A 115,343-nucleotide genomic window follows, 5' to 3' on the forward strand; every position below is an offset into this window, starting at 1 on the left:
GGTTGGTTGTTGCCGACTGTTGCTGCAATGATTGTCATGACATTCGTTGGTGGTTCAGTGAAAGCAGAGTTAGAGCAAAAAACGGTTTAACTTTAATTCCGCTTTAGAAGAGGCGCTTGATACTGTTTTCGAACAGAGGTCGGCGCCTCTTTTTTATGGGCAGAGATAGCTCCACGCTACCTTCAATTCCTGCTCATCCTCCAATCAAAATATCCCCAATTTTTCCTGTATCTTCATCACATTTTTAAGTAGAATTCTCCGGTTAAATTCTACTCATAAAGCTTAAGCAAAAATGTTTGAAATCAATCCAATTAAAAACCGTATTCAGGATGTGTCAGAGCGCACTAATATCCTGAGGGGGTACCTTTGACTATGACGCTAAGAAAGAGCGTCTAGAAGAAGTAAACGCAGAACTTGAACAACCAGATGTATGGAACGAACCTGAGCGCGCACAAGCATTAGGTAAAGAACGTTCTGCATTAGAACTGGTTGTTGAAACCATCAATCAGCTCGATCAAGGTGTCGACGATGTTGAAGGACTTCTTGAGCTCGCTGTTGAAGCTGAAGATCAAGAGACATTTGATGAAATTGGTCCTGAACTCGCTGAACTAGAAACTAAGTTAGAACAACTTGAGTTTCGCCGTATGTTCTCTGGTGACCACGATGCGTCTGATTGCTATATCGACCTTCAATCTGGTTCTGGTGGTACAGAAGCACAAGACTGGACTTCAATGATGCTACGCATGTACTTGCGTTGGGCTGAAGCGAAAGGCTTCAAAACGGAAGTAATTGAAGTGTCAGAAGGTGAAGTTGCTGGCTTGAAGTCTGCAACGGTTCGTATCATTGGTGACTACGCATACGGCTGGTTACGCACAGAAACGGGCGTTCACCGTTTAGTTCGTAAATCACCATTCGATTCAGGCGGTCGTCGTCATACTTCGTTTGCTTCTGCGTTTATCTATCCTGAAGTGGATGAGAATATTGCGATTGATATCAACCCTGCTGATCTACGTATTGACGTATATCGTGCATCGGGTGCTGGTGGTCAGCACGTTAACACCACCGAATCAGCGGTACGTATTACTCACATTCCAACCAACACGGTTGTGCAGTGTCAGAATGACCGTTCTCAGCATAAAAACAAAGATCAAGCAATGAAACAGCTTCGTGCGAAACTGTTTGAACTTGAACTACAGAAGCAGAATGCTGAGAAGCAAGCGAATGAAGATGCGAAGTCTGACATCGGCTGGGGTAGCCAAATTCGCTCATACGTACTAGATGATTCTAGAATTAAAGATTTACGCACCGGCGTAGAAAACCGCAATACTCAAGCGGTTCTAGACGGTGACTTAGACAAATTTATTGAAGCTAGCCTGAAATCTGGCCTTTAAGCTTTTTACCGACAATACAGGGTACATGCAAAATGACTGATGCTGTTCAAAACGAAATGAATCAAGAACAAATCGCGCAAGAAGAAAACAAGCTGATTGCAGAGCGTCGTAGCAAGTTAGAGCACATCCGTAAGAGCTGCAAAGCGAATGGTCATCCAAATGATTTCCGTCGTGACAGCCTAGCTGGTGATCTACAAGCTGAGTTCGGTGAAAAGACTAAAGAAGAGCTAGAAGAGCTAAACCATATCGTTGCTATTGCTGGTCGTGTAATGGCAAAACGTGGTCCATTCCTTGTTATTCAAGAGACTTCAGGCCGTATTCAAGCTTATGCATCTAAAGATGTACAAAAAGAGCTGAAAGAGAAATACCAAGGCCTAGATATCGGTGACATCATTGGTGTTAAAGGTGCATTACACAAATCAGGTAAAGGCGATCTTTACGTGAACATGGATGAGTACGAGTTGCTAACTAAGGCACTTCGTCCACTTCCAGAAAAATTCCACGGTCTGACTGACCAAGAGATGCGTTACCGTCAGCGTTACGTTGACCTGATCGTTAACGAAGATTCACGTAAGACATTCATCATTCGTTCTAAACTAGTTAGTGCTATCCGTGCTTTCATGACTTCGAAAGGTTACCTAGAAGTTGAAACACCGATGATGCACGTGATCCCAGGTGGTGCTTCTGCTCGCCCATTCGTAACTCACCACAACGCGCTAGATATCGATATGTATCTGCGTATTGCACCTGAGCTATACCTAAAACGTCTAGTGGTAGGTGGTTTTGATCGTGTGTTTGAGATCAACCGTAACTTCCGTAACGAAGGTCTTTCTCCTCGTCACAACCCAGAATTCACAATGATGGAATTCTACCAAGCGTACTCTGACTACAAAGATCTGATGGATCTGACTGAAGAGATGCTAAGCACTGTCGCTATCAATGTTCTAGGTGCAACAGCGATGCCTTATGGCGACGAAATGGTTGAGTTCGGCGGTAAATACGCTCGCATGAGCATGTTCGAAGCAATTAAGCACTACAATCCAAACCACGCTCAAATCCAAGCGTTGACTGAAGAAGATCTGCAAAACCGTGATCTTATGGTTTCTATCGCGAAATCTGTTCACGTTGAAGTAGAAGATTTCTGGACATGTGGTCAGCTTCTTGAAGAGATCTTTGGTGAAACAGCTGAACCAAAACTGATCCAGCCGACTTTCATCACTGGTTACCCAGCAGATATCTCTCCACTTGCTCGTCGTAGTGATAGCAACCCATTCTTTACAGACCGTTTTGAGTTCTTCATCGGTGGTCGTGAAGTTGCGAATGGTTTCTCTGAGCTTAATGATGCAGAAGACCAAGATGCTCGCTTTAAAGCACAGGTTGATGCGAAAGAGTCTGGTGACGACGAAGCAATGTTCTACGATGCAGACTACATTACTGCTCTTGAGCACGGTCTTCCGCCAACAGCTGGTCAAGGTATCGGTATTGACCGCCTAGCAATGCTGTTTGCAAACGCACACACGATTCGCGACGTTATTCTGTTCCCAGCAATGCGTCCACAGCAATAATTTGTTGCTTGAAATTGTCGTTTAATAAAAACCGCCTTCGGGCGGTTTTTTTATATCTGAGTATTTTTAGCGTTAGAAATGATGCTTGGTTAGATCGCATATTCGTTTTAATGATCAACTTCTTAATCGAGTTTTTCGATCAACATTAAGGTTTTAATTAGAAATATTTCCATTTCCTTACTAGTCTTATATATGAGACAGACTAATGTCTTAAGTCTCGTTACTGTATCGTCAGTTGCCTGAGCGTAAAACAGCAGTGGCAAATCAAGAATTTAAATAATAAGGATAAGTTCATGGCTAATCAGTTCCGTATGGACTCTGTACCGGGGTCGTTGATAGTTGTCGGTGGCACATACGAACCATGGCTTTCTGTTTTAGAGCAAGTAGGGTGGAGATGCACGCAGTGCGCGGATCTTCGTCAGGCTGATACGCTGTTTGCGGAAACAGGGCCTTGTATTGGTATTGTTGACCTGTGTCATGATGAGTTCAGCTTAAATGGCATAGCAAACTTAGTGAGCAACCATAAGCAAGTTCGTTGGTTGGCATTTATTCGTGAATCTCAGCTCAGCTCTGACACCATCTGCCAGTTTATTGTGAACTTCTGTATCGACTTCTTTACTGCTCCAATTCCTGATACTCAACTATTAAGCACTATTGGTCACCAGCTTGGTATGTTGAAGCTGGAGAAAAAAGTTTGGCCTCACTATGGCTCGAATAGCGATATGGGACTGATTGGTGATTCTATTCCAGTTAAGCGTCTTCGTGACCAAATTAAGCGAATTGGTCCAACTGATGTCAGCATTTTGATTTATGGAGAAAGTGGCACGGGTAAAGAGACTGTGGCGAAAGCTATCCATAAAACGTCAGCTCGCGCGCAGAAACCGTTTTTGTCAGTAAATTGCCGTGCGATGCCTGAGAATCGAATTGAAAGTGAACTGTTTGGTATCGGTAACGATGGCAGTGAAATGCCTATCTTGTTGCAGGCTGACGGCGGAACTGTATTGCTTAATGACATTCTGACATTGCCAAAGAGTCAGCAATTGAATCTGTTGCGATTTTTACAAGAAGGTACAGTCGAAACTCCGGATGGAGTGAAAGAGGTGGATGTTCGCATTCTTTCTGCAAACTCTTCGGATATTGAAAAAGCATTGATAGATGGCAACTTTAATGAAGAGCTCTACCACTACATTAATGTTCTGCGTATCAATGTGCCGAGTTTGAAGGAGCGAGCAGGGGATATTGCTATTTTGGCTCGCCATTTCTTACAACTGTATTCGAAAGAGTACAACGCACAAGCCAGAAGCTTCTCAGAAGACGCGACACGTGTATTAACTCGTTATCATTGGCCGGGTAACGTTCGTGAACTGATGAATCAGATAAAACGCGTGGTATTGATGTCGGATACAGTGGTGCTTGAAGAGTCTCATCTAGAGCTTCCTAAGCGCAGTGACGGAAAACGTAGCTTGAAGAGCATTCGAGAACGCTCAGAACGTGATGCATTGTTACTTGTGTTGGAATCGTATTCAGGACAGGTATCTGTTGCCGCTAAGGAGCTGGGAGTATCGCGAGCCACTATGTATCGTCTGCTCAATAAGCACAACTTAATCACAGATAGCACTTATTGATCGGTTTTTTCCTTCTTATTTAGGAGGATATACCCGCATTCAGCATCTCAATCACGGGATAATCGGTCTGTAATCAATGAATAAATGAGAGGTTACCAATAGGCGACCTCTTTTTTTGGTTAATAATTCTTCACATTAGCCCAATGTTATTGAAATATTACACTTCTCTTGTTGTATTTACGTCGTGAATAGATGAATGGTTTTATTTTGTCTTTTTTTAATGCTTTGGGGTTGAATTATTATCTGAGTTGCATACTATTTAACCGTAAGTCTAGCTTACTGAAATTACCTACTTTTGGATTAACTATTTTGCTTGGAGGCGCATCATGAAACATTTCATATCTGTTCATACTGTTTGCGCCCGCAATGCATCCAATACCGCCTTCATTGGTGCGGATATGGCTGCGTCCATCGCTGACCGAAAAATCAGCAAACAAGGCAAAGATATTTAGTTAATCCGTAACCTCTAAATCAGGCTGCGGAAATAGCAGCGAAGTTTAGAGGTAGTCCTACCCTTATTGCGTCTTACCGATGCTTTCTAACTTAGTCGCTATTTCTCTCAGTCTACTTGTTAATCAAGTACTTTAACTAACTGGAGAAATACCATGAGTCACTCATTTTATATAAAACTAGCAACACTTTTAGTTCGCGCTGATTTACGTCGAGAAGAAAGAGAGTGGAAGCGAAAAATACGCCGTAGCCGCTATGACTTACCTTGGCATAATGTTCATCTTTTGAAAGATATTGGTTTGCAACCAGACGGTCGTCCGATTGGTGTGAGTGTCCCTATTGAAGCCAAAGCTGAACGCCACGTACGTCATATCCGTCGTGTTTTAAGTTTGCGAATACCGACGTGATACAAGGGGGCTAGTTACTGCTCTAGCCCCCAACAACTTGTTAAGGACATGGATTGGAATAGGTAGTACCAATCTCTTGAATTTTAAGCAGCAGTTCTTCGCTTAGTTCAATATCCAAACTATCAATATTTGCTTTTAATTGTTCCAAGTTTGTCGCTCCGAGAATTGTCGAAGCGACAAATGGACGTTGATTAACAAACGCTAGCGCCATTTGTGCCGGATCTAAACCAAACTCACGAGCCAAGTTCACGTAAGCTTCCGTTGCTTTGACACCTTGAGGAGTGAAGTAGCGTTGGAAGCGTTCAAACAGGCTGCAACGAGCGCCCTTTGGTCGCGCGCCGTTCAAATATTTTCCGCTCAGTGCACCAAAAGCTAATGGAGAATAAGCCAGCAGCTTAACACCTTCAAAGTGACTGATTTCTGAAAGACCCACTTCAAACGAGCGGTTTAGGAGACTATAAGGGTTCTGGATAGTGACCATACGAGGTAAATCGTGCTTTTCAGCCAAGCGCAGGTAGGTCATCAGCCCCCACGGTGTCTCATTGGATACACCGATATAACGAACTTTCCCCATACGCACTAAATCATTCAACGCTTCTAGGCTCTCAATTAGCGTGACCTCTTCCTGACTATCTGGATAAGGATAGTTCAGTTGACCAAACATATTGGTTTGGCGTTGAGGCCAATGCAGTTGGTATAAGTCGATGTAATCGGTTTTTAGGCGTGAAAGACTGTCGTTAATGGCTTGATGAATATTGCGGTGATCGAGCGCCATATTCTCGCGAATCGGTGCGTTTCTATTTGGGCCAGACACTTTTGAAGCAAGTACGATTTTTTCACGCTTGCCTGATTTCTCAATCCAGTTACCAATGAATTCTTCGGTTTTTCCCTGAGTTTCCAGCGTTGCCGGAACGGGATACATTTCAGCGGTATCAATGAAGTTAATACCACGTTCCAGAGAATAATCTAGCTGACTAAACGCTTCTGCTTGAGTGTTCTGTTCGCCAAATGTCATTGTACCTAAACAGAGTTTACTCACTTCTAAGGTTGAGTGTGGCAGTTTGGTATATTGCATAGCACTTCCTTGTTTAACTCGAGATTTGCTGTTTTTGTTCTCTGTTAACCACGATGAGTGGTATAGAGCGCTGAATTTAAAACAGCTTTTTATAAGATGATTTTTACTATAAGCGAATAATGAGTCGAAACGGAAATGAATTTTATTTATCACTTAGCTCGATAGGGAAGAAGCAGACAAGGCAAGCCACCTCTTCACATATAGGGGGAATGACAGCTATGAACAAGTTAACCTTCAGAAAACACGAATAATAGAGTGTGGCTGAAACCATCTTACGCGTAGTAGTTTTGTAGAATTTTGGCGGTGAATTGGGTGCGAAGATAGAATCCGCGTGGAAGTGTGCGAATTGGCTTTCCATTTGCGCCGTAAGCTTCAGTTAATACTCTGCCGTTGGCTGCCTTTGGGCGAAGTTGCAGTACTTCTCCGTGCTTAGCGGTGATTTGCGAAACATTGCCCAACACAATAAATTCCATTAACTCTTCCCAGTCCGCTTTTAGCTGCGCTTCCTCTTCCAAAGAGGGGCTCCAAATTAGCGGAGAACCTACTCGTCTCTCTGCTAATGGGATTTCGCGCTCTCCTTCGACAGGAATCCAAAGCACGCGCGACAACTTGTTTCTCACATGGCTATTCTCCCAAGTGAGTCCGTGAACTCCGGTTAAGGGAGCAACGCAAACGAAGGTCGTTTCTAATGGTTTTCCACTGTAGCTGATAGGGATACTTTTCAGTTCTATGCCGAGATCTTCAAAGTCTTGCTGAGGTTTACTACCTGCACTTGCGCCTAGATGCCACTCCAGTAACTGACCAACCCAACCTTTGTCTTTTTTAAGATCAGGCGGAACGATCATGTTGGCTTCATCTGCTAACTGTTGATAGCTCATTCCTGCTATTTGCCAAGCTCTTTCTAATAGCTCTTGTTCGCTTTTCGGTTCTGGTTTCATAGCCTGAGTTTGAATAATCTAATTTTGATGACGAAAACGGCGATTGTAACAAAAATATGGTAATAAAGGATCTTGATGGAAGAATGAACATAGTGAGTAAATTATGATCTTTTCTCAAGTTATCCACAAAAAATACATTAAAGCAGATGAAATAATACCTTCATGTATGAATAAACAGGGGTTTGTACAGTCATTTACCACTATGCTGGCGTTATTTTCAGCTATTTTTTTCTGGCAGTGTGGATAACAGTGAGATTGGTTGATCTTTGACCTTTCTAAGTGATCAAAAAATAGAGTGGCTGCTGTTTTAAGTTGGTTATCTGAAATTTAAGTTTAACTTTATGTTTATTAAGGAATAAATTGGATTTCCTATATTGTTTATCTATTAGGTATTTATTGGGGTTATGTTTTTTTTACACAGTTCACTGTCTTCTTCACATGGTTATTCACAGAAATCGTGAATAAATGTGGTCTAGCTCCCACTCTTTTGTTGATAACTTATTTTTTGATTAAAAACTATTCTATTGAGGGGTTGTCGACGATAAATCTCGTGTGAATCACACTAGTAAGTTTGCTCATATTGGGGATATGTGGAAAAATCAGAACAATTACAGATTTTACTAGAGGTTTGCCAGTGATAGATGGCGATGGTTACCGACTCAATGTAGGTATTGTGATTTGTAACAACCATGGTCAGGTATTCTGGGCGAAACGATACGGACAACATTCATGGCAGTTTCCTCAAGGGGGAATCGATGAAGGTGAGACTCCTGAACAAGCACTGTTCAGAGAGCTTTACGAAGAGGTTGGGTTAACTAAGAAAGATGTGAAAATCATTGCGACAAGCCGTCATTGGTTAAGATATAAGTTACCAAAGCGCCTAGTTCGTTGGGATTCTCAACCTGTCTGTATTGGACAAAAACAGAAATGGTTCTTGCTACGTTTGGAAAGTGATGAATCGAAGATTAACATGCAACGTGGCAGTTCCCCTGAATTTGATGGTTGGCGCTGGGTGAGTTACTGGTACCCAGTGAGACAAGTGGTGTCTTTTAAGCGTGATGTATATCGTCGTGCAATGAAGGAGTTTGCTTCATTAGCGATGCCGTTTAGAGAGCGGAAGGTTAAAGGTAAACGCAAAAATCGAAGAGGATAGACATGCTTTCTCAGCTAAGGGAGATAGTTGAACAGGTTTCAAAGGTAGAGAATGTCAATCAGGCGTTAGATATCTTTGTAAAGCAAACGTGCAGCGCTATGGCAACAGAGTGCTGCACTGTCTATCTTGCTAATGAAGAAATGCAACGTTTAGAACTGATGGCGACTCAAGGCTTGAAGTTCAAAGGCGATAAAATTCATATTGGCTTCGAAGAAGGTCTGGTGGGTTTAGTCAAACGTTCAGCGGAACCGATTAACTTAGCAGAAGCGTCTAAGCACCCAAATTTCAAATACTTCAAACAACTGGGGGAAGAGGTTTACCACTCTTTCCTTGGCACTCCAATTATTTACCGTAAACAAGTACTTGGCGTACTGGTTGTTCAGCAAAAGTCTCCTCGCTCTTTTAGCGAGATGGAAGTTTCTTTCCTCGTAACGTTAGCAGCTCAGCTTGCGGTCATTGTCGCGCACGCTCAAACTCAGGGACAATGGTTGCTTTCAAAGAAGAAGCAACATTCGATCTCTGGTGTTGCGGCCTCTTCTGGGGTTGCGATTGGCGAGTTTTGGTGGGATGACACTCAACCTCAACTTTCTGAAGTCTACCCTGCATCGACCTTAGATATCGATCGTGAACAAGAGTGGTTAGCGCTGGCGATTGAGAGTGCACTGGGCGATTTTCGCAAAATGCGTAAAAAGCTCGACAGTGACATTAACAAAGAAGCACTGGCGATCTTCGATCTGTTTACTCACCTTTTGAATGATCCTATGCTGCGCAAGGACCTGAAAACTCAGATTCAAAAAGGGGACAGAGCGGATTGGGCGTTGCGACAAGTGGTGGAAAGTTACTCCAACCGTTTTGCTCGAATGTCAGATGTGTATCTGCGTGAACGAGCGCAAGACATTCGCGAGCTCGGTCAACGTCTATTGTTCTTTTTGCACAATACAGAGCAAGAACAACATCAGTTAGAACAACCTATCATCTTGGTGGTTCGTGAGTTAACCGCTACCATTTTGGCTGCGCTCCCTAAAGACAAATTATTAGCCGTCGTTTCTATTGAAGGGGCAGCTAACTCGCACGCGGCAATTTTGTCACGGGCGTTAGGCATTCCCGCTGTTATGGGGGTGTCTTTAAACCTTAAAGACATCAACGGTAAAACCGGTATTGTTGATGGCTATAGTGGCAAGATCTTTATTTCACCAGCGAAGTCGATTCTCTCTGAATATCGAGCGTTGGCGAACGAAGAAACTGAACTGTCTAAAATGGTCAATGAAGTCATTGACCAACCTGCGATTACTCAAGATGGCTCTCACATTGAGCTGATGTTGAACTCGGGTCTCAGTGCCGATACCAATATTGCGATCAATAAAGGGGTCGATGGCGTCGGGTTATACCGAACCGAATTTTCATTTTTGCTGCAACACCGCTTCCCTTCAGAAGAAGAGCAAATTCAGCAATACGGCAGTGTACTCAATGCCTACCCAGATAAACGGGTAGTAATGCGTACATTAGATGTCGGTGGTGATAAACCGCTTCCTTATCTACCAATAGAGGAAGACAACCCGTTCCTTGGCTGGCGCGGTATTCGCTTCACCTTAGATCATCCTGATATTTTCCTTATCCAATTGAGGGCAATGATGCGCGCCAGTAAAGCGCACAATAACCTCAGTATTTTGCTGCCAATGATTTCTAGCACCACTGAGTTAGATGATTCACTCAAGTTGATTCATCAAGCATATAGTGAAGCGGTGAAGTTAGACCCGAGCATTGTCATGCCTGAAATTGGCATCATGGTTGAAGTGCCGTCAATGCTCTATCTGCTTCCTCTGATTGCCGATAAAATTGATTTTGTTTCAGTCGGTACCAACGATTTGACTCAATATTTATTGGCCGTAGATCGGAACAATTCGCGCGTTGCTGATGTCTATGAGTCAATGCATCCATCGGTTGTCATGGCGCTTAAGCAAATTCAGCAAATTTGTACCACACACAATATTCCGGTGTGTGTTTGTGGGGAATTAGCTGGTGACCCGATAGGTTCTATGCTGCTTATCGGTTTAGGCTATACCACACTGAGTATGAACACCTCCAATGTAGCTAAGGTCAAATACCTTGTACGAAATGCAAAAATGTCACAATTAGTTGAACTTGCTGACAAAGCGTTGATGCAGCCTTACGGCAAAGATATTTATAATATGATGCTAGGTTATATTGAAGAACAAGGGCTTGCAGGTTTTGTCCGCGCTGGCAAGAAATAGGAATTAAATGTGAATTTCGAATTACTGGCTCTATTACTGGTGTTAGGGTCTGTTGTTGGCGTGCTTGCAGGTCTACTGGGAATTGGTGGCGGTTTAGTCGTTGTTCCTGCGTTGGTTTTTCTGTTACCTAAGGCGGGCATCTCTTCCGAAATATTAATGCATATGGCATTAGCCACCTCTTTAGCGACTATTATTCTTACTTCATTTTCTTCTGCGCTGAGTCACCTTAAGCTCGGCAACGTCGACATGTTCGCGGTGAAATGGTTAATGCCGGGTGTCTTGTTTGGCGGCTATTTCGGCGCAACGGTCGCTGATTGGATTCCCAATCAATATCTTCCCAAAGTATTCAGCATCATTGTGATGATGCTGGCTTGGCAGATGTTTCGTTCGATTAAAGTTCTCTCTCATCATCCCATGCCGAATGCAGTGATCACGGCGTTGTGTGGTGGTGGAATTGGCATTGTCTCTAGCCTTGTTGGCGTGGGTGGCGGTTCACTTTCAGTGCCGTTTTTAAATCGTCACGGAGTGGAAATGCGAAAAGCGGTGGGTTCTTCCGCCGTGTGCGGTTTTGGCATTGCAGTCTCTGGGATGCTTGGTTTTGTTGTCAGTGGATATCAGGTGGCAGACTTACCTCAATACAGTTGGGGTTATGTTTATCTACCTGCATTAGTGGCTATAGCTGCGACTTCAATGATGACAACACGTGTTGGTGCCAAGTTGTCGACGCAGCTTCCGACGGCATCGCTGAAACGAATTTTTGCTGTATTTCTTATGTTTGTTGCTGTAACCATGCTGGTTCAGTAATTCCTTTTTTCACTAAGTAGAAGAGAACGTATTTTATGTCTCAGGGTTATCTTCAGTTCCCAAATATTGACCCCGTTCTGGTCGCCATTGGCCCTATTTCCATACGTTGGTATGGAATGATGTATCTGGTCGGTTTCTTGTTTGCAATGTGGCTTGCCAATCGTCGTGCAGATCGCTCTGACGGTGTTTGGAATCGAGAACAAGTATCCGATTTATTGTTTGCTGGATTCTTAGGGGTCATTATCGGTGGCCGTGTGGGCTACGTTCTGTTCTATAACTTCGATATGTTCTTAGCCGATCCTCTTTACCTATTTAAAGTCTGGACAGGCGGTATGTCTTTCCATGGCGGCTTGCTCGGTGTTATCTCTGCAATGATTTGGTACGCGCGAAAGAATGGGCGTACCTTCTTTGGAGTCGCCGATTTTGTTGCCCCACTTGTACCTTTTGGTTTAGGCATGGGACGTTTAGGTAACTTTATGAACAGCGAACTTTGGGGCCGAGTGACAGATGTGCCTTGGGCGTTTGTCTTCCCTAATGGTGGTCCATTACCTCGTCATCCTTCGCAGCTTTATGAGATGGCTCTTGAAGGTGTGGTTCTGTTCTTTATCCTTAACTGGTTTATCAAGAAACCTCGTCCGCTTGGTTCAGTTTCAGGGCTATTCTTAGCTGGATATGGTACATTCCGTTTCCTCGTTGAGTATGTTCGTGAGCCCGATGCTCAGCTTGGCCTGCTGCTCGGTGGTGTCATCTCAATGGGGCAGTTGTTGTCACTTCCGATGGTGATTCTGGGCGTACTGATGATGGTGTGGGCATACAAGCGTGGCCTATACAAAGACAGCGTTGCGAATAAGTAAGTTAAAAAATCAAAGTAAGGGTATTTTGTGAAACAGTATTTGGATCTCTGCCAGAGAATCGTTGATGAAGGCGTTTGGATTGAAAATGAACGCACTGGTAAACGTTGTCTTACCGTTATTAATGCTGATTTAACTTACGATGTTGCCAACAATCAGTTCCCGCTGGTCACTACGCGTAAGAGTTTCTGGAAAGCCGCAGTTGCTGAACTGCTTGGCTATATCCGCGGTTATGATAACGCGGAAGATTTCCGCAAGTTAGGCACTAAAACTTGGGATGCCAATGCAAACCTGAATGAAGCTTGGCTCAACAATCCTTACCGTAAAGGTGAAGATGACATGGGACGAGTCTATGGCGTACAAGGTCGTGCGTGGGCAAAGCCGGATGGCGGTCATATCGATCAGCTTAAGAAAATCGTGGATGACTTAACTCGTGGTGTGGATGATCGCGGTGAAATTCTGAATTTCTACAACCCAGGTGAGTTCCATATGGGCTGCTTGCGCCCTTGTATGTACAGTCATCACTTCTCTTTGCTGGGTGACACTCTGTATCTGAATAGCACGCAACGTTCATGCGATGTCCCGCTTGGTCTGAACTTCAACATGGTTCAGGTTTATGTCTTCCTCGCTGTTATGGCACAAATAACCGGTAAGAAACCGGGGCAGGCGTTCCATAAGATTGTGAATGCTCACATCTATGAAGACCAATTAGCCTTGATGCGAGACGTTCAGTTAAAGCGTGAGCCTCTTGCTGCACCTAAATTCCATATCAACCCAGAGATTAAATCACTGGAAGATTTGGAAACGTGGGTAACTTTGGATGACTTCGAAGTGACAGGGTACGAGTTTCACGACCCAATTCAGTATCCGTTTTCGGTTTAAAATCAACAGAAATAAAAAAGGCGCTTAATGCGCCTTTTTCGATCTCAGAGCAACAGATTAGTTGTTGCTGTGAAGTTCGCTGTTCAGTTCAACCGCAGATTTGTTTGCTAAGCACTCAACCTGACCGGTTTGTGAGTTGCGACGGAATAGAAGATCCGATACGCCAGCAAGATCACGCGCTTTAACGATCTCTACTTCGTTACCTTCTTTGTCCAGCATACGTACTTTGGTACCCGCTGTTACGTATAGGCCAGATTCAACAGTACAACGGTCACCTAGAGGGAAACCAAGACCTGAGTTTGCACCTAGAAGTGAGTTTTCACCGATTGAAACAACCACAGTACCGCCACCAGACAGTGTACCCATGATGGATGCGCCGCCACCGATGTCAGAACCGTTACCGACTAGCACACCCGCAGAGATACGGCCTTCAACCATGCTTACGCCAGTCGTACCCGCGTTGAAGTTGATGAAGCCTTCGTGCATAACCGTTGTGCCTTCACCCACGTGTGCGCCAAGACGTACACGAGAAGTATCAGCAATACGGATTCCCGCTGGAACCACGTAGTCGACCATTTTAGGGAACTTATCTACACAATCGACTGTAAGAGCACGGCCTGCTAGGCGAGCTTCGATTTGGCGCTCAGTCAGTTCTGGCAGGTCAATCGGACCTTCGTTGGTCCATGCGATGTTGTGCAGCAGACCGAAAATACCATCTAGCACAGTGCCGTGTGGCAGTACTAGGCGGTTTGAAATAAGTTGCAGTTTAAGGAAACCTTCAGATACAGATTGAGGTTTTTCATCTGCGGCGAGTACTACAAGTACTAGAGGTTGTGATGAGTTAGCCGCTTTTTCTGCAAATGAAGCGTTAACTGCTTGGTCGTTTTCAGCAAATGCTTTTGCAAGCTGCGCGCTTTGCTCAGCCGTAATTTCAATTGCTTGGTTACCGTCTGTGTAACCTGCGATAGCTGCTACGCTAGTCACTAATGCATCGCTAGGATTTAGAATCGGTGCAGGGAAGCATGCTTCGATAATTTTTCCATCACGGTTTTTTGTTGCCGTACCAAAGCCAAGTGCAAAATACGCCATGTTTGCTCTCCGTATTATTTTCAATGGGGTATAGCAGACAACCTGTTGAGCTAAGTCGCTGCATTAATAATCTGTTGATGGTCATCATAAAGAGAGTTTTTCAGTGATAAAAGAGTAAAAAAGCAATAAGTCCGTAGAACGATACCTTTTGTCTTTTGGGAGATATATCTCTCTAAATGGAATAAAAAACCGCTGACTAGGCAGCGGTTCTCAAACCAAACTTAAACAACCGAGCTTACAAGGGAAGCTTAGGCAGCGTCGTCAACGGCATCTTCCGTTTTCACTGCTTTTGGTTTCTTTGTCGGTGGTGTTGGTTTGCGTTTTGCACCTAAAGCGATCAAAACGTCTTCTTTGTTCTGAGCTAAGAACATAGCCAGTTCTTCGGTTTTCGCTTCATCTTCAATCAGTTCACTTTTACCGATTAGTTCGAACAGCTCGTCCGCCATATCCAGCATTTTGTCATAAGCGTCAGCTTCGGCTTTCGAGGTAAAAGTCATTTTCTCTTCTCCGTTGCGTTCCACCACGTACTTAACGATGACAGCCATGGTCCTTCCTCTAAATTGGTGTTTGAATTACTGTCTGTTTATACAGTTTTAATAATGAAATGTCCAGACGAGGACAACAAAGCTGATACATCAATCAAGCGGTTTTCTGCTGTTGTTTTCTGTGTCCGAACTCTTATGCCACTGATGACAGAACTCAATGAAATGTTTGAGCAGCGGGCTTTGGTATTTCTCTTTGTGTACCAGTAGCCAGAAACGTCGCTTCATATCCAGAGGTACATTCAGTATCTTGATTCGACCATCATTGACCGCAGTTTGCGCCGCCAGTTTAGATAAACAACCAAAGCCTAATCCTGCCGAAACACAGTTGATAATCGCTTCGGTAGTGTTTAGCTGAAAGGCTTCCTGCCAATGTTCAATACGTGGCGCAACGGCCCTTAAAAAGAACTCTCTTGAGCCCGAGCCTGCCTCGCGCAACATCCATTCGCTCTGTTCAAAATCTCGCAATGTCACTTTTTCTTGCTGTGCCAATGGGTGATTAGGAGAGCAGACAATGCACATTTCATCTTGGCTGAACTGAGTGGAAATCAGTTGCGGGTGCAATGTTTTGCCTTCGATCAGAGCGATATCCAGTTCGTAGTCGACCAGTTTTTCGCAAATCAGCGCAGAGTTAGAAATGAACAGGCTCTGTTGCTGGTGTTGATACTTTTGGCGAAAGTGGCTGAGCAGGTAGGGTGCGACTTGGTTGCCTATAGTGTCACTAGCACCAATACGCAATTGCCCAGATAAAGAATTATCACCATCGAAAAGCTGGTCGATAGCGTTAGAGCGGCTGAGCAACTCATCGGCGAGCGGTAAGAGCTTTTGCCCTTCTTGATTGAGAACCAATCGGTTATTTACTCGGTCAAACAGCGCATGGCCAATATGTTTCTCCAGTTCCGACAGAGCCATACTCACCGCTGCCTTGGACAAAAACAGTGCTTCAGCCGCCGTGGTTAAGGTTTTGTGCTGAGTAATAGTGGTAAACACTTTGATTTGCTTGAGAGAAATATTGCTCATGATTTTGTTTAACTAAACTGAACGCTACTGAATAAAGTTAACTTACTGCTAAACACTGATGAAGTAAAAACCTAATTGATGAAGTAAAAAGCGAGAGTGAGGAATAGTTAACCTTTTGAATATTGGCTTAGATAAATGTTCAGGTAGTTGTGCTAATCTCAACGGCTATTAGGTGAGAACTGCATGAGTGAATTGTGTTTACTGTTTACCATTCCAATAAAGTCGATACGTTAAAAATCTTGTTGGTGCATTTAATCAAAGCTGCACCTCTGGAAAACCCATTTGAGAAAGAACAAATCTTGGTTCAAAGTCCGGGTATGTCGCAGTGGCTGAAAATGGCTTTGGCACAGGAACTCGGGGTTGCGGCAAACATCGATTTTCCGCTGCCAGCGACCTTTATTTGGGAAATGTTCACCCATGTTTTACCGGATGTTCCCAAGCGCAGTGCTTTTAACAAAGAGGCAATGACCTGGAAACTGATGGAGTTGTTACCGACTCAGTTGGAGTTGGACGCTTTCTCACCACTGAAAAGTTATCTCAAAGATGATGCAGACCAGTCTAAGCTCTATCAGCTGGCTGAAAAAATTGCTGATATTTTTGATGGCTATCTGGTGTACCGACCTGATTGGATTGAAGCTTGGGAGAAAGGCGAAACGGTTGACGAGATTGGTGAAGAGCACCCTTGGCAACCGATATTGTGGAAACAGCTTTACGACTACACCGTCATTCATCAGCAGCAATCGCATTATCACCGCGCAAACTTATATCAACGCTTTATTGAAGCTCTTGCGAGCGGTCATGTCCCTTTCGAGAAATTGCCCAAACGGCTGTTTATCTTTGGTATCTCCTCTTTGCCTCCCCGTTATATGGATGCATTAAAAGCATTAGGCGAACACATTGATGTACACCTTATGTTTACCAACCCTTGCCAGTATTACTGGGGAGATATTCGAGATCGTAAATATCTGGCTCGAATCGAAAACCAGCGTCGCAAACAGCTAGCTCTGAACGAACATACACTTTCAGTGACGGGCGAAATATCGCCGCTCAAAGGGGATATTGAAAGCAATGTTGCCGAAGATGAACTGCATATCAACAGTGCGGTAGGTAATAGCTTGCTGGCTTCAATGGGAAAATTGGGGCGCGATAATCTTTATTTGTTGGCTCAAGATGATAATGAAGAGCATGAGCTGTTTATCGATATTCCACGCGAGACGTTGTTGCAACAGCTGCAAGCCGATATTTTGCATCTGGAAGAGCATCAAGATGATCACATTCTTGATAGCAGCACTCACAAACCGACCATCAACAGCCAAGATCGCTCTCTAACCATTCATGCTTGCCATAGCCCAATGCGTGAAGTGGAAGTGTTGCATGATGAGCTGTTAGCCATGTTTGACCGCGATCCAACGCTTAAACCGCGTGATGTCATTGTAATGGTGGCGGACATCAACGCTTACAGTCCCTATATTCAAGCTGTGTTTGGTAATGCACCCGGCGAACGTTTTATCCCGTATTCGATTTCTGACCGAACCGCGAACCAAGAGAGCCCAATCTTAAATGCATTCATCCAGTTGGTGAATTTGCCGCACTCACGCTGTTTGGCGTCTGAGCTGCTAGAGCTACTGGAAACCCCTGCCATGATGAGCCGATTTGAGCTTGATGATAACGAATTTGAGCTGGCGAAACGCTGGGTGGAAGAGTCTGGTATTCGCTGGGGCCTGAATGGTACTACCGCTCAAGAATTTGAGCTGCCAGAAACAGAGCAGAACACCTGGCAATTTGGTCTTTCTCGCATGCTATTGGGCTATGCGATGCCCGCTTCGACAGCACTGTTTGAACATGGCGAGCACGCTTACGCTCCTTATAACGAGGTGCAAGGGATGAACGCTGAGCTGGCAGGTAAACTGGCGCACTTTATTGAGACGGTCAGTTGTTATCGAACGTTGTTGGCTCAAACTCAAGCGATTGATGAGTGGCGCGAAGTACTCAGCAACCTGCTTGATGATTTCTTTGCTGTCGATCTGGATGGTGAAATGGCGCTGAAATCCATTCGCGATACTTTGGTTTCCCTTAAAGAGCAACTGGCCGATGCCGGTTATCACGAAGACATCGCGCCAGCAATCATCAGTGAATACCTGACTAACAAGCTGTCGGGTACACGCGTGAGTCAGCGTTTCCTCGCCGGACAAGTGAACTTCTGTACCCTGATGCCAATGCGTTCGATTCCTTTCAAAGCTGTGTGCTTGTTGGGAATGAACGACGGCGTATATCCGCGTTCTATGCCGCCAGAAGGTTTCGATTTGATGAACGGCCGGACTCGACGAGGCGACCGTTCACGCCGAGACGACGACAGATACCTGTTTCTGGAAGCTATGCTCTCTGCGCAGCAAAGTCTGTATATCAGCTATGTTGGTCGCTCAATTCAAGACAACACTGAGCGCGTACCGTCAGTGCTGGTGAGTGAGTTATTGGAATACTGCCAGCAAAACTATTGTTTAGCGGGTGATGAAGCGCTGCCAAGTGACGATTCAGGCAAAAAGCTGGTGGATAAGATATCCACTGTTCACACTATGGTGCCGTTTAGTCCACAAACTTTCTTAAGTGAAGCGGGCAGTTACGCCAAAGAATGGCTGCCAGCAGCGTTGCGTCAGGGCACGCCAAGTGGTGAATTTAATTTGCCGCTGGATGATTATTTACTGGATGTGAGTTATCCGTTAGAACTTGATTTGGTTGAGTTACAACGTTTTTGGCGACTTCCGGTGCAGTATTTTTTCAATCGCCGCTTAAAAGTGGTTTTTGAACCGCCATTAGCAGTGATGGAAGATGATGAACCTTTTGCACTGGATGGTTTGAACAGCTACCAGCTGCGCGATAGTTTGCTTGATGTGTTGCTCAGTGTTGATGTTCAGGCAGATAAAGAAGCAAGGTTACAGCAGTTTATTCAACAGCAACGTGCTCAGGGCAAATTGCCTGTCGGTGCTTTTGGTGAACTGGAGTTTGAAGCAAACCGCGTTCAAACCGAAGAGGTGCTAGAGAAAATCCACTTCTTATGTCAGTCACCGCTGGATGATTTCGAGGTCAATATCACCAGTCAGATACTGGGTGAGTCTAAGCCAGTTCAGTTGACCGGATGGTTAACCAAGCGCTTCCAATCCGGTTTAGTTCGTTATCGCAGTGGTTCCATTCGGTCACAAGATTTGTTGGCAGCTTGGATAGATCACCTGTGCCACGCTGCTATGGGGATTGTCAGCAAAACTCACTTGGTTGGTTATGATCGCAAAGAAGGTGTTGTGCACCAGATTCTGCCTCCGGTTGAAAGCAGCGATCTGGCCAAACAGTTGCTGGATGAGCTTATCCGCCTGTTTTATCTGGGAATGACATCACCCATCGCCTATTTCCCGAAAACGGCATTAGCCTGTATTGAAGCTGGATTCAGCCGCGGAAAATGGGTAGAAGATGAAGAAAAATCTTTGAAAAAAATGTCCGAATGTTTTAACGACGGATACGCCACAACTGGTGAAGGTAATAACGCGTATATCGCACGAATCTGGCCAACTTGGAATGACGAACTTGCTCAGCAGGCACGGCTGCTTTCCTGCTTAGTGCTACAAGCACCTAGGTTGCAGTTAGTGGATAGTGCTGATGCGGTGGGTAGTGCAAGTGAGTAACAGAAGTACAGGAATAAGTGGCCGCCAGAAAATCATTATTGGTGTAGGGCGTTCGCTGTACGGCCACAGGTCAGAGGGACCATAATTCGGTGTTAATGCAGGCAGCGTTTTAAAACGGATAGTTTGTATAAACTATAAGTGGTTATTTTATAAACTAAGTTTGCATTAAGTGGGTGCAGTGTAATGTTCCAAGTTGGTGCGTTCTGTGAAGCTACTCGCATAACTATCTGAGCGCTGACGCTTGCATTCACCAACATATAAATTCTTAAACAAGATCACATAAATTTTGCGACACAATTATTGGTTTAACGAAAGGCATAAAAACGAATGAATCTTCCTTCCAGTATCGTAGCAACGCCACTAGAGACCATGACGTTTCCACTGCATGGAGCGCGTTTGATAGAAGCTTCTGCGGGTACAGGTAAAACCTTCACCATTGCTGGGCTCTATTTGCGCCTGTTGTTGGGACATGGAAGTGAAGAAACTCGCCGTCAAGTACCTTTAACCGTAGAGCAAATCTTAGTGGTGACCTTTACTGAAGCGGCAACCGCTGAACTACGCGACCGTATTCGAGCGCGTATTCATGATGCCCGCTTAGCCTTCTCTCGGGGTCACAGCGATGACCCCGTGATTGAACCTTTACTCAACGATTTTGCGGATCACGCTTACGCAGCCAAGCTTCTGCTGGATGCTGAACGTCAGATGGATGAAGCGGCGGTTTATACCATTCATGGTTTCTGTCAACGAATGCTGACGCAAAATGCTTTTGAATCAGGCAGCCGCTTTAACAATGAATTTGTCACCGATGAAAGCCATCTGAAAGCACAAGTCGTCGCTGACTACTGGCGTCGTCAGTTCTATCCTTTGCCATTAAATTTGGTGGCCGAAGTTCGACGCTTGTGGTCTTCCCCCGCAGCACTGTTAGAAAAAATTGGTGGCTATTTATCGGGTATTCCATTGTCACTGACCACTCCTATGATGGACGGCGATCTGGCGGAGCTGCATAAAAGCAATCTGCTGAAAATTGATGCTATCAAGAAGCAATGGCTTGCGGCGCTGGAGGATATTGAGCCAAGTATTACTGGCTCAGATCTGCATAAAAACTCTCAAAATGCATTATTGAGACGTATCGAGAGTCTGACTCAGTGGGCGAGTTCAGCCACTCATGATTTGCTGGTGCCTGAAGCGTTATTTGAGTTTGCTCAAAGCAAACTGGCAGAGAAATCTAAGAAAGGTAATCCGCCTCAACTTGAGGTTTTTAACGTTATTGAACAGTTCTTAGCAGAGCCAATAACGATTGAAGCACCTTTAGTTGCGCACGCCATTCATCATTGCCGCACTATGTTGGCGAAAGCCAAAGCGAGCAAACAGTGGTTGTCGTTTGATGATCTGTTGAGTCAACTGTCTGCGTCTATCGATGGCGATGAGCAAGGCTTGCTAGCAGAGCGCATTCGCCATCTTTATCCGGTGGCAATGATCGATGAATTCCAAGATACCGATCCGCTGCAATACAGTATTTTTAGCCGCATTTATCTGAACAATCCGGAGTGTGGCTTGTTTATGATCGGTGACCCTAAACAGGCGATTTACGCCTTCCGCGGCGCGGACATTTTTACCTACATTAAAGCGCGTAATCAGGTTGCTGCTCATTACACCTTGGGAACCAACTGGCGTTCAAGCGCCGATATGGTAGAGGCGGTTAACCAAGTATTTGAGCTGGCTGACAGCCCGTTTATTTATGATGCTGATATTCCTTTCTTGCCTGTTAAACCAAACCCGTACGCCGCTAAAAAAGAGTGGCTGTTAAACGGCGAGAAACAACCCGCATTGACTTATTGGTTGCAAGAAACGGAAGCTTCGCCAGTTACCAAAGGCAGTTATTTGGATGTTATGGCGCAGGCTACAGCGAGCCAGATTCAAACCATTTTAACGGCGGCGCAGCAAGGTCAGGCCCACTTTAGGAGTGGCAAAGACAAAGTGATTCAAGCGGGTGACATTGCCGTATTGGTTCGCACGGGGAATGAAGGGCGAATGATTAAAGAAGCACTGGCGAAACAAGGTATTGCCAGTGTGTATCTGTCTAACCGTGATAGCGTGTTTACCAGTTCAATTGCTCAAGATATTCAACGTTTACTTCAAGCTGTGCTTACTCCTGAAAATGACCGAGCGCTACGCGCGGCTTTAGCATCGCCATTGTTTGCGCTGAATTCGAAGCAGCTTGATGCACTCAATAACGATGAAAACGAGTGGGAAAAAGCCGTTAACGAGTTTAAGCAGTACCGACAGCTTTGGCTTGAGCGTGGCGTGCTGCCAATGCTTCGATCTGTTTTAAGCCTGCGTCATATTGCAGAACGTTGGCTGGAAGAGCCAGATGGAGAGCGAAATCTTACCGATTTCATGCACATCAGCGAACTGTTGCAACAAGCCACTCAAGATATCGATAGTGACCACGGCTTGTTACGTTGGTTGGCTCAAACGATCACCGATGCCGAGCAAGGCATGGGGGGTAATGACGAAGCGATTCAACGTTTGGAGTCAGAAAGAAATCTGGTGCAGATCGTCACCATCCACAAATCCAAAGGTTTGGAATATGAGTTGGTGTTTTTGCCGTTTGTGGTCAGCTATCGAGAAGCGAGCGAAGGTAAGTTTTACGACACTGCCAGCGGTGAAACTCTGCTGGATATCACTGGTGATAAACAGGCTCTGCAACAGGCAGACAAAGAACGTTTAGCGGAAGATTTGCGTTTGATTTATGTGGCATTAACCCGCTCGGTTTATGGATGTTTTATCGGTGTTGCCCCTCTGCGTAATGGGCGCTCAACCAAAGAGCCTACGGGTGTTCATCACAGCGCTATCGGTTATCTGCTGCAAAACGGGCAGGAAGGGGGGATTGATCTCCTGACCCAGTCCGTTCAAACCCATGCAAAACACTTATCTTCTGTCTTAGTTACTTCGCCTCCAGAAGCATATGACACCGTATTTACGCCGTCAGAACAAACACTACCAGCTCTTAAAGCCAGGGAGCTGCAAAGTGAGATTGACCGTTTTTGGCGTATTACCAGTTACTCGGGTTTGGTGAAGCAGGGCAGCCATCAAAAAGAACATGACGCAACAATTGAGATTGCGGGTTTCGATGTGGATTCTGCGGATGAACACGATGACCTGACAGAGACGGAAATAGAACGAACTATTTTCACTTTTCCGCGAGGTGCGCGCCCCGGTACTTTCTTGCACACCGTGTTTGAAGAGGTTGAGTTCACTGAATCTGCAACCAGCGAGCACAACACAAAAATCATCAGTCATCTGCTGGAATTAGAACAGTTAGAGATGGAATGGTTACCAGTGATCCAAAAGCTGGTGGACGATGTGTTGGCGACTCCGCTAGATGGTAAAAAGTTACTGCTTAACCAAAAACAGCCTCATCAGAGATTGGTTGAGATGGAATTTTTGTTGCCAATTGAAGTGCTCACCGCACCAGCTTTAAACCGTGTGATTCAACGCCATGATCCTCTTTCTGCCAAAGCTGGTGATCTGGGGTTCTACACCGTTCAGGGTATGCTGAAAGGCTTTATCGACTTAGTGTTTGAACATGAAGGCAAATACTATGTTCTGGACTGGAAATCGAATCATTTAGGCAATGAAGTTGAGGCTTACCACAGTGAACGCTTGGCTTCAGCAATGGCAGAACACAGATACGATCTGCAATATCAGTTGTATGCATTAGCGCTGCACCGTTTTTTACAAAGTCGCTTAGCGGACTATGACTACAACAAACACTTCGGTGGTGTTTACTATCTGTTCCTGCGCGGTATGAATGGCAAAGCGCAGCACGGTATTTTCAATGCAAAACCAAGCCAAGCAATGTTAGAAGAACTGGATTTATTAATACAAGGTAAAGAGCCGGATGAACGCACAAACTCTGCTGGGCAAATGGAGCTAGGATTATGAGCACACAAGCATTGGATGTGTTAGCGCGTTTGGCTAAGCAGGGCAGTATTCGCCAGCTTGACTACCAGTTTGCTCGTTTTGTCGCTTCGCTTTTGTCTGGCGACGAGTTGAGTGCAGAGGAAAAAAGTGCCTTTCTTTTACTGGTGGCAGCTGTCAGTGCGGAACTGGGTAAAGGCAATATTTGTCTAGCTCTGTGGGACAGTCACGGCAGCAGCGTTGATCTGTCCGCTAAACTGGGGTTGTATGGCGAAGCGGCTTTAGCGGTGAATCCTCTTTGGGTAAATGCGGATTGGAATCGAATTCTGCCAAACTCAAAGCTGGTTGGCTTGCAAGGGGAAGCTGTTCCGCTGATGTTTGATGGGCAGAGACTCTATTTGCATCGTTACTGGCATTATGAAGTCACTCTGGCACACAGATTACAGAGCTTTGGGTCACCGATGATCTTAAAGCCTACTGATGTACAAAAGCCTATTCAAGCTCAAAAGCTCAGGGAGCTGCTCGATGTATTATTTGAACGCGACTACCGCTTTCTTTTTAAAGCCTTGAAAAGCAGTGAGACTTCTCAGGTCAGTCGTCAGCGAATGGTGTGTGATTTCCTTGATGTGGTCGACGATGGCCAACTGAACTGGACTGCAATCGATGCCGTGCTAACCAGCGTTCAGCGAATGGAAGATCTTCAACCGCTGAATACGCTCGTTCCAGCAAGCAGTTGTTTAAACTGGCAGAAAGTAGCAGCAGCAGTGGCTTTGACACGTCGCTTTGCAGTCATTTCCGGAGGACCGGGAACCGGTAAAACTACAACAGTCACCAAATTGCTCGCAGCTTTAATTCGCCAATCGCAGCAGCAAGGTCATACACCGAATATTAAGTTGGTCGCACCAACAGGTAAGGCGGCCGCTCGTTTAACTGAATCTATCGGTAAAGCGGTAGAAAGTTTAGCTGTAGAGCCGGACTTAAAGTCCGCAATTCCAACCACATCCAGTACCATTCATCGCCTGCTTGGTGCCATTCCGGGCAGCGCTGAGTTTCGTCATCACAACAAGAACCCGCTGCACTTAGATGTGCTGGTGGTGGATGAAGCTTCCATGGTGGATCTCTCCATGATGGTCAAACTGGTCGATGCACTGCCTAGCCATGCACGTTTGATTTTACTTGGTGATAAAGACCAGCTTGCTTCCGTTGAAGCGGGCGCAGTGTTGGGTGATATCTGCTCATTTATTGATAACGGATACAGCGCCGCGCAAGGCAAGTTGCTCTCTGAACTGACCGGCTTCCACACCTTGGGCAATTCAGTTTCATCTACCCACTCCAAGACTTCGCACAGCAGCGTTGCAGATAGCTTGTGTATGCTGCAAAAAAGCTACCGTTTTGATGCCCGATCCGGTATTGGACAATTGGCGAAAGCGATAAACAGCGGCAGAGCCGCGAAGGTGGATGAAGTCTGGAATCAAGATTTCTCGGATATTAACCACTACCCGTTAAGCAGCGACAACTATAACCAGATGATCAAATCTTTGGTGGACGCTTATTCTGTTTATCTTCAACGAGCAGGTAAGCGTAACAAAGCTGATGTCATAACTGATGCTGTTGAAAGCTTGCAGCTTGAAACGATGGCAAGTGAAGCCAAAGCAGTATTAAAAGCATTCAGTCAAAGTCGTTTACTGTGTGCAGTGCGCGAAGGTGACTTTGGTGTGCTGGGGCTGAATCATCGTATTGAACGTGCTTTGGCGGCGCGTAATTTGATCAAGACTCAACAGGAGCTTTGGTATCACGGTCGCCCTGTAATGGTGACACTGAACGATCACGCCCTGGGTTTGTATAACGGTGATATAGGCATATGTATGCGAGATGAAGAGGATGCCGAGCAAAGATTGAAGGTCTATTTCGAGCTTCCTGATGGTAGCGTAAAAGCTGTATTGCCAAGCCGAGTTCCTCAACATGAAACCGCGTTTGCCATGACGATTCATAAATCACAGGGTAGTGAGTTTGAATTCACTGCGATGATTTTGCCGCCAGAGTACAGTCCGATAGTGACGCGTGAACTGATCTATACAGGTATCACCCGAGCGAAAGAGCGTCTGGCTTTGTATTGTGATATCGGTGTGCTGAAACGAGGTATTCAGTTTAAGACTGAACGAGCGAGTGGATTGGTTGAACGCTTAAAAGGGTAACTTCACGGTTCTGGTTGAGACAATGAGTCGTTACTAATGTTTAGTTAATAAGTACGTAGGCAGAGATTCTGGCAACCTTCCTTGGCTGCCTAGCGAATCCACAAAAGGTGTTAGCAAACAGCTTTTGAAAAAGTGATATTGCGGATCTTATAGCGCGTTTGTGAGCCTAAGATAAAGCTTTTTAGGTAGTCACTGACGGGAAACACGCAATGTACATCTAGACCTTCTAGGAAGTTATGATCTGCCATATCCCAGAAGCTTTGTAGCGAATTACAAATTACGGTTTTCATATAAATTAGTTTGCTCTTCAATAAGTTATTTATCGTTGAAGCAATCCGTGCTCTCCCTAAGTTAAGCCCTTAGGTAGAATTCCAACTCAATGCAATAAGGTGATCTATGTCACGAGTGGCGAGATTTTACACAGCTCTGTGCTGTATGAAAAGTGATTAATTAATGAACATCTAAAATACAAATTAATATACTAATTATTCAATCAATAGCAGATATAAATATTGCATCTGCTATTGATTGATTATGTTTATGTGACTAAAGCTTAAGAATGAGTATTTTTGAGCGACGTTGATAGTTGTAAAGCTGACGTTTTGACATTGGCAGTGCATCGACACCGTACTCGATGAACCCCTGTTCTCTGAACCAGTGCAAGCTGTGGGTTGTTAATACAAATAACTTATTTATATTCATCAACTTAGCTTGTTGCTTCATATGGCGAAGCAGTAAAGCCCCACGGTCGCCATCGCGGTATTCGGTGTGAATAGCCACACACGCCATCTCAGCCATATCCTCTTCTGGATAAGGATAAAGTGCTGCACAGCCAATGATCAGACCATCTTTTTCAATAATGGTGAATTTGTGAACCTCTTGCTCTAATTGCTCACGTGAACGACGCACCAATATGCCTTGTTCTTCCAGTGGGCGAATCAGATCAAAAATACCGCCGATATCATCGATTTGTGCCTGGCGAAGTTGCTCGGTACTTGCTTTTACAATTTGTGTACCGATACCATCAAAAGAAAACAGTTCTTGGATTAACGCACCGTCTTCCTTGTAGCTGACCAAATGGCTACGAGGAACGCCAGCTCGGCAAGCGGCTACGGCTGCTTTTAAGAAACGCAGGGTTCCCGACCTCTCCTCACCATTGGAATTATCTTCAGCTTCCATTTTCTCAATCAGGTTATTCACTTCAGCAGGGTACAGTTCTGCAATCGAATTACCTTCGCTGTCCATGATGCCTTGTTCAGAACAGAAGCCGATCAGCTTTTCAGCTTTTAATCTTATCGCAACTTGTGTCGCAACCTCTTCTGAGAGCAAGTTAAAACATTCGCCAGTGACTGAACTCGCAATTGGGCCTAGCAGGACAATCGAACCTTGGTCGAGCATACGGTTAATACCATCGATATCAATTCGACGAATTTTCCCGCTGTGGCAATAATCGACACCATCATCTATACCTAGTGGTTGAGAGATAACAAAATTTCCGCTGACCACATTGAGTTGTGTGCCAGCCATTGGCGTATTGTTTAGGCTCATTGAAAGGCGTGCGGTTATCGCGTGTTGAAGCTGACCTGCTGCTTGCATAACCAAGCCTAGCGCTTCTTCATCAGTGATTCGAATGCCTTTGTGATACGGAGTGGTGCGGTTGTTTGTCTCTAAAATCTGATTTATCTGTGGGCGTGCGCCGTGAACAAGCACTACTTTGACACCGAGACTATGTAGCAGAGCCAGATCACTAATAATATTCGCGAAATTTTTATCGGCAATCGCTTCACCGCCCACCATAACAACCATGGTTTTTCCACGGTGAGCATTAACATACGGAGCTGATTGTCTAAAGCCTTTAACAAGAGCGGTACTACGAATTTTCACTGATGGCACTCTTTATGTTTATGGTTGTTTAAATATGTCTGAATAATGACTTTTTATTCATCTGTGAGCAAGTGGTTTTTAGTAGGTTAACGCGACTATTTTTTGTAACGCTGTATTGGCAGTGTTGATTTAAATAAGTTCTAAGTAAGAGATACGATGCCTAAAGCAGCTAAATTAAATCGAGACCAAATGTTTAATAATTCACAACAAGACACTGCCGCGAATGGCAGTGGTGTGAAAAATAGAAAACGGTTGGAACTCTTCCTAATCTTACTCTTGGTTTTGGGAAGTATTGTAGCGGCGATTCTTTACGGAAATGTGATTGACCGAATAAAAAGCACCCTTGCGCCGAAACAAGAGATTTACGGAGTCTGGGTGGAGCAAGATGTGGCCTATTACTCAACTCGTAGGCTGGAAATTGGTCCTGATGGTATTACGATGGAAGGGCGTGTTTATACCACGCGGTACGATTTCGACGGACACTATTTAACCTTCGAGGTTGCGGGGCAGGAATACAAGTTTCAAATGACGAACCCTGAGAACACGGAAATGAAGCAGATAACCAGCGCTCATTACAAACCCATTTTCCGAATGTCAGGAAAAAACTAATTTAACAATTTCGCAATTGCGCTTCGGTAGTTAGTTTGTCATCCTTTCGGTCGAATTCAATATGGGATGCCTTCAGTGAACAAACGCCTTCTTTCTCTTGCCAGCTTAGCGCTTCTGTTTGGTTGTGCTCAACCGACCGACCGAGCGCAACAATACATAGACGAACCTTTTGCCAGAACACTGAATAAAGTGGATGTGGTGGAATCGAATAAACCGCGCGACTTTACTGAATTTGCCAAGCAAAGTGAGCAAGTGGTTGTCAATTCTCCTTCTATGGCTAAAACCTTTGGCCCTCTCTATGAGAAGCTCAACGAGTGGGTAATAGAAAGTGGCGATACTACTCAGCTATCTCAGTTTGGTATCCAGTCTGCTCAGTTAGGCGGCGGTGATAGTAAAGGCAATGTCTTGTTCACAGGGTATTTTTCTCCGGTGATAGAGCTGCGTCATACTCCTGACGAAACCTTTAAGTATCCCGTTCACAGCATGCCTAAGTGTGAAATTGAGTGTCCGACACGAGCGCAAATCTATGATGGCGCACTTGATGGACAAGGGCTTGAGCTAGGATATGCGGCAAACCGAATTGATCCTTTTATTATGGAAGTGCAGGGCAGTGGCTTTGTGCACTTTGGTGACGATGACACTTTAGAATACTTCGCTTATGCAGGTAAAAATAACAAGGCTTACATCAGCATTGGCAAAGTGCTGATTGAGCGAGGATTGGTTGAACGTGAAAAGATGTCGCTCAAAGCCATCAATGAGTGGGCGCACTCGAATGATGAAGCAACAGTGAAAGAGCTTCTGGAACAAAATCCTTCTTATGTCTTTTTCCAACCAAGAGCGGCTGCACCAGTAACGGGCACGGCAGGTATTCCTTTATTACCAATGGCATCGGTAGCGGGCGATCGCACTCTGTTTCCGATGGGCACACCTATTTTGGCTGAAGTGCCTTTGTTGAATGCGGATGGCACTTGGTCTGGCGCTCACCAATTACGTTTGCTGATTGTGTTAGACACAGGCGGCGCGGTAAAACAGAACCATCTCGACCTTTATCATGGTATGGGACCAAGAGCGGGTACTGAAGCTGGGCACTACAAACACTTTGGCCGAGTTTGGAAGTTAGGGCTTGAGAACTCGCCACTACAGGCGCCTTGGGCATTACCACCCGAAAAATTGGAATAACTTTTCAGCCTGCTAGTTATCGTCTGCCTGCAACGCCAACAAGTTTGGCGGAGTTTGGATGTGATGGTCTGGACATTTATATTAAGAGTGCGTATAAATCGCACTCTTTCTTTTTGAACCCTCTTTAATTTGGATTGTTGTCATGCGTGAACTCGATACTCCAGCCTCAGATAGCTATAACCAACGATTCGGCGGTACTCGTCGACTGTATGGCAATAGCGAAGTCGATATCCTGCGTGCAGCGCACGTATGTGTTATTGGTATTGGCGGTGTGGGTTCATGGGCTGTTGAAGCGCTGGCGAGAACAGGTATTGGTGAATTGACACTGATTGATATGGATGATGTTTGTGTGACCAACATTAACCGTCAAATTCATGCTATGTCTGGCACTGTTGGTCAGAGCAAAATTGAAGTGATGGCAGAACGCGTTAAGCTAATTAACCCTGAATGCAAAGTTAATTTGATTGATGATTTCATCACGCCTGACAACCAGCATGAGTATCTGACCAAAGATTATGACTATGTGCTGGATGCGATTGACAGTGTGAAGGCAAAAGCCTCTTTGCTTGCTTATTGTCGCAGCAACAAGATCAAAGTGATTACGATTGGCGGCGCTGGTGGTCAAACCGACCCTACGCAAATCAAAGTGGCCGATCTGACCAAAACCATTCAAGATCCTTTGGCGAAGAAGATTAAAGATCGTCTGCGTCAGCACCATAATTTCCCGACCAATCCGGCGCGTAAGTTTGGTATCGACTGTGTTTTCTCAACAGAACATCTCAAGTATCCACAAGTGGATGGTTCAGTCTGTGCGACCAAATCGACCGCAGAAGGTCCTAAACGTATGGATTGTGCGTCTGGTTTTGGTGCTGCTACCGTCGTTACCGCAACATTCGGTTTTGTTGCCGTTGCGCGTATCGTAGAAAAAATCATTCAGAAACACAGTAAGTAATCACTGGAGTATTGTTCATGACTGCTTTTCCGACTTCACCTTTTGGCACAGAAATCACCAGCGAAGATATAGTGCAGACCATGCAACAGTTTAAAGGCTGGGAAGACCGCTACCGTCAGGTGATTCAGTGGGGCAAAAAGCTACCTGTGATGCCAGAGGAAATGAAAAGCGAACAAGTAACGGTTTCGGGATGTGAAAGCTTAGTCTGGTTGGTTAGCCAGCAAGAAAATGGTATCTGGCATTTCTGCGCTGATTCCGATGCACGTATCGTTCGTGGACTGATTGCCCTAGTGATGGCCGCTTTTGAAGGTAAAACGTCTCAACAGATCCAAGATTTTGATGTGGATGGATATTTCGAACAGCTCGGACTCATCACGCATTTGAGTCCTTCCAGAGGGAATGGGTTGAAGGCTATCATCGATAAAGTAAAAGAGATCGCTGTTTAGGTTTCATTTATTGATAGCCACTGTCGTGGCTATGTGACTTTTTTCTACAGGCAAAAAACTCACCAAAAAGCCCGTTTGCCGATATTCCTCTCTTTCATCCAATTTCCACTCTGTTTCGAGCTACCGTGTTGAAGGCCACATCCTGTGTCCGTCAACACTTTGCCAGACGTCCTGTCTGGCAATAGCTGAACATAGTTCCAATTGAATGGAGGAATAAGGCAAAGAAACAGCTAAAAGCGGTGGACTTACAGTATGTCTACAGCTTTTTCGATAGCTGCAATTAAGCGTTCGACATCCTCATCTGTATTGTAGATGCCAAACGAAATTCGCACTGTCCCTTTTACACCAAACGCTTCCATTAAAGGGTGAGCACAATGGTGTCCGGCACGAACAGCGATTCCCTGTTGATCTAACAACGTTGCCAAATCCTGATGATGAACACCATCCATAACAATACTTAAAACACTGGCATTGCTTTGGTAGCCCAATACGCGAATGTCTTCGATAGCACTTAACGCCTGATAAGTTTTGTGTTGGAGCTGATGAATATGATCTTCGATGGCATTTCTATCAAAGCTTTCATACCAGTCAATTGCACAGCTTAAAGCAATCGCTCCGGCTACGTTTGGAGTACCCGCTTCAAATTTGCCAGGTAAGCCTGAGAAAGTGGTGCCAGAGAACGACACTTTCTCGACCATTTTTCCGCCACCGTGCCAAGGTGGCATCGCCTCTAGCAGATCTAGCTTTCCGTAAAGGACCCCAATACCCGCAGGAGCATAGAGTTTGTGGCCAGAGAATACGTAGAAATCCGCGTCTAATGCAGAGACATCCACTTTTTCATGCACTATGCCTTGAGCGCCATCGACAACGACAACCGCCCCTTTATCGTGAGCTGCTTGAATCACTTCCTCAATCGGTTGACGGCAGCCAGTCACGTTCGTGATATGAGCTAATGCGACGATCTTGGTGTTGGTGGTCAGCAACTGATGAAACGTCGCTAAATCGAATTCGCCATCTTGCGTCATTGGTACTTTTACAATCGTCGCACCCGTTTGCTGGGCGACGATTTGCCAAGGCACGATATTCGCGTGATGTTCCATCTCACTAATCAGTATTTCATCACCGACCTTGAGCGTATTTCTTGCGTAAGTTTGAGCGATAAGATTGAGCGCTTCAGTCGCGCCGCGAATCCAGATAATACTCTTACTGCTCTTCGCACCAATAAATTGAGCGACATTATCTCTTGCTGCTTCAAACTGGCTGGTGGCGTGCGCGGTTAAGCTATGACTGCCGCGATGCACATTGGCATTCTGCGCGCTGTAGTAATGAGTAATCGCATCAATGACGACTTGAGGTTTCTGAGTGGTTGCCGCGCTATCGAGATACACCAAGGGTTCATTATTGACGTTCTGAGACAGGGCTGGAAATTGCGCACGAATGTCGTTGATATCCAGCATTTATGCCTCACCGTATTTTTCATAGTTCAGCTGTGGCACTGGAACCATTGGCAGTGCAATTTCTCGAGCCAACGCTTTGCCAGAAAGCAGCGCAATAATCTCAATAGAAAACTCTAACGCTGAACCTGGCCCCTGGCTGGTGAGAAGGTTGTTGTTCACATCGTAAGTGACGCGACGGTTGCGCCATAAATCTTCAGGAATATGGTCTTTAAAATTCGGGTGGCCTGTCATTAACGCACCTGGGAAAAGATCATGATGAATTAGAACGACTGCCGGCGCAGCGCAGATAGCAGCAACTAGGCGTCCGTCGTATTTTTGTTGCTTGATGATTTCAACCAAAACGGTGCTGTCACGGAAGTTCTCGGAGCCTTGTACGCCGCCCGGTAGAACAACAGCGTCGAACTCTTCATCTGCGATATCAACCAACTTGCAGTCGGCTGTTAAGGTCACGCCACGAGACGCCTTCATGGTGAGTTTGCCTTCAAAATCGGCACTCGCAACCACGACCTGATAGCCAGCACGTACCAGAATATCAATGATGGTTACCGCTTCCATTTCCTCCGTACCCGGAGCGATAGGAACAAGTATGCGTTTAGTCATGATGTTTTCCGTTTTTTTCTAATAATTGGATTTGCTTATACAACTCACTATTGGCTGGCACTTCTATGCCATGTTGTTGAGCCTTACGTACAAGGTAGCCTGTAATGAAGTCTATCTCGGTTTGACGACGATAGAAAATATCTTGATGCATTGATGATTTATTCGCTGCTGTGGCGCGAATGACATTGTCGATGGTGGTTGTCAGTTGGTTCCTGTCGACGGGAATCTCTTCTGCTTGCATCACACACACTAACTCGTCAATTACAGCGTCCAGTGTTGGACGAAACTTCTCTTCTGCTAGTGCACCATTCAGACATTGGTGAATGGCTGTCAGGGGATTGATTGCGCAGTTGATGGCTAATTTATTCCACAGAGCAAACCGTATATTCGAGTTCCACGATACTGTCGGTAAAGCGTGGTTCAACACGTCAACCAGAAAGGTACACTGGCTGCCCTTTTCGTTGAAAGCGCCAAGCTGAGTTTGGCCAATTCCCGTGTGTTTTACATGATGAGCGTCGACTTTAAGTGCGCCGTGGGTCGTGGTGGCGATGACAACCGGATATTCGAATATCAGCTCTACGATGTTATCTACAGCACCCATACCATTGTGCATAAAAAGCAAAATGGCATCTTTGTTTACATGGGGTTGGAGTGGAGTTATGGCGGCTTCAACCTGCCATGCTTTTACTGTGATCAGTAAAAGATCCGCATCGATAAGAGTCTGTGGTTGGTTATAGCTAAATAGAATTTCAGGGGAATCATCTGCTGCCAACATCCATTGTTGGTTTTGTTTAGTGCCCCACAAGGAAACCTTGTGTCCAGCCTGATGCAGCTTATACGCCCATAGGCTGCCAATTGCACCCGGACCAACAATGACGATATTCATATTTCCCTAAAACCACCGCTAAATAATCTCTGCGGCTAAGGATAATGAGCAGGACTGGGAAAGCAATAAAAAAGGCGCCAATCGGCGCCTTTCGAGCAATTTAGACTTCAAATATTAGAATTTGTAAGTTGCTGAGATGTAGTGACCAAAGCCAGTTGTTTTACCAGCCCAACCGCCGTCTTTTAGGCCGTAGACATCTTTGTAGCCTTTAAGACCGTAACCTAGAGCGAAGCGGTCTGAGTGCCAGTAGATACCGTTGAACATAGCACCACCATTTGTCGTGTTAAGTTCTTTAATATCGTCATTCATACCAAATTGGTAATCAATGTAACCTTGGTAAGAAATAAATGAACCGTTTTCAAAGAAGAAGAAAGGCTTAAACCAGTTCACAGAGATTTGGTAACCGTTCCAGTCTTTCTTGTTAGAGTCGTAAGTACCGTACAGGTTCAAGCCCATTTTACCGAACCAAGGAACCATAACATCAGAACCTAGACCAACTTTCTGAGAGTTTGTCGTCTCACCTTCTAGACAAACACTTTTATCGTCGTTGCAGTTTGTCGCACCGCCACCGCCCCATTCCATTAGCGTTGCTAGGTATAGCTCTTGAACTGGACCAAAAGATAGGTCTGTTCCTGTTACTGCGTCTAGAGACATACGAGGCGCGAACTTCATAAAGATTTTATCAGCGCCGTCTTTGTCGCTACCTGGGTTACTTGTAAGGTTGAAAACGTCAACATAACCGTAAAGATCGAAGATTCCTGAACGACCACCAAACTCCATTTCTAAGTAGTCATGACCTGTATCAGAAGAGCGAGGTAATTCGTTAAAAGCACCCATTAAGTTGAACTGTAGGAACTTGTAATCGTTTTTGTGGATATCGCCATCAGAGTAATCAGCAGCCATAACTGGAGCAGAAGTTGCTGCTAATAGGCCAAGAGTAAGAAGTGATTTACGCATAAGGGTAACTCTCTATGTTTTGTATCAATTCAGGAGCGGCTTGATTACCGCCTGTCCAATTTGGGTGCATGATAGCGATTTAAATCTCAATTGAAAGTGAGAAAAGTTGCAAAAGTGGATAAACATTGTGAGTTAGATCTAATTAATTTAAATAAAAAATGAACTAAATTTGTATTTCATTTTTTTGCATTTTTTATGTGATTTTTATCACTTAAATTTTTTCAATTGTTGTTTTTGAAGCAGATCGATTAACCAACATGTTTTGTTAATAAAGCTTGGAAGATGATGTGTTGCTAAATATTCAGTTGGTTTATGGTTGGTATTAAACTTGTTTTGTAAGCCTTGTTTTATATGAGTGTTGGCGTTTTTCGTTTGTCTTTTTGGCCGAGTTTATTAGGCATTTTTTGTGCTCAATCTAGGAAGGAAATGAAAGAGTTTCTTTGTTCATTTAAAAATAATTTGTGCAAGTTATTTTTATTAAATATGTTGGTTTAATCTTTTTATACAGTGGCTTATGTCAAAGTTAGAAATGAACCCATTGGGTGCTATCAGATTAATAAAACGCTATTTCAGTGTATGATGTTGGCACTGGTTATCAATGAAGGAATACCATGGCGGAGCCGATAGATAAGAAAACCTTTCTTACCATCTTTACCACAGTTTTTTTGCCGATGTTTTTGGCGGCTATCGATCAAACACTGTTAGCAACCGCAACACCCGTTATGGTCAGAGATCTGGGTAATATTCAGCTTTCATCTTGGATTGCAATTGGTTATATGCTTGCGGGTGCGGCTTCCGTACCTGTGTATGGTTGGCTTGGTGATCAGTATGGTCGTAAAAAGATGCTGATGATTGCGCTCTGCATTTTTGCCTTTGGTTCTGTGGTTTGCGCGTTAGCAGTGAGTATGCACGGTTTAGTGTTTGGCCGAATTGTTCAGGGGCTAGGGAGTGGCGGCTTAATGAGCCTGTCTCAAGCTTTGATTAGTGAATATGTTCCGCCTAGACAAAGAGCCAAGTTCCAAGGTTATTTTGCCTCTTTGTTTGCTTTATCCAGTATCTGTGGCCCTGTGCTTGGCGGCGTTGTGGTGACCTATCTAACTTGGCATTGGTTGTTTTGGTTTAACTTACCCCTAATTGGATTTGCACTGTATCGTTTAGCAAAACTGGAACAAGTGAGCCGTAAAGCCGAGAAAAAGCCGATAGATTTCTTTGGATTAATACTATTTCCAAGCATGATGACTGCGATTATTTATTGGTTGTCTGCTGGTGGGCATTACTTCCCGTGGGACTCTTCAACCAGTTTAACGCTTCTCGCTACTTTCGCTGTCTTGCTAGTTGTGTTTGTTGTGCAACAAAAAAGGGTTTCTCACTCGTTTCTTCCTTTGCGGCTATTAGTGCAAAAAGAAATCTATATTCCACTGACTTCCACCTTCTTATTTGCAGCGTGCTTGTTTTCATTGGTGTTCTTCTTACCGATTTATCTTCAGGTGGGTCTTAATACTTCCGCAGCGACTGCTGGACTACTGTTGATGCCGTTGTCTGCGGGTATGATTAGTGGTTCTTATATTACAGGTAAGGTTATCGCCAAAACGGGTATCCCTAAATGGATGCCGGTGATGGGCATGTCGTTAAGCTGTCTGGCATTTTTCTCATTGGCGATGTTTGATTTCGGGCCTTATATTGTGAGTTTATTTGGTTGCTTATGTGGTTTGGGATTCGGAACGGTTATGCCGTCGACTCAACTGCAAATTCAGACCATTGCTGGAAAAGAAAATCTAGGCCGAATCACATCAATGGGGTCGCTAAGCCGTTCTGTCGGAGCCTCTGTGGGTACTGCGGTGTTTGGCACATTGATTTACTCACTGATTCCGAACTTCAGTGCAGAAGGCTCACTCAGTGAGTTACTCAATACACCGCAGCCTGTGATTTCTAATGCTTTCCAGACGGGTTTCTTGCTCGCAGGGACTCTTGCTCTTATCTGTGCGGTGAATGCCGCAAGAGCACCGCGCATTCATTTAGATGACTACGAATAAATGCCCAAGAGTAAGAAATGCAAATAAAAAGGGCCTGCTTCTAGAAGCAGGCCAAATACCCTGTGGAGCAGGGAGAGGGTAAGGTCTCGGGGGGTAGGACCTATCGGGTCTGGCGACATCAAGTAAGTGTCGACCTAAAGCAGCTAAGCCCTACACTTACGCTGCTAAATCTTCATTGCTGTTCAGGTGCAATAGACGACAAACGTTCACGCTGCCGACACCTTCAACAGATTCCAATTGCGTCACCAACAGAGATGAGATCTGTTTTTCACTCGCTTGTGTTGAAAGATGATCAACCAATTGTTTAGCCAGAATCTCGGCATTTTTCTCAATGTTGGTCATGTAGACCGGAGTGACACCACGCAAAATAGCTAACTTGCTCAGCAGATCTGGCTTGTCTGACACCGCCCAAATGGTCGCCTGACTTTGGCATCTCGACATCAGCAGTGGCGTTTCACCGTGCTGAGTAATAATCGCAACGCCAAGATCTTTATGCACTTTTGAAGCTGAAATCATGGAAGAGAGCGCGAAGCTTTTTCCTGCGTCGTTGCACAAGTGTTGCAGCTTGTCCCAGCAGTCTTGAGCGCATGAGCTTTGCTCTTCGGCGCCAGTGGCGATTCTTACCATCGCCTCAACCGCTTCAACCGGATATAAACCAGCAGCAGATTCGGCTGACAACATAATTGCGTCGGTACCGTCGATGACTGCGTTTGCAACATCAAGCACTTCGGCACGCGTCGGTAGTGGATTCTCAATCATCGACTCCATCATTTGCGTAGCGGTAATAACAGGTTTACCTAAATGTTTGGAGCGAGTGATCAGCGCTTTTTGCACATTCGGCAGACGAGCATCACCGATTTCAACGCCAAGATCGCCGCGAGCCACCATAATCACATCAGAGGCGTGAATGATGTCATCCATTGCTTCAACACTGCTCACTACCTCTGCACGTTCCACTTTCGCAACGATTTGAGCGTGACAACCAGCTTTCACCGCCAGCTCACGGGCATAATCAATATCAGCGCCGTTTCTTGGGAAGGAAATCGCCAGAAAATCAGCTTTCAGTTTGGCTGCGGTAAGAATGTCTTGTTTATCTTTCTCAGTTAGTGCCGGAGCTGAAAGTCCGCCACCAAGTAAATTAATGCCTTTACGGTTAGACAGTTTGCCGTTGTTGATCACCTGAGTGATTACCAGCTCATCTTGTTTGTTCACTTCAAGCACTTTTAATTGGACACGACCGTCATCTAGCAAAAGGATGTCTTCACAATTGAGGTCTTGAATCAGCTGTGGGTAGTCCAGACCTACACGTTCTTGGTTTCCTGAGTTCGGCTCTAGCTGGCCATCCAGAATAAACTTGTCGCCCGCGGTCAGCTGAATGCTGCCTTGTTCAAAACAGGCAATGCGAATTTTAGGACCTTGCAGATCAACCAATACACCGACTGTGGTATTGAGCTCTTGGGCGATAGTGCGAACAAGCTCGGCGCGTTCAATGTGTTCTTCAGCACTACCGTGGGAGAAGTTGAGGCGGACAACGTTTACTCCAGCGCGGATAAGTTGAGTCAGTTTTTCTCTTGTTTGGCTAGCTGGGCCTAGAGTTGCGACAATTTTGGTCTTACACATAAAAGAATCCTATAACAAGGCAATAAAGATAGGGAAAAGAAGGGAAGAAGGAGCCGAACAGCTCCTTCTTATTCGCGATTAAACGCTTGGTGTTGCTTGGTATTTTTTGTTTTCTACTTCGTCAATATCGACGACTTTCTTCGCATTCCATACTGTCAGAGCTAGGAATACAGATACCACGCCAGCCGCCAACCAGAAGTACTGTGCATTACCGAAGTCGTAATGTTTCACGCCATCGATTTCTGTAATCTCGATCAGTGACGCTGAAATCAGTTCCTGTGCAGAAGCTGCGATGTAAGAACATAGACCGATCAGACCTTTTACAGCACCAACAGCGTTCTTAGGCATTAAGTCACAAGCGATTAGCCCCGCTAGGAAAACAACCAGACCACCGATAGAGAAACCGATCATGCTTAGTGCTACCGCATCCATAATGCGGTTGTCTGGGCCGAAGAACATCAGACACATACCAGCAATGTTTGCCAATCCGTACAGCAGGTTTGGAATGTTACGGTTACCTTTGAACACTTTGTCAGAAAGGATACCGGAAAGAATTGCACCAGCCAGACCCGCAGTCGGGTACATGGACATTGCAAAACCCGCGTCGATCAGTGAGTAGCCATTTGACTCTTGTAGGAACAGTACTGCCCAAGAAGACATTGCATAACGTGAGATGTACATCGCTGCACATGACGCTGCGATTAGCCATACAACAGGTTGTTTTAGAATGAACATCTGTGCACGACGAGTCTCTTTTGGATCTGAAGCTTTCTTAATTTCAGTGCCTTCGCCAAATGCAGTGCCTGGATCTGGCATACCGTAAGTTTGTGGACGGTCTTTCAGCAGTTTAAGCATGATGAGAGACGCTACGATTGCCGCAATACCAGCGCCGACGAAGCCTGCACGCCAGCCGAAATAGCTCACTAGAGATGCCGTTAAGATCCAAGTGATACCTTCACCGATGTTACGAGAACCACCCCAAATCGAGTAGCGGCTACCACGTTGTTTTGGTGAGAACCATTGGTACAGCGATACACATGAAGGAGCAGAGCCCACAGACTGGAACCAGCCGTTTAAGCCCCAAAGTAGGACAAAGAAGAAGGCTGTGGTGTTCATTCCCATGAAGATTGCGGTAGCACCTGATAGCAACAATGAAATCGACATGAATCGACCGATGTTGGCGTAATCAGATAAGAAACCGTTGAGGAATTTACCGAATGCATAGGTAAAGAAGAATGCAGAACCCATGATACCGAGTTCTTCAATCGACACTATGCCTGCATCAAGCATTGGCTTTTTCACCACACCAAGGCTCATACGTACTACATAAAAAACAGCGTAACCAAAAATTAGGCCTGAGAAGACCTGCCACTGATAACTCTTATAGAGTTTTTGCATCTTATCTTTTGGAAGTTCCAAGAGCGGTGCGTCAGGGCGAGTTTTAAAAAAATTGAACATAAAGTGCTCTCCGTTATTCACGACATCCAGACAGGGGGTGTTCGTTGGGAGCATCATTAAGCAAGCTGCCAAATGCCTCAAAAGCGGCGATTTGAGACAAAACTGACACGTTTGAGTCATTATTGCGGGTCAAAAATGGGAAATTGAAGCGCGGCAGTTGGCTATTTATTGATAAAATTCAAATCAAGTTGCGTCACAGTTGACCCAACCGACGAAGTAATTATTTTTTACCAATTGGCAGAGATTTGAGTGAACGCACAATTTTTAAGGTTTTTAGCATCCATAGGCCACTTACTTTCGATGATAAGTCGAACGGTTGTGCTGGGTATTGCTCTTCTTTACGCCTCATTGGCAAGCGCACAAGAAAAGGAACTGGTGATCCTAACCACGTTTTCACGTGAGCCTTTATTGCCTTTAATTGATGAGTTTTCCAAACAGTATCAAGACGTGGATGTGCAAGTGGTTCATCGCCGCGCCCAATCCAGTATTCAGATGCTGAGTAAAAGCTATATTCAAAATATTGACATCGTACTGAGCTCTTCTCCCTATCTGATGCAGCATCTAGCGGAAAACGGACGTTTAACCACATTACCGGAACGTTTTCAGGCTCCGGAGTGGTTGCGTCCATATATGCTGCCGCCAGCAGGGCAAGTGGTCACTATTGGTTATTCTGGCGCAGGGATTGTCTGGAATAGAGATTACTTGCAAACCCATCAGCTACCTAAACCGAAACAGTTTTCAGACCTTACTTCTCCGGTCTATTTTGGCCACTTAACCATGAGTACACCTGCGCGTTCTGGTACCACGCAGCTAATGGTGGAAAGTATTTTAGCCAAATATGGTTGGCAGGAAGGCTGGCGTTTACTGACCAATATCGGCGCTAACATGGCTACCATTTCTTCACGTAGCTTCGGTGTCAGTGATTATGTTGCCAAAGGACAATTCGGCATTGGCCCGACTATCGACAGCTATGCTCTGATACTTGAGCGTAAGTTTGACCACGTAGAATTTGCCTACGATGAGAGTTTTACTCTCATGCCGACCTATGTTGGCTTGGTCAAGCAGCAACACAATGATATTTATGCCAAGGCGTTTATTGATTTGCTGATGTCAAAAGCGGTTCAGACCAACATGGATTCGAACGACTTTGCCAAACATGGCCTAAGTGACAACTCCCTGTTTAATGACCGTTTCACGCGCCTATCTGTGGCAACCTTAATTCAACGCGAAGATTGCATGAATCTGCTGTTTGATTTGATGATTTCAAAACGGCTGCCAGCGCTGAAAGATACTTGGCTTTCACTGATTAACGCACGCAAACATTATCAAGATAACCCACAAGTATTGGCTCAAATTAAGCAGATTGAACAACAAATTTTCTCTGTCCCAATCAGTGAAAAAGAGTTAGATGCTGTGGTTAATCAGATATCCCCATTGGCAGACGTGAGTGATGACTCGCAGCAGGCCGCCAAAACAATGTTGCTGACAGAGCTCAGTCATTTGTGGAAGAAGCAAATCGATGCTAATCAGCAACAGGCCAATGAACAACTGAAGTCTCTGTTAAGAGTGACCACACCATGAGTCTGTCGAAGTATCACACCATAGGGTCAAAGTTACTGCTGGCGTTCAGTTGCAGCACTCTGATTGTCACGCTGGTCAGTGTCGTTAGCTGGTTTACCTGGAGTCGGCTCGATGATCAAATCACCGAAGTGTTAGATCAGAGTGTCCCCAAATACAACGCGAGTTATGTATTAGAAAGCCGCAGTTCTGAAATTCGCCGCAGAATACAGCAGTTAGGCAATGCAAAGAATAAAGTCATCCTTGATGAGCAGGTTGAAAAGCTGAATCAAGATCTGAGGATTATGGATAACGTATTGAATTCTTTAGAAGAGAATTCAGCACAGGTGAATCTTCATAATGGTTACTTGAAGCTTAAGAATATGAGCGAACAATACGGTTCGCTTGTGTCCCAGCGAATCGATGTAACACGCCAAATCGGCATGCTCGGCGAGCAGTTACAGTGGCTTTATCAGGATATGGAGATGGAGCTGGTTCCGTTGCGTCAGGAAATGCAGTGGCAGTTAGAACGCAAGAACAACGCCGAGCGAACCGAAGCCTTGTTCAACAAAATCAATCAGATTCAATCGTTAATCGATAGCGGCAGTCAGATGTACAATTTTGCTCGTGAACTGATTAATGCCACTCATCAACTTCAGGTCGATAACGGTATGAAGGTACTCCAGTATCGACTGGAAGAGTTACAAAGTGCCAGCCAGTCCATTTTTCAGCTTCCTGCCTCTATTGCGTATCAGCAGTTGTTAGGGGAGTGGAATGAACTCTTGCGGCTCAACGGACCTTATCATCAGAACCTGAGTTTGATGGTGGAGTTACATCAAGGGCTAGATGAGTTAGGAAGCCGCATTCAAGAGCAGCTCAATCATCAGCATTCGGATATCGCTACTCTGGTTTCCAATGCGGGCGAACTGTTTGTCTCAACTCAGAAAGAGACAACCCAGCTGATTCAGCATGGACATAGAGTTTTACTGGTGTTCTTTGGTCTGTCTATCTCAATGAGTCTGTTGCTTACCTACTATTTTGTTAACCGCCGCATTGTCGCGCGCCTGACCAATTTAAGTAACAGTTTAGATGCCATCATCAACAATGACCTGAGTCATCCAATTGAGGTGGATGGAAAAGACGAAATAGGCAACCTATGCGCGCAGTTGATCCAATACGGACAGAAAGTGGAAGAGATGGAACGAACCAATGCGCTGAGCCTTATCAACAATACTCAAGCCAGTTTAATTACCTGTAACTTGCATGGGGAAATTGAGTCTGCCAACCCAAGTGCGCAGGCAAGTCTGCAATTAGAGTCCGGTAAGGTGAAAAAGACGTTATGGCGCTGTTTCCCTGAAGATGTACAGCCAAGGCTTGAGGCTTTATTTAACCCTGATGATAAGTTGATTAAAAACGGCGCCGACAGTGTGACGCTGTCGTTAGGGTGCGAAGACAAACCTTATTATCTAAGGCTTTACTTGCGTAAGTTTAACCAAGGTCTTCACGATAAAGTCATTGTCACCATTACCGATGTGACCGATCAGGAACATGCGAACCGGCTGCTGGAAGAGCGCGTCAAAGAAAAAACACAGTCATTATTAGAGAATAATGAGCAGCTACAGGCAGAGATTGAAGAGCGCCAGCGAGCGGAAGCCTATTTGAAGAAAACCCAGAACGACCTGATTCAGGCGGCGAAAATGGCTGTCGTAGGCCAAACCATGACAAGTCTTGCGCATGAGTTAAACCAACCATTGAGTGCCATGTCGACCTACCTTTATACCGCAAGACTGGCGTTGGAACAGGCTGAAACGGGGCAAATTACGCAGTCGTTGAGTCAGATTGAAAGTCTGACTGAGCGCATGGGGAAAATCGTCAATAGCTTGCGCCACTTTGCACGCAGAAGCAGTAGCGACGAGCCATTGAAAGCCCTTAGTTTAAACTCGGTGGTGGAACAAGCGATGTTGCTGGTTCAAACCAAAGCCAAGCGTCAGCAGGTGGTTCTGAATAACGAACTACCTGAAACACTTTCCGTTATCGGCGAGACTCTGAGCCTTGAGCAAATACTGATTAACCTGCTGGTCAATGCCTGTGATGCGGCCAGTAGTCATCAGAACAAAGCGGTTTCTCTGGTGCTACTTTCCAGTGATGAAAAAATTCACCGCATTGCCATTACCGATAGTGGTTCTGGTTTTGAGCATGGAGTGGTTGGAAAGCTGTTTACTCCATTTACGACGACAAAAGAAGTTGGCCTAGGATTAGGGCTGAACATCTGTCAGTCACTGATCGAAAGAATGAATGGTCAAATTTATCTCGCTTCCAACTTAGATAAAGGGGCGATGGTTGTTTTGGAGTTACCTCATGACTAAAAGCACGGTTTTACTGATTGATGACGATCAGGATGTACTCGACTCCTACACTCATCTTATGTCGATAGCTGGAATCACATCAAAAGCACTGTTAAATCCGGAATCGGCACTGAGTTTGATTACACCAGATTGGAATGGTGTTGTGGTGTTGGACATGTATATGCCACAAATGCACGGCATGGATGTGCTAAAGGCGATCAAATCGATAGATGAGCGCATACCCGTCATAGTGATTACCGGACACGGCGATATTCCTATGGCGGTGGAAGCGGTGAAACTCGGAGCCTGTGACTTTTTGGAAAAACCGATCAATCCACCGCAACTGCTGGGCTTAATCAAACAACATATCGATCAGCGTCGTTATTTTATTGAGCAGAAACTGTCTTTAACCCGCAGTGTGAAAAAGGAACTGGTAGGCAAGTCAGCACAGATTGAGCGTATTCGTTCCCACATTGCCCAATACGCGATGTTGAACAATCACGTTGTGATCTGTGGTGAATCCGGAGTAGGGCGTCACACTATTGCTTATCTGATACATCAGTTGTCGAGTTCTGCCAAAGCAAAGCCTATTGCCGAGCTGGCTATCAGCAACAAAACTACGATTGAATTGCTCGACGATAAACTCAAAGAGAGTTCGGGAGGCTGCCTGTTGCTGGATAACATTGAGCAGATGAGCGATGAGATGCAGCGCCATTTGATTCAAGTGTTGCTCAATCAGGAGCGATTAAATATCCCTCGCACACGTATCATTGCCATTTTGGGCGCGGAATCTGAACAACTGATTGCCAACAACCATCTGCTTCCAGAACTTTACTACCTTCTGAATCAAGGAGTGATTGAAGTTCCTTTGCTCAAGCAGCGGCCGGATGATATTGCTGCTCTATTTCATTATTTCCTCAAACAAAGCTGCAACAAGCTGGGGAAATCGTTACCCGCGGTCGAGTCCAGTTATTTATCCCTGCTCAGAGCCCATGATTGGCCGGGCAATGTTCGCGAACTGCGTAATGTGGCTGAGTTGTACGCGATTGGCATTGTTAAGTTGACGGGGAAAGACAGAGTTTATAATCAGGTCGAAATGACCTCGCCTTTGGATGAGCTGGTGGATGATTACGAAAAACAGATCATTGAAGATGCTCTCTTCCTTTACTCTGGGCGAGTCGCCGAAGCGGCAAACTATCTGCAAATTCCGCGCAAGAAGCTTTATCTAAGAATGAAGAAACACGGCATTGAAAAAGATGAGTACAAATCTCGTGGCTAGTGACGAGCAATTGGCAAGGCTAAGAAGATATCTTTCATAGGATGCAAAAGAGGGAACCTTAGGTTCCCTCTTGTTTTTATTTCACAATTTTCTCTTCTACCAGTTCTTCTTTGTGATCTCTTGCTTTGTTTAACAGGTCTGTAAAGTAATGACGCAGCGTATACAGCATGATCAAACTTGGAATAACCATCAAAGCGGTCAGAATAAAGAACAGCGACCAGTCATTTAAATAGTCTGCCAGCTCGCCACTGAATGAGGCCAGTGTGGTGCGGCCGAAGTTGCCTAATGAGGCTAGCAAAGCATATTGAGTTGCAGAGAAGGCTTGCCCCGTCATCACTGTTAAGAAGGAGACGAAGGCGACTGTAGAAAATGCCGTGGTGAAGTTATCGACAATAATAGTGGCAAGGAACAGATGTTCATTTGGACCAACCTGAGCAATCCAAGAGAACATTAAGTTACTGGCTGACATGGCGATACCACCAATCATCAACCCGCGGACAATACCAAAGCGTACGTTGACCATACTGCCAAGCAGGGTAAACAGCATAGTAATACCCCAGCCAATCAATTTGGAGTAGTAACCAATCTGTTCGTTGCTGAAGCCGATTTCTTTGTAAAACGCGATAGACATTCGGCCGAGGAACGCTTCACCAATCTTAAATAGGAAAACGAACAGCAACAGTGTGATAGCAACCGAAGTACCGTTGCGGCGGAAGAAATCAATGAATGGTTCCAGTACGGTTACACTCAACCAAGCCAATATCTTTGAGTTGACCACTTTGTTGTGTCGTTGCTCAGCCTGTTTCTGCAGCGCTTCACGGTTGGTGTTTGGTTCGCCAACCAGCAGGGTAAACAGAATCAACACGCCCACGATGGCAGCCATGCCGTAGTACACACCATTCCAGCCCATTGAATCAGCATTGATAAATGCCAGATAGCCGGGAACCGAATAGCCTGTCCACCAACCAATCACTGCCATAGCAGAAGCTTGTGGCAGTTTACTGGATTCCGACTTCGGAAAGGTATCAATACGAAACGCATCAACCGCAATATCCTGAGTTGCAGAAGCAATCGCAATACCTAGGGCGAGCATGGATGTCAGCATCAGGTTTGTCGCTGGGTTTACGCCAGCAATAAACAACGTACAGATTAAAATCAGAACCTGACAAAGGAGTATCCAACTGCGGCGTTGCCCAAGAAGAGAGTGCAGAACCGGTAAGCGGACTCGGTCAACCGCGGGTGCCCATAGAAAGTTAATCGCGTAAACCGCAAACACACTACCGAAATAGCCAATGGCACTTCGAGTCAGACCTGCATCTTTTAACCAGCCAGACATGTTTGAGCCAATCAACACCCAAGGGAAACCGCTGGAACATCCGAGCATCAATACCCAAAGCAGACGTTTATCGAAGTAGCTGCGGATAGTTTCAACCCAAGTGAGAGATTGATTTTCTTGTTGCATGGACCTTTCCTTGTCGGAAAAAGAGCTCCGAATATATCGGAGCTTTAGGTGTTATTTAATCAGAGTGGCGTTGGTGATGATGATAGGTGTTACAGGAACATCCTTCATGTAGCCAATTGATCGAGTAGGTTGTTGAGCCATCTTTTGAACGACTTCAAAACCTTTAGTTACTTGACCAAACACAGCGTAGCCCGGTGGGCGTTGGCCGTAGTTCAGAAAATCGTTATCAACGAGGTTGATATAGAACTGACGCGTAGCTGAATTTGGGTCGTTGGTACGAGCCATAGCAATTGTCGCGGTGTCATTGCGTAAACCGTTGCTCGCTTCGTTTTGAATTGGAGCATAGGTGCTGACTTGCTTCATGTCGGTATCGAAACCGCCACCTTGTGCCATAAAGCCCGGGATGATGCGGTGGAAGATAGTACCGACATAACTGCCGTCTTCAACGTAGCGAAGGAAGTTGGCAACACTGATTGGCGCTTGCTCTTCATTCAGTTCAATGGTGAAAGTGCCTAAAGTGGTTTCAACTTCAACTTGAGGCCCTGCCCAAACATAGCTGCTAGCTGCAATAGCGAGCGCTGCCAAAGAGCCTTTCACCATGGACATTCTTTTCACCATGGATAGTTTTTTAACCATGGAAACGCTCCTTCATGTAGTTTTGTAGTTCTGTGTCTGCTGCGATTTCTTTAAGAACAAGGTTCACTACATCGTTCAGAACTTGTTCAATATCTTCATTTGAAGCGCTTAGAGCACCGGTACGTTTTGCTGTACCTGTATAGCTCTTCACTAACTTACCTTTTGGTGTTTCTGCGGTCAGTTGTAGCAGAACTTTACCGTTCATCTCATTTTCCATGATGGTATGAGTCACAGTCACTAAGGCTTCTTGGATTTCAAGCGTCAGCATGTTTTCGCTGTTAACTGTGATAGTGAAGCCTTGAGAATCAAATTGGCTTGAAAGTGCATTTTCCAAAGCGATACGAACGTTTTGGCGTGCATGAATAGGTTCGATGTTGTTTCGGCCGCTATCGACTAAAGCAACATATTGCGCAGAGCGAACGTCTTTACTAACCAAAGTGAACTTGCTGTTTGTCACAATATCACTGTTACTTAAAACAGCCGTAGGGTTTAGGCTTATCTGCTGCTGTTGAGGTGCAGAGCAAGCGGCCAATAAAGCAATAGAAGCTGCGAGAACCAGTTTTTTCATGGTCAATTCCTTTCGTTTGTTTTGGCATGTCAGGAACATGCTTAAGGTCACCAGACCCTAATACTTAGTAGCTTGTAAGATAACAAATTTATTGTTGCTAGCGACAGTCTTTACTTGTGTGTGACCGAAAAGGCGAGCAAGTTTTATATCGTATCCGAGGTGGCGATTGCCGATAACCAATAATTTGCCCCCTTTTTTAAGAACTTGCTTTGAATCACAGAACATCTGCCATGCGATATGGTCTGTGATCGCTTGTTGTTGATGGAAAGGGGGATTGCATACGATAAACGAAGCGCTCTCAGTTTCAAACTCATCTAAACAATTGTTAGCGATGCAAGTTATCTCAGGTTGTGTTTGCAAATTGTTGTTCAAGTTGCGTCTGGCCGCTTCCACCGCCATAAAGCTCTCGTCAACACAAGTAATCGAGGCATTAGGATTTAACCGCGCCAGTTTTATCGATAGCACGCCATTGCCACAACCTAGATCGATGAAGTCTGTGAGGTCTTCACTCGGCAAATGTTCAAGTAGCAAGCGCGCGCCTTGGTCGAGGCTCTCTCCAGAATACACGTTGGGAAGATTCACTAAACTCATTTTCTCGTTTTCGACTTCCCATCGAACTTCTTCATCCACGTTGGGTACTGGTGTGCAATTGGCAAAAGAAAACACTAAGCGGTGTTTTTTCCATGCCAGAGATGTCTTAGTGTCTCCCAAATACTTCTCAAACAACTGCAGTGTTGAAGAATGAATCTCTTTTGCTTTGTTGACAGAAATAATGGGGCATTTTTCGTCTACAGATTGACGAAGTTTACTCAGAATCCACACCAGATGACGGTTATTTCGAGGGATTTGCATCAACACCAGATCGATTTCGTTAGGTATCTCATCCATGGTGCTTAGAAGTGTCACGTCATTGCAAGAGTTACGTTTTAAGTTTTCCAGTGTTGCTTTGTGAGCAATGAAAGAATCACTCATCATGAACACTTGGTGCTGCGCAGAAAACCAGCAACTGAGAGCGCCGAACGAATCGTTTAAAATCAAAATGCGTTTTGATGAGGTTAGCTCTAGTTCTTCAATGTGTGAGATCAAGTACTCATCACCCGCATCCCAAGCTTGTAGAAGCTCATTGTTACGAATAGGGAAGCGATGAAATGTTAGCGTGCGTTCAAATAGCGAAAGCTCAGTTTTCATATTCGGTTTAATTGATAGTTTTAAAGACACTATTATTGTCTCAGATGCTCGATGATCAAGAAACATAAACCTTTCGCTGGCAATTTGTTGGTCGAACCTATGGTTTGTGTTTGTCAAAGCAAAGCTCGCCAAAGTAAACTGTTTGTTGGTTTTGTTATATCAGTGTGTGAAAGAAGGGAGCATTATGATTCAACAAGTCATTGAGACTAAGCTGCAAGATACATTTCAACCCGATTATCTGCAGGTTGTGAATGAAAGCTATGTGCATAATGTGGCACCCGGCTCAGAGAGTCACTTTAAAGTAGTGATTGTTACTTCGAGCTTTGAAGGGCAGCGTTTGATTATGCGTCACCGTCAAGTCAATCAGACTTTGTCGGAAGAGTTAAGCAACCATATTCATGCTCTAGCGATACATACTTACACACCACAAGAGTGGGATGAGTTGAAGAAAAAAGCACCAGATAGTCCGATGTGCTTGGGGGGATAGTGATGAGATAAGGGCTCATTAATTGCTCTTATTTTGGATGATTGTTTAACAATTTTAAAACAGTCACCATTCTATAAAGGGGCTGAAAACAATTTTTTTCAAAAAAAATTGCAAAAAATAACCCTTATATTCAGGTGGTGAAAATAATTGTGCGACATATCAAAATAATGATTATTAATGCGCCTTTTAAGCGAATTTGTGCCCAAATAAAATCACGAATCTAGAGATCTTGAATGGCATCGTATTCGTAAAAGGTGCTAAACTACCGCCCTTGATAAATCTCATCTCAAATCTGTAATGTGATTTTTAAAAGTATGTTGCGCTTTTGGTGATTAAATAACCAAGGCGGACAGATATAATAATGTCGTGTCTAGAGACGGTTTAGTTTTGTCATTACACACTTCCTGTCGAAGTACGGATGACCACCGCCTCGAATTTGCGCAATGAATGAATCTTTTTCCCGATAAAGTAGTGCAAGTGCGTATGATTACAATAAAAAAGGGTTTGGACCTTCCTATCGCAGGAACTCCTTCCCAGGTGATTAATGATGGCAAAGCCATCAACAAAGTCGCCTTGCTTGGCGAAGAGTACGTCGGCATGCGTCCTACTATGCATGTTCGCGTAGGTGATGAAGTAAAGAAAGCTCAAGTTCTTTTTGAAGATAAGAAGAATCCGGGAGTGAAATTTACTTCGCCAGTCAGCGGTAAAGTTGTTGAAATTAATCGTGGTGCAAAACGTGTACTTCAATCTGTAGTGATTGAAGTTGCAGGTGATGACCAAGTGACGTTCGACAAGTTTGAAGCGAATCAATTAAGCAGTCTTGACCGCGAAGCGGTGAAAACTCAATTGGTTGATTCTGGTCTTTGGACATCGCTGCGTACTCGTCCGTTCAGCAAGGTTCCTGCAGTTGATTCGACGACTAAGGCTATTTTTGTTACTGCCATGGATACTAATCCATTAGCAGCAGAGCCGACGGTTATCATCAACGACAATTCGGAAGCCTTCGTTGCTGGTCTTGATGTACTTTCAGCTTTGACTGACGGTAAAGTGTACGTTTGTAAAAAAGGTACTAGCTTACCACGCTCAACTCAGTCTAATGTTGAAGAACATGTCTTTGACGGCCCTCACCCAGCAGGTTTAGCTGGTACACACATGCATTTCCTGCATCCTGTCAATGCAGAAAATGTGGCATGGTACATTAACTACCAGGACGTTATCGCTGTCGGTAAATTGTTCCTTACTGGTGAGTTATACAGCGAGCGTGTTATTTCTCTTGCTGGCCCTGTCGTAAACAATCCTCGACTGATTCGTACAGTGTTAGGTGCAAGCCTAGAGCAACTTACGGATAGCGAAATGATGCCTGGCGAAGTTCGCGTGATCTCTGGCTCAGTACTGACTGGTACTAAAGCTTCAGGTCCACACGCTTACTTAGGTCGTTACCATTTACAGGTTTCTGTTCTTCGCGAAGGTCGTGAAAAAGAACTGTTTGGTTGGGCTATGCCTGGTAAGAACAAGTTCTCTGTTACTCGCTCATTCTTGGGTCACTTATTCAAAGGTCAGTTGTTCAACATGACAACGACGACTAATGGTAGTGATCGCGCAATGGTGCCAATTGGTAACTATGAAAAAGTTATGCCGCTAGATATGGAGCCAACTCTGTTGCTTCGTGATCTGTGTGCTGGTGACGCTGATAGTGCAGTACGCCTTGGCGCACTAGAACTTGATGAAGAAGATCTAGCATTGTGTACCTTTGTATGTCCTGGTAAATACGAGTACGGTCCGTTACTTCGTGAATGCCTCGATAAGATTGAGAAAGAAGGGTAATTTTCATGGGCCTTAAAAAGTTTCTTGAAGACATCGAGCATCACTTTGAACCAGGTGGTAAACACGAGAAATGGTTTGCTTTGTATGAAGCTGCTGCAACTCTGTTTTACACGCCGGGTCTTGTGACAAAGAGAGGCGCTCATGTCCGTGATAGCGTTGACTTAAAACGTATCATGATCATGGTTTGGTTAGCTGTGTTCCCAGCAATGTTCTGGGGTATGTATAACGCAGGTGGTCAAGCTATCTCTGCACTTCATCACTTGTACGCAAGTGATCAACTTGCAACCATCATTGATGGTAACTGGCATTACTGGCTGACTGAAATGCTAGGCGGCACTATGTCGTCTGATGCAGGTTGGGGCAGTAAAATGCTGTTGGGTGCAACATACTTCCTTCCAATCTACGCAACAGTATTTATTGTTGGTGGTTTCTGGGAAGTGTTGTTCTGTATGGTGCGTAAGCACGAAGTTAACGAAGGTTTCTTTGTAACTTCGATTCTTTTCGCATTGATCGTTCCACCAACTCTACCTCTATGGCAAGCAGCGCTAGGTATTACCTTCGGTGTTGTTGTGGCGAAAGAAGTATTTGGTGGTACTGGTCGTAACTTCCTAAACCCAGCTCTAGCAGGTCGTGCATTCCTATTCTTTGCATACCCAGCTCAAATCTCTGGTGATTTAGTGTGGACCGCTGCGGACGGTTTCTCAGGCGCAACTGCTCTTAGTCAATGGACTCAAGGTGGTAGCGGTGCTCTGATGAACGCTGCAACAGGTGAAGCAATCACTTGGATGGATGCATTCATTGGTAATATCCCAGGTTCAATTGGTGAAGTGTCTACGCTTGCTCTAGCAATCGGTGCGGCATTCATCGTTTACATGGGTATTGCTTCATGGCGCATTATCGCTGGTGTGATGATCGGTATGATTGCTCTTTCTACGTTGTTCAACGTGATTGGTTCTGAAACCAACATGATGTTCAACATGCCTTGGCATTGGCACCTAGTTCTAGGTGGCTTCGCATTCGGTATGTTCTTCATGGCAACGGACCCAGTATCAGCGTCGTTTACAGATAAAGGTAAGTGGGCATACGGTATTTTGATTGGTGCTATGTGTGTACTAATCCGTGTGGTTAACCCAGCGTACCCAGAAGGCATGATGCTAGCGATTCTATTCGCTAACCTGTTTGCTCCTCTGTTCGACCATGTTGTGGTAGAGAAAAACATCAAGCGGAGATTATCGCGCTATGGCAAGTAATAACGATAGCATTAAGAAAACGCTGTTTGTTGTTATCGCATTGAGCCTAGTGTGCTCAATCATCGTATCGACAGCGGCTGTTGGCCTGCGAGACAAGCAAAAAGCGAATGCTGTGCTTGATAAGCAAAGCAAGATCGTTCAAGTAGCAGGTATCACTGAGCAAGGTAAGGTTCCTGAATTGTACTCTAAGTACATCGAACCTCGTCTAGTTGACCTAAATACTGGTGATTTTATTGACGGTAATGCAGCAACTTTTGACCAGCGTAAAGCAGCAAAAGATAATGCAACTTCAGTTAAACTTTCATCAGAGCAAGACGTAGCGAAGATTATTCGTCGCTCAAACACAGGTATCGTTTATCTTGTTAAAGATGGCGACCAAGTGTCTAAAGTAATTTTACCAATTCACGGTAACGGCCTATGGTCTATGATGTACGCATTCGTTGCGGTTGAAACTGATGGTAATACAGTTTCTGGCATCACTTACTATGAACAAGGCGAAACTCCTGGATTGGGTGGTGAAGTTGAAAACCCTAACTGGCGTGCTCAATTTGTAGGTAAGAAACTGTTCGATGAGAACCATAAACCTGCAATTAAAGTTGTAAAAGGTGGCGCACCACAAGGTTCTGAGCATGGTGTTGATGCTCTTTCAGGTGCAACGCTAACCAGTAATGGTGTTCAACATACATTTGACTTCTGGTTAGGTGATATGGGCTTTGGTCCTTTCCTAGCAAAAGTTCGTGACGGAGGTCTTAACTAATGTCTAGCGCAAAAGATCTTAAAAAGAGCATTCTAGCGCCAGTGTTGGATAACAACCCAATCGCGCTACAAGTTCTTGGTGTATGTTCTGCTCTAGCAGTGACTACCAAACTAGAGACGGCTTTCGTTATGACTCTTGCAGTAACGTTTGTAACTGCATTGTCGAACTTCTTCGTTTCACTAATCCGTAACCACATTCCAAGCAGCGTACGTATCATCGTTCAGATGGCTGTTATCGCATCTTTGGTAATCGTGGTAGACCAAATTCTGAAAGCATATCTATACGATATATCTAAACAGCTTTCAGTATTCGTTGGCCTTATCATTACGAACTGTATCGTAATGGGTCGTGCAGAAGCATTTGCAATGAAGTCTGCCCCAATCCCGTCTTTCATCGATGGTATTGGTAACGGTCTAGGTTACGGTTTCGTACTTATCAGTGTTGGTTTCTTCCGTGAGCTTCTAGGTTCTGGCAAGCTATTTGGTATGGAAGTACTGCCTCTTATTAAAGATGGCGGTTGGTACCAGCCAAACGGTTTGATGCTATTAGCACCTTCTGCATTCTTCCTGATCGGATTTATGATTTGGGCGATTCGTACCTTCAAGCCTGAACAAGTAGAAGCGAAGGAGTAAGGTTGTCATGGAACATTATATTAGTTTGCTGGTGAAATCGATTTTCATCGAGAACATGGCACTGTCTTTCTTCTTGGGTATGTGTACCTTCTTGGCGGTATCGAAGAAAGTTAAGACATCATTTGGTCTAGGTATTGCGGTAACAGTGGTATTAACCATTTCTGTTCCTGTGAACAACCTAGTTTACAACCTCGTTCTTAAACCAGATGCGCTTGCTGAAGGTGTGGATTTAAGTTTCCTTAACTTCATTACCTTTATCGGTGTAATCGCTGCATTAGTACAGATTCTAGAAATGATCTTAGACCGTTTCTTCCCACCTCTGTACAACGCGTTAGGTATCTTCCTACCACTGATCACAGTTAACTGTGCAATCTTTGGTGGTGTATCTTTCATGGTTCAGCGTGATTACAACTTCGGAGAGTCTGTAGTATACGGTTTCGGTTCAGGTTTGGGCTGGATGCTAGCTATCGTCGCTCTTGCAGGTATCCGTGAGAAAATGAAGTATTCAGATGTGCCTCCAGGTCTTCGTGGTCTAGGTATTACCTTTATCACTGCTGGTCTAATGGCGCTTGGCTTTATGTCATTCTCTGGTGTTCAACTGTAAGACGGGTAAACCGCAACAATTAAGGAATAGTCAATGGACATTATTCTTGGTGTAGTGATGTTTACTCTGATTGTTCTAGCGCTAGTTCTAGTGATTCTTTTCGCTAAATCTAAGCTAGTACCAACAGGTGACATTACAATCTCAATCAATGGCGATGCAGACAAATCGATCGTTACTTCTCCAGGCGGCAAGCTTCTTGGCGCTTTGGCGAGTTCTGGCGTATTCGTGTCATCGGCATGTGGTGGCGGTGGCTCTTGTGGTCAGTGTCGCGTAAAAATTAAATCTGGCGGTGGTGATATTCTACCGACTGAGCTTGACCATATTACTAAAGGTGAAGCTCGTGAAGGTGAGCGTCTAGCATGTCAGGTTGCAGTGAAAACTGACATGGAGATCGAACTTCCAGAAGAGATCTTCGGTGTTAAGAAGTGGGAATGTACGGTTATCTCTAACGATAACAAAGCGACATTCATCAAAGAGCTTAAGCTACAAATTCCAGATGGCGAATCAGTACCTTTCCGTGCTGGTGGTTACATCCAGATTGAAGCTCCTGCTCACCACGTTAAATACGCGGATTACGATGTGCCTGAAGAGTACCGTGGCGACTGGGACAAGTTTAACCTGTTCCGCTACGAGTCTAAGGTAGATGAAGATATCATTCGTGCATACTCTATGGCGAACTACCCTGAAGAGTTCGGCATTATTATGCTAAACGTACGTATCGCGACTCCGCCGCCAAACAATCCAAACGTACCACCGGGTCAAATGTCTTCGTACATTTGGTCTCTAAAAGCTGGTGATAAATGTACGATTTCTGGTCCATTTGGTGAGTTCTTCGCGAAAGATACAGATGCTGAAATGGTGTTTGTGGGTGGTGGTGCTGGTATGGCTCCAATGCGTTCACACATCTTCGATCAGCTAAAACGTCTGAAATCCAAGCGTAAGATGTCTTACTGGTACGGTGCTCGTTCTAAGCGTGAAATGTTCTACGTGGAAGACTTTGACGGCCTAGCGGCTGAAAATGACAACTTCGTATGGCATTGTGCGCTATCTGACCCGCAACCAGAAGATAACTGGGATGGTTACACAGGCTTCATCCACAACGTATTGTATGAAAACTATCTGAAGGATCACGAAGCTCCTGAAGATTGTGAATACTACATGTGTGGTCCACCGATGATGAACGCAGCTGTTATCGGCATGCTGAAAGATCTTGGTGTAGAAGATGAAAACATCTTGTTGGATGACTTCGGTGGTTAATCTCCGCTAAGCGTCTGATTTAATGGCTGACTCATTTGAGTCAGCCATAATTTTTTGAAGTTTGTATAGAGAATCTCGTAAGGTTTATGTGCTTAATAACACATGGATTCTCTATATCTACTTATCTCTATAGGAGTAAACAAGTGAAAACTTGGCTTGTTGCATTAGCTTCTTTATTGCTTTTAGCTGGTTGTGAAAAACCAGTCGAGCAAGTTCATTTAAGCGGCCCAACGATGGGCACCACATACAACATTAAGTATCTTCAACAAGATGGTATTCCGTCTTCTGAAGACTTGCACAAAGAGATCGACCGCTTACTTGAAGAAGTAAACGACCAGATGTCAACGTACCGTAAAACGTCAGAGCTTAGCCGTTTTAACCAGTTTCAAGAGACAACTCCGTTTGAAGTTTCACCTCAGACAGCAACTGTGGTGCGTGAAGCGATTCGTCTTAATGGCGTGACCCTAGGTGCTCTTGATGTCACTGTTGGTCCATTGGTTAACTTATGGGGATTTGGCCCAGAAGCGCGTCCTGAAGTGGTTCCTACCGATGAAGAGCTAGCTGAGCGTAAAGCGAACATCGGTATTGAGCATTTGAGTGTTGAAGGCAACATGCTGAGTAAAGACCTTCCTCATTTGTACGTTGACCTTTCGACAATTGCCAAAGGTTGGGGTGTGGATGTGGTTGCTGACTATATTGAATCTCAGGGTGTTGCGAATTACATGGTGGAAGTCGGTGGCGAAATCCGATTGAAAGGTGTCAATCGTGAAGGTGTTGGCTGGCGTATCGCGGTAGAAAAACCGACAGTGGATGAACGCACGATTCAAGAGGTCATCGAACCGGGTGACTATGCGATTGCTACTTCTGGTGACTATCGTAACTACTTTGAGCGTGATGGTGTGCGTTACTCGCATATTATTAATCCTCAAACAGGTCGCCCAATTAACAACCGTGTTGTATCGGTAACTGTATTAGATAAATCCTGTATGACAGCGGATGGTCTTGCAACGGGGTTAATGGTGCTAGGCGAAGTCAAAGGCATTGAGATAGCAGAGCAAAATAACATTCCTGTGTTTATGATTGTGAAAACGGATGACGGTTTTGAAGAAGTCTTCTCAAGCGCATTCAAACCATTCTTAAACCGCAAATAGCAGAAGTGAGTTTGTCATTATGAGTACGTTTCTGATTACTTTCGGCGTCTTTCTGGCTGTTATCGCAGCAATGGCGGTCGGCTATATTTTCCAGAAAAAAGTCGTCAAAGGCAGCTGTGGTGGTTTAGGTGCAGTTGGCATTGAGAAAGTGTGTAATTGTCCTGAGCCATGTGACGCACGCAAAAAGCGAGAAGCTCGTGAAGCTGCAAGAGCTGAGAAATTGGCTGCTTGGGAAAAAGACCGCATCGCGTAAACGTGTCAGCAGTTTTGAATAAAAAAGGGTTCTATCGTTAGATAGAACCCTTTTTGTTTGAGTATGGTCTGAGGCATTAGATAACAGGCGTTAGATTTTAGGCGCTAACCAGTTGGTTTCGCCCACCTTCTTTGGCATTGTAAGGACGCATATCCGCGACTTTTATCTGCTCATCAAGGGTACCTTTCATGGATTTGGCACCGCTACTGATGGTGTATTTGATCACTTTGCCTTGATTGAAATCGATGCCGAGGGGGCCTTTTATACATGAGAACAGAATTGGCATATGTAGGAATAAGATGATTATGTGTCGGTATTTTGTCAGGGTAAGAAAGTTGTTTTCGTTTTGCTTAAATTGGTTCTACAATAACTGTATTTATGTACAGTTGTCTGGTGGCGTGTGGAACAAGAATCGACGAGAAAAATCATTCATATTGATATGGATTGTTTTTATGCCGCAGTAGAGATGCGTGATAACCCGCAATATCGCGGCAGGCCGCTAGCTGTCGGTGGGCATGAGAAACAAAGAGGGGTTCTGAGTACCTGTAATTATGAGGCGCGCAAATTTGGCGTCCGTTCTGCTATGCCAACGGCTCAAGCTTTGAAGTTGTGTCCTCAGCTCTTGGTGGTGCCCGGTAGAATGTCGGTATATAAAGATGTATCACGTAAAATTCACGCCATTTTCCAGCGCTATACCTCAATCATTGAACCGCTATCCTTAGATGAAGCTTTTCTGGATGTTACCGATGTCGAACTCTGCCATGGAAGTGCCACGTTGATCGCTCAGGCAATTCGCAGAGACATTTGGAATGAGCTTGAACTCACGGCATCAGCGGGAGTCGCGCCGATAAAATTCTTGGCTAAAGTCGCTTCTGATATCAATAAACCTAACGGTCAGTTTGTGGTTACGCCGGAAGAGGTGCAATCTACCGTTGATAAGTTGCCGTTAGAGAAAATTCCCGGAGTCGGGAAGGTGAGTTTAGAAAAGCTCCATCAAGCTGGCTTTTTTCTTTGTGAAGATATCAAGAACAGTGACTACCGTGAGTTACTGAGAAAGTTTGGCCGCTTAGGTGCATCGTTATGGAAAAAGAGTCATGGGATTGATAATCGGGAAGTGGTAGTAGAACGAGAGCGCAAGTCTGTAGGGGTAGAGCGTACTTTCAGTCAGAATATTTCGACATATGAAGAGTGTTGGCAAGTCATCGAAGGGAAGCTGTTTCCTGAGCTCGATATTCGCTTATCAAAAGCGAGTCCGGATAAAGCGATCATTAAACAGGGGATTAAGGTAAAGTTCGCAGATTTTCAGCTTACGACCATAGAACATATTCACCCGCAGTTGGAGCTGGATGATTTCAGGCAGTTACTCAGTGATGTTCTCAAACGTCAGAAAGGACGAGAGATCCGCTTGTTGGGGCTGTCTGTGATGTTAAAACCAGAAGAACAATCTAAACAGCTCAGTTTCTTTTAAGCTTTTTTCTATAGCTTGATTTAGCTTAAGATACGCGAGTATTTAAGCGTTCCATTTACTCTAAATCTGCAACGGCAAGCTCTTTGGGCATAATAACTGACACGGCATTAACGTATCACTAATCAACATTCGATATTGTTAAGCAAAATTTAATTTCTAAAGGTCACAAGACCTGAGAGACAGGTATGAAAAAGACAATTTTATTAGCTGCGTTACTGTGTAGCTCTTCTGTTTGGGCTGCTCAATGTAAGATCGATGTGCAAAATGAAGTTCATCTAAGTGGTTCCAGTGTTGAAATTCATACAACCAGTGGCGATACCGCTGTGATGGATGGTAGCAACCGTCTTTATCTTCATGGTGAACAAATTGAATTAGACAGCTCTCAACAACAAGCAATCCAATCTTACCGAGAAAGTGTCAGTTCGGCAGTTCCTCGTGCGAAAGAGTTAGCTCAGAAAGGAATGGATGTTGCCAGTGACCTACTAGACGATGTTGCAGCAAGCCTTGATGCACCAAATGCATTTGAAGGTGTTAAGCAGTCTATGAAAGATTTTTTTGCTGATGTAGAAAGCCGTTATTACCAAGGTGAAGACTTCGTTTTACCCGCCAATACCTTTGAATCTATGACTCAGCAATGGCAACAGGATTTTGAAAAAGCAAAAGCAATGTTTAGTCAGGAGTTTTTCTCCAGCGCGTTTGATGCAGTATCTGAAAAGATGAAACAGGGCGGTGGGATAAACCTGACCGAACTGGGCAACACCATGAGTGAACTAACTGCGAAGTTCGAAGCCCGTTTGAGAGAGCATGAGGCTACGGTGGAAAAAGAAGGCAAAGAACTGTGTGAATCCCTTGATGATATTGTTGAGCAGGAGCAAGAATTGCACAAAAAGATACCTGAACTAAAGAACTACCAAGTATTTACGATCTAAACTAAAGGAGCGCATTAAGCGCTCCTTTTACTTTGTAGTGTTTGTAGGTGAGATGATTTTTAACAATATTAGTGTTCGTTGGATAACGATATTTACCGCTATATCTGTGGTGGTTTGCTTTGTTGCCTGTTATCTCGGGTTTAAATATATCTGGACCTACGATCGTCATGTTACTCAAGCTGAAGAACTACAGGCAGAGGAAATCGAACGTGTTGAAACTATTATAGAATTCGCCCAACTAAAACTTGGGGATTCGATGGTTGACTATGCGGCGTGGGACGACATGGTTGATTTCATTCAGTCTCCAAATGAGGAGTTTGTTGAAGACAGCATAGGTGTTCATTCTTATACCTCACAAGTCATTAATGGTTTTTTTGTCTTCGCACCGGATAAAACCTTCGTATGGGGTAAAACACTGGATGTGACCACCAATATTCTGGTCGACGATGATCGTTATACGCAATACTTCCCAACCATCCTTAATGAAGCTAAGAAGCTTGATACCAATTTTGTCAAAGCGATAGTTCGCTTCATTGTTATTGACCATGAGCCGTATTTTGCTGCAACCACTCGAGTTTGTATGAGTGATGCGACAGCTTGCGACAAGGGTTATGTGATCTTTTTTAAGAAGCTGTCTAAGAAGTTTGCGGAAGAGGTGCATAAAGCGACGGGTATTCAGATTGATATTTTGGTGAATGAAAGTAACACCTTAAATCTTCATCCTATCGAGAATATTTCTTATATCTCTAAGTTGGATTACAGCGGTAATTCCGGCGTGGTGATAAAGGTTTACCATCGAGTCAAAATTCCAAGCTTTATTGTTTGGGAAGAGGTGTTTGCACTTTTGGCTTTTTCCATCATGTTCTATTTCATCAATCTTCTGTTGGCTAAGTCTTTAGTCAAGCCCATCACTAACGCCAATCTGGTATTGGAGAAGTTTCAAGCACAAGGTGGTTTCATTCCCGATGAGTCTTATTTCATTTCAAAGGAGATGAAAGGATTTGCTCGAAGTATCAACAAAATCATGAATGATTTAGAGGTAAGCCGACGAGAACTGCGTTGGCAGTCCGAACATGATCCGCTGACGGAGCTATCTAATCGCCGCCATTTAAAAAGTCGTTTGACGGCTTTTATTGATGACTACCACTTTAGCCATATTGCACTCTATTTGGTGGATGTCGATTACTTCAAACTGTACAACGATAATCTAAGCCATATGGATGGTGACAATGCATTAAAGGCTGTTGCTAAGGCACTGGAAGCGATTAAGTACAAAGGAGACAAAATAGTTGCCCGTTTTGGAGGAGAAGAGTTTTGTGTTGTCTTCGCCAGTGATGAGCCTCTTGATCTCAGTGAATATGGTCAGAAGTTGAAAGAAGCAGTTCATAATCTAAGAATCCCACATCCATATATCCCAGTCGCAGGGCGTGAATTTTTGTCGATCAGTATCGGCGGTATTCAAATCGAAAAACCGACAATGGCTTATTATCAAGAATTGTTTCATCAGGCTGATCAGGCGTTGTATTTGGCTAAGAAGAACGGCCGAGATCAGTACGTTGTACAAGATTTCAACAAGTGTTCTGTTCATTTAATCGGTGTAAATTAATTATTACGCAATAAATGCCAATTAATTGTTTATTAAAGCAGCAAACTGTACTGGTGTTTATTGTGTCACTAGTCAATTTCATTTAATGTACTAGCCAACTAGTTTGGTGATATTTGTGAGTAGTAATGACATCGAGTAATACCCGCGAAACTTTTGGTTCACGCCTTGGGTTTGTTTTGGCCGCAGCAGGTGCTGCAGTTGGCCTTGGAAATATTTGGGGTTTCCCCACTCAGGCTGCCAGTAATGGCGGTGGCGCATTCCTGTTAGTCTATTTGGTTCTCATTTTAGTGGTTGCGTTCCCTATGCTGGTGGTTGAAATGGCAATTGGACGTTCAGGACAAGCAAACCCTGTTGATAGTATGCGCTCACTGACGCCTAATCCTACAGCTAAGAAAGCTGGAGCATTAGTCGGTTGGTTGGGTTTGAGTGTTCCAAGTGCCGTGCTGGCGTTTTATAGCATCGTAGGTGGCTGGATCATCTGCTTTATGCTTGGGGCAATTACAGATTTGCTGGGTATGGAAAGTGCGACTGCTTGGTTTAAAGGCTTTAGCGTTGAGCGTAACTTATTTGGTACTTTAGTATTTTATGTGCTCACGATCTTGATTGTTCAAGGTGGCGTAAAACAAGGTATTGAAAAGTGGTCAACTCGCTTAATGCCAGCGCTGTTTGTTCTATTTGGTGTTCTGTTCATCTACATCATGATGCAGCCGGGTGCTATGCAAGGTCTGCAACACTATCTTGTTCCGGATTTTGAAAAGATTTTTGATCGCAAAATGATCTTAGCTGCGATGGGGCAGGGATTCTTCTCTCTGACCATTGGTGGCTGTTCAATGCTTATCTACGGTTCTTACCTAAGTAAGAAAGAGAATCTGCCGAAAATGGCGATGAACGTGACTTTGGTTGATACAGGTGTTGCTTTTATTGCGGGTCTTGTTGTCCTTCCTGCAATGTTTGTAGCTATGAACAAAGGCGTTCAGATATACGCAGAAGATGGTTCGCTACTGAGCTCGGATACTTTAGTCTTTACGGTTCTACCTTTAATGTTCGATAGCCTAGGCGTACTGGGGCAGTTATTTGCAATCGTGTTCTTCTTGTTATTAACGATTGCTGCGTTAACGTCTTCAATCTCTATGTTGGAATGTCCAGTCGCTTTGGTATCAGAACGTTTTAACACTAAGCGCACACCAACCAGCTGGGTCTTAGGTGGCTTAATCGCGCTATTCAGTGTGGTGATTGTTTACAACTTCGGTGAACTGTTTGGCCTAGTGGCCACCACGGCTACGCAATACTTACAACCGACTGCAGCATTGATGTTCTGTTTGTTTGGTGGCTGGGTATGGAATCGCAACGCTAAGCTCAAAGAGTTGGAGCAAGGCTTCCCAGAGTTCCGTCAAAGTACTTTTGGAAAAATCTGGCCTTGGTATGTGAAATTTGTCTGCCCAATTTTAGTGGCAACGGTTATCTGGGCTTCATTTGGTTAATCCAAACTGAAACAAAAAAACCTTGGTAGTGATACCAAGGTTTTTTTATGCATGAAGAACAGAGACTGAATGTTCTCTTTATTCTGCTGGGGATGGAGGCATGATTTGGCCAGTGGTGAGTGGTTCTAAATCCACTTCAATCACTTCTTCTATGAAATCACCAACCAGTTGTTCCACCATATCATCGTCTTGAGTAAAGTAGGCGAGGTGGAATACTGCGTCACCTTCATTCACTAACGGCAGGGTTTGTTGACCGATAACAATACCCCCTTTGTTGGCTTTCACTTCGACTTCGACGTTGCCCAGAGGCGAGTTAATGTAAGCCAATACTTGGCCTTTTTCTACACGATCGCCGAGTGACACTACCGTACGCAATATGCCATCGGCTTCTGCGCGTAACCAACTGGTCGATTTTGCAATCACAGAGCTTGGCAACTTCTTGCGGCTGGCTCTCAGCATACCAATAGCTTGCATCACGCGTTTGACGCCAACGACACCAGCACTGATTGCAATAGGCTCAAAACGAAGGGCTTCACCTGCTTCATAAGTAAGTACCGTGATCCCCGATTTTTCTGCTTCACTTCGCAGAGAACCCATTCTGAGCGGAGAATCCAGTATTACAGGCGTCGCGAAAGCCTGAGCGATACGCAGTGTTTCTGGGTTGCTTAAGTCTGCTCGAACTTGAGGGAGGTTTGTTCTGTGAATTGCGCCAGTGTGCAGATCAATAATGTAATCACATTTCAACGCGACTTGAGAAAAGAAGATATGCGCCATTCGAGAGGCCAATGAGCCAGTGTCACTGCCCGGGAAACAGCGGTTAAGATCGCGTCTGTCTGGTAAGTATCGTGATTTATGAATGAAGCCAAATACGTTCACGATAGGTACGGTAATGAGCGTACCTTTGAGCTTTTTAGGATCGATGGAGTTGATAAGCTGTCTTACGATTTCAACGCCATTGAGTTCATCACCATGAATGGCGGCGTTAACCATAAGTACCGGACCCGGTGAAGCGCCATGGATAATTTCGATAGGAATGGAAAGGGGCGAATGAGTATAGAGTTTCGCACCTTCCAGTTCGATGACTTGCTTGGTCGCTGGGGGAATCTTCTCCCCCAGAAATTCGTATGCTGTATTCTTATATTTTCTAGCCTTTACCACGTGTTTTAGTCCTTTTACTTGCCGCATTTTTCTCTAGAAATTCGACAATCATACCGGCGATATCTTTTCCGGTTGCAGCTTCAATACCTTCTAAGCCCGGTGAAGAGTTTACTTCCATGACCAATGGTCCTCTTGCAGAACGAAGTAAATCAACGCCAGCGACATTGAGCCCCATGATTTTAGCGGCTTCAATAGCTGTTTTACGTTCTTGTGGTGTGATCTTAACCAGTGATGCTGAACCACCACGGTGAAGGTTCGAACGAAACTCGCCCTCGGCCCCTTGTCGCTTCATTGCTGCGATAACTTTATCACCAATGACGAAACAGCGAATATCCGCACCGCCTGCTTCTTTAATATATTCTTGAACCATGATGTTCGCTTTCAGGCCCATGAATGCTTCGATTACACTTTCTGCTGCTTTACGAGTTTCAGCAAGCACAACACCGATGCCTTGAGTGCCTTCAAGCAATTTAATCACAACGGGTGCACCGCCAACCATGTCTAGCAGGTCTTTAACATCGTCAGGCTTACTCGCAAAACCGGTAATTGGCATACCAATCCCTTTACGAGAAAGCAGCTGCATTGAGCGCAGCTTATCTCTTGAGCGGCTGATAGCGACAGATTCGTTAGCTGGATAGACACCCATCATTTCAAATTGACGTAATACCGCTGTGCCATAAAAAGTAACTGACGCGCCAATTCGCGGAATAACCGCATCAAATCCAGCCAGCTCTTCACCCTTAAAATGGATTTCAGGTTTGTCTGAATTGATATTCATGTAACAACGTAAAGCATCAATCACTTTTACTTCGTGTCCACGCTGCTTACAAGCCTCGATTAAACGCTTGGTTGAATATAGCGAAGAGTTGCGTGACAGAATACCAATTTTCATAACTTGGGTGCCTCAAAAGGAATTAAAAACGATGCGGTTGGATCAACAATAATCCTATGGTGCATCGCGGTGCGACCTAAAAGCATGCGGAATGCCATATTTTCTCTATTCGTTAATGTAATTTCCGCAGGCCACGTTTGTCCGCCTAAACTGATGTCGGACTTAATAACGAAACGAGATTCTTCATGACCACCTGAGTCTCGTACTGTTCTCTCTTCTATTACTTCAGCCTCACAAACTACCACAGTATCCACATCATGTTGATTTGGGTGGATCCAGAAGCGAACCCAAAGTTTATCTTCTTTAGTAAAGCTCTCTAACTTAAATGCGTGTAAGCAAGATGTACGGGCTCCGGTATCGATTTTCGCTTTAATTTTTTCAATACCTAACCCAGGAAGGCTAAGTCTCTCTCGCCATCCGACAGTCATTTTTTCTTTCATCGCAGTATCTTAGTGTTTTGTTTGGAATTTATTTAAGGCTGAATTGGAGAACAGCCCGCATATGCGTCATGAAGACGTAATGCCCTGAATAGAGTGTGGTGAACTTCTCTGGGAACTTCAAGGACGCGCACTCTAACAGCAGTGATTAATCTCTCGCTAATGAAAAAAAATGGTCGTATCGACAAAAAATATTTGTTCATAAGCGAAAAAGCCGAAGTTGTTAACTTCGGCTTAATGTCAGGCTTTTATGGTGGAAAACTTAAGATTTAGCTGGGATATTTTCCAATAGTGCAATCATTTGTTCCCAGAATAATCCGACGGTATCGATCTTCACTTTTTCGTCTGGAGAGTGTGGGAATTTGATGGTTGGACCAAATGAAACCATGTCCATATTTGGATAAGGTTTCTTAAATAGACCACATTCAAGACCTGCGTGAATCACCATGATATTTGGCTTATTGCCGTAGATACCTTCATACATGTCACGGAAGATATGCATGATTTCTGAATCTGCGTCTGGCTTCCAGCCTGGGTAAGCGCCTGAGAATTGAATTGATGCACCCGCGAGTTCAGCGACGGACCCTAGCATACCTTCAACCTGACTACGACCAGAATCGATCAGTGAACGGATTAGGCAAAGTACGGTGACTTGGTTCTCTTCCGTTTTAATCACGCCTACGTTTAATGACGTTTCTACCACACCTTCAATGTCATCACTCATACGGATAACGCCGTTAGGGCAAGCGTTTAGTGCAGCAATAAATGGTTTCTGCGTTTCAACTGTAAACATATCAACAGCAGTTGGCTGAGCTTCGTAGAATGTGACAATGTTAGTTTCAACTTTACCAAGCTCTTCTTTTATTAGATTGGTATAGAAGCTGTATAGCTCGGCTAACTTCGCTTCATTTTCAGCAGGAAGAGCCACTGTCACGAATGCTTCACGCGGAATGGCATTACGTAAGCTACCACCACGGAACTCGACTAAGCGCAGATCCAGCTCGTTAGCGTGACCAGCTAAGAAACGAGCTAGTAATTTGTTTGCGTTGCCACGACCCGTATGGATATCACAGCCAGAGTGACCGCCTTTCAGACCTTTAAGTACTAGTTGACGAGTGACAAAATTGCTTGGGATCGCTTCACGTTTGATGTCGAACTTCATTGAAGCATCAACGCCACCAGCACAACCCATGTAAACTTCGCCTTCTTGCTCAGAATCGGTGTTTAGAAGAATTTCACCTTCTAACCAACCCGCTTCAAGACCGAATGCGCCAGTCATTCCTGCTTCTTCATCGATAGTCAGCAAAACTTCTAGTGGACCGTGTTTGATGTCGGTTGAAGCTAGTACAGCTAAACATGCCGCCATGCCCATACCGTTGTCAGCGCCGAGTGTTGTGCCTTTTGCCGTTACCCATTCGCCGTCAATATAAGGATGGATTGGATCTTTAGTGAAGTCATGGTCGGTGTCTTCGTTCTTCTGAGGAACCATATCGATATGCGCCTGAAGCACGACACCTTTCTTATTCTCCATTCCCAGAGTCGCTGGCTTTTTGATAAACAGGTTACCTGTTGTATCGCGGCGAACTTCCAAGCCTAGCTCTGTTACCCAACCAATAATGGCTTGTGCTAGTGCTTCTTCATGTTTCGAAGGGTGTGGAATTGAGCAGATTTTATCGAAAAACTGCCAAACTGGAGCAGGTGATAGGGTGCTAATTTCAGAATGAAACTCAGACATAGATGACTCCTTTATTTATCTATACCCCGATTAAATGGTGAAGAAAGGTTGTATATGTAGAGAAAAAACCTGTCTGATGGGGCAATACTTGTGTGACAGCATACCATTGAGTCGTTGAATCTAGTAGTGGCAAGAAAAAGGATTTTTATGGAGTGTAGATAGATAAATGCGTTGCAACTCGAAATGTATAACTTATTTACTCAATAAGTTGCACTTGTTTTGCTATATACTTCAAAAATAAAACACAATTAATGTAATTTTATTACCTTTATTATCGGAATTATTGTAAGTTTTATAGCGAATGTGTGATTTAACTCACTATTAGTTTGTAATATATTTTCTTTGTGGTACATTAATAACCAATCCGAAAGCGGTGCTTTCGAAGCCAGTTTACCTTCGTAATATTAATGAAAGATGTTGTGTCGATCGGCAATGTTACACCCCACACGCTTTGGTGAGTGAGACCAAATGCATGTGATTTGAACAGTAATGTTCACCCCCATATATTGGAATTTGTTTTTAGCCACAGCTTGGTGAACCAAGAGTGGTTAATGTGATTCACCGCCACCTGTATCTCAGGTGGCGTTTTTTTTGCTTTAAATTTGTTCACTTACAAATCTTTAACAAGTTCTTACTGTTTTGTTGAAATGTACTTATTTTTATGAAGAACTATGCATAAGTAGTTCTTGGTACTTTCAAAATCAAAATAAATTCGGTCTGGAATTTGTGATCTGATGTCTTTATAATCTGCGCCCAATCGTTTACGCAACCGTTTACTTTTTACCTTTATTAGGACTCGATCATGCTGGAAAGGCTATTTAAACTCAGTGAAAACCGCACAAACGTGCGTACTGAGATCATTGCAGGTATAACTACGTTCCTGACAATGGCTTACATTATTTTTGTGAACCCTGCCATTTTATCTGCAACAGGCATGGATCAGGGCGCTGTATTTGTGGCGACCTGTTTAGCTGCGGCTATTGGCTGTTTCATTATGGGCTTCATTGCAAACTACCCAATCGCGCAAGCTCCAGGTATGGGCTTGAACGCTTTCTTTACCTATTCAGTTGTTCTAGGTATGGGTTATACATGGCAAGTGGCTCTAGCAGCAGTATTCTGCTCTGGTGTACTTTTCATTATTTTGAGCCTATTTAAGATTCGTGAGTGGATCATCAACTCAATCCCAATGGCATTAAGAACAGGTATCTCTGCGGGTATCGGTCTGTTTCTTGCGTTTATTGCACTTCAAAATGCAAAAATCGTAGTAGACAACCCAGCGACACTTGTTTCTGTTGGCGATTTTACCAGTCTTTCTCCAGTACTAGCAGCAGTAAGCTTCTTCCTGACAATTGGTCTGGTTAACCGTGGTGTAAAAGGCGCGGTAATGATTGCAATTCTAATTACGACTGGTCTAGGTTTGATTTTTGGTGATGTTCAATGGCATGGCGTGATGTCTGTTCCACCAAGTATTGCACCAACTTTCCTTCAATTAGACTTCTCTGGTGTATTTGAAATCGGCATGATTTCAGTGATTTTTGCTTTCTTGTTCGTAGACCTATTTGATACTGCAGGTACATTGGTAGGCGTTGCGACTAAAGCAAACCTTATCGGTAAAGATGGTAAAATTCCTCGCTTGAACAAAGCATTGCTAGCAGACTCAACTGCAACCTCTATTGGTGCATTGTTAGGTACATCTAACACCACTTCTTATGTAGAAAGTACAGCGGGTGTTGCAGCAGGTGGTCGCACAGGTTTAACTGCAGTTGTGGTTGGCATTTTGTTCCTTCTTGCATTATTCTTCTCGCCATTAGCAGGGATGATTCCAGCTTATGCAACTGCCGGCGCTTTGTTCTACGTTGCTATCTTGATGATGTCTGGACTTATAAGTGTTGATTGGCGTGACTTAACAGAAGCTGCACCTGTTGTTGTGACTTGTTTACTAATGCCTCTGACTTACTCAATTGCTGAAGGCATTGTACTTGGTTTCATCTCTTATACAGCAATCAAGGTATTGAGCGGTAAAGGGCGTGAGATTTCAGCTAGCGTTTGGTTTATGACAGCTGTTTTCCTAGCTAAATTAATTTTCGCTTAAGTATTCAATAGGCGCAGTGAACTGCACTGCGCTTCACATGTTTTAAATTAGGTTTATTACAATGAGCAAAAAATTCGTTATCACTTGGGACAATATGCAGAACTATTGTCGTGAACTCGCTGAGCGTCAAATGCCTGCAGAACAATGGAAAGGTATCCTAGGTGTTAGCCGCGGTGGTTTAGTACCAGCAGCTATTCTTGCTCGTGAGCTGGGCATTCGCTATGTAGATACAGTATGTATCTCTAGCTATGACCACGATCACCAGCGTGATATGAGTGTACTAAAAGCACCAGAGCATGACGGAGAAGGCTTCCTGATCATCGATGATTTGGTTGATAGCGGCGATACAGCACGTAAGATTCGTGAAATGTATCCAAAAGCTAAGTTCGTAACTGTATGTGCTAAACCAGCAGGTAAAGATTTGGTTGACGAGTACATCGTAGATATCGAACAAGACACTTGGATTGAACAACCTTGGGATATGCAGTTGTCTTTCGTTGAGCCAGTGAATCGCAAGCGTAAATAAACCGATATTGCTGTTGTTTAAAATAGCTTTTGCTTAAAAAATAGCATTTACTCAAAGATGACCCTTTCATGGGTCATTTTTTTTATTACTATATGAACCTAATCAATGGTTCGTTAAGCGAGACTGGGTTATGTCTGAAGATGATACAAATATTAACTTGTCAGAGACGTTGTTTGTAAAACGCAAACAAGCGAAAGAAACATCGGCACTGACTCAATACATGCCTAGTAATATAGAGTTTCTGCAGCAGAAAAAGCAGAGCGAAGGGTATTCGTGGTACCGAAATGTTCGCCGTCTGCAGTGGGTGTGGCAAGGTGTGAATCCCATCGAACAAGAGGAAGTATTATCTCGCATAGCTTCGTCTACACACTCACGTACCGATGATGACTGGCTTGATACTGTGATGGGATACCATAACGGTAACTGGGCATTTGAGTGGACGCGCCTTGGGATGAAGCATCAGAAAACAGCGTCTGTATTAGAGGGAGATGATGCAGCGGAAGAACTCTTCAAAGCTTCTCTTTGTTTTAGTATTGCGGGTTATCCGCACCTGAAAAATGACAATTTGGCGCTGCAAGCTCAAGTATTAGCCAATAAGGCCTATTCTGAAGCAGCTAAGTTAACCAAATACATCGTTAAGCAATTGGATTTCACCTATCAAAATAAGAAGTTTTCTGGTTACTTACATCTGACCAATACTGATAAACCTCATCCAGTAGTGATAGTGAGTGCAGGATTAGATAGCTTACAGACCGATATGTGGCGTTTGTTCCGTGATTATCTGGCAAAGCACGATATCGCGATGTTGACCATAGATATGCCTTCTATCGGTCACAGTTCCCAGTGGCCACTCACGGAAGATACTTCTTGTCTGCACCAGGCGGTGATCAACCAACTGGGAGATATACCTTGGGTTGACCATTTCTGTATTGGTTTAATCGGTTTCCGTTTTGGCGGCAATGCTATGGTTCGTTTGTCGTTCTTAGAGCAAGAAAAAGTCAAAGCGTGTGTCGCAATCGGTGCGCCTCTCCATGATGTGTGGACTTCCCCGACCAAACTCAAACAAATGCCTAAAATGTATCTCGACGTATTGGCATCGAGACTAGGTAAAGAAGCGGTAGACATTGATAGCTTGTCTGGGCAATTAAAAGCTTGGTCACTTAAAACACAAGGCTTCTTGAGCAGTCGACGCACGAAAGTACCGATTCTTGCTTTAGGATTGGAAGGCGATCCTGTCTCGCCACATTCAGACAACCAACTTGCGGCGATTTTTAGTCAAGGCGGCAAAGCTAAGCAGATAAAAAGCAAAACAATTTCGCAAGGATATGAGCAATCCCTCGATTTGGCGATAAAGTGGCTTCAAGAGGAACTCTGTAGGTGACATTTCTCCTAAATTAGTTAAGAGTAATATTTGTACTAAATATATGCTTTTAAAAGCATATAAATAGTAGTGATATTTATTCTTATCGATGGAAATGGAGAATCCTATGCCGGAAGGGACGAAAAATCCGACGCACTACCGATTATTGTCCGCATTTAAAGCAATTGGCCCTTATTTACGTGAAGGAAAATGTAAAGAAGGCAGCTACTTGTTTGACTGTCTAGCAGCTTGTGTGGATGACAAAAAGGCGCCAGAAAAACGTGAATTCTGGGGATGGTGGATGATACTAGACCAGACTGACACCGGATATGAGGCAAAATATCAATCGGGACGTTACAATTTAGCGGGTGAATGGGAAGCAAAAGCGATTCCGCAAGCAGCGCTATCTGACGTTATCCAAAACCAAGAAGAGTTTCATAAGAAGCTAGAACAAACATTAGATGAGCGTTTCGGTTTAACGCTTTCTATGCATGAAGAATCTGCAGAATTTGTGTGATTTTAGCTATTTGAATGTTACTGAAAGTAAAAGGTGCTATTTAGCACCTTTTTCTTCTTGTGCTCAACGCAGTTGATTGCTAAAACATCTTCTCTTAACTGTTTTCAATTTGAAGAAGAAGGCATGAAAACGAATCAGCAAAGCGGAACTACAGCGCAAACTGTCGTTGTAAAACTAGGAACCAGCGTTCTTACCGGTGGCACTCTGGCTCTTGATAGAGCTCATATGGTCGAGCTTGCTCGTCAGTGTGCAGAACTGAAAAAACATGGCCACTCTGTGGTGATTGTATCTTCGGGTGCAATTGCAGCAGGCCGAGAACATTTAGGTTACCCCGCACTGCCCAACGCAATGTCGAGCAAACAGTTGCTTGCTGCGGTTGGACAAAGCCAGCTGATTCAAGTTTGGGAGTCATTGTTCGCTATCTACGGCATCAAGATTGGTCAAATGTTGTTAACCCGTGCCGATCTTGAAGATCGTGAACGTTTCTTGAATGCGCGTGACACCATTAATGCCTTAGTTGAACACGACATTATCCCTGTCGTTAATGAAAACGATGCGGTAGCAACCAGTGAAATCAAAGTTGGGGACAATGACAACTTGTCTGCTCTTGTCGGCATTTTATGTGGTGCGGATAAACTTCTGCTACTGACTGACCAGAAAGGTCTGTTTACCGCCGACCCTCGTAAAGATCCGCATGCGGAACTGATTAAAGAGGTCAAAACCATTGATGACACCTTGCGTAAAATCGCGGGTGGCAGTGGCACTACCTTAGGCACTGGTGGTATGGCTACCAAACTGCAAGCGGCTGATATTGCACGCCGAGCAGGTATTGAAGTGATAATTGCCGCAGGTCGTGCTGAAAACGTCATCTTTGACTCTTTAAGTGATGCACCGCAAGGGACTCGCTTCTTACCTTTGGAAGAGTCATTGGAAAATCGCAAACGCTGGATACTCGCCGGACCATCTGCCTCAGGCGATATCGTGATTGACGATGGTGCGGTTAAAGCGGTCAATGAAAAAGGCAGCAGCCTACTCGCAAAAGGTGTTGTGAGTGTTCATGGTCAGTTCTCCCGTGGCGAAGTGGTTCGAGTGACTGATAAAGCTGGAAAGCTTGTCGCACGCGGTATCGCAGCATATTCAAATTCAGACCTAGCAAAAATTGCAGGCAAACACAGTAAAATGATTATCGACATCCTTGGTTATGATTACGGCTCAGAAGTCGTTCACCGAGATGATATGGTCGTGATCCAAGAATAAATCGAGGATAGGCATGGACTTAACTATTATGGGAAAAGCGGCGAAAGATGCGGCTTTTCAACTCGCTACAGCGACAACAGCACAGAAAAACCAAGCTTTATCTATTATTGCTGATGAGCTTGAAGCCAATGCAGACATCATTCTGGCTGCCAACGCAAAAGATATTGGGCTAGGTCGTGAAGCAGGCTTATCGGACGCTCTGCTCGATCGTCTGTTACTGAATAAAGAACGTTTAACGGGCATTGCAAACGATGTGCGTAATGTCATCAGTCTTAATGATCCAGTTGGTAGCGAAATTGACAGTAAAGTACTGGAAAACGGTATGTCGCTGTCTCGTCGTCGTGTACCGCTTGGTGTGGTTGGTGTTATTTATGAAGCACGACCAAATGTGACTATCGACATTGCGGCTTTGTGTTTGAAAACAGGTAACGCTTCTATTCTACGTGGCGGTAAAGAAACCTTTTTCTCTAATATGGAGTTGGTCAAGGTTATTCAATCCGCACTAGAAAAAGCACAGCTACCAGCAGCGTCAGTGCAGTACATTGAAAAACCGGATCGTGAATTGGTTTCTCAGCTACTTAAGCTGGATGATTACGTGGATATGATCATTCCTCGTGGTGGTGCTGGTTTGCACAAAATGTGTAAAGAAAACAGCACTATTCCAGTGATTATTGGTGGGTTTGGTATCAGTCATATTTACGTTGACCAAAGTGCAGATTTGGACAAAACCGTAGATGTGATTGAAAACGCGAAAGTGCAACGTCCATCGGCGTGTAACGCGTTAGATACACTATTAGTTCATCAGGATATTGCTCAATCACTGCTTGAAAAATTGATGGTGAAATTGAATGGCAAAGTAACCTTCGTTGCAGAAGCGAAAGCGAAAGCCCTGATGCAATCGGCAGAAAAAATTCGCGATGCTCAAGACGGCGACTTTGATACTGAGTGGTTAAGCTACACCTTAGGCGTCAAAGTGGTTCAGAATGTGGATGAAGCGATTGATCACATGCGTGAGCACAATGCGAGCCACTCCGATGCCATCATGACCAATGATCTGTTCAACGCTGAAAAATTCATTAACTCAGCGGGCTCTGCGGCGGTGTATGTTAACGCTTCGACTCGTTTCACTGACGGTGCTCAGTTTGGCTTGGGTGCAGAAGTTGCGGTATCAACGCAAAAACTGCATGCACGCGGACCAATGGGCTTGGAAGAGCTAACCAGTTACAAGTGGGTAGGTAAGGCAAATTATCTTTCTCGTGCTTAATTACTCTTTTCGAACTGCAGTTATATTCTGTATTTTAAGCAATTAATCCATTGAAATGGGGCGTATAACGCCCCTTTTTGTTTTCTTAATATTAGTGATTCCTGTAAACTAGCCAAGGTTTCGTTCTGCTCGAAAAGTCAACGGAACCTTACTATGGAGGTGGTATGCATTGTCCTTTTTGTTCTGAAAACGATACGAAAGTCATCGATTCCCGTCTTGTGGCTGATGGACACCAAGTTCGTCGTCGTCGCCAATGTCTTGCATGTAGCGAACGTTTCACTACTTTTGAAACCGCAGAGTTAGTGATGCCAAGAGTCATTAAGTCGAATGGTAATCGCGAACCTTTTGATGAAGATAAAATGATTGGCGGCCTGCAACGTGCATTAGAAAAACGCCCTGTGAGCGCCGATTCGATTGAGCTTGCAATAAGCACGATTAAATCCAAACTAAGAGCCACTGGCGAGCGAGAAGTGCCTAGCCAGCTAATCGGTAACCTTGTTATGGATGCATTGAAAGAATTAGATAAAGTTGCCTACATTCGTTTTGCTTCGGTTTATCGTAGTTTCGAAGATGTACGTGAATTTGGCGAAGAAATTGCCAAGTTAGAAGACTGATTTCCAGCGCTCGAAATTCCCTGAATAAGAATAGATGATGCCGAAGTTTACCCCTTTTGATCACCAAATGATGACGCGAGCGATTAAGCTCGCTCAAAAAGGTCGCTTTACCACTGCTCCCAACCCTAATGTCGGTTGTGTGATCACCCAAGGCGAATCCATCGTTGGTGAAGGTTTCCATTACCGCGCAGGTGAACCTCATGCCGAAGTTCATGCCTTGCGTATGGCTGGTGAATCCTCTCGTGGTGCGACCGCTTATGTCACTTTAGAACCGTGTTCTCATTACGGACGCACACCTCCATGTGCTGAAGGCCTGATTAATGCTGGCGTCTCTAAAGTTATATGTGCGATGCAAGATCCTAACCCTCAAGTTTCTGGTCGCGGTATTCAAATGCTACGCGATGCCAGCATTGAGGTAGAAGTCGGTTTGCTTGAAGGTGATGCGAAAGCGTTGAACCCTGCATTCATTAAGCGTATGCAAACAGGCATGCCGTTTGTCCAACTGAAAATGGCAGCCAGTATCGATGGTCAAACCGCGCTTGCTAACGGCAAGAGTCAGTGGATTACATCAAAACAGGCTCGCCAAAACGTTCAGAATTATCGAGCACAAGCAGGCGCAATACTGTCTACTAGCCAAACGGTTATTGATGATAATGCATCATTAACCGTGCGTTGGAATGAGCTGCCTGAAAGCGTAAAAGAACACTATCCTGAAGCAGAATTGCGTCAACCTGCTCGCGTCATTTTGGACAGACAGAATAAGTTACATCCACAGTTAGCACTGTATGCGTCTCACTCTCCTGTATTGCGAGTCAGTAATGAAAACGCTGAAGTTATCGTTGAAGTGAACCAATCAGGTCAGCTAGATTTGCGCCAAACATTCGCGACATTAGCCAAGACGCACAATATCAACCATATTTGGGTAGAGGCTGGAGCGAAGCTTGCAAAGTCTTTGCTTGAAGAGCAATTGGTTGACGAGCTTGTTTTGTATCTGGCACCTAAAATTATGGGTAGTGACGGTCGCGGTTTATTCGGCGCGTTTGGCTTAACGGATATGCAGCAAGTGCTGGAGCTTGATATTAAAGATTGCCGACTGGTGGGTTCGGACGTTCGACTTGTCGCCGTCCCTAAGCCAATAGAATCAAAAAGAAAAGATTAATCATATGTTTACTGGAATTGTCGAAGCGGTCGGCCAACTTACCGCAATCACACCAAAAGGCGAAGACGTCACTATCACTGTCAATGTCGGCAAATTGGATATGTCTGATGTTAAGTTGGGTGACAGTATTGCGACTAACGGTGTGTGTTTAACTGTCGTGGACTTTAATGACACGAGTTACAGCGCTGACTTATCGCTGGAAACACTGAAAAAGTCAGGCTTTGCCGATTACAAAGCAGGCGATAAGGTGAACTTGGAAAAAGCTATGCTGCCAACTACTCGCTTTGGTGGACATATTGTATCGGGTCACGTTGATGGCGTTGGCGAAATCGTCGAGCGCAACATTGTAGGCCGAGCTATAGAATTCTGGGTTGAATTACCTGAAGAACTGAATAAATACGTTGCAGAGAAAGGCTCAATTACCGTTGATGGTATTAGTCTGACCGTCAATGATTTACGTAAGAATGCATTTAAACTGACCATCGTTCCTCACACCACTCAGGAAACCACGATCGATTCGTTCCAAGTCGGACGAAAAGTGAATTTGGAAGTGGACGTATTAGCGCGTTATCTAGAGCGTTTACTGCAAGGGAGAGAGCAGGCAAAACAACCTGAATCTCGATTGACGATGGAATTTCTGCAACAGAACGGTTTTGCTTAACTCTGTTCTACTTTAACCCGATTGACTTAACGGAAGTCGCCTAAGCGGCTAACAATAGGATAAGAATAATGCCAATCAGCACGCCACAAGAAATTATTGAAGATATCCGCCTTGGTAAAATGGTTATCCTGATGGATGACGAAGACCGTGAGAACGAAGGCGACTTAATCGTTGCTGCGGAGCACATTACGCCAGAAATTATTAACTTTATGGCGACACATGGCCGTGGTTTGATCTGTCTGACTATGACCAAAGAGCGCTGTGAAAAGTTAGGCTTACCACCAATGGTGCAAGACAACAACGCTCAGTACAGTACTGCTTTCACAGTATCGATTGAAGCGGCAGAAGGTGTAACTACGGGTATTTCTGCAGCAGACCGCGCTCGCACCGTTCAAGCGGCAGTGGCAAAAGATGCTAAAGCGTCTGATCTTGTACAGCCGGGGCATATTTTCCCGCTGACTGCTCAAGATGGTGGTGTTTTAGTTCGTGCAGGTCACACTGAAGCGGGTTGCGATTTGGCGCGTCTTGCTGGATTAGAACCTGCGTCTGTGATTGTGGAAATTCTTAATGATGACGGCAGCATGGCTCGTCGCCCTGACCTAGAAATTTTTGCAGAGAAGCACGGTATTAAACTCGGCACTATCGCTGCACTGATTGAACATCGCAATAACACAGAAACGACGATTGAACGGGTAGCTAAGTGCAAACTGCCAACAGAATACGGTGATTTTGAATTGGTTACTTACCGTGACATCATCGATAACCAAGTTCACTTTGCGATGCAAAAAGGCGACCTAACAGAAAATGCACCGTTAGTTCGTGTACATCTGCAAGACACGTTTACCGACATTCTTCACAGCAACAGAAGTTCTGATCGCAGTTGGACTCTGCAAAGTGCAATGAAACGCATTGCTGAAGAAGGTGGAGTTCTGGTCATTCTGGGTAACGAAGAGTCGAGTGAGCTGTTGGTTCACCGTATCAAAATGTTCGAGCAGCAAGACTGCGGCGACGCGCCAGCAATGGCTAAGAAGCAGGGTACGTCACGCCGTGTAGGTGTGGGCTCGCAAATTCTAGCGGACTTGGGTGTTCGCGATATGCGTTTGCTCTCTTCACCAAACAAAAAATATCACGCACTAGGTGGCTTTGGTCTGAACGTTGTTGAATACGTTTGCGAATAATCCCAAAACTAGGCACTAAAAATGAACCCGTAATAGATTTCTATTGCGGGTTAAATTTCATCATGATTTTTAATTCAAGTGATTGAATGTTGGTTATTCATAACTACGTGAGCCAATTTCCATTAGATATAGCTCACAAACTTATGCTAGAATCCGGCGATTCTCACTTGATGAACCAGAGTTAAAGGAAAGCTTATGAAAGTGATAGAAGGTGGTTTCCCAGCACCCAATGCAAAAGTAGCGATTGTGATTTCTCGTTTCAACAGTTTTATTAACGAAAGTCTATTGTCTGGTGCCATCGACACTTTGAAGCGTCACGGTCAGGTGAGTGACGATAACATCACTGTGGTTCGCTGCCCAGGTGCAGTTGAACTGCCACTTACTGCGCAACGTGTTGCAAAAACAGGTAAATTTGACGCTATCGTTTCTCTAGGCTCAGTGATCCGTGGTGGTACACCACACTTTGACTATGTTTGTAGTGAAATGAATAAAGGTTTGGCACAAGTGTCTATGGAATTTAGCATTCCAGTGGCATTTGGTGTACTAACTGTTGATACAATCGATCAAGCTATTGAACGCGCAGGAACCAAGGCTGGTAATAAAGGTGCAGAAGCTGCACTAAGCGCACTTGAGATGATTAACGTTCTTTCTGAAATTGATTCCTAATGGGGGCCAGTGTGAAACCAGCCGCACGTCGTAATGCACGTCAATTTGCGCTACAAGCTATTTATTCGTGGCAAATTACTAAAGATAATGTTGCAACAATTGAAGAGCAATTTTTATCAAATGGTAAGTATGATGAAGAAGAGCATCACGCATCTGAACCAGCTCTAGCTGCGCCAGAAACTGACGTTGTTTACTTCCGCGACCTTTTAGCGGGTGTCGTGCTTAACCACATGGAACTTGATAGCAAGCTAAGACCTTTTGTGTCTCGCCCAATGCAAGACCTGGATATGATGGAGCTAGCATTGCTCCGTCTTGCAATGTACGAGATGACTCGTCGTGATGATGTACCTTACAAAGTCGTTATCAATGAAGCGATTGAGCTAGCGAAAGTGTTCGCAGCAGAAGATAGCCATAAGTTTGTTAACGGTGTGCTTGATAAAGCAGCGCCGCACGTACGTAAAAAATCGTAATTCGATTTAGCATATAAAGGTCAGCAATTGCTGACCTTTTTTATATCGTGAATATCAGATGTCTATTCGACAGGATTGGAATGACCGAATGTTTGGTGAATTTAACCTAATCGATAAATATTTTTCTGCTCGTCAAACTCAGCGTAAAGATGTCCATCTCGCGCTTGGGGACGACTGTGCAATTGTGAAAGCACCGGAAGGAGTTCGTATTGCTATTAGTACGGATACCTTAGTAGCGGGCACTCACTTCTTAGCGGATGCTAATCCTGCTTGGGTGGCTCACAAGGCATTAGCCTCAAACATCAGTGATTTAGCAGCGATGGGAGCGACGCCTGCTTGGGTCTCAATGGCGTTAACTTTACCTTCTATTGATGAAGCTTGGCTCAAGCCATTTTGTGACGCATTTTTCGACCTCGCCAATTACTACAATATTCAGTTGATTGGTGGAGATACAACCAAAGGACCGTTGAGTATTAGCTTAACGGTTCAGGGGTTTGTGCCGGATAAGCGAGCTCTGACCCGTTCGGGGGCAAAAGTAGGCGACTGGATTTATGTCACAGGTGAACTGGGTGACAGTCAGGCAGGGCTAAGTGTTGTGCTTGATGCTGAGAAAAGACACGAACCTTTCGCTTTGGAGCTGGAAAAACGTCATTATATTTCTCATCCGAGAGTCTTGGCGGGGCAAGCTTTATTGAACGTTGCTTCGTCCGCGATTGATATTTCTGATGGTCTTATTGCAGACTTAAAGCATATTTTGAATCGCTCACAAGTCGGCGCTTCTATTGATACCAGCCTGTTGCCTATTTCTAAAGAGCTCATGCAGTTCCTTGGTGATATCTCAGTTGCTCAAAAATGCGCTTTAACCAGTGGTGAAGAGTACGAGCTATGTTTTACAGTGCCAGAGCAAAATAAAGGTTCGCTTGAAAGTGTGCTTGCGCATACGGGAACCAAGGTGACCTGTATTGGTCAAATTCGACCTCATGGAACATTTGAACTGCACAACAAAAGCAAAAAGCTGAATTGGTCACTGGAAGGATATGATCATTTCAAGGCTGATGTATAAGGTAGAAGTATGACGAACCCTAAATCACTCATTTCATTAAGTAATCCTTGGCATTTGCTGGCTACCGGTTTTGGAAGCGGTTTGTCTCCCATTGTTCCCGGTACTATGGGTACACTGGCTTCTGTGCCGTTCTACTTGTTACTTGTGCAGTTGCCTCTATGGTTGTACGTATCTGTGGTGGTTGTCGCCAGTATCGTAGGGATTAAAATTTGCCAAATTACTTCCGATGACATGAAAGTGCATGATCATGGCTCGATTGTCTGGGATGAATTTGCCGGTTTTTGGATAACAATGCTGGTGGTGCCGCTGTTTAATCTGCCTGTTTTCGATTGGAAATGGCTTGTGACAGGCTTTGTTTTGTTCCGCTTTTTCGACATGGTAAAACCGTGGCCAATTGGCTGGCTAGACAAACGTGTCCATGGCGGGTTAGGCATCATGATTGATGATTTAGTGGCGGGTGTGATGTCCGCTATTAGCCTTGGATTGATTGGCTATTGGGCGGGATGGATGGCCTAGTCTCTAGGTATTCTGCTAGAAAAATTAAGGTTCCCACTGGGAACCTTTTCTGTTTATAACCGTTGGATTTACAGTTTGTCGAGGTCTGCTTCGATTTCCGCTATCTTGCTTGCGACCACTTTCTCCAAGTGGCGAAGATCTTTCAAAATCTTCTGTTTAACATCGATTTCTTGTGGTGTCTCTGGTCGGGTTATTTTGTTGAGTTCATCAATAATCAACGTTAAGTTGCGGTTGATTTCTGTGATCTCTTTATATTGATGACTTCCACTGTCAACCAAAACGCTTTTTTTCTGCCTTGGGTATTTGAATTTTACACTTTTGGCGAATAATTCGCCTTTTTGCTTCTTAAAGTAGATCTTTAACACATCTTTTTGCGCCTCTTGGCGTAAAGAGTAGCGTTCTATCTGGCTAGGATCATGAATACCTAAGCCATTGAGGTGTGGAAACATAAGCGACCTCTAGGTTTGTGTTTTACATCAATTTTATAGGATCTGCGTAGTTTGAAATTTAGACAGACCCTGAGGTAAATGTAGCAGCCTCGAAGTGTGTTAGATAGCTGATTTTGCTTAAATAGATCAAGTTGTGGACAAGATCGCTATTTATCACAGTTTCAATCTGGTGCTAGCTCTGAGACGTTCTCGATTAATCTTTCTCGTAACAGAGCTTCTTCTTCTTCACTTAATTTGTTGCCTTGTGGGCTGGTTAAGATGAATAAGTCTTCTGCGCGTTCGCCCATTGTAGTGATTTTCGCAGCGTGCAGATCCAAATTCAGTTCGGAAAAGGTAGCACCGACAGTGGCTAATAGCCCCGGAGTGTCAAGAGCTACGAACTCCATAAGCGTGCGCTTTTTACTTCGGGTCGGCAAAAAGTCGACAGTGGTTTTCACTGTAAAATGCTTCAGCTGGCGAGGCAGTCGACGTGTTTTTAGTTCGAGAGCACTTTCGCTTTTTAGCACGTTAACAATGTGCTTGCTGAGAGCCTGATGACGAGCTTCTTCAATCACGGATCCATTCTGATCCAGCACCATAAAGGTATCGAGCACATAGCCATCTTTGCTGGTCATGATCTGTGCGTCATGGACGTTAAGGTTGCGTCTGTCCAACTCACCAACCACTTTGGCAAAGAGGGAGGGTTGGTCTTTGGTGTAGACAAAGATCTCGGTACCGCCACGAGGCGCACGTTTACTCAATATCACTAATGGTTGTGTTGGATCTTTGTGGCGAAGTAAATGAGTACAGTGCCATGCGATTTGTTTGTGAGTATGACGCAGGAAATAGTCCGCTTTGAATCTTTGCCACAGCAGTTCAATCTCTCTGCTGCTAAAGCCTTCTTTACGTAACAAAGCGGAAGCTAGTTGTTGGTTGTGGCGAATACGGTCGCGCACATCTACAGGGTTTTCCAGTCCACGGCGCAGGGCGCGTTGAGTTGAATAGAAAAGCTCTGCAAGTAACGTTCTTTTCCAACTGTTCCAAAGTTCAGGGTTGGTTGCACAAATGTCAGCAACCGTCAGACAAACCAAATACTCCAAGTATTCTTCGTCACGCACTTTTTTAGCAAATTCGATGATGACTTCAGGATCGTAAATATCGCGGCGCTGTGCAGTGACAGACATCAGCAGATGATTGAGCACCAACCAAGAGACAAGTTTGGCTTCTGGCTTTGAAAGTCCATGCTCAATACAGAAATCATAAGCTTCTACCGCGCCGATCTCTGAATGGTCTCCGCCTCGTCCTTTCGCTATGTCATGGAAAATGGCTGCAAGAATGAGCAGCTCTTTTTTCTGCAATTTAGGATAGATCTCGCAACAGATAGGGTGTCTGTCATGATTCGCTGGGTCACCAAAGGTGTTGATGTGTTTGAGAAGACGGATACTGTGCTCATCAACGGTATAAGCGTGGAACAGGTCGAACTGCATCTGACCAACAATTTGGCTCCATTGCGGCAAGTAAGCGGCTAGAACGCCCAGTTTGTGCATTAAGCTGAATGCTCTGTGCAACGCATTAGGGTGACGTACAAGTTCCATAAACTTTTCGCGAGCTTCAGGAATGGTATGCAAGAACTTGTTCAAACGGCGGCGCGCAGTTCGTAACTGGCGCATGGTTGCAGGAGCGACACCATCGATAGTTGAGTCATTCGCGATATGGAGGAACATATCCAAAATCGTTTCTGGTCTTGCTTGAAACAGAGCCGGCTTTCTGGCTTCTATTAAGCTACCGCGACGTTGAAAATCTTCATCAAGAATAACGGGTTCGCACTCTTCACCATTGTTTAGGATGGCTTGATCAAACAGCTTTAGCAGCATTTTGTTGAGTTCTGCTACTCGGCGAACCGTGCGGTAGAACTCCTTCATCATCATTTCAACCGCTCGGTTACCTTCACCGACAAAACCTAAATGTTCTGCAACTTGTGCCTGCAAGCCAAATGTCAGGCGGTTGTCGTAGCGTTTAAGTTCCATATGCAGGGCAAAGCGTACACGCCATAAAAAGTCTTGGCATTCAACCAGCTCGCGATACTCTGCATCGGTTAAAAATCCGTAGCGGCTCATCTCATACAGCGAGGTTGCGCCAAAATGGCGGCGGGCTACCCAGCTTAGAGTATGAATGTCACGCAGGCCACCTGGAGTCGACTTGATGTCTGGCTCAAGGTTGTAGGTGGTATCGTGATAACGAGCATGACGTTCACGCTGTTCTTGAATCTTCGCTTTGTAGAAGGTTTCGCTTGGCCAGAAAGATTCTGAATGAATCAGCATTTTCAGGCGGTGGAAGGTATCTTCACTGCCTGCTAATAATCGAGCTTCTTGCAAGTTGGTTGCGACCGTTAGATCTGCACGGCCTATTTCTGAACACTCATCAACGGTGCGAACCGCGTGTCCCACTTCTAAGCGTAAATCCCAAAGCAGAGTAATAAATTCACTGACTTTGCGTTCTGTCTCTTCAGCGATTTTGTTGTTCGAAATGATCAAAATATCGATGTCAGAAAGTGGGTGAAGCTCACCACGCCCGTATCCGCCTACCGCGACCAAGCCAAGTTCCGGAATGTTCATAAAGCCGAAATGTTGCCATAAACGATGCAGGAGTAAATCCATATACTCTGAACGTCCTAGAACGAGATCGGTCACTGGGTGGTGGTTCAAAAATTCTTGCTTTTGATATTGGGCAAAATGTTCAAGCTGTTGTTTTAACTCACTGATGGTCAGTTGCTCATCAGAAAAAGTTAAAGGAGACTGAAAAGGCATAGTGAAAGCATCCATGCTGGTATCTCTTATTGAGATAACAATTAAGTACGTGTTGAAATGAATCTAACAGATACGAACAGATAAAAAAATATCCCTGAGAGCAGGGATATTTTTATCGGTATTCAATTTTAATTTCGCTTAAGCGTTAACGAGGAAGCGAGGTAGTGATTCTTCTTCACGTAAGGTCAGAATTTCACAACCGTCCGCCGTGACCAGAATCGTGTGCTCCCACTGAGCTGATTTCTTGCCGTCTGCTGTGTAAACAGTCCAATCATCTTCATCATCTAAACGACAACCGAACTTACCGGCGTTAATCATTGGCTCGATAGTGAATGTCATGCCTTCGCGAAGGATGGTGCGATCGCTGTTCTTGTAGTGAACCACTTGCGGCTCTTCATGGAACTCAGCACCAATGCCGTGACCACAGTAGTCGCGAACAATAGAAAACTTAGTGCTAGGGTTGTTCTTATTGTTGGTTTTGATGTACTTCTCGATAGTTGTACCGATTTCACCAAGTTGAACGCCCGGCTTCACTTTCTTCAGTGATAAGTACAGGCTTTCTTGAGCAACCATACATAGGCGCTTATCTGCAGGAGATACATCACCCACTAAGAACATTTTTGATGTGTCACCGTGGTAGCCATCTTTGATAACAGTGATATCAATGTTAATGATGTCACCGTCTTTTAGTACCGCTGGGCGAACCAATTGACCGAAAGTAGTATCTTGAGTTGCAGGGATACCATGGCACACGATGTGGTTGATCGATGTACAGATTGACTTAGGGTAGCCGTGGTAATTGAGAGGTGCTGGGATTGCGCCTTGAACTTCGGTGATATGCTTATGGCAGATTTGATCCAGCTCTTCAGTGGTCACACCTGGCTTTACATATGGTTCAATCATCTCTAGAACTTCTGCGGCTAGGCGACCAGCAACGCGCATTTTTTCTATTTCTTCAGCATTCTTAATTTTTACAGACATCGGCTTTACTCTATATATTCGTGTTTGCACTTGGTGCGTGCTAATCGCGTTATTGTATCAGTGGAAAGTGGAAGCGCAAGAAAACACTCAAATAAGAATTGTTATGATCGCCTATAATGACTTCTAAGCGTAGAGCATATATCCATGAAATTTTACCAGCGTGAGTGTTAACCACTGACAAGTGGCTGGCATTTTTTTCTAGCCATAAAGGTGAAAAATATGGTATAAAGCGCGCCGGAATCAGGGTCTGTTTTCTTCTTTATAGGCGAATCAGATTTTGCTCCATAAACTTTTATCTTAAATCACACACATTCCGACACGTGTTCCGGGGTGCTCCAAGTATTAGCTTAGGAGTCGGATGCATGGGGGATGTGGAGGCCTAACCCCATAGAGGATTTTATAATGGCAACTGTATCAATGCGCGACATGCTGAAAGCTGGTGTTCACTTCGGTCACCAAACTCGTTACTGGAACCCAAAAATGAAGCCATTCATTTTCGGTGCTCGTAACCGCGTTCACATCATCAACCTTGAAAAAACTGTACCAATGTTCAACGAAGCTCTAGCTGAGCTAGTTAAAGTTGGCGAGAAAAAAGGTAAAGTTCTTTTCGTAGGTACTAAGCGCGCTGCATCTGAAGCTGTTAAAGAAGCTGCTCTTGCAAGCAACCAATACTACGTAAACAACCGTTGGTTAGGTGGTATGCTAACTAACTGGAAAACTGTTCGTCAATCAATCAAGCGTCTAAAAGATCTTGAAGCACAGTCTACAGACGGTACTTTCGACAAACTAACTAAGAAAGAAGCTCTAATGCGTACTCGTGAAATGGAGAAGCTAGAGAAATCTCTTGGTGGTATCAAAGAGATGGGCGGTCTACCTGACGCTCTATTCGTAATCGACGCTGATCACGAGCACATCGCAGTTAAAGAAGCAAACAACCTAGGTATTCCAGTATTCGCGGTTGTTGATACTAACTCTAACCCAGACGGCGTTGACTACGTTATCCCTGGTAACGACGACGCAATCCGTGCAGTTCAACTATACCTAAACGCAGCGGCTGAATCAGTAAATGAAGGCCGTAACAAAGACGTAGCTGTAGTTGCTGAAAAAGACGGTTTCGTAGAAGCTGAATAATAGCGGCTCCGAGTCTCACTTAGTGTATGAGTCAAAAACTGAAACATATGCTAGGTTATAGTTAGTATTGGGGGCCGATAATGTAGGCCCTCAATTTTTACCTTATCCAGAATTTAACTGAGGAATAGAGAATGGCTGTTACTGCTGCTCTAGTAAAAGAACTGCGCGAACGTACTGGCGCAGGTATGATGGAATGTAAAAAAGCGCTTGTTGAAACAAACGGTGACATCGAGCTAGCGATTGAAAACATGCGTAAGTCTGGCGCTGCTAAAGCTGCTAAAAAAGCAGGTAACGTAGCTGCTGAAGGTACTATCGCAATCAAAGAAGCAAATGGTGTAGCTGTTCTTCTTGAAGTTAACTGTCAAACAGACTTCGTTGCAAAAGATGCTAACTTTACTGCGTTCGTAAACCAAGTTGCTGAAGATGCACTAGCGTCTAAAGCTTCTGTTGAAGAACTACAAGCTAAATTCGAAGAAACTCGCGTTGCTCTAGTAGCTAAAATCGGCGAAAACGTAAACATCCGTCGCGTACAATACGTTGAGGGTGCTGCACTAGCTACTTACCGTCACGGTGAGAAGATCGGTGTTGTTGTTGCTGGTGAAGGCGACGCTGAAACTCTAAAACACGTTGCTATGCACGTAGCAGCTTCTCGTCCAGAGTACGTTAACCCTGAAGACGTACCAGCAGACGTAGTTGCTAAAGAGCGTGAAGTTCAAGTTGAAATCGCTATGAACGAAGGCAAGCCAAAAGAAATCGCAGAGAAAATGGTTGAAGGCCGCATGAAGAAATTCACTGGCGAAGTTTCTCTGACTGGTCAACCATTCGTAATGGAACCTAAGAAATCTGTTGGTGAAATCCTTAAAGAGCGTGGCGCTTCTGTTGTTACTTTCGTTCGCCTAGAAGTAGGTGAAGGTATCGAGAAAGCTGAAGGCCTAAGCTTCGCTGAAGAAGTAGCATTGGCTCAAAAAGGTTAATCCTTAGCGAATTGCTTATAAAAAGACCGTAGCCAAGGCTGCGGTCTTTTCACGAATAAGCCGGTGAATAACCGCTCATTTGTATAACGCTCGAACTTATATAAATTGGCAAGCTGTTTAGCCGTGACGAATGTGCTTACTTGAGTAAGCTTATTCATGACTGTTAATCAACAACTCTCTTTGGAAGGTAAAGTCCATGACAACGAACCCTAAACCAGTATATCAACGTATTCTGTTAAAACTTAGCGGTGAAGCGCTTCAAGGTGAAGAAGGTTTTGGTATTGATCCAGCCGTTCTTGACCGTATGGCTCAAGAAGTGAAAGAACTGGTGGAGCTTGGTGTCCAAGTGGGTGTTGTTATCGGTGGCGGTAACTTGTTCCGTGGTGCTGGACTTGCTAAAGCCGGTATGAACCGCGTTGTGGGTGACCACATGGGTATGTTAGCAACAGTAATGAATGGTTTGGCAATGCGTGATGCACTTCACCGTGCTTACGTGAACGCTCGTGTAATGTCTGCAATTCCATTAAATGGTGTATGTGACGATTACAACTGGGCAGACGCTATCAGCCAACTACGTGGTGGCCGAGTTGTGATTTTCTCAGCAGGTACTGGTAACCCATTCTTTACGACTGACTCTGCTGCGTGTTTACGTGGTATTGAGATCGAAGCAGACATCGTTTTAAAAGCAACGAAAGTTGACGGTGTGTTCTCTGCTGACCCTGTGGCTAACCCAGACGCTCAGTTGTATGATAAACTTTCTTACAACGACGTTCTTGAGAAAGAATTGAAAGTAATGGATTTAGCGGCATTTACATTGGCTCGTGATCACGGCATGCCAATCCGCGTATTCAATATGAACAAACCAGGCGCACTACGCCGTGTGGTTATGGGTGAAGCGGAAGGTACGCTAATCAGCGCCTAAGTATAATCACTCTCTAGATGAAATAAGAATTAAGGTGAAATTGTGATTAATGAGATTAAAAAAGACGCTCAAGAGCGTATGGACAAAAGTGTTGAAGCATTAAAGAACACCCTTTCTAAGGTTCGTACTGGTCGTGCTCACCCAAGCCTACTTTCTGGCATCTCTGTTGAGTACTACGGTGCTCCAACGCCTTTAACACAAGTTGCAAACATTGTTGCTGAAGACGCACGTACGCTAGCAATCACTGTATTTGATCGAGAACTAACGCCAAAAGTTGAAAAAGCAATTATGGCATCAGACTTGGGCCTAAACCCTATGTCTGCAGGTACGATTATCCGTGTTCCACTTCCACCTCTAACAGAAGAGCGTCGTCGCGACCTAGTTAAGATTGTACGTGGTGAAGCAGAAGGTGGTCGTGTTGCAGTGCGTAACATTCGTCGTGATGCGAATGGCGATCTTAAAGCTCTGCTTAAAGATAAAGAAATCTCTGAAGACGAAGATCGTAAAGCTCAAGACGAGATCCAAAAACTGACAGACCTTGCTGTGAAGAAAATCGATGAAGTTCTTGCAGCAAAAGAAAAAGAACTCATGGAAGTTTAATCTCTCATAACTTTCAATGATATAAACGCTGTGCTCGCAGCACAGCGTTTAACTATGCTACTCTTCACCATCTTTTTATCGTCAAAACTTCCTTATGCAAAATTCGCAACTCTCTCCAGAAGCTTTACCACAACACATCGCAATCATTATGGATGGCAATGGCCGTTGGGCAAAAGAGCAGGGTAAACCTCGTGTTTTCGGACACAAGAATGGTGTGGCATCCGTTCGTAAAACAATTTCTACTGCCGCACGTTTAGGAATCCAAGCTGTCACTTTATTTGCATTTAGCAGTGAAAATTGGCGTCGCCCTGAAGAAGAAGTGGGGGTGCTAATGGAATTGTTTATGACGGTCTTAACGACTGAAGTTAAGAAATTGCATAAAAATCAATTACGCCTGCGTGTTATCGGTGATAAGAGTCGTTTTAGTGAACGCTTGCAAAATAAAATTGCTCAAGCAGAAGAGCTGACGAAAGATAATACAGGCATGTTGATCAACATCGCGGCAAATTACGGCGGTCAATGGGATATTACTCAAGCAACTCGAAGTATTGCAGAAAAAGTTGCACAAGGTGAGTTGGTTGCTTCTGATATTACAGAGGAAACTATCCGCGCACATTTGACTATGTCAGATATTCCTGAAGTTGATTTAATGATTCGTACTGGCGGTGAATGTCGCATCAGTAACTTTATGCTGTGGCAGCTGGCTTATGCTGAGCTGTATTTCACTCCAACTTACTGGCCAGAATTTGGTGAGGAAAGTTTGGTTGAAGCAGTGACTTGGTTTGTTAATCGTGAGCGTCGTTTTGGCTGCACTGGTGAACAAATCAAGGCATTGATGGAAAAATAAAATAGGATTTTAAAGTTTGAAGCAAAGAATAATTACAGCGCTCATACTTGCACCTTTGGTGATTTTAGCCATTTTTTATCTCTCTCTTCCTTGGTTCATGGTTGCATTGGCAACGGTGACTTTTATTGGTTCATGGGAATGGACACAGTTTGTAAATGCTTCTTCTCGTTACCTTGCCTTAGTCCCCACAGTTATCGTTGGGGTAGGAAGTTACTTTTGGTTAGCTCCAGACGAAGCTTGGTTTCATTCTCTCAGTGATTCTCATTTCTTGTTACTTATCGTGGGTAGTTTATGGTGGGTGTTCTCCAGTTTCCTAGCCATTAGTTATCCTAAATCTCGCCCATGGTGGGAAAATTCTAATGTGTTGCGCCACTTGTTTGGTCTTCTTACATTGATCCCGTTTTTCTGGAGTGTAATTTTCCTTCGCGCCGAAAATATTGCAGTCGATTCGTATCACGGTGCTCGTCTAGTTCTGTTTGTTTGCTTTATCGTATGGTCTGCAGATAGCGGAGCCTATTTTGCTGGAAAAAGCTTCGGTAAACACAAAATGGCGCCTGCTGTAAGTCCAAACAAAACGATGGAAGGCCTAGTCGGTGGTGTTATTGCTGCTATGTTGGTGGGTTGGATATTTGCCGATTTGTTTAGTATTCAGTTCACATCTGTGCCTGTCATGTTATTCACCATCTTAGTCACGGTGGTTATTTCTGTGCTTGGTGACCTAGTTGAGAGTATGTTCAAACGCGTTTCCGGTATCAAGGACAGTAGCAATATTATTCCAGGGCATGGCGGTATACTTGATCGTATAGACAGCCTGACAGCTGCTTTCCCTGTTTTCGCTTTTCTTTACTTCATGCTTTAACAGATAGGCAAGCGCGTCTTGCCTATTCCTATTATTAACAACGGTTTTGCTATGCGTAAGTTAACGATTCTTGGTGCAACGGGCTCTATTGGTGCTAGCACACTTAAAGTAGTTAAAGAAAATCCAGAACAATTCCAAATTGTTGCTTTGGCGGCAGGCGTTAACGTAGAAAAAATGCGTGAGCTATGCCTGATTTGGAAGCCACAATATGCTGTGATGGCGACAGCTAAAGCTGCGCAAGAACTTTCCTTACAGTTGTCTGAACTTAACCTTCGTACCGAAGTGTCCTATGGCGTTGATGCTATGTGTCATGTCGCCTCTTTGGGCGAGGTCGATACGGTTATGGCCGCTATCGTAGGTGCGGCGGGTTTAGTGCCTACGATGGCAGCAGTTAAAGCTGGTAAACGAGTATTACTTGCCAACAAAGAAGCGCTTGTTATGTCCGGCCAGTTGTTTATTGATGCCGTTGAACAATATGGTGCTGAACTTTTACCTGTCGATAGTGAACATAATGCTATCTTCCAGTGTCTACCTAGAGAGGTGCAGTCTCAGCTAGGTCGCTGTGATCTCACTTCAAATGGGGTGTCTCACATTTTGCTGACAGGCTCGGGTGGTCCATTTCGCTATAGTGATATCAGCACGTTAGCAAGTGTTACCCCTGAGCAGGCGATTGCTCATCCAAACTGGTCTATGGGGCCTAAGATTTCCGTTGATTCAGCAACCATGATGAACAAAGGTTTGGAGTATATCGAAGCGAAATGGTTGTTTAACGCTTCAAGAGAGCAGTTAAAAGTGTTGATTCACCCTCAGTCGGTGATTCATTCCATGGTGCAGTTTAAAGATGGCTCAGTAATTGCGCAGATGGGTGAACCAGACATGGCAACGCCAATCGCGTACACTATGGCTTATCCACATCGAGTTAGCGCGAGTGTAAAACCTCTAGACTTTACTCGTTTGAGTGAGCTGACATTCATGGACGTGGATTATCAACGATACCCTTGTTTGAAATTGGCTATTGATGCTTGTTATGAAGGACAGCATGCAACAACATCATTAAATGCAGCAAATGAAGTCGCTGTGGAGGCGTTCCTCAAAGGGCAAATTCGCTTTACCGATATTGCAGTGATTAATGAACGCGTGTTGCAACAAGCTTGTGGCTCTAATAACCAGTTACATTCCTACGACTTGGAAAGCCTACTTGAGCTAGATACAATGGCTCGCAAGCTAGCTAACCAAGCACTTAAAGAGCGTATATTATGAGTGGCATTTTGTGGAACTTTGTCTCCTTTATCGTTGCCCTTGGCATATTAGTCGCGGTACATGAATTTGGACACTTCTGGGTTGCCAGAAAGTGTGGCGTCAAAGTCGAAAAGTTTTCTATTGGTTTCGGTAAGTCCATCTGGAGCAAAATTGGCAAAGATGGTACGGAATACAGTATTTCAATGATTCCGCTAGGCGGCTTCGTTAAAATGCTCGATGGGCGTGTTGACGATGTGCCTGATGATCAGCAGTGCTTTGCATTTGATAAAAAGCCACTTTGGAAACGTTCAGCTATTGTTGCTGCCGGTCCGGCATTCAACTTTTTCTTTGCAATTTTTGCCTACTGGCTGGTTTTCCTTGTCGGCGTTCCAACCGTCAAGCCAGTTATTGGCGAAGTCGTTCCTCATTCCATTTCGGCTCAAGCAGGTCTTGAGTCTGGCATGCAAATTAAATCCGTAGCAGGTGTTGAAACGCTGAACTGGGAATCGGTCAACATGGGATTGATTGACCATATCGGCGATAAGCAACTGGTTATGTCGGTGTCTTCTCAAGAAGGTGTTGGATTCGACGAAATTAAAACTTTAGACCTATCAGAATGGAACTTTGATCCAGAATCAGAGTCTGCTATGGAGGCCTTAGGCTTTAAACCTTATACCCCTGAAATCTATATGTCTTTACAGAGTGTATCTGAAGGGGGGGCTGGTCAGCTTGCTGGTCTTGAGGTTGGTGATGTCCTGACTCACATTGATGGTAATGCTATCAATGATTGGCAGCAGGTTGTAACGGCTATCCAAAACAGCCCTGACAAGCCACTTCGGTTGAAAGTTGATAGACAAGGTGAAGAGTTATCTCTGGTTTTGACTCCTCAGGCAAAGAATGTGGCTCAAGGGAAAATGATTGGTTTTGCCGGTATCGCACCTGAAGTCGCAGAATGGCCTGAAAATTATCGCTTTGATCTCCAATATGGTGTATTTGAATCGGTTGGCAAGGCGGTCGAAAAAACAGGGCAAGTTATTGGTTTAACCATCAATATGTTGAAGAAACTTATTGTTGGTGATGTTGGTCTGAATAATTTAAGCGGTCCAATTTCGATTGCCAAAGGTGCAGGAACGACAGCCGATTACGGCTTGGTTTACTTCTTGGGCTTCTTAGCACTGATTAGTGTGAATTTAGGGATTATAAATTTGGTGCCACTACCGATGTTAGATGGCGGTCACCTATTATTTTTTGCTATTGAGGGAATTACCCGTCGCCCGGTACCAGAAAAAGTACAAGAAATGGGCTATCGAATTGGTGGGGCTATCATTTTCTCTTTAATGGCAGTGGCATTATTTAACGATTTTACTCGCCTGTGATTGATTAGCACTAGGCAAAAGCTGTAGTAAGGAATAATTCAAATACATATGGCAATGAAAAAGATCCTTTTCGCGACACTGCTCGCAACCAGCGTGTCGGCGAACAGTGCCGAAAATTTTGTTGTACAGGACATTCAGATCAACGGATTGCAACGTGTGGCACTTGGTGCAGCTTTGTTGAAAATGCCTGTTCGTATCGGTGATTCTGTCGACTCTCAAGATGTTGCAGGGATTATCAAAGCGCTATACGCATCTGGTAACTTTGAGGATGTCAAAGTTCTAAGAGACGGTGACGTGCTGGTTGTTGAGGTGAAAGAACGCCCGACAATAGCAACGGTCTCTTTCTCTGGTAACAAGGCCATTAAAGAAGAGCAGCTTCAACAAAACCTCGATGCTTCAGGTATTCGAGTGGGTGAAGCATTAGATCGCACCACGTTAAGCAACATTGAGAAAGGTCTTGAAGACTTTTACTACAGTGTTGGTAAATATAACGCGACCGTTCAGGCTGTGGTCACTCCTCTTCCTCGAAACCGTGCCGATTTGAAATTTGTTTTTACTGAAGGTGTGTCTGCAAAAATTCAGCAGATCAACTTTATCGGTAACGAAGTCTTTTCTGACGAAGAGCTTTTGTCTCGTTTTAACCTCAATGTTGATGTTGCATGGTGGAACTTCCTTTCTGATGATAAGTATCAGAAACAGGTTCTAGCTGGTGATATTGAGGCTCTTCGTTCTTACTATCTTGATCGTGGTTACTTAAAGTTTCAGGTTGAATCGACCAATGTTTCTATCTCTCCAGATAAGAAAGGTGTCTATATCACGTTGAACCTGACTGAAGGTGAACCTTATACAGTCAAGGGTGTAAAATTCCGTGGTGAACTTATCGGCAAAGACGATGAGTTTAATGCACTGATTCCGTTTGAAGATGGTGAAACCTATAACGGTTCTGCTGTTACTCAGCTTGAAGAGGGCGTAAAGCGCGTTCTTGGTGAAGCTGGTTACGCGTATCCTCAAGTTCGTACGATTCCAGAGTTTAATGACGAAACCAAAGAAGTCTCCCTAGTTGTCAACGTAGAAGCTGGCAAGCGTATTTATGTGCGCGACATTCGTTTTGTTGGTAACAATGCGACTCGTGATGAAGTCCTTCGTCGTGAAATGCGTCAAATGGAAGGCAGTTGGTTAAGTTCGAAAGCGATAGACACGGGTAAAGCTCGTCTAAGTCGTTTAGGTTTCTTCGAAACCGTGGATGTACAAACCGTTCGAGTACCGGGCAGCGAAGACCAAGTTGACCTAGTTTATAACGTTAAAGAAGCCAACTCTGGTAGTGTCAACTTCGGTATTGGTTACGGTACTGAGTCGGGAGTGAGTTTCCAAGTTGGTCTGCAACAAGACAACTTCCTTGGTACGGGTAACCGCGTTGGTATTAGCGCTATGACCAACGATTACCAAAAGAACGTCACATTAGAGTATCGCGACCCATACTGGAACCTCGATGGTGTGAGCTTAGGCGGTAAAGTTTTTTACAACCAATTTGAAGCGTCGGAAGCGGGTATTGTTGACTATACCAATGAAAGTTATGGTACCAACCTGACTTGGGGGTTCCCGTTTGATGAACTAAACCGCTTCGAATTTGGCGTGGGATATACCCACAACAAGCTCGGCAATTTGTCTCCTTACTTGCAAGTTGAGCGCTTCCTGATTGCACAGGCAAGCAATATTGATAGCGATGGAAGCTTGGTAATAAATGACTTTGATATCAACCTATCTTGGACGCGTAACAACCTGAATAAAGGTTATTTTCCGACCGCGGGTAACTATCAACGTGCTTTCTATAAAATGACCGTACCTGGCTCTGACGCACAGTTCTTTAAACTGCAGTATGATGTACGCCAATATTTCCCATTAACCAAGAAACATGAGTTTGCGTTGTTGCTTCGCGGTCGATTGGGTTATGGTAATGGTTATGGTCAGACGGATGGTAACGACAACTTGTATCCATTCTATGAAAACTTCTATGCGGGTGGTTTCACCAGTCTAAGAGGTTTTGGTTCAAACTCAGCTGGCCCGAAAGCGGTATATCGTGATTATTCGAGTTCCAACAATGGTTCGGATATTGCCTCAGATGAATCTGTTGGTGGTAACGCGATCGCATTAGGTAGTATCGAGTTAATCGTTCCAACACCATTTGCATCGGATGAAGCGCGTAGCCAAATTCGCACCAGCATTTTCTTCGATATGGCAAGTGTCTGGGATACAGAATTTGACTACCGTGAAGGCGGCGCAGATTATGGTAACGAGTACTATTATGATTACTCAGACCCAACCAATTATCGTTCATCTTATGGTGTTGCACTACAATGGATGTCACCGATGGGCCCTCTGGTCTTCTCGTTGGCTAAGCCGATAAAAATTTACGAAGGGGATGATGAAGAGTTCTTCACATTCACCATCGGTAAAACGTTCTAATAGAGGAAAGTATTTTGAAAAATATGATGAAAGCTGCTGGTGTTAGTCTTCTTGTTCTTAGCTCATCAATGTTCGCAAATGCAGCTGAAGCGGCGCAAAAAGTCGGTTACATCAATACTGCGCAAGTATTCCAAGCATTGCCGCAGCGTGAAGTTGTGCTGCAAAAAATGAAAGCTGAGTTTGAAGATAAAGCGGCAGAGCTTCAAAGCATTCAAGCACAAGCTAAAACCAAGATTGAAAAACTGAAGCGTGACTCTTCTCTCATGAGCCAAGATGAAGTTGAAAAACTGCGTATCGAAATCGGTCAGTTGGATAGTACTTACAAAATCAAAGCTCAAGCACTGGACAAAGCGTCTGCTCAACGTGAAGCGGAAGAAAAACAAAAGCTATTCCAAGTAATCCAAGATGCTGTGAAGAAAGTGGCTGAGAAAGAAGGTTACGATATGATCATTGATATCAGTGCTATGCAATACGGTAAGCCTGAATTCAATATTTCAGAAAAAGTAATCAAAGCAATCAAATAACTAGCTCTTATAGATAAAAATAGCATTTAAACATGAAAACACTGACTTTAGCTGAATTAGCAGCAATTACTGGCGGTGAGTTACACGGTGATAGCAATGCTGTCGTTTATCGTGTTGCTCCGATGGACAGCGCACAAGAAGGCGATGTGACCTTTTTGTCGAATCCTAAATACAGCAAACACTTAGCGGAATCAAAAGCGACAGTGTTAATGGTGAAAGAGTCAGAGCGATCGCTGTGTCCGTCGAATGTGTTGGTTGTTGCTGACCCTTATGTTGCCTTTGCTAAGGTAGCACAAGCGTTAGATTTGACGCCTGCACCGGCTGAAAATGGTGTGGCTGCAAGTGCCGTTGTCGCTGTAGACGTAGTTATGGGTACTAATGTTTCGATTGGTGCCAATGCTGTGGTCGAGTCAGGTGTTGAGTTGGGTGACAACGTGGTGATTGGTGCGGGCTGCTTTATTGGCAAAAATGCCAAATTGGGCAACAACACCAAACTTTGGGCGAATGTCAGTGTTTATCATGGCGTTGAAATCGGTTCTGACTGCCTGATTCAATCAAGTACAGTGATTGGTTCCGATGGCTTTGGTTATGCGAATGAGCGTGGCGAATGGGTTAAGATCCCTCAAATCGGCTCTGTACGAATTGGTAACCGTGTTGAAATTGGTGCATGTACCACTATCGACCGTGGTGCGCTAGACGATACCGTTATCGAAGATAACGTGATTTTAGATAACCAGCTTCAAATCGCTCACAACGTGCACATCGGATATGGTACAGCCATGGCTGGTGGTACAGTTGTCGCCGGAAGCACTCACATTGGTAAGTACTGCATTATTGGCGGTGCAAGTGTTATTAACGGCCACATTACTATTGCTGATGGTGTCACCATCACGGGTATGGGTATGGTAATGCGCAGCATCGAAGAAAAAGGCATGTACTCGTCAGGTATTCCTTTACAACCAAACAAAGAGTGGCGTAAGACTGCGACTCGTGTTCATCGTATTGACGAGATGAACAAGCGTCTTAAAGAAGTTGAAAAGCAATTAGCGCAAAAAAACGACGCTTAAAGGCATATTTTACAGACCTTTGTCGATAAGGCTCGCAAAGTGCGAGTCTTTTTCGTCTATAATGCCGAAAAGATTTTTTGAAAATTTAATGAATAGGAATATGACTTTGACTACTGAAAAGAAAACGATGAATATCACCGAAATTCAGGAGCTACTTCCTCATCGCTATCCGTTTTTGTTGATTGATCGCGTAACAGATTACGAAGAAGGCAAATATCTGGTTGGCCTTAAAAACGTTTCAGTAAATGAACCTCAGTTTACTGGTCATTTTCCACAGCTACCGATTTTCCCTGGCGTACTGATTCTTGAAGCTATGGCTCAAGCTACAGGTTTGCTAGCGTTTAAATCTTTTGGCGCATCGAAAGAAAATGAACTTTACTACTTCGCAAGTATCGATAATGCAAAATTCCGCAAGCCAGTTGTTCCGGGCGACCAACTGATTATCGAAGTGGAATTCTTGAAAGAACGTCGTGGTATCGCTCTGTTTAATGGTGTCGCGAAAGTAGACGGTGAAGTTGTATGTTCTGCTGAACTTAAATGTGCACGTAGAGAGTTTTAAGATGATTCACGAATCAGCAAAAATTCATCCAAGCGCAGTAGTAGAAGAAGGTGCGGTGATTGGTGCAAACGTAACTGTTGGACCTTTTACTTACATCACTTCTGGCGTGAAAATTGGCGACAACACAGAAGTGATGTCGCATGTTGTTATCAAAGGTAATACGGTTATCGGTAAAGAGAACCGTATTTTCCCTCATGCTGTTATTGGCGAAGAAAACCAAGACAAGAAATACGGCGGCGAAGATACGACAGTAGTTATCGGTGATCGCAATGTGATCCGTGAAGCGGTGCAAATCCATCGTGGAACGGTACAAGACAAAGCAACCACTATTGTCGGTAATGACAACCTACTTTGTGTTAACGCGCATATCGCTCATGACTGTGTTGTTGGCAACAATACTCACATTGGTAACAATGCGATCCTTGGAGGACACGTAACTGTCGAAGATTACGCTGGCGTAATGGCGCTATCTGCCATTCATCCATTCTGTAGTGTTGGTGCTTATGCTTACGTTGGTGGCTGTTCTGCGGTTGTTCAGGACGTACCTGCATACGTACTTGCACAGGGTAACCATGCAACGCCTTTCGGCTTAAACCTAGTAGGTTTAAAACGTAACGGTTTTGAAAAAGCAGAGATTCGCGCCATTCAAAAAGCGTACAAAGAGATCTACCGCTCAGGTAAAACTCAAGCAGAAGTGCTGCCAGTGTTGAAAGAGATTGCGCAAGAGTGGCCTGCTGTGGAACGTTTCATTTCCATTTTGGAAACGACGGAACGTGGCATCATTCGTTAATTTGCGATTGAACTGACGATTGGAAAAGATCGCAGCTTAAATGCTGCGGTCTTTTTGTGTTTTAAGGCTAGCGATATTCATTTGCTATGCTCACATTCTTCCATAATTTAAGGCTAAAAGTATGTCTGAAGCGAGAAAGCCGCTGCGCGTAGGTATTGTTGCCGGAGAGATGTCTGGCGATACGTTAGGTGAAGGCTTTATCAAAGCAATTAAGCAGCAATACCCAGACGCAGAGTTTGTCGGTATTGGTGGTCCGAAAATGATAGCTCAAGGGTGTGAGTCACTCTTTGATATGGAAGAGTTGTCTGTAATGGGCTTAGTTGAGGTGCTTGGCCGCTTATCTCGTCTACTGAAAGTCAAAGCTGAACTGGTTAAGTATTTCACCTCTAACCCGCCAGATGTGTTTGTGGGCATCGATGCGCCAGACTTCAACTTACGCCTTGAGTTGGATTTGAAAAATGCGGGTATCAAAACTGTGCATTATGTCAGTCCGTCAGTGTGGGCTTGGCGCCAAAAACGTATTTTTAAAATTGAAGCAGCGACCAATCTTGTATTAGCATTTTTGCCGTTTGAAAAAGCCTTTTACGATAAATTTAATGTCCCTTGTGAATTCATCGGGCACACGTTGGCGGACTCAATCCCTCTTGAAAACGACAAGCTACCAGCACAAGAGTTATTAGGTCTGGATTCATCTCGTCGTTGGCTTGCTGTTCTGCCAGGCAGCCGTGGCGGTGAAATGAAAATGCTTGCTCAGCCATTTATCGAAACCTGTCAGAAATTAAGAGAAAAATATCCGGATCTTGGTTTTGTTGTCGCGCTTGTAAACCAGAAGCGTCGTGAGCAGTTCGAAGCCGCTTGGAAAGAGACGGCTCCGGAACTCGATTTTGTGCTGGTGGATGATACTGCGCGTAATGTCATTACCGCTTCAGATGCGGTGTTATTGGCTTCTGGCACAGTGGCGCTGGAATGTATGCTTTTAAAACGTCCTATGGTTGTCGGTTACCGCGTTAATGCATTGACGTATTTCTTGGCGAAGCGATTAGTGAAAACACCTTATGTGTCACTGCCGAACATATTAGCCGAGCAGGAGCTGGTGAAAGAACTGCTGCAAGACGACTGTACCGTTGAAAATTTGGTGCACCATGTCAGCCAACTTTTGGATGGTGACAATCAAGCGATGCTGGAAAAATTTGCCGAAATGCATCAATGGATTCGCAAAGGGGCAGATGAACAAGCTGCTCACGCTGTACTGAAATTAATAGAGAAAGCGTAATTATGTCGACAAATAAAACTTCAGCGAAGAAGCCTGCTCAAGAGTTACCTCCGTTTGAAATACCACAAGGCTATCAGTTGATTGCCGGTGTGGATGAAGTAGGAAGAGGGCCGCTCGTTGGAGATGTGGTGACTGCCGCTGTGATTTTAGATCCTAACAACCCTATTGAAGGCTTGAATGATTCTAAAAAACTGAGCGAGAAAAAACGTCTTGCGCTTTTACCTGAAATCAAAGAAAAAGCCCTCGCTTGGTCAGTTGGGCGTTGTAGCCCCAAAGAAATTGACCAACTGAATATATTTCAAGCCACTATGGTTGCTATGCAACGTGCGGTTGAAGGTTTGGGGATTAAGCCTGATTTAGTACTGATTGATGGTAATAAAGTTCCTCAGTTACCTATGGACGCGATTGCCGTTGTCAAAGGTGACTTACGAGTGGCGCAGATCAGTGCCGCTTCAATCATTGCAAAAGTCGTTCGCGATCAGGAAATGGAACAGTTAGACAAGGAATTTCCGCAGTTCGGTTTTGCTAAACACAAAGGTTATCCAACCAAAGCGCATTTTGAGGCGATTGAACAACACGGTGTAATTGAGCAACATCGCAGAAGTTTTGGCCCCGTTAAACGCGCGTTAGGCTTGGAATAAGCCCTGCAATACGTTTGGTATTGACGTAGAATACATCCCAATAAAAGCGAATATTGAGTATCTAGGACAGAATTGAATGTCAGACCCTAAGTTTATCCACTTACGCATTCACAGTGATTTCTCCATGGTTGACGGCCTGTCAAAAGTGCCTCCTTTGGTTAAAAAAGTGGCTGAAATGGGCATGCCTGCTATGGCATTAACCGACTTTACCAACTTGTGTGGCTTAGTTAAGTTCTACGGAACCGCACACAACTGCGGTGTGAAACCTATTATTGGTGCGGATTTCACAATGCGCTCAGAAGAGTTTGGTGATGAGCTGACCCGAATTACTATCTTGGCGAAAAATAATGTTGGTTATAAGAACCTGACTCTTCTTATTTCAGAAGCTTATCTGCGTGGGCATGTTCAACACCAACCTGTGATTGATAAAGAGTGGCTAATTAAATACGCAGAAGGTTTGATTATTCTATCTGGAGCCAAACAGGGTGAGATTGGTAAAGCTCTGCTTAAAGGTAACCAACCACTGGTGGATAAATGCGTCGAGTTTTATCAAACCTACTTCGCTGACCATTTTTATATTGAGTTGATAAGAACAGGCCGTGCGGATGAAGAAAGCTATCTTCACTTTGCTTTGGAAGTGGCGGAAAAAGAAGGACTGCCTGTTGTTGCCACGAACGAAGTGGTGTTTCTGACAGAAGAGTTCTTCGACGCACATGAAATCCGCGTGGCTATCCACGATGGCTACACATTAGAAGACCCGCGCAGACCGAAACTCTATAGCCCACAGCAATATTTACGCTCTGAAGAAGAGATGTGTGAGCTATTTGCTGATATCCCAGAAGCGCTGCAAAACACGGTTGAAATCGCTAAGCGCTGTAACGTCACCGTGCGGTTGGGTGAATATTTCCTCCCAGCATTCCCAACAGAAGGAATGCTGGAAACTGAATATCTGGTTAAAAAATCAGAAGAAGGTTTGGAAGATCGTTTAGAGTTCTTGTTCCCTGACCCAGAAGTGCGAGCTCAGCGCCGTCCTGAATACGATGAACGTTTGAAAGTTGAGCTTGAAGTAATTAATAACATGGGTTTCCCGGGTTACTTCCTGATCGTAATGGAGTTCATCCAGTGGTCCAAAGACAACGATATTCCGGTAGGACCGGGGCGTGGTTCTGGTGCAGGCTCTTTGGTGGCTTATGCCCTGAAAATTACAGACTTGGATCCACTTGAGTACGATTTGCTGTTCGAACGTTTCTTGAACCCAGAACGTGTATCCATGCCCGATTTCGACGTTGACTTCTGTATGGATAAGCGTGACCAAGTTATTGATCACGTGGCAGAAATGTATGGTCGTGATGCGGTATCACAGATCATTACCTTCGGTACTATGGCGGCAAAAGCGGTTATCCGCGATGTGGGACGTGTACTTGGTCACCCGTTTGGCTTTGTCGATCGTATCTCAAAACTCATTCCGCCAGACCCGGGTATGACGCTGGAAAAAGCCTTCAAGGCTGAACCCGCACTTCCTGAGTTATATAACTCAGATGAAGACGTCAAAGAGCTGATTGATAAATGCCGAATCCTAGAAGGTTGTACTCGAAATGCCGGTAAACATGCTGGTGGCGTAGTAATTTCGCCAACCACAATTACTGATTTTGCGCCTATCTACGCCGATTCAGAGGGTAATTTCCCTGTTACTCAATTTGATAAGAATGATGTTGAAACTGCGGGTCTGGTTAAGTTCGACTTCTTGGGGTTACGAACATTAACCATCATTGACTGGGCATTGGGCTTGATTAACCCTCGAATGGAGAGAGAGGGGAAAGCGCCTGTTCGCATCGAGTCGATTCCATTAGATGATCCTGCATCCTTCCGAGTGTTGCAGAATTCAGAAACCACTGCGGTATTCCAGCTTGAATCTCGCGGTATGAAAGATTTGATCAAACGTCTTCAGCCTGACTGTTTCGAAGACATCATCGCATTGGTGGCACTGTTCCGTCCGGGGCCGTTGCAATCAGGCATGGTAGATAACTTTATCGACCGTAAACACGGCCGTGAAGCGATCTCCTATCCGGATGAAACCTGGCAGCATGAATCTCTCAAAGAGACGCTTGAACCAACCTACGGCATTATCTTGTATCAAGAACAGGTAATGCAGATTGCCCAGATTCTTGCTGGTTATACCCTTGGTGGCGCAGATATGTTGCGCCGTGCAATGGGTAAGAAAAAACCAGAAGAGATGGCAAAGCAGCGTGCAGTATTTGAAGCGGGAGCGATCAAAAACGGCGTTGATGGCGAATTGTCAATGAAAATCTTCGATCTTGTAGAGAAATTCGCTGGATATGGCTTTAACAAATCGCACTCGGCAGCCTATGCTTTAGTATCGTATCAAACACTATGGCTGAAAACGCACTTCCCTGCGGAGTTCATGGCAGCGGTAATGACCGCCGATATGGATAACACAGAAAAAGTCGTTGGCTTGGTGGATGAATGTATCCGAATGGGGCTTAAAGTGCTTCCGCCAGATATTAACTCTGGCTTATATCGCTTTAACGTCGATGAAACAGGTGCCATCGTGTATGGTATTGGTGCGATCAAAGGGGTAGGTGAAGGCCCAATTGAAGCGATACAAGAAGCGCGAGACAAAGGTGGTTACTTCAAAGACTTGTTTGATTTCTGTGCTCGTATTGACCTGAAAAGGGTGAACAAACGAGTGATAGAAAAACTGATTTTGGCTGGGGCTCTAGACAGATTAGGTCCACACCGTGCTGCTATGATGGCGTCATTGAATGATGCTGTGAAATCAGCGAGTCAACACCATCAGGCTGAAGCATTTGGTCAGGCTGACATGTTCGGTGTCCTGACAGATGCACCTGAAGAAGTTGAACAAAAATATACTCAAGTACCTGAGTGGCCAGAGAAAGTTTGGCTAGAAGGTGAGCGTGAAACTTTGGGGCTTTATTTGACAGGGCACCCAATTAACGCCTATTTGAAGGAACTTAATCGATATACAAGCTGTCGGTTAAATGAGGCAACACCGACACGACGTGATCAATCGATAACGGTTGCGGGTTTAGTGATTGCTGCTCGAGTGATGACAACCAAACGTGGTACGCGCATTGGTCTGATGACTTTAGATGATCGTTCCGGTCGCATGGAGGTAATGTTATTCTCCGATGCCCTTGAGCGGTATGCAGAATTGCTAGAAAAAGATAAAATTTTGGTCATTTCTGGACAGGTCAGCTTTGATGACTTCAATGGTGGCCTTAAAATGTCGGCGCGCGAAGTCATGGACATGGGCAGCGCACGTGAAAAATATGCCCGTGGCTTATCAATATCGATAGAACAATCTCAAATTGATGAGCAGTTTTTTGAGCGTTTTAGTGAAATACTTACGCCTCACCGAGCAGGAACGGTTCCTGTCAATGTATACTACCAGCGCCCTGATGCGCGAGCGCGTCTAGTACTTGGTACAGAATGGCGTGTCACACCTAGCGATACATTGTTAGACGAATTGCAACAGCTACTTGGCAGTGATCAGGTAGAACTTGAATTTAACTAAAATTCAGCAATGCCAAAGGCATGCTGAGTAAAAAAGGATAGGTAGATGAGCCTAAATTTTCTAGATTTTGAAAAACCAATTGCCGAACTTGAAGCTAAAATTCAGGCACTGCGTGACGTATCTCGTCACGGTGGTAACGACTCAGTTGACCTCGACAAAGAAATTGCACAACTAGAAAAGAAAAGCTTAGAGCTGAAAAAGAAAATTTTTGGCGACTTAGGTGCATGGCAAGTAGCGCAATTGGCGCGTCATCCAAAGCGTCCTTACACGCTTGATTATATTGAACATGTCTTTACTGAGTTTGATGAACTGGCAGGTGACCGCGCTTTTGCAGATGACAAAGCTATCGTAGGTGGTATCGCTCGTTTAGAAGACCGTCCAGTGATGATTATTGGTCATCAAAAAGGTCGTGAAACTCGTGAGAAAGTAAAGCGTAACTTCGGTATGCCAAAGCCTGAAGGTTACCGTAAGGCACTGCGTCTGATGGAAATGGCTGAGCGTTTTAACATGCCAATCATTACTTTCATTGACACTGCTGGTGCTTACCCAGGTGTTGGTGCTGAAGAGCGTGGTCAGTCTGAAGCTATCGCGAGAAACCTCAAAGTGATGTCAGGTTTGAAAGTGCCTGTTATCTGTAACGTGGTTGGTGAAGGCGGTTCTGGTGGCGCATTGGCTATCGGCGTGGGTGACTATGTAAACATGCTTCAATACTCTACGTATTCAGTAATCTCTCCAGAAGGTTGTGCATCAATCTTATGGCGCGATTCAGATAAAGCACCACAAGCAGCAGAAGCTATGGGTCTTGTTGCTCCTCGCTTGAAAGAGCTAGAACTGATTGATGAAATCATTGAAGAGCCTCTGGGTGGTGCGCATCGTAACCACGAAGAGACGGCTGCGAACATGAAAGCAACACTGCTACGTCAGTTAGCCGATCTAGAAAATCTGGATACAGATTCACTACTAGAACGTCGCTACCAACGTCTGCTGAGCTACGGTTACTGCTAATCGTTGCTCAGAACAAGTAGTAACTAAAGCTGATTGCTTTGCTAAAGGGTTGGATTGATTCCAACCCTTTTTGTTTATCTGGCTTAACGTTACACTTAAACACAGTTTCTTGTTGATGGCCTTACTGGTTGATAAACCTACTATGTTCGATTTGTACTCTCACTTTTGCCAACAGTTGAATGCATACTCTTCCCGCCGTTTTGTGCTCGCTTTGAGTGGTGGTGTTGATTCTCGTGTTTTGTTGTCACTGCTCGCTCGTTTTCGCGATGAATCCGGCGCATCAATTGCGGCAGTGCATGTTCATCATGGCTTGAGCCGCAATGCAGATCATTGGGCTGAGTGTTGTCAGGCATGGTGTGATGACTCTGCTATCCCTTTGACTGTAGAACGAGTGCATCTGGATACTCAATGCGGTGAGAGTATTGAAAAGCTTGCTCGCGATGCTCGTTATGCGGTTTTAGCTAAACATGTACAGGAGAATGATGTACTGCTGTTAGGTCAGCATGCAGATGATCAGATAGAGACTTTTTTACTCGCCCTTAAACGGGGGAGTGGGCCAAAAGGGTTGGCTTCTATGGCTCCTTCTGCACCATTTTCAAACGGTTTGATGTTACGACCGCTATTGAGTGTCAAACGCGCTGATATAGAGGCTTTTGCGGCGAAGAATCATCTAACTTGGGTAACCGATGAAAGTAATGATGATGTTCGCTACGAGCGCAATTTCATCCGTCACCAAGTTACACCTATTCTCAGTCAGCGTTGGCCATCGATTCACCAAGCGGTTCAACGTAGTGCGGAGTTATGTGCTGAGCAACAAGCTTTGCTTGATGAACTCTTACGAGATGAACTTGTACAAGCACTTTATGAAGACGGAAGTTTGAAGCTTGATGCGTTGAGTGCGAAAAGTGATGGTGTTCGGCGGCAAATCATTCGCCAATGGTTAGCGAATCATCAAATGGTGATGCCAAGCCGTAAACATACAGAGATGATTTGGCTGGAAGTCGCTTTAGCCACAGCTGACGCCAATCCAAAACTGAAACTTGGTGAGCGTGAGATCCGCCGTTTTGATAATCGTCTATATTGTGTTGAAGAGAGTCGTGATATATCAGATTGGAAAAGCCCAATTTTTCTTGAACATAATCTGCTATTACCCGATGGCTTGGGCGCTTTGAATCTTACTCAGTATAAGGGTGAAATTCGACTGCCAGAAAAGGTGGAAGATTTGTGGGTGAGCTTTAACCCGGAAGGATTAAGTGCATGTCCGGTAGGAAGGATCGGCTCAAGAAAGTTGAAAAAGCTCTTTCAGGAATACGGTGTGCCGAGTTGGCTAAGACGCCGCACGCCGATACTCATGTATCAAGATAAAGTGGTTGCGGTGGCAAATTTGTTTGTTGATCGTGATTTCAGTGGGCAAGATTGCACGCTGGTTTGGGACAAGCGTTAATTTTCGTGCCAGAATTAACCCTAGTAGTAGCAGTGATATAAAAAGAAAATTCAATAACATAAGGAAGAGCAATGAATAAATTAGCATTGAGTGTTGTTTTAGGTCTTGGACTTCTAGCGGGTAATGCAGTCGCTGGAGACGTGGCTGCTGGTAAAGCAAAATCAGCGGTTTGTGCAGCGTGTCATGGTGCGGATGGTATTGCGGTTATTCCGGGATATCCAAACCTCAAAGGACAAAGTGAACAATACATAGTGTCTTCTATTAAAGCTTATAAAGCGGGTCAGCGTACGGGTGGACTTGCACCTGTAATGCAAGCTCAAGCTTCTATGTTGAACGATGCAGATATTGCTAACTTAGCCGCTTACTACGCAAGTTTGAAATAAGTATAAAGCGACTTAATTATTTGATTGTTTTCAAGGGCTAGCGGATAATGCCGAGCATTGATACAAGTTTAAGGGATGAACATGAAAAAAATTGAAGCCATTATTAAGCCATTTAAACTCGATGATGTTCGTGAAGCGTTAGCTGAAGTGGGTATTACGGGTATGACGGTATCCGAAGTCAAAGGCTTTGGTCGTCAAAAAGGCCACACGGAACTGTATCGTGGTGCTGAATACATGGTCGATTTCTTGCCAAAAGTGAAGCTGGAAATTGTGGTTAACGAAGATGTCGTTGACCAATGTGTCGATACTATTATCGAAACCGCTCAAACAGGCAAAATTGGTGATGGTAAAATTTTCATTACTGATGTCGAACGTGTTATCCGTATTCGTACTGGCGAAGAAGACGAAGACGCAGTTTAAAAGAAGAGGAGCGAATGCTCCTCTTTTTCCATCTCGCCGCCAGTGAAATTCAGATATCTTCTTTCCCTACTATGAGTTTTACACCTAACCTGTACTTGTTATGAAAAAGCGCTATTTGCTGTTATTGGGCTTATTGAGTTGTCTAGCGATAGTCTTCTCTGGTTATAAGCTGGTTTTTAACATTCCAGAACACCCTCAACTGATCACCGTGGGTGAAAACAGCGTTGGACAACCGTTAGTCTGCTATCAGGACGACAATGCTTTGCCTTTAGACAAACAAGGTCAGCTGAGCCTTCTAGTGTGGAATATCTATAAGCAGAACAGAGAGGGCTGGAGTGAAGAACTTAGCCGTTTAAGTTCAGATGCGCAGTTACTGCTGCTGCAAGAGGCCAGCCTGAACACAGGATTAAAACAGTGGCTGTCAGAGCAAGGGTGGGAAGGTAATCAAGTCAACGCCTTTAAAGTGATGGGGGAGTCTGCTGGAGTCATTAATCTGGCTCGGACGACACCTAACTTAGCCTGTGGTTATACAGCGATGGAACCTTGGTTAAGACTTCCTAAATCGGGAATCTACGCTCGATATCCTCTCAGTAACGGGCAAGTGCTCGCAGTCGTGAATTTACATGCGGTTAACTTCACCTATGGCACAGATGAATACCAACTTCAGTTACAGGCATTAGCCAATGAATTGAGTCAGCATACTGGCCCCATCATTGTTGCTGGAGACTTCAATAGCTGGAGTGAAGAGAGAATGAGTGTGATGAAGCAGGTACTGACTTCTTTAGGGCTGAGTGAAGTCGTTTTTTCTCCTGATAACCGAGTGCGTTTTATCAGCGGTTTGCCCTTGGACCATGTGTTTTATCGGGGCTTAAAGCTAGAAAAAGCAAAAGCGCCCGAATCGGACGCTTCTGATCATACCCCTTTACTGCTTAGCTTCAGCTTATTGCAATAGTGATAGCCCAGATACCGTAGTAAGCAACCCAAGGCAAGGTAGCAATAACGATTGCCTGAGCGCGCTCTATTTGCGTCCAAGTAATGACCGCGGCGTAACCTAGGAAAATGTACCAAGGCAGTAGCAGAGGGAATGAACTGGTAAAGGGTGACCAAGGATTGGTTAACGGCAGCTTAATTAATCCATTCACACTGTTGAGATCGGCTGCGTAGCTCATCACTTGTCCATGCTTTAGCAGCATGCTTGCATAGCTGGCTAGATCGCCGATAACGGCTGGAAAAATGACAACTGAGCTTGCTGCAAACCATTTCCAAAAACCTAATTTTGTTGAGCCTTGACGGGTTGCAAGGTTAAACCAAAGCGCCAGAAGAACGATAGTCAGCGTGCGGCTCATAACGTCACTGATGATTTCACTCGCCAGTAAAGTATCAGCTTCCAGTAAGTGAATAAGATCAGGATTCGTCGCTTCCATCTGAGCGGATAAGCCAGCTTTAAGCCATTCGAAATCGACATTTGCAAAATAAGCTCCCCAGAATAGGAACGGGGTGATCAGCAGTACAATAAATGGCTGCCATCCCCATGCACTTCTTTCATACAGTGCAGCAAAGCAATCTTGAGGTGAACGGAAAATATCCACCAGCATAATTAAAGGATTACTGGACGGGTTCATACACTAACCTTAGTGACATCGACATAGAGTTTTAGATTCTGACCTGGTTTCAGGTATTTGTTATTAGACAAGTCATTCCATTTCACTATGTCTGCTGTTTTCACTTTGAACTTGCTGGCTATTGCACTGAGTGTATCGCCGTTACGCACTTTATAGAAAACCGTGCGGATGATCGCGCCATCAGTGTTATTTTTCCAAATCACCAGCTTCTGCCCGATACTCAAGGTATCTCTTGGCCCCATTCCGTTCCATTTAGCCAGTGCAGTGGTCGACACATTGTGTTTACGAGCGATTGTCCATAGGTTGTCACCTCTGGCAACAGTATGAGTCAGCTTGTATTTGCCTCTGGCAATGGATTGGGTTTTCTGCAGACGGTTATTGGCACTCAGAACATACGCTTTCTCATCTTTCACCGATGTTGGAATCATCAAATATTGTCCAACACGGATAGAGTTGCCTGAAAGGTTATTGGCAGTCTGAATTACTTTAGTTGTGGTGTTGTGATGTGCGGCAATCACACTCAGGCTGTCGCCACTTTTCACTTTGTATCGAACTAACTTCATTCCTTCTCCACGGTGCTTTGCTGCATTCGCTAGGAAGGTGTCTGCTTTATCGACTGGCAGAAGTAGTTGGAATGGACCGTTCGGTGCGGTAGCCCATTGATTGTATGCTGGGTTGTAGCTTTGAAGTTCTTTAACATCCAAGCCTGCATATTTTGCCGCGATAGCAAGGTCGAGTTGTTCCTGAGGATCAACTAACTTCAGCACGGGTTTGTTGGCAATGGCAGGAAGTTGGATACCGTATTTTTCCTGATTAGCGATGATGTCAGCAAGTGCGAGTAGTTTTGGCACATAACCGCTGGTTTCTTCAGGTAAATCGAGTGAGAAGAAATCGATAGGTTTCCCTAAGCTTTTGTTTTTGCGAATAGCACTGGAAACTCGACCGCCGCCACTATTATAAGCCGCGATAGCGTGTTGCCAGTCACCGTCAAAACGCTTACTTAAGTTGGTTAAGTATGTCAGAGCAGCATCGGTTGATGCATCAACATCGCGACGACCGTCGTACCAGAAGTTCTGCTCAAGGCCGTACATTTTTCCTGTTGCAGGCACAAACTGCCATAAACCTGCTGCGCTACCGTGTGAATAAGCAAAAGCATCAAACGCACTTTCTACAATTGGCAAAAGGGCTAGCTCAAGGGGTAAGCCTCTTTGCTCAATTTTCTCGGTAATGAGGTATAGGAATGGTTGTGCACGCTCAGCCACTTTTTGTAAATGGCTTGGGTGTTTCAGGTACCAAGTGCGGTAGTAATCAACCGATTTTTGCTTGGGAATACCCATAGTCAGTTGCATGGCAATACGTTGCCAGACATCTTCTTGTTCTTGTGGCGTAATCACGACAGGTTCAACAACGCGCTCAACGGATGCAGGTTTCGGTGCTACCGTTGGTTTTTTCTTAGTGACTTGCTGTTGAGGCGTGTTTACTTCAACTTCGTTTTGTGTGGTTTGTTCTGCTGTCTGGTTAAGTTGGCACCCCGCCAATAAGAGAGCCAACAGACAGCTGGTTTTTACTCGCATGCAAAACAATCTTTTCAGTAAATGGCTGGAGATAATACTTGCCTATTTATTACCCTGACAAGTGGCAAATTCCTAAAAATCGTTTTTCCATTCGCGTAATGCGGTAAATATTGATATAGGATCATTTTGCGCGGTTCGATTTGCTACCGACTTGATTACGCTTGCTTCTCTTGTACGCAAGAAGGGGTTTATCCATTTCTCTTTTCTTAGTGTGGTCGGAATGGTCGATTTGTTTTGAGCTCTAAGACGAATCACTTCATCACGATAAATTTGTAACTGTTCGTTATTTGGCTCTACTGCAATAGCAAAAGCGATGTTGCTCGCGGTGTATTCATGAGCGCAATACACTTCGGTCTCTTCTGGTAAGGCTAGAATTTTTTCTAACGAAGTAAACATCTGCTCCATGGTGCCTTCGAATACTCGGCCACAACCACCGGAGAAAAGCACATCGCCACAAAACAGCTTGCCATCACCTGCATAGCCAATATGACCTAAAGTATGCCCCGGCAATCCCAGCACCCAGAAACGTTCATCAAACAATTCAATTTGGTCACCTGCGGTGACTTTTTGGGTCAAATAAGGCACTGGGTCATCACTTGGGCCAATGATTTCGATATTCGGATACTGCTTAACAAGCTCGCGAATTCCGCCTGTATGATCCTTATGATGGTGGGTAATTAAGATCGTTTCTAATGTGAGATGGTGTTGTTCCAAATAAGCCAGAACAGGCGTTGCATCGCCGGGATCAACAACAGCGCAACGGTTGTCGCTATTTTGAATCAGCCAGATGTAATTATCGTTAAATGCAGGTATGCTTTTGATCTGTAACATGAGTTGTCTCCAGTCACCTTGGTGAAGCGGGTTAGCGATGAAACCAGCACGCAGCGAAAAAAAAATTGAGAAGCCTCATTCTTGGTCTCAATTGAAAAATGGTCAATGGGTTAGTGAGTCTATCCAAACACGGCTCGATGAGTGGTGCCCGAAACTATTTGGTTATCATATGCTAAAGCTGGGCGGCTTGAGTTGCGAGCTTGCCAGTTGTAACTGCAATATTCAACATCAAGTCCATTTAGACAAAACAAATCCATTGCATACAGTGATCGCCGATGATTTCGATTTGCCCTTCTTCGAAAAAAGCATCGATACAGCCATCCTTGCACATCAACTGGATTATAGTAGCGACCCGCACCGTATGTTGCGAGAAGTCGACAGAGTACTGATTGATGATGGCTACATTATTATCACGGGTTTTAATCCTATCAGTTTTACTGGTCTTGCGAGCTTAATGCCGTGGCGCAAAAATAATTTGCCTTGGAGCGGTCGAATGTTCACACCAAATCGAGTTAAAGACTGGTTAGGGCTGCTGAACTATCAGGTGATTGAGTGTGACCAATATGCACTGTTTCCGATGCAGAGGTACCGCACATTCTGGACTTGGTTGGAAAATGGCAGAGGGGATTTTGGTTCAACGTTTTGTAGCTTGTATTTTATTGTTGCCCGTAAGCGTACTTATCCACTTAAACCGATTAAACCGCACTGGCGTTTGAAACGGCGGCTTTCTCCTGTTGGAGTAAACTACCGCATCAAACACGATGAAAAATAGAAGTTATTCAGGCTGATAACCTACATCTTCTTCTGTTGGGTTTTCAGCTGCCGCTCGTGCTAGTTCGTCACACATTTCGTTTTCTCTGTGTCCTGCATGACCTTTTACCCAGTGCCAGTCAACTTGGTGGCGAGCTGTTTCATGGTCAAGCGCTTGCCAGAGATCCGCATTTTTTACCGGTTTATTGGCAGAGGTTTTCCAGTTGCGTTTTTTCCAGTTGTGGATCCACTGAGTGATACCTTGACGCACGTACTGGCTGTCTGTGGTGAGAATAACATGGCAAGGTTCTTTGAGAGTTTGCAACGCAACAACGGCTGCGAGCATTTCCATGCGGTTGTTCGTGGTGAGCTTATAGCCTTTTGCTAGGGTCTTTTCGTTGCTCTTGTAGCGAAGAACAACACCATAACCGCCAGGGCCAGGGTTGCCTAAACACGATCCATCAGTGAAAATTTCCACCTGTTTCTTCATGATTTGATACTATTGGGTTACGCACACATTTGGCATAGTCTGACATATATATCCTTATGAATACTAGCAGCAATTCTGAATACGACCGCATTGTGGTTCTCGATACCGAAACCACGGGTATGAACCTAGAAGGTGGTCCACATTACGAAGGCCACCGAATCATTGAAATCGGTGCGGTGGAGATCGTCAATCGAAAACTCACCGGACGCCATTTTCACGTTTATCTCAAGCCGGATAGACCTATTCAAGATGAAGCGGTTGAAGTTCACGGTATTACCGATGAGTTCTTGGTTGATAAACCGGAATATCGTGATGTTCATGAAGAATTTCTGGAGTTTATTAAAGACGCGGAATTGGTCGCACACAACGCGCCGTTCGACGTCGGCTTCATGGACTATGAATTTTCTAAGTTAGGTGGCAGCTCACTTAAAACCTCACAGATCTGCAAAATCACCGACACCCTTGCCATGGCGAAGAAAATCTTCCCCGGCAAACGCAACAACTTGGACATTCTCTGTGAACGTTATGGCATAGATAACTCGCACCGAACGCTGCACGGCGCTTTACTCGATGCTGAGATTCTTGCTGACGTTTATTTGTTGATGACTGGTGGTCAAACGTCGCTCCAGTTTAATGCTGGCTCACAAACCGAAGGCGACAATGGTGCTGCATCGATTAAACGAGTAGAAAGTGGACGAAAAGCGCTAAAGGTATTGATGGCTACCGCCGATGAAATAGAAGCGCATCAAGAGCGTTTAGATTTAGTCGCGAAGAGTGGCTCTTGTCTTTGGCGTCAGTAAGAGTGGTCTATTTTAGGAGATGATATGTTGAGGATTGGAATTGCTCTTTTGGGGCTCCTCTTGAGTTTGAATACTTTCGCTAGCCGTGAATCCTCACTTTCTTTGTTAGATAACCGATTTCGTGTTGATCCTACCATCACTCAAATAACGTTTGTCATCTACCGAGAGCAAGGTTCTCAGCCCGTAGTCTTGGTTCGTCCTGACGGTAAGAAGTATTACGCGACGCGAAATCCAGATAACGTACGTTGGTATCAAGAACCGACGATGGACATCATTTCTATCGACAATCCTATGCCGGGGCCTTGGCAAGCGATAGGTAAAGTGTCGCCTAAAAACAATGTAAAGCTGATTTCACATCTGCAATTGACCTCAGATACCTTTCCAACCCGAATTTATCAAGGCGAGGAAATGAAGTTCACGGCTCGCTTAACTTCAGATGACAAACCTCTTCTGCTTAAAGATTTCCTTGAAAGGGTGAATCTCAAAGTTACTTTTCGTAAATATATTGAAGATGAAGAGAGCTTAGTAAAAGAGGCGCGACCTGTACCAACAGTGATTGGTGAGTTTGCTGATGATGGGCGAGATTTAGATGAAAAGCCCGGAGATGGCGTTTTTACGGTTAAGCTTAATATTACGCCGGAACCTGGCAAATATCGGGTGCGAATTACTTCTGGTAATGGCGTGTTTTTACGCGCGCTTGAACAGGAAGTGCTGGTGTACCCATCACCACTCAGTTCGAGCTTTATTCAGTCGCGTGTCGCGAACGAACCTCATCAGGTGGTGATCAGTGGTGAGCAGGGCATGATTGAGCCCGGTTCGCTTGCCGCGCATATTCGCCATCAATCGCCCGATAATAAAGAGTTTCTTGTTGAAGGCGTTGCCGAGCCTGAATCATTAAAAATGACGCTCACGGTTCCTTATGATGGAGATTTGGGTAACTACGCGTGGGAAGGTGGTGTTTATGCTACCGATTTGGCTTCTAAGCGTCCGTTGTATTTCCCGATTAAAGAGAGTACATACAGTGTGGTTCAAGAGCTCGATCTTGAACAAGCTCGATTGATGCAAGAAGCGGAAGCAGAACAGCGCCGTAAAATCGCTCAAGAGCATTTGTTGCAAAAGGTGCGAGAAGAACGACGTACTCAATATATTATTTATATCGCTATTGGCAATGTAGTTGTGATTCTTCTGGCTTTGGTAGGCTGGTTCTTTATGCGTAAGTTTAAAGCTCGTAAGGAAATGCTGCCTGAAATGCAGCTCAATATGCCGAAGAAATAATACAGAGCGGATAAAAGGAAAGGGAGGTTAAACCTCCCTTTTTTACGTTTTAACTGATGTGATTTTTTGCTTAATTTTTATCTAAGCGACTTGTTCCAGTTTGGTTTTTGTCTTTTTTGCCGCAAGTTCCGCAGGTGCAAAGTCATCAACATTAATGGTGTACAAGCGGTGGCTTTCAGCCTCGATTAAAAGTTCTGCTTCTTGTTCATTGATGATCTTGTTAGCTAACCCTTCTGCTGCAACTTTATCGAGTTGAGTGAATGGGTAACGTTTATCAAGCGCCTTACATACTTTATCGAAAATAGGTTCAGCTTGAAGGATAACGCTTAGCGCCAGTTCAATACGACCTGCTGGGTTATGTGCCGTAGGGGCTAAATACTGGTTGCGGCCAAGGCGTGTACGTGTTGCGCTTGGTGTTTGCAGTATTTGCGCCAGCTTGCTGTCCAGTTTGTCGTTTGGTCCTTTGCGAACGCGACCAAAAGGCAGAATTAAGACACGTAGTACTTTGCCGATCACAGGGTTCGGGAAGTTCGCAAGAAACTCATCTATCGCGACTTCTGTTTGTTTCAAGCTGTCTTGTAATCCCCAATGAACCAATGGCAAATCTTCAACCGGACGATCATCGTTCTCAAAACGTTTCAGGGTTGCTGAGCTCATGTATAGCTGGCTCAAAATATCACCAAGACGAGCAGATAAACGCTCCTTGCGTTTCAAAGAACCGCCCAAAACAGCCATAGATATGTCAGCTAAAAGCGCTAAGTTCGCACTGTAACGGTTTAGCTGTTGGTAGTAGCGTTGTGTCGCATCTTTGGTTGGTGAGTAAGAGCCGATACCATCGGTTAGACCTAACCAGATACTGCGAATTAAGTTGCTGGTGGTAAAACTAACGTGACCTGCCAATGCTCTGTCAAACTGCTCAACAGCATTCGAACTTTCAGAGTGAGCGGCTTCCATCTCTTTCAATACATAAGGATGGCAGCGAATCGCGCCCTGACCAAAGATGATCATTGAACGAGTCAGAATGTTTGCGCCTTCTACCGTAATTGCAATTGGCGAACCTTGATAACCTCTCGCCAAGAAGTTTGAAGGACCTAAACAGATACCTTTACCGCCGACAATGTCCATCGCATCAATAATTGAACGTTGACCACGATGGGTACAGTGGTATTTCACAATGGCAGAAATTACCGATGGCTTCTCACCAAGGTCGATACCTGCAACGGTCAAATTACTTGCCGCGTCCATCACATACGCGTTACCTGCCAAGCGTGCTAATGGCTCTTCAATACCTTCCATTTGACCGATAGGTTGTTTGAACTGACGACGAATACGCGCATAAGCACCTGTTGCCAACGCCGCGCTTTTTGTACCGCCAGTTGAGTTTGACGGTAGAGTGATACCACGTCCAACCGACAGACACTCAACCAACATTCTCCATCCTTGGCCTGCCATATCTGGGCCACCGATAATGAAATCTAGCGGAACAAAGATGTCATTA

At 44.5% G+C, this 115,343-nt stretch carries 102 protein-coding genes (2 of these 102 only partly in view); 73 read left to right on the top strand and 29 right to left on the bottom strand.

All coding sequences use genetic code 11. From position 1 onward, the window contains the following. From brnQ to HKI82_RS04700, 6 genes are all read left to right on the top strand, one after another. Positions 1 to 90 carry the final stretch of a branched-chain amino acid transport system II carrier protein gene (gene brnQ / locus HKI82_RS04680; RefSeq protein ID WP_171137340.1) on the top strand. 1,215 nt of this gene lie to the left of the window's left edge, so the window shows 90 of its 1,305 coding nt (coding positions 1,216-1,305); its start codon lies beyond the left edge, outside the window; it ends in the stop codon at positions 88 to 90. Positions 91 to 292: 202 nt separating this feature from the next. After that, positions 293 to 1,391 (top strand): peptide chain release factor 2 gene (gene prfB / locus HKI82_RS04685; RefSeq protein WP_102940423.1). Its coding sequence is split into 2 segments (ribosomal slippage): positions 293 to 367 and positions 369 to 1,391, totalling 1,098 coding nucleotides; the frame shifts between segments, so codons are not numbered across the junction. Positions 1,392 to 1,423: 32 nt separating this feature from the next. After that, on the top strand, positions 1,424 to 2,956 hold the full coding sequence (gene lysS, locus HKI82_RS04690; RefSeq protein ID WP_102940422.1) for a lysine--tRNA ligase: 1,533 nt from the start codon (positions 1,424 to 1,426) through the stop codon (positions 2,954 to 2,956). Positions 2,957 to 3,249: 293 nt separating this feature from the next. Beyond that, complete coding sequence (gene vpsR / locus HKI82_RS04695; protein ID WP_102940421.1) at positions 3,250 to 4,581, top strand: cyclic-di-GMP-binding transcriptional regulator VpsR; 1,332 nt, start codon at positions 3,250 to 3,252, stop codon at positions 4,579 to 4,581. Between the two features lie 326 nt (positions 4,582 to 4,907). Continuing rightward, positions 4,908 to 5,033 (top strand): hypothetical protein, encoded by a 126-nt coding sequence (locus tag HKI82_RS20605; protein WP_261881153.1) that lies wholly within the window; start codon positions 4,908 to 4,910, stop codon positions 5,031 to 5,033. Positions 5,034 to 5,186: 153 nt separating this feature from the next. Further along, entirely contained in the window at positions 5,187 to 5,438 is a 252-nt protein-coding gene (locus HKI82_RS04700) for a DUF1127 domain-containing protein (RefSeq protein ID WP_102940420.1), read from the top strand. A 40-nt stretch (positions 5,439 to 5,478) separates the two neighbouring features. Here the strand turns inward: HKI82_RS04700 and HKI82_RS04705 are convergent, their stop codons facing one another. Then, complete coding sequence (locus tag HKI82_RS04705) at positions 5,479 to 6,513, bottom strand: NADP(H)-dependent aldo-keto reductase (protein WP_171137341.1); 1,035 nt, start codon at positions 6,511 to 6,513, stop codon at positions 5,479 to 5,481. 272 nt (positions 6,514 to 6,785) lie between these two features. Next, on the bottom strand, positions 6,786 to 7,451 hold the full coding sequence (gene mutH / locus HKI82_RS04710) for a DNA mismatch repair endonuclease MutH (RefSeq protein ID WP_171137342.1): 666 nt from the start codon (positions 7,449 to 7,451) through the stop codon (positions 6,786 to 6,788). A 634-nt stretch (positions 7,452 to 8,085) separates the two neighbouring features. Between mutH and rppH the strand changes: the two genes are divergently transcribed. From rppH to HKI82_RS04735, 5 genes are read left to right on the top strand one after another with little or no spacing between them, the layout of a single operon-like run. Then, the gene (gene rppH, locus HKI82_RS04715; RefSeq protein ID WP_042480286.1) at positions 8,086 to 8,604 is read left to right on the top strand and encodes an RNA pyrophosphohydrolase; all 519 of its coding nucleotides are present in this window, start codon (positions 8,086 to 8,088) and stop codon (positions 8,602 to 8,604) included. Positions 8,605 to 8,606: 2 nt separating this feature from the next. Further along, a complete protein-coding gene (gene ptsP / locus HKI82_RS04720; protein WP_102940416.1) occupies positions 8,607 to 10,856 on the top strand; it encodes a phosphoenolpyruvate--protein phosphotransferase in 2,250 nt (749 codons plus the stop codon). A 9-nt stretch (positions 10,857 to 10,865) separates the two neighbouring features. Then, complete coding sequence (locus HKI82_RS04725; protein ID WP_102940415.1) at positions 10,866 to 11,660, top strand: sulfite exporter TauE/SafE family protein; 795 nt, start codon at positions 10,866 to 10,868, stop codon at positions 11,658 to 11,660. Between the two features lie 35 nt (positions 11,661 to 11,695). Beyond that, the gene (gene lgt, locus HKI82_RS04730) at positions 11,696 to 12,514 is read left to right on the top strand and encodes a prolipoprotein diacylglyceryl transferase (RefSeq protein WP_102940414.1); all 819 of its coding nucleotides are present in this window, start codon (positions 11,696 to 11,698) and stop codon (positions 12,512 to 12,514) included. A gap of 27 nt (positions 12,515 to 12,541) precedes the next feature. Further along, positions 12,542 to 13,393 (top strand): thymidylate synthase, encoded by an 852-nt coding sequence (locus HKI82_RS04735; RefSeq protein ID WP_042480275.1) that lies wholly within the window; start codon positions 12,542 to 12,544, stop codon positions 13,391 to 13,393. Positions 13,394 to 13,450: 57 nt separating this feature from the next. Here HKI82_RS04735 and dapD read toward each other — a convergent pair whose 3' ends face one another. The 3 genes from dapD to HKI82_RS04750 all read right to left on the bottom strand — a co-directional run bounded on the left by dapD (position 13,451) and on the right by HKI82_RS04750 (position 16,047). After that, complete coding sequence (dapD, locus tag HKI82_RS04740) at positions 13,451 to 14,482, bottom strand: 2,3,4,5-tetrahydropyridine-2,6-dicarboxylate N-succinyltransferase (protein WP_171137343.1); 1,032 nt, start codon at positions 14,480 to 14,482, stop codon at positions 13,451 to 13,453. Positions 14,483 to 14,730: 248 nt separating this feature from the next. Beyond that, positions 14,731 to 15,027 (bottom strand): YebG family protein, encoded by a 297-nt coding sequence (locus tag HKI82_RS04745; protein ID WP_102940412.1) that lies wholly within the window; start codon positions 15,025 to 15,027, stop codon positions 14,731 to 14,733. A gap of 90 nt (positions 15,028 to 15,117) precedes the next feature. Beyond that, on the bottom strand, positions 15,118 to 16,047 hold the full coding sequence (locus HKI82_RS04750) for a LysR family transcriptional regulator (RefSeq protein ID WP_171137390.1): 930 nt from the start codon (positions 16,045 to 16,047) through the stop codon (positions 15,118 to 15,120). 191 nt (positions 16,048 to 16,238) lie between these two features. On the opposite strand from HKI82_RS04750, the gene recC reads away from it, so the two are divergent. The 3 genes from recC to recD all read left to right on the top strand — a co-directional run bounded on the left by recC (position 16,239) and on the right by recD (position 25,834). After that, positions 16,239 to 19,715 carry an exodeoxyribonuclease V subunit gamma gene (gene recC, locus HKI82_RS04755; protein WP_171137344.1) on the top strand — a complete coding sequence of 1,159 codons (3,477 nt, stop codon included), beginning with the start codon at positions 16,239 to 16,241 and terminating at the stop codon, positions 19,713 to 19,715. A gap of 327 nt (positions 19,716 to 20,042) precedes the next feature. Next, entirely contained in the window at positions 20,043 to 23,663 is a 3,621-nt protein-coding gene (recB, locus tag HKI82_RS04760) for an exodeoxyribonuclease V subunit beta (protein ID WP_171137345.1), read from the top strand. After that, the gene (gene recD, locus HKI82_RS04765) at positions 23,660 to 25,834 is read left to right on the top strand and encodes an exodeoxyribonuclease V subunit alpha (RefSeq protein ID WP_171137346.1); all 2,175 of its coding nucleotides are present in this window, start codon (positions 23,660 to 23,662) and stop codon (positions 25,832 to 25,834) included. The genes recB and recD overlap by 4 nt, the downstream gene beginning before the upstream one ends. A gap of 110 nt (positions 25,835 to 25,944) precedes the next feature. On the opposite strand, the gene HKI82_RS04770 is transcribed toward recD, so the two are convergent. Beyond that, a complete protein-coding gene (locus tag HKI82_RS04770; RefSeq protein WP_081878637.1) occupies positions 25,945 to 26,124 on the bottom strand; it encodes a hypothetical protein in 180 nt (59 codons plus the stop codon). 256 nt (positions 26,125 to 26,380) lie between these two features. Continuing rightward, positions 26,381 to 27,718 carry an amino-acid N-acetyltransferase gene (gene argA, locus HKI82_RS04775; protein WP_102954371.1) on the bottom strand — a complete coding sequence of 446 codons (1,338 nt, stop codon included), beginning with the start codon at positions 27,716 to 27,718 and terminating at the stop codon, positions 26,381 to 26,383. Positions 27,719 to 27,907: 189 nt separating this feature from the next. Between argA and HKI82_RS04780 the strand changes: the two genes are divergently transcribed. The 4 genes from HKI82_RS04780 (at position 27,908) to csdE (ending at position 30,904) form a co-directional block, all read left to right on the top strand. Beyond that, complete coding sequence (locus HKI82_RS04780; RefSeq protein ID WP_171137347.1) at positions 27,908 to 28,327, top strand: DUF2850 domain-containing protein; 420 nt, start codon at positions 27,908 to 27,910, stop codon at positions 28,325 to 28,327. A gap of 75 nt (positions 28,328 to 28,402) precedes the next feature. Further along, positions 28,403 to 29,506, top strand: coding sequence for a murein transglycosylase A (gene mltA / locus HKI82_RS04785; RefSeq protein ID WP_102940405.1), 1,104 nt, complete (start codon positions 28,403 to 28,405; stop codon positions 29,504 to 29,506). Between the two features lie 142 nt (positions 29,507 to 29,648). After that, entirely contained in the window at positions 29,649 to 30,458 is an 810-nt protein-coding gene (gene tcdA / locus HKI82_RS04790; RefSeq protein ID WP_171137348.1) for a tRNA cyclic N6-threonylcarbamoyladenosine(37) synthase TcdA, read from the top strand. 17 nt (positions 30,459 to 30,475) lie between these two features. Beyond that, the gene (gene csdE / locus HKI82_RS04795; protein WP_102940403.1) at positions 30,476 to 30,904 is read left to right on the top strand and encodes a cysteine desulfurase sulfur acceptor subunit CsdE; all 429 of its coding nucleotides are present in this window, start codon (positions 30,476 to 30,478) and stop codon (positions 30,902 to 30,904) included. Between the two features lie 245 nt (positions 30,905 to 31,149). On the opposite strand, the gene csdA is transcribed toward csdE, so the two are convergent. The 4 genes from csdA to HKI82_RS04815 form a co-directional block, all read right to left on the bottom strand. Continuing rightward, positions 31,150 to 32,361 (bottom strand): cysteine desulfurase CsdA, encoded by a 1,212-nt coding sequence (gene csdA / locus HKI82_RS04800; protein WP_171137349.1) that lies wholly within the window; start codon positions 32,359 to 32,361, stop codon positions 31,150 to 31,152. Then, the gene (locus HKI82_RS04805; RefSeq protein ID WP_102940401.1) at positions 32,362 to 32,961 is read right to left on the bottom strand and encodes a DJ-1 family glyoxalase III; all 600 of its coding nucleotides are present in this window, start codon (positions 32,959 to 32,961) and stop codon (positions 32,362 to 32,364) included. It lies immediately after the preceding gene. After that, on the bottom strand, positions 32,954 to 33,847 hold the full coding sequence (gene panE / locus HKI82_RS04810) for a 2-dehydropantoate 2-reductase (protein WP_171137350.1): 894 nt from the start codon (positions 33,845 to 33,847) through the stop codon (positions 32,954 to 32,956). The genes HKI82_RS04805 and panE overlap by 8 nt, the downstream gene beginning before the upstream one ends. 114 nt (positions 33,848 to 33,961) lie before the next feature. Next, positions 33,962 to 34,804: a nucleoside-specific channel-forming Tsx family protein gene (locus HKI82_RS04815; protein WP_042480233.1), complete on the bottom strand. Its 843-nt coding sequence runs from the start codon at positions 34,802 to 34,804 to the stop codon at positions 33,962 to 33,964. A 611-nt stretch (positions 34,805 to 35,415) separates the two neighbouring features. Between HKI82_RS04815 and HKI82_RS04820 the strand changes: the two genes are divergently transcribed. Then, entirely contained in the window at positions 35,416 to 36,837 is a 1,422-nt protein-coding gene (locus HKI82_RS04820; RefSeq protein WP_171137351.1) for an MDR family MFS transporter, read from the top strand. Between the two features lie 156 nt (positions 36,838 to 36,993). Here the strand turns inward: HKI82_RS04820 and pyk are convergent, their stop codons facing one another. After that, positions 36,994 to 38,457: a pyruvate kinase gene (gene pyk / locus HKI82_RS04825; RefSeq protein ID WP_171137352.1), complete on the bottom strand. Its 1,464-nt coding sequence runs from the start codon at positions 38,455 to 38,457 to the stop codon at positions 36,994 to 36,996. A 78-nt stretch (positions 38,458 to 38,535) separates the two neighbouring features. Next, positions 38,536 to 39,915 carry an MFS transporter gene (locus HKI82_RS04830; protein WP_171137353.1) on the bottom strand — a complete coding sequence of 460 codons (1,380 nt, stop codon included), beginning with the start codon at positions 39,913 to 39,915 and terminating at the stop codon, positions 38,536 to 38,538. 300 nt (positions 39,916 to 40,215) lie between these two features. Here HKI82_RS04830 and HKI82_RS04835 point away from each other — a divergent pair, with 300 nt between their 5' ends. From HKI82_RS04835 to HKI82_RS04845, 3 genes are read left to right on the top strand one after another with little or no spacing between them, the layout of a single operon-like run. After that, a complete protein-coding gene (locus HKI82_RS04835) occupies positions 40,216 to 41,496 on the top strand; it encodes an ABC transporter substrate-binding protein (RefSeq protein WP_171137354.1) in 1,281 nt (426 codons plus the stop codon). After that, positions 41,493 to 43,838, top strand: a complete 2,346-nt coding sequence (locus HKI82_RS04840) for an ATP-binding protein (protein ID WP_171137355.1) — start codon at positions 41,493 to 41,495, stop codon at positions 43,836 to 43,838. Before HKI82_RS04835 ends, HKI82_RS04840 begins: the two co-directional genes overlap by 4 nt. After that, complete coding sequence (locus HKI82_RS04845) at positions 43,831 to 45,096, top strand: sigma-54-dependent transcriptional regulator (protein ID WP_171137356.1); 1,266 nt, start codon at positions 43,831 to 43,833, stop codon at positions 45,094 to 45,096. The genes HKI82_RS04840 and HKI82_RS04845 overlap by 8 nt, the downstream gene beginning before the upstream one ends. Positions 45,097 to 45,172: 76 nt before the next feature. Here the strand turns inward: HKI82_RS04845 and HKI82_RS04850 are convergent, their stop codons facing one another. From HKI82_RS04850 to HKI82_RS04865, 4 genes are read right to left on the bottom strand one after another with little or no spacing between them, the layout of a single operon-like run. Further along, entirely contained in the window at positions 45,173 to 46,558 is a 1,386-nt protein-coding gene (locus HKI82_RS04850; protein WP_102940393.1) for an AmpG family muropeptide MFS transporter, read from the bottom strand. A gap of 51 nt (positions 46,559 to 46,609) precedes the next feature. Beyond that, complete coding sequence (locus HKI82_RS04855; RefSeq protein WP_102940513.1) at positions 46,610 to 47,158, bottom strand: peptidylprolyl isomerase; 549 nt, start codon at positions 47,156 to 47,158, stop codon at positions 46,610 to 46,612. 28 nt (positions 47,159 to 47,186) lie between these two features. After that, positions 47,187 to 47,762, bottom strand: a complete 576-nt coding sequence (locus tag HKI82_RS04860; protein WP_102940392.1) for a YajG family lipoprotein — start codon at positions 47,760 to 47,762, stop codon at positions 47,187 to 47,189. 57 nt (positions 47,763 to 47,819) lie between these two features. Continuing rightward, positions 47,820 to 48,950, bottom strand: a complete 1,131-nt coding sequence (locus tag HKI82_RS04865) for a methyltransferase (protein ID WP_102940512.1) — start codon at positions 48,948 to 48,950, stop codon at positions 47,820 to 47,822. A gap of 184 nt (positions 48,951 to 49,134) precedes the next feature. On the opposite strand from HKI82_RS04865, the gene HKI82_RS04870 reads away from it, so the two are divergent. The 13 genes from HKI82_RS04870 (at position 49,135) to HKI82_RS04930 (ending at position 62,649) form a co-directional block, all read left to right on the top strand. Further along, complete coding sequence (locus tag HKI82_RS04870; protein ID WP_171137357.1) at positions 49,135 to 49,437, top strand: BolA/IbaG family iron-sulfur metabolism protein; 303 nt, start codon at positions 49,135 to 49,137, stop codon at positions 49,435 to 49,437. Positions 49,438 to 49,920: 483 nt separating this feature from the next. Next, positions 49,921 to 51,261, top strand: coding sequence for a Na(+)-translocating NADH-quinone reductase subunit A (locus tag HKI82_RS04875; protein WP_102940511.1), 1,341 nt, complete (start codon positions 49,921 to 49,923; stop codon positions 51,259 to 51,261). Between the two features lie 5 nt (positions 51,262 to 51,266). Beyond that, positions 51,267 to 52,511, top strand: a complete 1,245-nt coding sequence (locus tag HKI82_RS04880; RefSeq protein WP_171137358.1) for an NADH:ubiquinone reductase (Na(+)-transporting) subunit B — start codon at positions 51,267 to 51,269, stop codon at positions 52,509 to 52,511. Then, positions 52,501 to 53,268 carry a Na(+)-translocating NADH-quinone reductase subunit C gene (locus HKI82_RS04885; RefSeq protein WP_102940389.1) on the top strand — a complete coding sequence of 256 codons (768 nt, stop codon included), beginning with the start codon at positions 52,501 to 52,503 and terminating at the stop codon, positions 53,266 to 53,268. The genes HKI82_RS04880 and HKI82_RS04885 overlap by 11 nt, the downstream gene beginning before the upstream one ends. Next, positions 53,268 to 53,900, top strand: a complete 633-nt coding sequence (locus tag HKI82_RS04890) for an NADH:ubiquinone reductase (Na(+)-transporting) subunit D (protein ID WP_102940388.1) — start codon at positions 53,268 to 53,270, stop codon at positions 53,898 to 53,900. Before HKI82_RS04885 ends, HKI82_RS04890 begins: the two co-directional genes overlap by 1 nt. Before the next feature lie 7 nt (positions 53,901 to 53,907). Further along, the gene (gene nqrE / locus HKI82_RS04895; RefSeq protein WP_102940387.1) at positions 53,908 to 54,504 is read left to right on the top strand and encodes an NADH:ubiquinone reductase (Na(+)-transporting) subunit E; all 597 of its coding nucleotides are present in this window, start codon (positions 53,908 to 53,910) and stop codon (positions 54,502 to 54,504) included. A gap of 33 nt (positions 54,505 to 54,537) precedes the next feature. Then, the gene (nqrF, locus tag HKI82_RS04900) at positions 54,538 to 55,761 is read left to right on the top strand and encodes an NADH:ubiquinone reductase (Na(+)-transporting) subunit F (protein WP_102940386.1); all 1,224 of its coding nucleotides are present in this window, start codon (positions 54,538 to 54,540) and stop codon (positions 55,759 to 55,761) included. Between the two features lie 143 nt (positions 55,762 to 55,904). Further along, positions 55,905 to 56,912, top strand: coding sequence for an FAD:protein FMN transferase (locus HKI82_RS04905; RefSeq protein WP_102940385.1), 1,008 nt, complete (start codon positions 55,905 to 55,907; stop codon positions 56,910 to 56,912). Positions 56,913 to 56,931: 19 nt separating this feature from the next. Continuing rightward, the gene (nqrM, locus tag HKI82_RS04910) at positions 56,932 to 57,165 is read left to right on the top strand and encodes a (Na+)-NQR maturation NqrM (RefSeq protein WP_042480206.1); all 234 of its coding nucleotides are present in this window, start codon (positions 56,932 to 56,934) and stop codon (positions 57,163 to 57,165) included. 400 nt (positions 57,166 to 57,565) lie between these two features. Further along, a complete protein-coding gene (gene dinB, locus HKI82_RS04915) occupies positions 57,566 to 58,633 on the top strand; it encodes a DNA polymerase IV (protein WP_258004221.1) in 1,068 nt (355 codons plus the stop codon). Between the two features lie 185 nt (positions 58,634 to 58,818). Then, complete coding sequence (locus tag HKI82_RS04920; protein ID WP_171137359.1) at positions 58,819 to 59,562, top strand: YggN family protein; 744 nt, start codon at positions 58,819 to 58,821, stop codon at positions 59,560 to 59,562. Between the two features lie 52 nt (positions 59,563 to 59,614). After that, positions 59,615 to 61,168 carry a sensor domain-containing diguanylate cyclase gene (locus tag HKI82_RS04925; protein ID WP_171137360.1) on the top strand — a complete coding sequence of 518 codons (1,554 nt, stop codon included), beginning with the start codon at positions 59,615 to 59,617 and terminating at the stop codon, positions 61,166 to 61,168. A gap of 125 nt (positions 61,169 to 61,293) precedes the next feature. After that, complete coding sequence (locus HKI82_RS04930) at positions 61,294 to 62,649, top strand: sodium-dependent transporter (protein ID WP_102940382.1); 1,356 nt, start codon at positions 61,294 to 61,296, stop codon at positions 62,647 to 62,649. A gap of 78 nt (positions 62,650 to 62,727) precedes the next feature. Here HKI82_RS04930 and HKI82_RS04935 read toward each other — a convergent pair whose 3' ends face one another. From HKI82_RS04935 to HKI82_RS04950, 4 genes are all read right to left on the bottom strand, one after another. Then, complete coding sequence (locus tag HKI82_RS04935) at positions 62,728 to 63,834, bottom strand: succinylglutamate desuccinylase/aspartoacylase family protein (protein WP_171137361.1); 1,107 nt, start codon at positions 63,832 to 63,834, stop codon at positions 62,728 to 62,730. Next, positions 63,794 to 64,699: a 30S ribosomal protein S6--L-glutamate ligase gene (rimK, locus tag HKI82_RS04940; protein WP_102940380.1), complete on the bottom strand. Its 906-nt coding sequence runs from the start codon at positions 64,697 to 64,699 to the stop codon at positions 63,794 to 63,796. The genes HKI82_RS04935 and rimK overlap by 41 nt, the downstream gene beginning before the upstream one ends. Next, positions 64,696 to 65,139 carry an ATP-dependent zinc protease family protein gene (locus tag HKI82_RS04945; protein WP_102940379.1) on the bottom strand — a complete coding sequence of 148 codons (444 nt, stop codon included), beginning with the start codon at positions 65,137 to 65,139 and terminating at the stop codon, positions 64,696 to 64,698. The genes rimK and HKI82_RS04945 overlap by 4 nt, the downstream gene beginning before the upstream one ends. Positions 65,140 to 65,398: 259 nt before the next feature. Beyond that, on the bottom strand, positions 65,399 to 66,871 hold the full coding sequence (locus HKI82_RS04950; protein ID WP_171137362.1) for an aminoacyl-histidine dipeptidase: 1,473 nt from the start codon (positions 66,869 to 66,871) through the stop codon (positions 65,399 to 65,401). 802 nt (positions 66,872 to 67,673) lie between these two features. Here HKI82_RS04950 and HKI82_RS04955 point away from each other — a divergent pair. The 14 genes from HKI82_RS04955 to pgpA all read left to right on the top strand — a co-directional run bounded on the left by HKI82_RS04955 (position 67,674) and on the right by pgpA (position 80,214). Further along, positions 67,674 to 68,963 carry an NCS2 family permease gene (locus tag HKI82_RS04955; RefSeq protein WP_102940377.1) on the top strand — a complete coding sequence of 430 codons (1,290 nt, stop codon included), beginning with the start codon at positions 67,674 to 67,676 and terminating at the stop codon, positions 68,961 to 68,963. Positions 68,964 to 69,024: 61 nt separating this feature from the next. Further along, positions 69,025 to 69,489, top strand: coding sequence for a xanthine phosphoribosyltransferase (gpt, locus tag HKI82_RS04960; RefSeq protein WP_042480174.1), 465 nt, complete (start codon positions 69,025 to 69,027; stop codon positions 69,487 to 69,489). Positions 69,490 to 69,619: 130 nt separating this feature from the next. Next, on the top strand, positions 69,620 to 70,870 hold the full coding sequence (gene frsA, locus HKI82_RS04965) for an esterase FrsA (protein WP_102940376.1): 1,251 nt from the start codon (positions 69,620 to 69,622) through the stop codon (positions 70,868 to 70,870). A gap of 106 nt (positions 70,871 to 70,976) precedes the next feature. Further along, entirely contained in the window at positions 70,977 to 71,366 is a 390-nt protein-coding gene (crl, locus tag HKI82_RS04970; protein WP_102940375.1) for a sigma factor-binding protein Crl, read from the top strand. Between the two features lie 123 nt (positions 71,367 to 71,489). After that, the gene (gene proB, locus HKI82_RS04975) at positions 71,490 to 72,623 is read left to right on the top strand and encodes a glutamate 5-kinase (RefSeq protein ID WP_102940508.1); all 1,134 of its coding nucleotides are present in this window, start codon (positions 71,490 to 71,492) and stop codon (positions 72,621 to 72,623) included. A gap of 13 nt (positions 72,624 to 72,636) precedes the next feature. Further along, positions 72,637 to 73,887: a glutamate-5-semialdehyde dehydrogenase gene (locus HKI82_RS04980; RefSeq protein ID WP_171137363.1), complete on the top strand. Its 1,251-nt coding sequence runs from the start codon at positions 72,637 to 72,639 to the stop codon at positions 73,885 to 73,887. Positions 73,888 to 74,051: 164 nt separating this feature from the next. Beyond that, the gene (gene nrdR / locus HKI82_RS04985) at positions 74,052 to 74,501 is read left to right on the top strand and encodes a transcriptional regulator NrdR (RefSeq protein ID WP_042480166.1); all 450 of its coding nucleotides are present in this window, start codon (positions 74,052 to 74,054) and stop codon (positions 74,499 to 74,501) included. 37 nt (positions 74,502 to 74,538) lie between these two features. Beyond that, on the top strand, positions 74,539 to 75,660 hold the full coding sequence (gene ribD / locus HKI82_RS04990; protein WP_171137364.1) for a bifunctional diaminohydroxyphosphoribosylaminopyrimidine deaminase/5-amino-6-(5-phosphoribosylamino)uracil reductase RibD: 1,122 nt from the start codon (positions 74,539 to 74,541) through the stop codon (positions 75,658 to 75,660). Positions 75,661 to 75,664: 4 nt separating this feature from the next. After that, positions 75,665 to 76,321 (top strand): riboflavin synthase, encoded by a 657-nt coding sequence (locus tag HKI82_RS04995; protein ID WP_042480161.1) that lies wholly within the window; start codon positions 75,665 to 75,667, stop codon positions 76,319 to 76,321. A 68-nt stretch (positions 76,322 to 76,389) separates the two neighbouring features. Next, positions 76,390 to 77,499, top strand: a complete 1,110-nt coding sequence (gene ribBA, locus HKI82_RS05000) for a bifunctional 3,4-dihydroxy-2-butanone-4-phosphate synthase/GTP cyclohydrolase II (protein WP_102940371.1) — start codon at positions 76,390 to 76,392, stop codon at positions 77,497 to 77,499. A gap of 195 nt (positions 77,500 to 77,694) precedes the next feature. Next, positions 77,695 to 78,165, top strand: coding sequence for a 6,7-dimethyl-8-ribityllumazine synthase (gene ribH / locus HKI82_RS05005; RefSeq protein WP_042480155.1), 471 nt, complete (start codon positions 77,695 to 77,697; stop codon positions 78,163 to 78,165). Beyond that, positions 78,165 to 78,635, top strand: coding sequence for a transcription antitermination factor NusB (gene nusB / locus HKI82_RS05010; RefSeq protein ID WP_042480152.1), 471 nt, complete (start codon positions 78,165 to 78,167; stop codon positions 78,633 to 78,635). Before ribH ends, nusB begins: the two co-directional genes overlap by 1 nt. Before the next feature lie 88 nt (positions 78,636 to 78,723). After that, positions 78,724 to 79,698, top strand: coding sequence for a thiamine-phosphate kinase (thiL, locus tag HKI82_RS05015; protein WP_171137391.1), 975 nt, complete (start codon positions 78,724 to 78,726; stop codon positions 79,696 to 79,698). 9 nt (positions 79,699 to 79,707) lie between these two features. Then, complete coding sequence (pgpA, locus tag HKI82_RS05020) at positions 79,708 to 80,214, top strand: phosphatidylglycerophosphatase A (protein ID WP_102940369.1); 507 nt, start codon at positions 79,708 to 79,710, stop codon at positions 80,212 to 80,214. 68 nt (positions 80,215 to 80,282) lie between these two features. Here pgpA and HKI82_RS05025 read toward each other — a convergent pair whose 3' ends face one another. The 3 genes from HKI82_RS05025 to map all read right to left on the bottom strand — a co-directional run bounded on the left by HKI82_RS05025 (position 80,283) and on the right by map (position 84,448). Next, positions 80,283 to 80,663 carry a DUF3461 family protein gene (locus HKI82_RS05025; RefSeq protein ID WP_102940368.1) on the bottom strand — a complete coding sequence of 127 codons (381 nt, stop codon included), beginning with the start codon at positions 80,661 to 80,663 and terminating at the stop codon, positions 80,283 to 80,285. 161 nt (positions 80,664 to 80,824) lie between these two features. Then, on the bottom strand, positions 80,825 to 83,449 hold the full coding sequence (gene glnD, locus HKI82_RS05030; protein ID WP_240956650.1) for a bifunctional uridylyltransferase/uridylyl-removing protein GlnD: 2,625 nt from the start codon (positions 83,447 to 83,449) through the stop codon (positions 80,825 to 80,827). A gap of 138 nt (positions 83,450 to 83,587) precedes the next feature. Beyond that, complete coding sequence (gene map / locus HKI82_RS05035) at positions 83,588 to 84,448, bottom strand: type I methionyl aminopeptidase (RefSeq protein ID WP_258401152.1); 861 nt, start codon at positions 84,446 to 84,448, stop codon at positions 83,588 to 83,590. A gap of 384 nt (positions 84,449 to 84,832) precedes the next feature. Between map and rpsB the strand changes: the two genes are divergently transcribed. The 21 genes from rpsB to HKI82_RS05140 all read left to right on the top strand — a co-directional run bounded on the left by rpsB (position 84,833) and on the right by HKI82_RS05140 (position 107,455). Next, the gene (rpsB, locus tag HKI82_RS05040) at positions 84,833 to 85,561 is read left to right on the top strand and encodes a 30S ribosomal protein S2 (protein WP_102940365.1); all 729 of its coding nucleotides are present in this window, start codon (positions 84,833 to 84,835) and stop codon (positions 85,559 to 85,561) included. Positions 85,562 to 85,692: 131 nt separating this feature from the next. After that, complete coding sequence (gene tsf, locus HKI82_RS05045; RefSeq protein WP_102940364.1) at positions 85,693 to 86,535, top strand: translation elongation factor Ts; 843 nt, start codon at positions 85,693 to 85,695, stop codon at positions 86,533 to 86,535. 196 nt (positions 86,536 to 86,731) lie between these two features. After that, positions 86,732 to 87,457 (top strand): UMP kinase, encoded by a 726-nt coding sequence (gene pyrH, locus HKI82_RS05050; protein WP_042480135.1) that lies wholly within the window; start codon positions 86,732 to 86,734, stop codon positions 87,455 to 87,457. Positions 87,458 to 87,499: 42 nt separating this feature from the next. Then, complete coding sequence (gene frr, locus HKI82_RS05055; RefSeq protein WP_102940362.1) at positions 87,500 to 88,057, top strand: ribosome recycling factor; 558 nt, start codon at positions 87,500 to 87,502, stop codon at positions 88,055 to 88,057. 94 nt (positions 88,058 to 88,151) lie between these two features. Continuing rightward, entirely contained in the window at positions 88,152 to 88,904 is a 753-nt protein-coding gene (uppS, locus tag HKI82_RS05060) for a polyprenyl diphosphate synthase (RefSeq protein ID WP_042480131.1), read from the top strand. Between the two features lie 16 nt (positions 88,905 to 88,920). Then, a complete protein-coding gene (locus tag HKI82_RS05065; RefSeq protein ID WP_102940360.1) occupies positions 88,921 to 89,763 on the top strand; it encodes a phosphatidate cytidylyltransferase in 843 nt (280 codons plus the stop codon). 51 nt (positions 89,764 to 89,814) lie between these two features. Continuing rightward, positions 89,815 to 91,023, top strand: a complete 1,209-nt coding sequence (ispC, locus tag HKI82_RS05070; protein WP_171137366.1) for a 1-deoxy-D-xylulose-5-phosphate reductoisomerase — start codon at positions 89,815 to 89,817, stop codon at positions 91,021 to 91,023. Then, a complete protein-coding gene (rseP, locus tag HKI82_RS05075) occupies positions 91,020 to 92,378 on the top strand; it encodes a sigma E protease regulator RseP (protein WP_171137367.1) in 1,359 nt (452 codons plus the stop codon). The genes ispC and rseP overlap by 4 nt, the downstream gene beginning before the upstream one ends. Positions 92,379 to 92,426: 48 nt before the next feature. After that, the gene (gene bamA / locus HKI82_RS05080; RefSeq protein WP_102940358.1) at positions 92,427 to 94,841 is read left to right on the top strand and encodes an outer membrane protein assembly factor BamA; all 2,415 of its coding nucleotides are present in this window, start codon (positions 92,427 to 92,429) and stop codon (positions 94,839 to 94,841) included. A gap of 14 nt (positions 94,842 to 94,855) precedes the next feature. Then, positions 94,856 to 95,365, top strand: coding sequence for an OmpH/Skp family outer membrane protein (locus HKI82_RS05085; protein WP_102940357.1), 510 nt, complete (start codon positions 94,856 to 94,858; stop codon positions 95,363 to 95,365). A 32-nt stretch (positions 95,366 to 95,397) separates the two neighbouring features. Beyond that, positions 95,398 to 96,432 carry a UDP-3-O-(3-hydroxymyristoyl)glucosamine N-acyltransferase gene (gene lpxD / locus HKI82_RS05090; protein ID WP_171137368.1) on the top strand — a complete coding sequence of 345 codons (1,035 nt, stop codon included), beginning with the start codon at positions 95,398 to 95,400 and terminating at the stop codon, positions 96,430 to 96,432. 127 nt (positions 96,433 to 96,559) lie between these two features. After that, positions 96,560 to 96,991 (top strand): 3-hydroxyacyl-ACP dehydratase FabZ, encoded by a 432-nt coding sequence (gene fabZ, locus HKI82_RS05095; RefSeq protein ID WP_171137392.1) that lies wholly within the window; start codon positions 96,560 to 96,562, stop codon positions 96,989 to 96,991. Position 96,992: 1 nt separating this feature from the next. Beyond that, positions 96,993 to 97,781, top strand: coding sequence for an acyl-ACP--UDP-N-acetylglucosamine O-acyltransferase (lpxA, locus tag HKI82_RS05100; protein ID WP_102940354.1), 789 nt, complete (start codon positions 96,993 to 96,995; stop codon positions 97,779 to 97,781). A gap of 121 nt (positions 97,782 to 97,902) precedes the next feature. After that, positions 97,903 to 99,054: a lipid-A-disaccharide synthase gene (gene lpxB / locus HKI82_RS05105; RefSeq protein ID WP_102940353.1), complete on the top strand. Its 1,152-nt coding sequence runs from the start codon at positions 97,903 to 97,905 to the stop codon at positions 99,052 to 99,054. Positions 99,055 to 99,056: 2 nt separating this feature from the next. After that, the gene (gene rnhB, locus HKI82_RS05110) at positions 99,057 to 99,695 is read left to right on the top strand and encodes a ribonuclease HII (protein ID WP_112403175.1); all 639 of its coding nucleotides are present in this window, start codon (positions 99,057 to 99,059) and stop codon (positions 99,693 to 99,695) included. Positions 99,696 to 99,771: 76 nt separating this feature from the next. After that, the gene (gene dnaE / locus HKI82_RS05115; RefSeq protein ID WP_171137369.1) at positions 99,772 to 103,251 is read left to right on the top strand and encodes a DNA polymerase III subunit alpha; all 3,480 of its coding nucleotides are present in this window, start codon (positions 99,772 to 99,774) and stop codon (positions 103,249 to 103,251) included. Positions 103,252 to 103,296: 45 nt separating this feature from the next. Further along, positions 103,297 to 104,256 (top strand): acetyl-CoA carboxylase carboxyl transferase subunit alpha, encoded by a 960-nt coding sequence (gene accA, locus HKI82_RS05120; RefSeq protein ID WP_102940350.1) that lies wholly within the window; start codon positions 103,297 to 103,299, stop codon positions 104,254 to 104,256. A gap of 142 nt (positions 104,257 to 104,398) precedes the next feature. After that, on the top strand, positions 104,399 to 105,700 hold the full coding sequence (gene tilS / locus HKI82_RS05125; RefSeq protein WP_102940506.1) for a tRNA lysidine(34) synthetase TilS: 1,302 nt from the start codon (positions 104,399 to 104,401) through the stop codon (positions 105,698 to 105,700). Between the two features lie 71 nt (positions 105,701 to 105,771). Continuing rightward, the gene (locus tag HKI82_RS05130) at positions 105,772 to 106,083 is read left to right on the top strand and encodes a c-type cytochrome (protein WP_042480094.1); all 312 of its coding nucleotides are present in this window, start codon (positions 105,772 to 105,774) and stop codon (positions 106,081 to 106,083) included. An 81-nt stretch (positions 106,084 to 106,164) separates the two neighbouring features. Then, positions 106,165 to 106,503 carry a nitrogen regulatory protein P-II gene (glnB, locus tag HKI82_RS05135; protein WP_042480092.1) on the top strand — a complete coding sequence of 113 codons (339 nt, stop codon included), beginning with the start codon at positions 106,165 to 106,167 and terminating at the stop codon, positions 106,501 to 106,503. 100 nt (positions 106,504 to 106,603) lie between these two features. Then, positions 106,604 to 107,455, top strand: coding sequence for an endonuclease/exonuclease/phosphatase family protein (locus HKI82_RS05140; RefSeq protein WP_171137370.1), 852 nt, complete (start codon positions 106,604 to 106,606; stop codon positions 107,453 to 107,455). On the opposite strand, the gene HKI82_RS05145 is transcribed toward HKI82_RS05140, so the two are convergent. From HKI82_RS05145 to gloB, 3 genes are all read right to left on the bottom strand, one after another. Beyond that, positions 107,439 to 108,125 carry a YIP1 family protein gene (locus tag HKI82_RS05145; protein ID WP_102986785.1) on the bottom strand — a complete coding sequence of 229 codons (687 nt, stop codon included), beginning with the start codon at positions 108,123 to 108,125 and terminating at the stop codon, positions 107,439 to 107,441. The two genes, HKI82_RS05140 and HKI82_RS05145, sit on opposite strands and share 17 nt — an antisense overlap. Continuing rightward, complete coding sequence (locus HKI82_RS05150; protein ID WP_171137371.1) at positions 108,122 to 109,699, bottom strand: LysM peptidoglycan-binding domain-containing protein; 1,578 nt, start codon at positions 109,697 to 109,699, stop codon at positions 108,122 to 108,124. The genes HKI82_RS05145 and HKI82_RS05150 overlap by 4 nt, the downstream gene beginning before the upstream one ends. 72 nt (positions 109,700 to 109,771) lie before the next feature. Further along, on the bottom strand, positions 109,772 to 110,530 hold the full coding sequence (gloB, locus tag HKI82_RS05155; RefSeq protein WP_171137372.1) for a hydroxyacylglutathione hydrolase: 759 nt from the start codon (positions 110,528 to 110,530) through the stop codon (positions 109,772 to 109,774). 37 nt (positions 110,531 to 110,567) lie between these two features. Between gloB and HKI82_RS05160 the strand changes: the two genes are divergently transcribed. Then, the gene (locus HKI82_RS05160; protein WP_102940345.1) at positions 110,568 to 111,302 is read left to right on the top strand and encodes a class I SAM-dependent methyltransferase; all 735 of its coding nucleotides are present in this window, start codon (positions 110,568 to 110,570) and stop codon (positions 111,300 to 111,302) included. A 3-nt stretch (positions 111,303 to 111,305) separates the two neighbouring features. Here the strand turns inward: HKI82_RS05160 and rnhA are convergent, their stop codons facing one another. Further along, entirely contained in the window at positions 111,306 to 111,770 is a 465-nt protein-coding gene (gene rnhA, locus HKI82_RS05165; RefSeq protein ID WP_102940344.1) for a ribonuclease HI, read from the bottom strand. 56 nt (positions 111,771 to 111,826) lie between these two features. On the opposite strand from rnhA, the gene dnaQ reads away from it, so the two are divergent. Continuing rightward, positions 111,827 to 112,570, top strand: a complete 744-nt coding sequence (gene dnaQ, locus HKI82_RS05170; protein WP_171137373.1) for a DNA polymerase III subunit epsilon — start codon at positions 111,827 to 111,829, stop codon at positions 112,568 to 112,570. 24 nt (positions 112,571 to 112,594) lie between these two features. Next, positions 112,595 to 113,845, top strand: a complete 1,251-nt coding sequence (locus tag HKI82_RS05175; protein ID WP_171137374.1) for a TIGR03503 family protein — start codon at positions 112,595 to 112,597, stop codon at positions 113,843 to 113,845. A gap of 81 nt (positions 113,846 to 113,926) precedes the next feature. Here the strand turns inward: HKI82_RS05175 and fadE are convergent, their stop codons facing one another. After that, on the bottom strand, positions 113,927 to 115,343 hold the 3' portion of the coding sequence (gene fadE / locus HKI82_RS05180) for an acyl-CoA dehydrogenase FadE (protein ID WP_102940341.1). 1,028 nt of this gene lie beyond the right edge of the window; the window shows 1,417 of its 2,445 coding nt (coding positions 1,029-2,445); the start codon falls outside the window, past its right edge — the gene reads right to left on this strand; its stop codon occupies positions 113,927 to 113,929.

This window comes from Vibrio plantisponsor (assembly GCF_013041605.1).
Taxonomy (GTDB): Bacteria; Pseudomonadota; Gammaproteobacteria; order Enterobacterales; family Vibrionaceae; genus Vibrio; species Vibrio plantisponsor.

Bases quoted from the DNA above. Each gene is read 5' to 3' on its own strand.
- rseP (WP_171137367.1), top strand. From the start codon at position 91,020: ATGAGTGGCATTTTGTGGAACTTTGTCTCCTTTATCGTTGCCCTTGGC.
- dnaE (WP_171137369.1), top strand. From the start codon at position 99,772: ATGTCAGACCCTAAGTTTATCCACTTACGCATTCACAGTGATTTCTCC.
- HKI82_RS04945 (WP_102940379.1), bottom strand. From the start codon at position 65,139: ATGAAAGAAAAAATGACTGTCGGATGGCGAGAGAGACTTAGCCTTCCT.
- nqrF (WP_102940386.1), top strand. From the start codon at position 54,538: ATGGACATTATTCTTGGTGTAGTGATGTTTACTCTGATTGTTCTAGCG.
- HKI82_RS04950 (WP_171137362.1), bottom strand. From the start codon at position 66,871: ATGTCTGAGTTTCATTCTGAAATTAGCACCCTATCACCTGCTCCAGTT.
- HKI82_RS05150 (WP_171137371.1), bottom strand. From the start codon at position 109,699: ATGCGAGTAAAAACCAGCTGTCTGTTGGCTCTCTTATTGGCGGGGTGC.
- HKI82_RS04770 (WP_081878637.1), bottom strand. From the start codon at position 26,124: ATGAAAACCGTAATTTGTAATTCGCTACAAAGCTTCTGGGATATGGCA.
- HKI82_RS20605 (WP_261881153.1), top strand. From the start codon at position 4,908: ATGAAACATTTCATATCTGTTCATACTGTTTGCGCCCGCAATGCATCC.
- HKI82_RS04835 (WP_171137354.1), top strand. From the start codon at position 40,216: ATGATAAGTCGAACGGTTGTGCTGGGTATTGCTCTTCTTTACGCCTCA.
- HKI82_RS04745 (WP_102940412.1), bottom strand. From the start codon at position 15,027: ATGGCTGTCATCGTTAAGTACGTGGTGGAACGCAACGGAGAAGAGAAA.
- dapD (WP_171137343.1), bottom strand. From the start codon at position 14,482: ATGGCGTATTTTGCACTTGGCTTTGGTACGGCAACAAAAAACCGTGAT.
- HKI82_RS04955 (WP_102940377.1), top strand. From the start codon at position 67,674: ATGCTGGAAAGGCTATTTAAACTCAGTGAAAACCGCACAAACGTGCGT.
- HKI82_RS04815 (WP_042480233.1), bottom strand. From the start codon at position 34,804: ATGCGTAAATCACTTCTTACTCTTGGCCTATTAGCAGCAACTTCTGCT.
- fabZ (WP_171137392.1), top strand. From the start codon at position 96,560: ATGAATATCACCGAAATTCAGGAGCTACTTCCTCATCGCTATCCGTTT.
- ispC (WP_171137366.1), top strand. From the start codon at position 89,815: ATGCGTAAGTTAACGATTCTTGGTGCAACGGGCTCTATTGGTGCTAGC.
- HKI82_RS05175 (WP_171137374.1), top strand. From the start codon at position 112,595: ATGTTGAGGATTGGAATTGCTCTTTTGGGGCTCCTCTTGAGTTTGAAT.
- HKI82_RS04875 (WP_102940511.1), top strand. From the start codon at position 49,921: ATGATTACAATAAAAAAGGGTTTGGACCTTCCTATCGCAGGAACTCCT.
- HKI82_RS04930 (WP_102940382.1), top strand. From the start codon at position 61,294: ATGACATCGAGTAATACCCGCGAAACTTTTGGTTCACGCCTTGGGTTT.
- HKI82_RS05160 (WP_102940345.1), top strand. From the start codon at position 110,568: ATGAAACCAGCACGCAGCGAAAAAAAAATTGAGAAGCCTCATTCTTGG.
- rimK (WP_102940380.1), bottom strand. From the start codon at position 64,699: ATGAAAATTGGTATTCTGTCACGCAACTCTTCGCTATATTCAACCAAG.
- pyrH (WP_042480135.1), top strand. From the start codon at position 86,732: ATGACAACGAACCCTAAACCAGTATATCAACGTATTCTGTTAAAACTT.
- ribD (WP_171137364.1), top strand. From the start codon at position 74,539: ATGCCGAAGTTTACCCCTTTTGATCACCAAATGATGACGCGAGCGATT.
- gpt (WP_042480174.1), top strand. From the start codon at position 69,025: ATGAGCAAAAAATTCGTTATCACTTGGGACAATATGCAGAACTATTGT.
- tcdA (WP_171137348.1), top strand. From the start codon at position 29,649: ATGCGTGAACTCGATACTCCAGCCTCAGATAGCTATAACCAACGATTC.
- uppS (WP_042480131.1), top strand. From the start codon at position 88,152: ATGCAAAATTCGCAACTCTCTCCAGAAGCTTTACCACAACACATCGCA.
- tsf (WP_102940364.1), top strand. From the start codon at position 85,693: ATGGCTGTTACTGCTGCTCTAGTAAAAGAACTGCGCGAACGTACTGGC.
- HKI82_RS04880 (WP_171137358.1), top strand. From the start codon at position 51,267: ATGGGCCTTAAAAAGTTTCTTGAAGACATCGAGCATCACTTTGAACCA.
- HKI82_RS05145 (WP_102986785.1), bottom strand. From the start codon at position 108,125: ATGAACCCGTCCAGTAATCCTTTAATTATGCTGGTGGATATTTTCCGT.
- HKI82_RS04920 (WP_171137359.1), top strand. From the start codon at position 58,819: ATGAAAAAGACAATTTTATTAGCTGCGTTACTGTGTAGCTCTTCTGTT.
- accA (WP_102940350.1), top strand. From the start codon at position 103,297: ATGAGCCTAAATTTTCTAGATTTTGAAAAACCAATTGCCGAACTTGAA.
- HKI82_RS05130 (WP_042480094.1), top strand. From the start codon at position 105,772: ATGAATAAATTAGCATTGAGTGTTGTTTTAGGTCTTGGACTTCTAGCG.
- rpsB (WP_102940365.1), top strand. From the start codon at position 84,833: ATGGCAACTGTATCAATGCGCGACATGCTGAAAGCTGGTGTTCACTTC.
- HKI82_RS04870 (WP_171137357.1), top strand. From the start codon at position 49,135: ATGATTCAACAAGTCATTGAGACTAAGCTGCAAGATACATTTCAACCC.
- bamA (WP_102940358.1), top strand. From the start codon at position 92,427: ATGGCAATGAAAAAGATCCTTTTCGCGACACTGCTCGCAACCAGCGTG.
- HKI82_RS04705 (WP_171137341.1), bottom strand. From the start codon at position 6,513: ATGCAATATACCAAACTGCCACACTCAACCTTAGAAGTGAGTAAACTC.
- glnD (WP_240956650.1), bottom strand. From the start codon at position 83,449: ATGCCTTTTCAGTCTCCTTTAACTTTTTCTGATGAGCAACTGACCATC.
- HKI82_RS04700 (WP_102940420.1), top strand. From the start codon at position 5,187: ATGAGTCACTCATTTTATATAAAACTAGCAACACTTTTAGTTCGCGCT.
- pyk (WP_171137352.1), bottom strand. From the start codon at position 38,457: ATGTGTAAGACCAAAATTGTCGCAACTCTAGGCCCAGCTAGCCAAACA.
- HKI82_RS04820 (WP_171137351.1), top strand. From the start codon at position 35,416: ATGGCGGAGCCGATAGATAAGAAAACCTTTCTTACCATCTTTACCACA.
- nrdR (WP_042480166.1), top strand. From the start codon at position 74,052: ATGCATTGTCCTTTTTGTTCTGAAAACGATACGAAAGTCATCGATTCC.
- HKI82_RS05140 (WP_171137370.1), top strand. From the start codon at position 106,604: ATGAAAAAGCGCTATTTGCTGTTATTGGGCTTATTGAGTTGTCTAGCG.
- lpxA (WP_102940354.1), top strand. From the start codon at position 96,993: ATGATTCACGAATCAGCAAAAATTCATCCAAGCGCAGTAGTAGAAGAA.
- HKI82_RS04925 (WP_171137360.1), top strand. From the start codon at position 59,615: ATGATTTTTAACAATATTAGTGTTCGTTGGATAACGATATTTACCGCT.
- csdE (WP_102940403.1), top strand. From the start codon at position 30,476: ATGACTGCTTTTCCGACTTCACCTTTTGGCACAGAAATCACCAGCGAA.
- gloB (WP_171137372.1), bottom strand. From the start codon at position 110,530: ATGTTACAGATCAAAAGCATACCTGCATTTAACGATAATTACATCTGG.
- lysS (WP_102940422.1), top strand. From the start codon at position 1,424: ATGACTGATGCTGTTCAAAACGAAATGAATCAAGAACAAATCGCGCAA.
- rnhB (WP_112403175.1), top strand. From the start codon at position 99,057: ATGTCGACAAATAAAACTTCAGCGAAGAAGCCTGCTCAAGAGTTACCT.
- tilS (WP_102940506.1), top strand. From the start codon at position 104,399: ATGTTCGATTTGTACTCTCACTTTTGCCAACAGTTGAATGCATACTCT.
- panE (WP_171137350.1), bottom strand. From the start codon at position 33,847: ATGAATATCGTCATTGTTGGTCCGGGTGCAATTGGCAGCCTATGGGCG.
- HKI82_RS04850 (WP_102940393.1), bottom strand. From the start codon at position 46,558: ATGCAACAAGAAAATCAATCTCTCACTTGGGTTGAAACTATCCGCAGC.
- HKI82_RS04995 (WP_042480161.1), top strand. From the start codon at position 75,665: ATGTTTACTGGAATTGTCGAAGCGGTCGGCCAACTTACCGCAATCACA.
- vpsR (WP_102940421.1), top strand. From the start codon at position 3,250: ATGGCTAATCAGTTCCGTATGGACTCTGTACCGGGGTCGTTGATAGTT.
- lpxB (WP_102940353.1), top strand. From the start codon at position 97,903: ATGTCTGAAGCGAGAAAGCCGCTGCGCGTAGGTATTGTTGCCGGAGAG.
- mutH (WP_171137342.1), bottom strand. From the start codon at position 7,451: ATGAAACCAGAACCGAAAAGCGAACAAGAGCTATTAGAAAGAGCTTGG.
- glnB (WP_042480092.1), top strand. From the start codon at position 106,165: ATGAAAAAAATTGAAGCCATTATTAAGCCATTTAAACTCGATGATGTT.
- HKI82_RS04780 (WP_171137347.1), top strand. From the start codon at position 27,908: ATGTTTAATAATTCACAACAAGACACTGCCGCGAATGGCAGTGGTGTG.
- nqrM (WP_042480206.1), top strand. From the start codon at position 56,932: ATGAGTACGTTTCTGATTACTTTCGGCGTCTTTCTGGCTGTTATCGCA.
- rnhA (WP_102940344.1), bottom strand. From the start codon at position 111,770: ATGAAGAAACAGGTGGAAATTTTCACTGATGGATCGTGTTTAGGCAAC.
- HKI82_RS04805 (WP_102940401.1), bottom strand. From the start codon at position 32,961: ATGACTAAACGCATACTTGTTCCTATCGCTCCGGGTACGGAGGAAATG.
- HKI82_RS04845 (WP_171137356.1), top strand. From the start codon at position 43,831: ATGACTAAAAGCACGGTTTTACTGATTGATGACGATCAGGATGTACTC.
- nqrE (WP_102940387.1), top strand. From the start codon at position 53,908: ATGGAACATTATATTAGTTTGCTGGTGAAATCGATTTTCATCGAGAAC.
- HKI82_RS04830 (WP_171137353.1), bottom strand. From the start codon at position 39,915: ATGTTCAATTTTTTTAAAACTCGCCCTGACGCACCGCTCTTGGAACTT.
- recB (WP_171137345.1), top strand. From the start codon at position 20,043: ATGAATCTTCCTTCCAGTATCGTAGCAACGCCACTAGAGACCATGACG.
- HKI82_RS04890 (WP_102940388.1), top strand. From the start codon at position 53,268: ATGTCTAGCGCAAAAGATCTTAAAAAGAGCATTCTAGCGCCAGTGTTG.
- HKI82_RS04865 (WP_102940512.1), bottom strand. From the start codon at position 48,950: ATGAAAACTGAGCTTTCGCTATTTGAACGCACGCTAACATTTCATCGC.
- ribH (WP_042480155.1), top strand. From the start codon at position 77,695: ATGAAAGTGATAGAAGGTGGTTTCCCAGCACCCAATGCAAAAGTAGCG.
- HKI82_RS04935 (WP_171137361.1), bottom strand. From the start codon at position 63,834: ATGCGGCAAGTAAAAGGACTAAAACACGTGGTAAAGGCTAGAAAATAT.
- HKI82_RS04840 (WP_171137355.1), top strand. From the start codon at position 41,493: ATGAGTCTGTCGAAGTATCACACCATAGGGTCAAAGTTACTGCTGGCG.
- recD (WP_171137346.1), top strand. From the start codon at position 23,660: ATGAGCACACAAGCATTGGATGTGTTAGCGCGTTTGGCTAAGCAGGGC.
- HKI82_RS04855 (WP_102940513.1), bottom strand. From the start codon at position 47,158: ATGGTGAAAGGCTCTTTGGCAGCGCTCGCTATTGCAGCTAGCAGCTAT.
- thiL (WP_171137391.1), top strand. From the start codon at position 78,724: ATGTTTGGTGAATTTAACCTAATCGATAAATATTTTTCTGCTCGTCAA.
- HKI82_RS04885 (WP_102940389.1), top strand. From the start codon at position 52,501: ATGGCAAGTAATAACGATAGCATTAAGAAAACGCTGTTTGTTGTTATC.
- lpxD (WP_171137368.1), top strand. From the start codon at position 95,398: ATGAAAACACTGACTTTAGCTGAATTAGCAGCAATTACTGGCGGTGAG.
- csdA (WP_171137349.1), bottom strand. From the start codon at position 32,361: ATGCTGGATATCAACGACATTCGTGCGCAATTTCCAGCCCTGTCTCAG.
- nusB (WP_042480152.1), top strand. From the start codon at position 78,165: ATGGGGGCCAGTGTGAAACCAGCCGCACGTCGTAATGCACGTCAATTT.
- lgt (WP_102940414.1), top strand. From the start codon at position 11,696: ATGTCTCAGGGTTATCTTCAGTTCCCAAATATTGACCCCGTTCTGGTC.
- HKI82_RS05025 (WP_102940368.1), bottom strand. From the start codon at position 80,663: ATGTTTCCACACCTCAATGGCTTAGGTATTCATGATCCTAGCCAGATA.
- ribBA (WP_102940371.1), top strand. From the start codon at position 76,390: ATGCCAATCAGCACGCCACAAGAAATTATTGAAGATATCCGCCTTGGT.
- HKI82_RS04980 (WP_171137363.1), top strand. From the start codon at position 72,637: ATGGACTTAACTATTATGGGAAAAGCGGCGAAAGATGCGGCTTTTCAA.
- HKI82_RS04860 (WP_102940392.1), bottom strand. From the start codon at position 47,762: ATGAAAAAACTGGTTCTCGCAGCTTCTATTGCTTTATTGGCCGCTTGC.
- frsA (WP_102940376.1), top strand. From the start codon at position 69,620: ATGTCTGAAGATGATACAAATATTAACTTGTCAGAGACGTTGTTTGTA.
- ptsP (WP_102940416.1), top strand. From the start codon at position 8,607: ATGCTTTCTCAGCTAAGGGAGATAGTTGAACAGGTTTCAAAGGTAGAG.
- pgpA (WP_102940369.1), top strand. From the start codon at position 79,708: ATGACGAACCCTAAATCACTCATTTCATTAAGTAATCCTTGGCATTTG.
- crl (WP_102940375.1), top strand. From the start codon at position 70,977: ATGCCGGAAGGGACGAAAAATCCGACGCACTACCGATTATTGTCCGCA.
- dnaQ (WP_171137373.1), top strand. From the start codon at position 111,827: ATGAATACTAGCAGCAATTCTGAATACGACCGCATTGTGGTTCTCGAT.
- proB (WP_102940508.1), top strand. From the start codon at position 71,490: ATGAAAACGAATCAGCAAAGCGGAACTACAGCGCAAACTGTCGTTGTA.